The following is a 115343-nucleotide window of genomic DNA, read 5'->3' as shown; positions in this document are numbered from 1 at the left end:
GCGACGATGGAGCACGCCGCCGCTGTGAGCCGCAGCCATTTCCAGAACGGCCGTTTCTCGGGTACGTGCAGCACTTGCGGTTCGATGCGCGCGGTGATGCCGTGCCAGACGCGGTCGGGCACCGGGCGTTCGGGCAGCGCTTCGGTGAGAGAGGCGAGGGTTTCCTGCCAGTGCGCCAGCTCGCGGCGCAGTGCCGCGTCATCCACAAGCAACTGTTCAAAGCGCCGCCGCGCCGACGCAGGCATCAGGCCGATTGCATAGTCGGCGGCGAGGGCGCGGCGCAGGGCTGGGGTCTGGTAGTTCACGATTCAAGGCACCGGCGCAGGCGTTCCAGGCCTCGGCGAATCCACGATTTGACGGTTCCCAGTGGCGTGGCCAGATGTACGGCAAGTTCGCTACAGGACAATCCGTGAAAGTACGCCACAGTGATCGATTGGCGCTGCATGCCGTCGAGGGTTTCCAGGCAGCGGTTTAAGGCTTGGGCTTCACGGGCGCTGTTCAATTGCTCGTGCGCCGAGGGGCTTTCATCCGACAGCGCGTCTTGCTCAACCTCGCTCAGCGGCCGCTCGCGCTGCTTGCGCAATTGATCGATGGCTTGATTGCGGGTGATGTTGATCATCCAGGTCAGCGGCGCCGACAAGTGCGCCTCGTAGCGCGAGGCGTTGTGCCAGTTGCGCACGAAGCTTTCCTGCAGCACCTCTTCGGCCAGATCGGCGCGGCCCATGAAGCGCAGCGCCACGCCGTGCAGGCGTGGGCCGACGCTGCGGTACAGCGTTTCAAAAGCACGCCGATCCCCTAGCGAACACTGGGCGAGGAGCTGGCGCAACTGATCGGTGTCGGCGATGGAAATGACCATTCTCCAGACAAGCGTGAGCGCACGACGGCGAGGCTCGAACTGTTCACAGGCTAGTTCAGCGACAGGGCTTGTGCCATTCATCATGTCGGCGTCCGGATTTCACGTTTTATATACGCAGACCAGATGAAAATGGATGCGCCGCGCCGGAACATGCGCCTGGATACCCGGTCAAACCGGCAGTTTTACTGCCCGTCGACCGGGTGGTTTTCACAGCTCGAGAGGATGTCTGAATGAAGATTTCACGCGGTTTTGCCTTGGCATCGCTCCTGACCCTGGCCGCCGGCCCGGTGTTTGCCGGTTTCAGCCTGAATGACGTGGCCGGTGCGGTATCGGGCATGCAGGGTGGCGACAAGGCCGCTGCTGCTGCGCCGACCTCGGAAACTGCCGGCTTGCTCAGCGCCTTGAGTGCACTGGACGTGACGCCGGAGCAAGCGGTGGGCGGCACCAGTGCAATGCTGGGCCTGGCGAAGAATCAGTTGAGCAGCACCGACTATTCGCAACTGGCCAAGGAAGTGCCAGGCATCGACAAGTTGTCCGGTGGCAGCGGCAATCTGGCGGCGTTGGGTGCGTTGCTCGGTTCGTCGGGCAAATCCGCCGGGCTGGAAAACGCCTTGGGCAACGTCAAGGACAGCAACGACCTGAACAATGCGTTCAGTGCGCTTGGCATGGACAGCGGCATGATCGGCCAGTTTGCCCCGGTGCTCCTGCAATACCTCGGTCAGCAGGGTGTCGGCGGTTCGCTGCTGAGCAGCCTGGGCAATATCTGGGGCACCGGCACCGGCAGCTGAGTCAACGGCGCTGGTTGCGCAATTCGGCAATGCGCTGATCCTTTTCGGTCCAGAGCTGGTTGACCCAGTTCTGGACGCGCTCGCGAAACACCGGGTCCTTCTCGTAATCACCCTGCCACAGCGCGGGATCGAGTTCGCGGGTCTTGATGTCGATGATGACCCGCGGCACGTTGCCGCTGATCAGATCCCAAAACCCCGGAATCTTCTCCTGCGGGTACACCACCGTGACGTCAAGCATGGCATCGAGCTGTTCGCCCATCGCCGCCAATACAAACGCCACGCCACCGGCCTTGGGCTTGAGCAGGTGATTGAATGGTGAAGTCTGCTGTGTGCTTTTCGCCAAGGTGTAGCGCGTGCCTTCCAGATAATTCACCACCGTCACTGGCTGGCGCTTGAACAGCTCGCAGGCGGCTTTGGTGATCTCCAGATCCTTGCCCGCCAATTCCGGGTTTTTCGCCAGAAAGGCCTTGGTGTAGCGCTTCATGAACGGGTAATCCAGCGCCCACCACGCCAGCCCAAGGAACGGCACCCAGATCAGCTCTTTCTTGAGGAAGAATTTGAAGAACGGCGTGCGTCGGTTGAGGGTCTGGATCAACGCGGGAATGTCGACCCACGATTGATGATTGCTGACCACCAGATAGGAAGTGTCGCGACGCAAATCGTCGCCGCCGCGAATGTCCCACTGCGTCGGAATGCACAGCTGGAAGATCAGCTTGTCGATCTCGGCCCAGGTCTCGGCAATCCACATCACCGCCGCGGACGCATGATCGCGCCAGCGCCCCGGTGCGACCAGCTTGAGCAAGGCAAACACCATCAACGGCCCGATCAGGATCAGGGTGTTGAGCAACAGCAGCAGGGTGACGAAACAGCCGGTGAGCAGGCGGCGCATAGGCAACTCTATGAAGTGTCAGGGGCGGGCCATGATAAGCAGCTTCGCGCGACAGGCCAAATCGGTGGTGACGAATGTTTCACTTTAGTCGCGTTAACCTGATCGTTCCCACGCTCTGCGTGGTAACGCCGCCCGGGACGCTCGGCGTCCCTGTGACGCAGAGCGTCACCGGATGCATTGCCCACGCAGAGCGTGGGAACGATCAAGCGCGCAACGGTCTAAAATCCCGTTGCCCAACCTCTCCCAAGGAAGCCCCTTACGTGAAATCCCTCCTTGCACTGTTTGCCCTCGTCGCCCTGCCGGTCATGGCCGCCGAGCCGACCCTGTACGGGCGCTACGAATACATCGCGCTGCCGGAAATCGGCGGTGAAGTGCTCAAGGCCAAGATGGACACCGGTGCGCTGACCGCCTCGCTGTCGGCCAAGGACATCGAGACCTTCACCCGCGATGGCGATGACTGGGTGCGTTTCCGCCTGGCCACCAAGGACGCCAGCAACAAGGTCTACGAACACAAGGTCGCGCGGATCAGCAAGATCAAGAGCCGTTCGGACGAAGAAGACGAGGGCGAAAGCACCGACGTCGCCAAGCGCCCGGTGGTCGATCTGGAGCTGTGCCTGGGCAACGTCAAGCGCACCGTCGAGGTCAACCTGACCGACCGCAGCCACTTCAACTATCCGTTGCTGATCGGTGCCAAGGCCTTGCGTGAGTTTGGCGCAGCAGTGAATCCGGCGCGGCGCTTCACTGCCGACAAGCCGGACTGCTAAGTGGTCTCATTGACGTAACGTCAGGCTTGGGGCACCGTTCGCGCACTTAACCTACGGGCTCGGACGCCATGCCTCATATCCTGATTGTCGAAGACGAAGCGGCGATTGCCGATACGCTGATTTTCGCCCTGCAGGGCGAAGGCTTCAGCACCACATGGCTGAGCCTCGGCGCGGCGGCGCTGGAACATCAGCGGCAGACGCCGGCCGATCTGCTCATTCTCGACATCGGCCTGCCGGACATCAGCGGCTTCGAGACCTGCAAACAGCTGCGGCGTTTCAGCGAAGTGCCGGTGCTGTTTCTCAGCGCACGGGATGCCGAGATCGATCGCGTGGTCGGCCTGGAAATCGGCGCTGACGATTACGTGGTCAAGCCGTTCAGCCCGCGTGAAGTTGCCGCTCGGGTGAAGGCCATCCTCAAACGCATGGCGCCGCGCCCGGCGGTCGAAGGTGCTTCGGCACTGTTTCGTATCGATGCCGATCGGGTGCAGATCATCTATCGCGGCCAGACCTTGAGCCTGACCCGTCACGAATTCCGCCTGTTGCAGTGCTTGCTCGAACAACCCGAGCGGGTCTTCAGCCGCGAGCAACTGCTCGACGCGCTGGGCGTGGCCGCCGACGCCGGTTACGAGCGCAGCATCGACAGCCACATCAAAAGCGTGCGCGCCAAACTGCGTCTGGTGCGCGCCGACGCCGAGCCGATCCAGACCCATCGCGGCCTTGGCTACAGTTACAGCCCGGGGCACAGCTGATGTCGCTGGGGCTGCGGATTTTTCTGGTGTATGTGCTGTTCGTCGGCCTGACCGGGTATTTCGTGCTCAACACGGTAATGGAAGAAATCCGCCCCGGCGTGCGCCAGTCCACCGAAGAAACCCTGGTCGACACCGCCAACCTGATGGCGGAGATCCTGCGCGACGACTTCAAGGCCGGCACCCTCAGCGAGAACCGCTGGCCGCAATTGCTGCGCGCCTATGGCGAGCGCCAGCCGCAGGCGACGATCTGGGGCTTGCCGAAGAATCAGGTCAACCACCGGATCTACGTGACCGACGCCAAAGGCATCGTCGTGCTCGACTCCAGCGGCGTCGCGGTCGGCCAGGATTATTCGCGCTGGAATGACGTCTACCTGACCTTGCGCGGCGAATACGGTGCGCGCTCGAGCCGCAGCGACCCTGACGATCCGAACTCCTCGGTGATGCACGTCGGCGCGCCGATCCGCGACAACGGCAAGATCATCGGGGTGGTCACCGTGGCCAAACCGAACAGCTCGTTGCAGCCTTACGTCGATCGCACCGAGCGGCGCTTGCTGGTTTACGGCGCCGCGCTGATCGGCCTCGGTCTGTTGTTCGGTGCGTTGCTGTCGTGGTGGCTGAGCCGCGCGCTGCACCGGCTGACCGGTTATGCCCAGGCGGTGAGCGAAGGCCGGCGTGTGGAAGTACCGCATTATCGCGGCGGCGAACTGCAACAGCTCGCCACTGCGGTGGAGCAGATGCGCACTCAGCTTGAGGGCAAAGCCTACGTCGAGCGCTATGTGCACACGCTGACCCACGAACTGAAAAGCCCGTTGGCGGCGATTCGTGGCGCGTCGGAGTTGCTGCAAAGCGATATGCCGCCCCTCCAGCGGCTGCGCTTTGTCAGCAACATCGACAGCGAAAGCGCGCGGATGCAGCAGCTGATCGAACGCTTGCTCAATCTGGCGCAGGTCGAACAACGTCAAGGCCTGGAAGAGCGTGTGGCAGTGCCGCTGGCGCTGTTGGTCGCAGAGTTACTGCGGGCGCAGGCCGCGCGGATCGAGGGCAAGCAACTGCGTGTCGAGCAAGCGATTGGCGAGGATCTGTTGCTGATTGGCGAGCCGTTTCTGCTGCGACAGGCGTTGGGCAATCTGCTGGAAAATGCTCTGGATTTCACTCCGGCGCAGGGATTGTTGCGCTTGAGTGCCGAGCGGGTTGGCGAGCAGATCGAGGTGCGTTTGTTCAATGAAACGGCGCCGATTCCCGATTACGCCTTGCCGCGCCTGACCGAGCGGTTTTACTCATTGCCGCGCCCGGACAGTGGGCGCAAGAGCACCGGGTTGGGGCTTAACTTCGTTGAAGAAGTGGTCAAGTTGCATGATGGATCACTGAGCATTCGCAATGTCGAAAGCGGTGTGGAAGTTTCATTGCGCCTGCCTTGAGACCGAGTCGCGGCCATCGCGAGCAGGCTCACTCCTACAATTTGAAATGCGTTCCCTTGTAGGAGTGAGCCTGCTCGCGATAGGGCCATAAAAGTCTCCACACAATCTCCATATTCCCCCCACAAAACCCCCACACCGACACAACAGACTCTCCCCATCCAAACAGGGAGAGTCCCATGAACCGAAATCTGACCATCAAGCTCGGCGCCATCGCCTTGCTGATCCTGCTGTTGCTGATACCGCTGCTGATGATCGACGGCGTCATCGACGAGCGCCAACAGCTGCGCGACGGTGTGCTCGATGACATCGCCCGCAGTTCCAGCTACAGCCAGCAACTGAGCGGACCGGTGATGGTGGTGCCGTATCGCAAGGTCGTGCGCACCTGGAAAACCAACGAAAAAACCAATCAGCGTTTTGAGGAAGTCGGTGAAGAACGTGGGCGTTTGTATTTCCTGCCCGAGCGTTTCGAACTCGACGGACAGGTGGAAACCGAGCTGCGCAAGCGCGGCATTTATGAGGCGCGGCTGTTCCACGCCGACAACCGCATCAACGGTCATTTCACTGTGCCGGCGCAATTGGGCATCAAAGAGAATTTCACCGATTACCAGTTCGACGCGCCGTTCCTGGCGGTCGGCATCAGCGATATTCGCGGCATCGAAAACGCCTTAAAACTGGAACTTGACGGCCAGCGCCTGGACTTTGTCCCCGGTTCGGAAGTGGGCTGGATCGGTGAAGGCGTGCACGTAACCCTGCCAGCGCTGGACACCGGCAAAGTTACGCAACTGAGCTTTGCCTTCGACCTGCGCCTGCAAGGCACCGGCTCGTTGAAAGTATTGCCGGTGGGCAAGACCAGCAGCGTCAGCCTCAAGGCCAACTGGCCGCACCCAAGCTTCGTTGGCAACTTCCTGCCGGCCAAGCGTGAAATCAACGATGAGGGTTTTAGCGCGGATTGGCAGACCTCGTTTTTCTCCACCAACCTGCAAGAGGCGATGGACCGCTGCATCGTCGGCGACTGCGATGGGCTGAACGGCCGCAGCTTTGGCGTCAGCTTCATCGACCCGGTCGACCAGTACCTGAAAAGCGACCGAGCGATCAAATACGCCTTGCTGTTCATCGTCCTGACCTTCGCCGGTTTCTTCCTCTTCGAAGTACTCAAGAGCCTGGCGGTACACCCGGTGCAGTACGCGCTGGTCGGTGTGGCGCTGGCGTTCTTTTACCTGTTGCTGTTGTCGCTGTCCGAGCACATCGGTTTTGCCCTGGCCTATCTGCTGTCGGCCAGTGGTTGCGTGTTGCTGATCGGCTTTTACGTCTGCCATGTGCTGCGCAGCGTGCGCCACGGTTTGAGTTTCTCCGCCGGGCTGGCAGCGTTGTATGGCCTGCTTTATGGATTGCTGAGCGCCGAGGATTACGCACTGCTGATGGGCTCTCTGTTGCTGTTCGGACTGCTCGGGGTGTTCATGGTGCTGACGCGCCGGCTGGACTGGTATGCGCTTGCGCAGAAACCGGGCAAGCCGCTGGAGTTTGATCTGGGGGTGGTGGAATGAACGGGGTGGGCTTGCGCGAAGAGCAGCGCTGGAAGGACGATTTGGTGACGCGGATTGTTGGATTTCTGCCAGTGGAATCGAGGTGGTGCCATCGCTGGCAAGCCAGCTCCCACAGGATATGTACCGACACACAGGTCAGCGATCTGTCCCGATCCAATGTGGGAGCTGGCTTGCCAGCGATGGGGCCGGAACAGGCACCGCCGATTTAAGGCTTGGGCAGGGTCGCGACCATGGAAGGCCGCTGACTCACTTCAAAATACCAGTTGCCCAGTTGTGGATTGGCCGCGCGCCAGTCCATGTCCGGGAAGCGCAGATCCAGATAACCCAGCGCACAGGCGACACTGATGGCAGCCACGTCAAAGTGGCTGGTCAGCTCGGCAATCGCCTCGCTCTCCAGCACGGCGAGGGCGCGGCGGATCTTGTCGCGCTGCGCATCGAGCCACTGCTCCCAGTGTTTTTCCACCGGGCGCAGCACGGTTTCGTAACGCACCATCACCGAGGCGTCCATGATCCCGTCGGCCATCGAGGCCAAGGTCAGACGCCGCCAGCGCGCCGAGCCTTCACGCGGGATCAGCGGATTGCCGACGTGCTGCTGGTCGAGGTATTCAAGGATCACGCGGCTGTCATGGATGACATTGCCATCGGCCAGACGCAGGGCGGGGATCTTGCTCAACGGGTTGTCGGCGATCAGCGCCGGGTCCGGGCTGACCGGGCTGAGCACACAGTCTTGCAACGCCACGCGATCCTGCTGCCCGGTTTCGTGGAGCAACACCATTACTTTGCGCACGAACGGGGAGAGCGTGTTGTGGTACAGGGTCATGCTGGGGGCGGACATGGGCAAACCTCGGTGATCGTCGAAGAGCAGGAGGTTAGCCTAGCCACAACCTCTGTGGCTGGCGAGGGAAATGATGGTGCCTTGGCGATCGCCATCGCTGGCAAGCCAGCTCCCACAGTGTTTTGCAGTGAACACAAATTTCAGATTCAGCGTAAACCCCTGTGGGAGCTGGCTTGCCGGCGATGAGGCCATCACCGACAACACAAAAATCACCCGCGCTTCAGCAATCCCTTGAGCGCCAGAAATGCCGGCACGCCGAGGCCGACCCAGCTCAGCGCATCCCAGATGCCGTCCCCCAGCAACGCCGCAAACAACCCCGCCGCACTGAGCAGGGCGATCACGATCGGTGTGCTGAAGACCTTCCAGAAACTCGACTGACGCGGCTTCATGCCGAGGCCTCCGCGGTTTCCGCCACCCGGTTCGCCGCTTTGCGCCGCACCACCCACAGGTACACGCCGCTGGCCAATACGATGATGGTCAACACATCGAGTGTGGCCCACAGGATCTTCATCGGCATGCCGCCGTAGTCACCGAAATGCAAAGGCTGGGACATGCCCATGGCATCCATGTACCACGGGCGTTCGGCCACGGCGGTGACTTGCAGCGTCGTGGCATCGATCAGCACCGGGGTCAGCAGATGCGAAGTCAGGTGCGTGCCGCCCTTCATGAATACCGCGTAATGGTGCTCGCTGGAAAAACGCGTGCCGGGAAACGCGATGAAATCCGGCTTCATGCCCGGCGCGACTTCAGCGGCGATGTCGAGCAAACGCGTGGCCGGCGCCAATTGCGTCAGCGGCGGCGCGTCGCGGTACGGCGCAACCAGCGTGGTCAGCGCGTCGTTGCGCCACGCGGCGATCAGCAGGTCGGCGCAGGCGCTGATCACCCCGGTGACACCCACCACCAGACACCACGTCAGCGTCACGACGCCGATCAGGTTATGCAGGTCGAGCCAGCGCAGCCGCGTGGATTTTTCCTGGCGCACAGTGCCGAACTTCAAGCGACGCATGAACGGCAGGTACAGCACCGTCCCGGACACGATCGCCACGACAAACAACAACCCCATGAACGCCAGCAGCAGTTTGCCCGGTAACCCGGCAAACATGTCGACGTGCAGGCGCAGGATGAACAGCATCAAGCCGCCGTTGGCCGAAGGGGTTTCCAGCGCTTCACCGGTGCGCGCATCGAGCATGAAGGTGTGCGACGAGTTCGGTTCGGTGCCGGCGGTTTTCGCCATGATCGCGAATGCCGCGTTCGGGTCTTCGTCGTCATAGCCGAAGTACTGCATGACTTCGCCGGGTCGATGCTGCTGCGCGGCATCGACCAGTTGCTGCAGATTGAGCTGCGGCGTGTCGGCCGGCATCTCGCGCAACTCGGGAGCGTTGCCCAGCAGATGATCGATCTCGTGGCTGAAAATCAGCGGCAGACCGGTCAGCGCCAGCATCAGCAGAAACACCGTGCAGATCAGGCTGGTCCAGGTGTGAATGAACGACCAGCGGCGGATGGTTTTACTTTTCATTGCATGACCTTCAAAAACACCGAAGCCGTCCACCGGGGACGGCCTGGTAATTGGGCCCGTTTCAGCTCACGCGCTTACCACTTGTAGGTGGCACTGGCGACGACGCTGCGCTGGTCGCCGTAGTAGCAATAGAAGCTGTCGCAGGTGGAAATGTATTCCTTGTCGAACAGGTTGGTCGCGTTGACCGCCAGCGACGCGCCTTTGAGGCTGTTGTCGAGGCGACCGAGGTCGTAATGCACCGAAGCGTCGAACACCGTGTAGGCGTCGGCCTTGCCCAGCCAGGTATTGGCCTTGTCGCCGTAGGTGTTGCCGGTGTAACGCACGCCGCCGCCAATGCCGAAGCCGTCGAGCACGCCGCTGTGCCAGGTGTAATCGGTCCACAGCGAGGCTTGCTGGTTGGGCATCAGTTGCAGGCGATTGCCCTTGTCGACGCCATTTTGCACCTCGGACTTGGCCAGGGTGTAGGCGGCGATGACTTTCAGGTTATCGGTCACGTCGGACACGGCTTCGAGTTCCAGGCCTTTGACTTTGACTTCACCGGTCTGGCTGGTGATCGAAACGTTGTTGACGAAGGTGTTCACCGAGACGTTCTTCTGGGTGAGGTCATACACGGCGGCGGTCAGCAGGGTCTTGCTGCCCGGCGGCTGGTACTTGATGCCCAATTCCCATTGCTTGCCTTCGGTGGGTTTCAGCGAGCCGGTGGACGTGGCGTCGGCACCGGTGGTTGGCTGGAACGACTCGGCGTACGACAGGTACGGCACGAAACCGTTGTCGAACACGTAGCTGAGGGCCGCGTTGCCGCTGAATTTCTTGTCGCGCTGGGTATTGGTGGTGTCGCCCTGGTTGATGAATTTCGTGCTGGTGTGCACCCAGTCTTCGCGACCGCCGAGGGTCAGGCGCCATTGATCGAGGGCCATCTGATCCTGCACGTACAGGCCGGTCTGGTAGGTCTTTTGGTCGTAGTCGTAAAACGCCGTGGAGCGCGCCGGGCGGACGATCGGCTGGCCGTAGATCGGGGTGATCACGTTGGTGGTCAGGCCGTCACCAAAAATCGAGGTGTAATTGGTATTGCTGCGCTGGTGATCCAGACCCAGCAGCAGGGTGTGGCGGATGTCACCGGTGGCGAAGTCGGCCTGGAAATTGTTGTCCACGGCGAACTGGCTGATGTCTTCTTCGACGCTGGTGCTGGTGCGGCCGACGTTACCTTGCTCATCCACCGTGGTGAATGGATAGGAGCCGGGCGTCAGCGACTGGAACGACAGATCCGACTTGGTGTAACGCAGGTTCTGCTTGAACTGCCAGACATCGTTCAAACGGTGTTCGAAGGCGTAGCCCAGCGCGTAGTAGGTGCGGTCGTAATATTCCCAGTCCGGATCGCCGAGGTTTTTGTGGTGAGAGATATCCCCGAACGGCGAATTGATCTTCGTACCCTGGATCGGCAGAAACTGGCTGGTGATACCGGTGTCGTCGCGGGTGAACTGGCTCAGCAGGGTAAATTTTGTGTCGTCGTCGATGTTCCAGGTCAGGCTCGGCGCGATGTTGTAGCGCTTGTTGTCGACGTGATCGACCTGCGTGCCGCTGTCGCGCACCACACCGCTGATGCCGTAAAGAAACTGCCCGGCGTCATCGATCTTGCCGGTGCTGGCGAAGTTGATCTGGCGGTGATTGTCGCTGCCGTATTGCAGCTGGATTTCGTTGCTCGCTTCCGCACTCGGGCGGCGGCTGACCATGTCGAGCAGGCCGCCCGGCGGAGTCTGGCCGTAGACCGAGGAGGCCGGGCCACGCAGCAGCGCGAGGCGGTCGAGGTTCCAGGTTTCCTGTTTCGGGTTGGCGTACACGCCTTTGGGCAGCGGCAGGCCGTCGAGGAACTGGGTCGGTTCGAAACCGCGCACGCGCAGCCAGTCGGCGCGGGTGTCGCTGCCGTAGCTGCTGGCGGTGATCCCCGGCATGTAGCGCACGGCATCGTCGAGGCTATGCACGCTGCGGTCGTCCATTTGCTGACGGGTCGCCACTGAGATCGAGCGCGGCGCTTCGACCAGTGCGGTGTCGGTCTTGGTGCCGGCCGCGGTGCGGGTAGCGGTGTAACCCTCGACCGGGCCCCAGGCAGTTTCCAGATTTTCCACGCCGATGACCGCCGTTTCCGGCAGGGCCAGCGTACCTTCAGGCACTGCGACCAGGGTATAGGTGCCGGCGCTGCTTTGTTCCAGTTGCAGACCGGTGCCACGCAGGGCGGCGCGCAGGGCACCGGCGGCATCGTATTGGCCGTTGACCGGCGCCGAAGACTTGCCCGCCGCCAGTGCCGGATTCAGCGACAACGCCAGGCCGCCCTGACTGGCGATCTGGTTCAACGTGGTCGACAGCGGCGCTGCCGGCAGGTTGTAGGCGCGCACGCTGGACGCTTGCTCGGCGGCGAGCAACGGGCTGCTGATCAGCGGGGCGCTGAGCGCAATGGCGACAGCCAGCAGACTGGGGCGCAACAAGGTGTCTAGCGAACGGGACATACGGCGGCTCCTGAATGGAAATATTTCTCAATTGCCTGTGTGCCGGATGAAAAGCAAAAAGTGATAGGGCTGGGTGGAAATAATTTTTATCAACTGGAAGTGGAGGCTGTAAGGGCCTCATCGCTGGCAAGCCAGCTCCCACAGGTTTCAGTGCAGTTCAGAAAATTGATGCTCACCGCAGATCCCTGTGGGAGCTGGCTTGCCAGCGATAGCGGCCGCTTAGACGCCGTATTACTCAGGCTTGGCATCGGCCTTCGCCACGGTGACCCAATACGGCGTATGCCGCTCGATCTGCACCGGCAGGGTCGGCAGCAGTGCGCTCAAGGCTTTATCGGTATCGTGCAGCGGGAAACTGCCGGTAATGCGCAAGTCCGCCACCTCCGGCGCCACACCGAGGTATCCGCGACGATAGCGCCCGAGTTCGTGCAGCAGATCGCCGAGGCGCGCGTTATCCACCACCAGCATGCCGCGGGTCCAGGCATCGGCGCCGGGATTGAGCGCGGCGATTTGGCCGAGGCCATCGCGGCGCAGCAGCACTTGCTGGCCTTCACGCAGAATCTGTTCCTGCGGATTGGCTTGCCCATGGGCGGCCACTGCCGACTGCAACACGCTCAACCGCGTGCCGTCTTCTTCACGCTTGACCAGAAACCGCGTGCCCAGCGCTCGCATGCTGCCTTCGCGGGTTTCGACAATGAACGGCCGCGCATCGCCATGCCCTGTTTCAACGAGGATTTCGCCTTCCTGCAAGACGATCAACCGGCGCTGGTCATCGAATCGGACATCTACCGCGCTGTGGGTATTGAGATTGAGCACGGTGCCGTCCGCCAGACGCACGGTGCGCTGTTCGCCGGTTGCGGTGCGCTGATCGGCCAGCCAGTAATCGAGCGGCAGAAAGCGTTCACTGGCGAACAGCCCCAGACCGACAATCAACGCCACACTGGCCAGACCGCTGCCGAGTTTGCGCACGCGCCGGCGAATGCCCTCGCGCGATTGCAGCAAGGCACTGCGCGCCGGACCCTTGGCCACGCTGAAACGCTGATCGAGCATGCCCAACTGGCGCCAGGCGCGAGCGTGTTCTTCATTCGCCGCGTGCCATTTGGCGAACTCCTCGCGCTCCAGCGGGCTGCTCGAATCGAGGGTCAATTGCCAGGCAATCGCCGCATCCAGCACATGCGCCGGTACCGGTCGGGAACTGGCCGGGCTCATGTTGGCTCACCGTAGAGGGCGATGTAGCACTGGCGAATACCCTGCGCCAGATACTGTCGCACACGCGGCACCGAGACGCCGAGGCGGGCGGCGATCTCGGCATGGCTGAGGCCATCGAGGCGGTTATACAGAAACGCGGCGCGGGCCTTGGTCGAGAGCTTGCCGAGCAAGCGGTCGATGGCCTTGAGGTCGTCGAGGATCATCTGCTGTTCTTCAACCGACGGTTGTTCGCCTTTGGGGATCAGCATCAATTCGGTGAGGTAGGCCTGTTCCAGCGCCGCGCGGCGGAAGTAGTCGAACAGCAGGCCTTTGGCGATCGCCACCAGAAAGGCGCGCGGCTCACGCGGTGTCAGCAATTCATCGCGACCGAGCAGGCGCACAAAAGTGTCCTGGCTCAGGTCTTCAGCACGCTGCGGGCAAGCCACATTGCGCCGCAGCCACGCCAGCAGCCAACCACGATGGTCGCGATACAGCGCACCGACAAGCTGACTGTGAGGGCTTGGGACTGACGACACCGGACATCACCGATTGGGAAAGATTAACTAACGCGAATTGTTCGCGATTCTGGCAGAGGTGGGAATGGTTAGCAATTGGCCACTGGTCAGGTGAGCGTTTAATGGCAGCCCCCTCACCCTAGCCCTCCCGAAGCGTCGGACCGCCCGGAGGGAGAGGGGACTGATCGGGGGATATTGACGCAATACGACGACGTGAAAGATTTCTGCTGAATCCATAATCGACTCTGTTTCTCAGGTCGATGGAAAACCTCAGACAACTCGGTCGGCCCCCTCTCCCTCCGGGAGAGGGCTGGGCGGGCGGCGTTCCGATGAGGGGCTTTTGATTTAAAACGAAGGCGCCTGCTGCCGCCGCTTCCACTGACTCAAGCGCTGCTGCAAATTCCGCGGACTGTGAATCTGCTGCGCCCGCGCGCGGCTGAACAAGATCAGCGCCAGTTCCGCCGTCGCCAACGCATCGGCACTGGCGTTATGCCGTTCGAATACCTCTAGTTTGAACCACTCGATCCACTCATCCAGCCCGGCCTCGCGGATCTGCGCCTGTGAGCAAACCAGTGGTGCGATATCCGCCACGTCGAGAAACACATGCTGGAGTTTGTGCCCCAGATGCTCCTTCAAGGCGCGCCCGAGCATGTGCTGATCGAACGGCGCATGAAACGCCAGCACCGGGCTGGTGCCGATAAATTCCATCAGTTCCAGCAACGCTTCGGCCGGATCGCTGCCAGCAGCAATCGCACTCGGCGCCAGTCCGTGGATCAACACGCTCGGGCTAATTTTCAGTTCGCGACATTGCAGTGTGCGTTCGAACTGCTGGGCGAAATCGATCGCGCCGTCTTCGATGACCACGGCCCCAATGGATAACACGCGGTCCTTGTTCAGATTGAGCCCGGTGGTTTCCAGATCCAGTACCACCCAGCGCTGTTCGCGTAGCGTGCACTCGCTGAGCTCGGTGATCACCGGCAACTGCGCCAGGCGTTGTTGCACTTGCGCCGACACCGGCGCGCTGGGCGGACGCAGCCACGAGAACAGGCTCATAGCTGATACCGCAAGGTCAGGCTGCTTTGCAGGCGCTGAGCCTGACGCAGGGATTCGCGCAGGATGCGCCGGTCGAGATGGTTGAGGCTGTCCGGGTCGACTCGGTTGGAGTACGGCAGATTCTCGCGCGTCTGTAGTTGATGCTGCTGCATGCGCGTTTGTTGAATGAAGTGATAGGCCTCTTCATACGCCGCGCCATCGAGGGGTTCGATGACTTCTTTCGCGACCAGTTGGCGGAAGCGTTCGAGGGTGTTGTTGGTATCGATGCCGTGGGCCAGCGCCAGCAGGCGTGCACCATCGACAAATGGCGTCAGGCCCTGGATCTTCAGGTCCAGCGTGGCTTTTTCGCCATTTTTGCGCGCCAGCACAAACTCGCGGAAGCGCCCGACCGGTGGCCGATTGCGCAGGGCGTTCTCGGCCATCATGCGCTGGAACAAACGGTTGTCGCCGACCTGCTCGAGAATCCCTCGGCGCAATTGCTCGCAGCTTTTCTCATCGCCCCAGACCACGCGCAGATCGAAATAAATGCTCGAGCCGAGCAGGTTCTCCGGCGTAGCCTCACGAATGAATGCCGCGAAACGCCGCGCCCACTCCGCCCGCGACAGACACAGCTCGGGATTGCCGGCCATGACATTGCCTTTGCACAGGGTGAAACCGCATTGCGCCAGGCTGTGGTTGATCTGCTGGGCGATCGGCAGCAGCTTGCCGCGAATCTCCGCCGCATGTGCAGCATCGCGGGCGTCGAACAGAATGCCGTTGTCCTGATCGGTGTGCAGGGTCTGTTCGCGGCGGCCTTCGCTGCCGAAACACAACCAACTGAACGGCACGCCCGGGTCGCCTTTTTCGGCGAGCGTCAATTCGATCACCCGGCTAACGGTGTGGTCGTTGAGCAGGGTGATGATGTGGGTGATCTGCGTCGAGGACGCGCCGTGAGCGAGCATGCGCTCGACCAGTTGGCCGATCTCGCCGCGCAGGCTGACCAGCTGTTCGATGCGCTGGGCGCTGCGGATGGTCCTCGCCAGATGCACCAGATCCACCCGTTGCAGCGAGAACAGATCGCGTTCTGAGACCACGCCGCACAAGCGCTGATCCTTGACCAGACAAACGTGCGCGATGTGCCGTTCGGTCATGGCAATTGCCGCGTCGAATGCGCTGTGATCCGGCGACAGATAAAACGGCGCGCGGGTCATGTGGCGCTCGATGGCGTCACCGAAATCAGCAGCACCTTCGGCCACCACATGGCGCAGATCGCGCAGGGTGAAAATCCCCAGCGGCGCCTTGTGTTCATCCACCACGACGATGCTGCCGACCTGCTGCTCGTGCATCAGCTTCACCGCTTCGCGCAATGGAGCGTCGGGCGCGCACGTCACCGGATGCCGCATCGCCAGTTCGCCCAGGCGAGTGTTCAGCGAATACTGGGTGCCGAGGGTTTCCACGGCTTTCTGCTGCACTTGCTGATTGACCTGATCGAGCAGGCTGCTGACACCGCGCAAGGCGAAATCGCGAAACGGGTTGGAGAGGGCGAACAATTTGATGAACGCCAGTTTGTTCAATTGCAGGCAGAAGGTGTCTTCGCCGGCGAGGTGCTCGGTGCGCGTGGCCCGTTCGCCCAACAGTGCCGCCAGCGGAAAACATTCGCCGGTGGTGATCTCGAAAGTGGTTTCGGTGCCGCCCTTGGCGGTGTGCGGGCGCTCGCCGACCACCCGGCCCTGTTTGACGATGTGGAAATGTTCGACCGGCCCGTCGGCGGGTTTGATGATGCTTTCGCCCTGGGCATAAAACCGCAGCTGACATTGCTCGACCAGATAGGCGAGGTGGGCGTGTTCCATCTGATTGAAGGGCGGGAAGCGCTGGAGGAATTGCAGGGTGCCCTGAATGTTCTGCAAAACCGCGGTTTTCCCTGCCTGGGTGAAGGCGTCCGCTTTACTCATAACCATTACCGCAGTCTTTTTCGAATTGTTGTGGTCGGATCGTTGCGGCCATGGTCGACCCCTGCGCTCGGGGTGCCCATTGGACGTAAGTCTAGGTTTTGCCATCATCGGCGTGGTTTCGGAGATACCCTACGCAAACCGTCGGAATTTCCGCTGTTCAGCCCCTTGGAAAAAAATCCGACGAAGTGCACATTGAAGCGCTGCCGGGCGATGTCAGACGACTGTGCCAGGTGATTGATACGAATACTTAGAGAGCGCCATGTCCGACCACGATATCTTGAGCGATGCCGAGCGCGAAGCGCTTAGCGCAGTCATGCTCGAACCCGATCTGCCACCGCAGCGCGTCCTGATCGTCGATGACGACAAGGACGCGCGCGAGTTGCTCTCGGAGATTCTTGCGCTCGACGGCATCCGCTGCCTGACCGCGGCCAGTGGCGAAACCGCGCTGAAAATGCTCGAAGAAAAGCCTTCGATCGGACTGGTGATTACCGATTTGCGCATGGGTAATGTCGATGGCCTGGACCTGGTTCGCCAAGTGCGCGAGTCGGTGCGGGCGGCGATGCCGATCATCATCGTTTCCGGCGATGCCGACGTGAAGGATGCGATCGAAGCAATGCATTTGAGCGTGGTGGATTTTCTGCTCAAGCCGATTGATACGGGGAAGTTGCTGGGGTTGGTCAAGCATGAATTGGGGATAGATCCTTAAAAGCCCCTCACCCTGGCCCTCCCGAAACGTCGGACCGCCCAGAGGGAGAGGGGACTGACCGAGTAGGATGTTCGAGATACACCAACGTGAAAGTCCCGAGTCGAACTCAGGAATTGAAGCCTCCCCAATCTGCTCCCTTTCCCCTCTACCCCTTGGGGGAGAGGGCTGGGGTGAGGGGGATGGATCTCAAGCCCACCACAAGAATTCAATCCACCTCACAAACAAAAAGGCCCTGATCTCTCGATCAGGGCCTTTTACATTTCAACCATCAGCGCAAATTACAAACCATTCGCAGCCTTGAACTCACGACGACGACGGTGCAACACCGGCTCGGTATAACCGTTCGGTTGCCTGGTGCCTTCGATCACCAGTTCGACCGCCGCCTGGAAGGCGATGTTGCTGTCGAAGTCCGGTGCCAGCGGGCGATACAGCGGGTCGTTGGCGTTCTGCCGGTCAACCACGGGCGCCATGCGCTTGAGGCTTTCCATCACTTGCGCTTCAGTGACGATACCGTGGCGCAGCCAGTTGGCGATGTGCTGGCTGGAGATACGCAGCGTCGCACGGTCTTCCATCAGGCCGACGTCATTGATGTCCGGCACCTTCGAGCAGCCGACGCCCTGGTCGATCCAGCGCACCACGTAACCGAGAATGCCCTGGGCGTTGTTGTCCAGTTCGTTCTTGATCTGCTCTGGAGTCCAGTTCGGCTTGACCGCCAGCGGGATGGTCAGGATGTCGTCCACCGAGGCGCGAGCACGTTTGGCCAGTTCGGCCTGACGGGCGAACACGTCGACCTTGTGGTAGTGCAACGCGTGCAGCGCAGCGGCGGTCGGCGAGGGCACCCAAGCGGTGTTGGCACCGGCCAGCGGGTGGGCGATTTTCTGCTCAAGCATCGCCGCCATCAGGTCGGGCATGGCCCACATGCCTTTGCCGATCTGAGCACGACCTTGCAGGCCAGTGCTCAGACCGATATCCACGTTCCAGTTCTCGTAGGCGCCGATCCACTTCTCAGCCTTCATGTCGGCCTTGCGCACTACCGGGCCGGCTTCCATGGAGGTATGGATTTCGTCGCCGGTGCGGTCGAGGAAACCGGTGTTGATGAACACCACGCGTTCGCTGGCGGCCTTGATGCAGGCCTTGAGGTTGACCGTGGTGCGGCGCTCCTCGTCCATGATCCCGACTTTCAGCGTGTTGCGTTGCAGGCCCAGCACGTCTTCGATGCGGCCGAACAGCTCGTCGGTGAACGCCGCTTCTTCCGGGCCGTGCATCTTCGGTTTAACGATATACACCGAACCGGTGCGCGTATTGCGCCGCGACGTATTGCCGTTGAGGTTGTGCATTGCCGCCAGGCAAGTGACCAGACCATCGAGAATGCCTTCCGGCACTTCATTGCCATGACTGTCGAGGATCGCATCGATGGTCATCAGGTGACCGACGTTGCGCACGAACAACAGCGAACGGCCGTGCAGCGTCACTTCCCCGCCATTCGGCGCGGTGTAGGTGCGGTCCGGGTTCATTGTGCGGGTGAACGTCTGGCCGCCCTTGGACACCGATTCCGCCAGGTCGCCCTTCATCAGGCCGAGCCAGTTGCGGTAGATCACCACTTTGTCGTCGGTATCGACGGCAGCCACGGAATCTTCGCAGTCCATGATGGTGGTCAGCGCCGCTTCCATCAGGATGTCTTTGACGCCGGCAGCATCGGTCTGGCCGACCGGAGTGCTGGCGTCGATCTGGATTTCGAAGTGCAGGCCGTTGTGTTTCAGCAGAATCGCGATCGGCGCATTGGCGTCGCCCTGGAAACCGATCAACTGAACGTCGTCGCGCAGGCCGCTGGTGCTGCCGCCCTTCAACGTAACGAGCAGTTTGCCGTCAGCGATCTTGTAGCCGGTCGAGTCGACGTGGGAGCCGGCAGCCAAAGGCGCGGCTTCGTCGAGGAATTCACGGGCGAAGGCGATGACTTTGTCGCCACGCACCTTGTTGTAGCCTTTGCCTTTTTCCGCGCCACCTTCTTCGCTGATCGCGTCGGTGCCGTAGAGGGCGTCGTACAGCGAACCCCAGCGGGCGTTCGAGGCATTGAGCGCGAAGCGCGCGTTCATTACCGGCACCACCAGTTGCGGGCCGGCGGTACGGGCGATTTCATCATCGACGTTTTGCGTCGTGGCCTGGAAATCAGCCGCTTCTGGCAGCAGATAACCGATCTCTTGCAGGAAAGCTTTGTAGGCCACGGCGTCGTGCGCCTGGCCTGCGTGCTGCTGATGCCAGGCATCGATGCGTGCCTGGAAGTCATCGCGTTTGGCGAGTAGGGCTTTGTTCTTCGGCGCCAGGTCGTGAATGACCTTGTCGGCACCTTCCCAGAATTGTTCGGCGGTGAGGCCGGTACCGGGAATGGCTTCGTTGTTCACGAAGTCGAACAGGACTTTGGCGACCTGCAGGCCACCGACTTGAACGTGTTCAGTCATTGCTTGCCTCACTCTGCTCAGCTATTTCGCTTTTCAGCTCTTCAATTTAAACAATGAAGCCTCTGGCCATTTAAACCACAAACCTGCCGACCAGTACATGCCATTGCTGGCGGCTGGGCTAGGACCAATCAACGGCTTGAGGGCCTTGCTGACGGGGCTTTCAGGGTTGCGAACAGGCCTGGGCGGACATCGATCCGGCGTTATGTAGTGCGCGCTGCGGCATACTACATGATGAGTTGCGCTTGTGAAAATCAGACTAATTACGTCGTTCTGCGACCTCATGACGCATTGCGGTCACGTCGCGGAACGGGATGTTCTCAAAAAAGCATTGGATTGTTCCAGTTAAATATCGAAAGTTGTACACGATTCCTTTTTTCAGATCTCGCGCCGGTGCGGCGGCTCGCTAAAGCGCCAGTCCATCCAACGCAAGACAAGCCCTTGCCTATACTTGCCCTTCGATCACAAAAGTCATGCACAGAGGGCTGCGCCATGGACCATCTCGTACTCACCGTTTTCGCCCCGGACAAGCCCGGGCAGGTCGAGCGCATCGCCCAATGCATCGCCGAACACGGCGGCAACTGGCTGGAAAGCCGCATGTCACGGATGGCCGGGCAGTTCGCCGGGATCCTGCGGGTTGGCGTGCCGGCAGAGGCTTACGATGAATTAGTCGATGCCTTACAAGCACTGACGGCGCACGGTATCCGTGTACTGGTCGCCGAAAGCGGCATCGAGCAGTCCTGCACCTGGAAGCCGATCGCCATGGAGCTGGTCGGCAATGACCGCCCCGGCATCGTCCGCGACATCACCCGGCTGTTGAGCGAGCAGGGAGTCAATCTCGAGAGGCTCGTCACCGAAGTGCGCCCGGCGCCGATGAGCAGCGAGCCGCTGTTTCACGCCGAAGCGATTCTTGCCGTGCCGCTGACGTTGTCGCTGGACGTATTGCAGGCGCGCCTGGAAACCCTGGCCGATGATTTGATGGTCGAGTTGGTGTTACGCACGGAAGTTTGAGCCGCGCAGGTTATCCAGTTTAAACGTGCACCTGCCTGTGGATAACCTGTAGAGACCGAGCGCTACGCCACGTCCGCCGCGGCTTTGCGGCGATTGATCAAAAAACCGCCAGTATTCAGAGACTTGCACACAAACGGCGGGGATCACGCTATGGATAACCTTGGGAAGGAACGATACAGGCCACGAGAGCCGTGGCCTGTAGAGGTTTGTGCGTTTTTTGATCAGCTGCGTCGACGCAAACTTATCCACGCATCGATGCTGTACACCGCCAGGCCGGCCCAAATGAACATGAACGCGACCAGTGTGCTCGACGACAAGTGCTCGCCAAACAGCAGCACCGCTTGCAACAGCACCAAGGTCGGGGCGATGTATTGCAGGAAGCCGATGGTGGTGTAGGGCAGATGCCGGGTCGCGGCGTTGAAACACACCAGCGGCACCAGCGTCACCGGGCCGGCGGCTACCAGCCACCAGGCTTGCGAGGTGCTCCAGAACTCAGGCTGCACGCTCGTCGCGGTCTGGTTGAACAACAACCACGCAATCGCAATCGGCACCAGCATCCAGGTTTCCACCACCAGCCCCGGCAAGGCCTTGACCGGTGCCTGTTTGCGAATCAGTCCGTAGAAGCCGAAGGTCAACGCCAGCGCCAGCGACACCCACGGCAGACTGCCGACCTGCCAGACCTGCTGCGCCACGCCAACCGCGGCGAGCCCCACCGCCAGCCACTGCATGCGCCGCAGCCGCTCCCCGAGAATCACCATGCCCAATAACACGTTGATCAACGGGTTGATGTAATAACCGAGGCTTGCTTCGAGCATGCGCCCGTTATTCACCGACCACACATAGGTCAGCCAGTTGGCCGCGATCAGCGTACCGCTCAACGCCAGAATCGCCAGACGCTTGGGGTTGTCGAGCAATTCGCGCAGCCAGCCCGGGTGCTTCCACACCATCAGCAACAGCGCGCCGAACAACGCCGACCACAGCACGCGATGAATGATGATCTCGACCGCCGGCACTTCGGCGATGGCTTTGAAATAGATCGGGAACAGGCCCCAGATGATGTAGGCACTCAGGCCCAGAATGTACCCGCGACGCGGGTTGGCGGCTTGCATGCAGAATCCTTGCTTTGGCAGCTGACAAAGGAGGGATTGTAAGGAGATTTGTCCGCAGATGCCTTAGCGGATAGGTCGGGAAATTGTGAACACCGAACAAATGTAGGAGTGAGCCTGCTCGCGATAGCGCTCTGACATTCAACATTTTCGTTGCCTGATAAAACGCTATCGCGAGCAGGCTCACTCCTACAGAGGATGGAGATGAATCAGAAGAGCTTCAGCGGTTCTTCATTCAGCGCCGCCAGTTGCTCGCGCAGCGCCAGCACCTGATCGCCCCAATAACGCTCGGTGCCGAACCAAGGGAAGCTGTGCGGAAACGCCGGGTCATCCCAGCGTCGCGCCAGCCATGCGCTGTAATGCATCAACCGCAGGGCGCGCAGCGGCTCGATCAGCGCCAGTTCACGCGGGTCGAAATCGTGGAATTCGTTGTAGCCATCCATCAGTTCCGACAACTGCCCCAGACAGTCCTGACGATCACCGGCGAGCATCATCCAGATGTCCTGCACCGCCGGGCCCATGCGGCAGTCATCGAGGTCCACGATGTGGAACATCTCGTCGCGGCACATCATGTTGCCGGGGTGGCAATCACCGTGCATGCGGATGTTCTGATGCGGCATCCTGGCGTAGGCATCTTCAACGCGCTTGAGCAGGTCGCGGGCGACGGACTCGTAAGCCGGCAGCAGGCTTTTCGGAATGAAGTTGCCTTCCAGCAGGGTGCTCAGCGAAGCGTGGCCGAAATTCTGCACGGCGAGGGCTTCGCGGTGTTCGAACGGTTTGGTCGCGCCGACTGCGTGGATGCGCCCGAGCAACTGGCCGAGGCGATACAACTGATCGAGGTTGCCCGGCTCCGGCGCGCGGCCGCCGCGACGCGGAAACAGGGTGAAGCGGAAACCGGCATGCTCGTGCAGGGTTTCGCCGTTGTGGATCAGCGGCGCTACCACCGGGATGTCCACATTGGCCAATTCAAAGGTGAACTGGTGCTCTTCAAGGATGGCGTCGTTGGTCCAGCGCTGCGGGCGGTAGAACTTGGCGATCAGCGGCTCGGAGTCTTCGATGCCGACCTGATAGACGCGGTTTTCATAGCTGTTGAGCGCCAGAATGCGCGCATCGCTGAGAAAACCGATGCTTTCGACGGCGTCGAGGACGAGATCGGGTGTGAGGGTTTCAAACGGGTGGGCCATGCTGACTCCTGCGCGCAGCAGGCTGCTGCGTCCGGCCCGGCATGGTAGCGCAGATGGCAGGCAGTTAGGGATTGGTGTCTGGGCTGAAGCTATCGCGAGCAGGCTCACGCCTACAGGGGAATGCATTCCAAATGTAGGCCTTCGCCTGCTCGCGATAAGGGTTTATCAGGCGCCGACGATCCCGCCATCCTCTCGGGTAATCGCCATCACCGACGACCGTGGCTTGCCATTGGGCAGATGCTCGGGGAAGGTCGAACCGCCGTTTTCGCCCGGATGCTGAATCCCGACAAACAGGGTTTTCTGATCCGGCGAGAAGCTGATCCCCGTCACCTCGCAACCCACAGGCCCGACCATGAACCGGCGAATCTCACCGGTTTTCGGATCGGCGCAGAGCATCTGGTTGTTGCCCATCCCGGCGAAGTCGCCGGCATTGCTCGAATCGCCGTCGGTGAGAATCCACAGGCGTCCGGCCTTGTCGAAACCCAGGCCATCCGGGCTGTTGAACATGTTCTGCGGAGTGATGTTGGACGAGCCGCCCTTCGGCGTACCGGCATGCACGCCGGGGTTGCCAGCGACCACGAACAGATCCCAGGCAAAAGTCTTCGAGGCGTGATCGTCGCGGTCGGTGCGCCAGCGCAGAATCTGTCCATAGACGTTCTTCTCGCGCGGGTTCGGGCCGCCCACCGGTTGGCCGTCCTCGCCACGTTTGGCGTTGTTGGTCAGGGTGCAATACACCTGGCCATCCTTGGGGCTGACGACGATCCATTCCGGGCGATCCATGCGCGTCGCGCCGACGACACTGGCGGCGAGACGTGCATGAATCAGTACTTCGGCCTGATCGGCGAAACCGCTGCTGGCGTCGATGCCGTTTTTGCCATGGGTCAGTTCGATCCACTGGCCCTGGCCTTTCGGGTGATCGGGATTGCCGTCACCGGCATCGAATTTCGCCACATACAATGTGCCGTGATCGAGGATATTGCGGTTGGCTTTGGCATTGCGGTGATTGATGCGGTCGCGGCTGACGAATTTGTAGATGAACTCGCCACGTTCGTCGTCGCCCATGTACACCACGGCACGGCCGTCGTCGGTCTCGGCGAGGGCGGCGTTTTCGTGCTTGAAGCGGCCCAGCGCGGTACGTTTGACCGGGGTCGATTGCGGATCGAACGGATCGATCTCGACCACCCAGCCGTGACGGTTCAGCTCATTCGGGTTCTTGGCCATGTCGAAACGCGGATCGTACGGGTGCCAGTTGATCTCGCGGCTGGCGGCCGTTACGCCGTAGCGTTTTTGCGCGGCGTCGAACTGCTGCTGGGCGTTGCTGCTGCCGAAGCAATCGGTGAAGTTTTCTTCGCAGGTCAGGTAGGTGCCCCACGGCGTTTTGCCGTTGGCGCAGTTCTGGAACGTGCCGAGCACTTTTTTGCCGTGCTTGTCGGCAGCGGTTTTCATCAAGTCATGACCGGCCGCCGGGCCGCTGATGCGCAGCGGCGAGTTGCCGTGGATGCGCCGGTTGTAGCGCGAGCCCTGAACGAACTGCCATTGGCCGTTCTTGCGCTGCACCTCGATCACCGACACGCCTTCACAGGCCAGCGCCTTGCGCACGTCTTCGGCCGACCGCGGCATGCCGCCGTGCGGATAAAGGTAGCGGTAGTTGGTGTATTCGTTGTTGATTGCCATCAGCGCGCGGTTGCGGTCATCCGGGAAGGCGAACAGGCTCATGCCGTCGTTGTTGTCGCCAAACTGCACTTCCTGTGCGGCCGCGGTGCCATTGCCGCTCGGGTCGAAGGCCGGGCCGTTCTTGTGCAGCGGCTGGCCCCAGCTGATCAGCACCGAAGACTTGTAGCCCTTGGGCAGGCTGATCGCGTCGCTGGTCGCGGCGGGAATGCTTTCAAAACCGAGCAGACGGCTGTTGCCGGCGCTGACACTCGCCGCCATCACGCTGCGGCTCAGCAGGTTGCCGCCCAGAAACATCGCGGCACCGCACAATGCACCGGCGCTGATGAAACCGCGACGGCTGAGGCCGACCATTTTTTCCAGATCGGTGGATTGGTTTTCTTCTAACAGGCTCATCTCAGGCTCCCTGCATGGTTTTGGCAGCCACCTTAATGAGCAACGATGACGCTTTCGTTGCAGCGCCCGATCAGAGCGGCGTGCCGATCAGCACATTGCTCGGCGAAAACTGCACACGCACCGGCTGACCGACCCCCAAGCCGCGTTGGCGCAACTCCAGCGGTTCGGCCAGCGCGCAGAGAATGTGGCCGTTGGGCAAAGAAACACGCACTTCGCTGGGGCCGTCCTCGGCATCGAGAATCGCCTCGATGTTGCCGTCGAGCAAATTGTGTCCCGGCGTTGCGACTTGCTCACGGCCGAGCAATTCCAGCCAGCCCGCCTTGATCAGTGCGACCACTGGCGTGCCGATCTGCAGCTCGAGGTGCAGGGTGCTGTCGTGAGTGATTTGCGCGTCGAGGCACAGGCCTTCGGCCAGTTCGAGGCGGATCAGGTCGTTGCGGCCCTGACTGCCGATCGCTACCACCTTGCCGTGCAACTGATTGCGCGCGCTGGTCCTGAGCATCAGCCGCCCGAGCAGGTCCAGGTCACTGGCGTCTTCCGCCGCCTCGAGCACTTGCGCCTGCAGGGCTTGCAACTTTTGATAGAGGCGCAGCACACGTTCGCCTTCGCTGGACAGTTTGGCACCGCCACCGCCCTTGCCGCCAATGATCCGCTCGACCAGCGGTTTGTGTGCGAGGTTGTTCAACTCATCGATGGCGTCCCACGCCGCTTTGTAGCTCAAGCCTGCGCTTTTCGCTGCGCGGGTGATCGAGCCCTGCTCGGCAATATGTTGCAGCAGGGCAATGCGCTGCGGACGGCGCACGATGTGCTGGGAGAGGAGGGAGGGTAGGGACATATCGGTCAGATTTGCTGCGGCAGTTGCTACAGAAGCTGGCGGCTTCGAGCGCCGCAGTCAAGTCAGGCCCAAAACCTGGAGTGAGCCTGCTCGCGATGGCGCCATCAAAGGCGACATCTATGCTGGCTGATCTACCGCTATCGCGAGCAGGCTCACTCTACAGGGGATTGTGAGCAGATCAGCTTCCGGGTTTCGGCGTGCGGGCCAGACAATACACATCAACTCGCGCCGCCCCTGCGCTCATCAACAACCGCGCCAGCGCCTGAGCGGTGGCGCCAGTAGTCAGCACGTCATCGATCAGCGCGAAATGCCGGCCGTTTACCGGGGCATTCGGCGCCAGATCGAAGGCGTTGCGCAAATTGTGCTTGCGCGCATTGGCGTCGAGATCCTGCTGCGCATCGGTCTCTTTGACGCGACGCAAGATCCGTTCTTCGCAAGGCAGATTCAGCGACTTGCCCAACCACCGTGCGAGCATCGCGGCCTGGTTGAACCCGCGTTGACGCAAGCGTTTTCGCGCCAGTGGCACCGGCACCAACGCATCGGGCCTCGGCAGATCTTCATCGAAGCAATGTTGCAGGTATTGCCCGAGAACGTCGGCGAGCAGGTGGCCAAACGGCCATTTTGCGTTGTGTTTAAAACGCGTAATCAGACTGTCCACCGGGAAGCCATACAGCCAAGGCGCGGCGACCTGCGCAAAGGCCGGAGGCTCTAGCAGGCACGCTCCGCACGTCAGACCCTCGGCAATCAAGGGCAAAGCGCAGCGCTGGCAATGGCTGCCGAGCCAGGGCAACTCGGTTTCGCAGGCCACGCAGATTGGCATTTCTGCTTCGGCGCGCTCATCGCATAACAAGCAGGTTTGTACATTATTTAAACAGATGTAAACCGGTCCTTTGTATCGTGGTTGACAGCGCATGTCACTTCCTTAAATATGCCGAACATCCGTGTAGCGCCTGTGGGTATTCCATTTCCCTGGCGCCAGCCAAGCATAACCAAGGAATTGCCCATGAGCGCGAGCACCACCGCCACCCTGCGTCACGATTGGTCTCTGGCCGAAGTCAAAGCACTCTTCGTACAGCCATTCAACGACTTGCTGTTCCAGGCGCAAACGGTGCACCGCGCGCACTTCAACGCCAACCGCGTTCAAGTCTCGACGCTGCTGTCGATCAAAACCGGCGCCTGCCCGGAAGACTGCAAGTACTGCCCGCAGTCCGGTCACTACAACACCGGTCTTGAAAAAGAAAAGCTGATGGAAGTGCAGAAAGTCCTCGAAGAGGCGGCGCGCGCCAAAGCCATCGGCTCGACGCGCTTCTGCATGGGCGCCGCGTGGAAGCATCCTTCGGCCAAGGACATGCCCTATGTGCTGAAAATGGTCGAAGGCGTCAAAGCCATGGGCCTGGAAACCTGCATGACTCTGGGGCGACTGGACCAGGAGCAGACCGAAGCGCTGGCCAAGGCTGGCCTCGACTACTACAACCACAACCTCGACACCTCGCCGGAGTTCTACGGCAGCATTATCACCACGCGCACCTACAGCGAGCGGTTGCAGACACTGGCTTACGTGCGTGAGTCGGGTATGAAAATCTGCTCCGGCGGCATTCTCGGCATGGGCGAGTCGCTGGACGACCGCGCCAATTTGCTGATCCAACTGGCCAACCTGCCGGAGCATCCGGAATCGGTGCCGATCAACATGCTGGTCAAGGTTGCCGGCACACCGCTGGAAAATGCTGAAGATATCGATCCGTTCGACTTCATTCGCATGCTCGCGGTGGCGCGCATTCTCATGCCGCAGTCCCACGTGCGTCTGTCCGCCGGCCGCGAAGCGATGAACGAGCAGATGCAGGCGCTGGCGTTTTTCGCCGGCGCCAACTCGATCTTCTACGGCGACAAGTTGCTCACCACCGCCAACCCGCAGGCTGACAAGGACATGCAGTTGTTCGCACGCCTGGGTATCCAGCCGGAAGCGCGCGAAGAGCACGCCGATGAAGTGCATCAGGCGGCGATCGAGCAGGCGTTGGTGGAGCAGAAGAGCAGCGAGCAGTTCTATAACGCTGCCATTTGATTTTTTGAAGCGATGCAAGCACCCGTGGGAGCTGGCTTGCCAGCGATAGCGAACTGACTGTCGACATGGATGTTGAATGTGCTGCCCTCATCGCTGGCAAGCCAGCTCCCACAGGTGCCGTGTCTATCTGGATTCATGTGTTCTGATTTTTTCGAGGCCTGCATGTCTTTCGATCTCGCCGCACGCCTTGCCACCCGTCGTGCCGACAACCTCTACCGGCAGCGCCCGCTGCTTGAATCCCCGCAAGGGCCGCAAGTGGTGGTCGACGGCAAACCGTTGCTGGCCTTCTGCAACAACGATTACCTGGGCCTGGCCAATCATCCGCAAGTGATCGAAGCCTGGCGCGCCGGGGCCGAGCGCTGGGGCGTCGGCGGTGGCGCCTCGCACCTGGTGATCGGCCACAGCGGCCCGCATCACGCACTCGAAGAGGCGCTGGCGGACCTGACCGGTCGGCCGCGTGCGCTGTTGTTTACCACCGGCTACATGGCCAATCTAGGCGCGGTCACGGCGCTGGTCGGGCAGGGCGATACAGTCCTCGAAGATCGCCTCAATCACGCTTCGCTGCTGGATGCCGGTCTGTTGTCGGGCGCGCGCTTCAATCGCTATCTGCATAACGACGCGCAAAGCCTGGCCAATCGTCTCGAGAAAGCCACCGGCAATACCCTGGTGGTCACCGATGGCGTGTTCAGCATGGACGGCGATATCGCCGATCTGCCGGCATTGGCCCGTGAAGCCAAGGCCAAAGGTGCCTGGCTGATGGTCGATGATGCCCATGGTTTCGGCCCGCTCGGGGGGACGGGCGCAGGCGTCGTCGAGCATTTCGGCCTGAGCCAGGAAGACGTGCCCGTTCTGGTTGGCACCCTCGGCAAGGCGTTCGGCACAGCGGGCGCATTCGTGGCCGGCAGCGAAGAGCTGATCGAGAGCCTGATCCAGTTCGCCCGCCCGTACATTTACACCACCAGCCAGCCACCGGCGTTGGCCTGCGCGACGCTGAAAAGCCTCGAACTGCTGCGCAGCGAACACTGGCGTCGCGAACATCTGCAGACGTTGATTCGCCAGTTCCGCCACGGCGCCGAGCAGATCGGCCTGCAATTGATGGACAGCTTCACCCCGATTCAGCCGATCCTGATTGGCGATGCCGGACGTGCGCTGCGCCTGTCGCAGATGCTGCGCGAGCGTGGGTTGATGGTCACGGCGATCCGCCCGCCGACCGTCCCCGCCGGCAGCGCGCGGCTGCGTGTGACCCTTACCGCCGCCCACAGCGAGGCGCAGGTGCAGCTATTGTTAGAGGGGCTGGCCGATTGCTACGCCCGGCTATCGTCGGAGCCAAGCCATGCGTGATCGTCTGATTCTGTTGCCCGGCTGGGGCCTTGGCATTTCGCCAATGGAACCCTTGGCGGCCGCATTGCACGGGCTGGACGAGCATCTGACGGTCAGCATCGAGCCGTTGCCTGAGCTGGATTCCAGCGACCCACAGGACTGGCTCGATGAACTCGATGAACGTATTCCTCAAGACGTCTGGCTTGGCGGCTGGTCGCTGGGCGGCATGCTGGCGACCGGACTGGCGGCGCGCCGTGGCGAGCATTGCTGCGGTGTGCTGACGCTGGCGAGCAATCCGTGTTTTGTTGCTCATGAGCAGTGGCCGAGTGCGATGCCGGCCGAGACGTTCGATGCGTTTCTGGCCGGTTGCCAGGCCGACCCGCGCACGACCCTCAAACGCTTTTCGCTGCTGTGCGCCCAAGGGGCGCAAGATCCGCGCGGCTTGTCCCGACTGCTGCTCGGCGCGGCACCAGGCACCTCGCCTGCCGTATTGATGGCCGGGCTCGAGTTGCTCGCGCAGATGGATATCCGCGAGGCGCTGCAAGCATTTCGCGGTCCGCAGTTGCACCTGTTCGCCGGCCACGATGGTCTGGTGCCCGCGGAAGCCGCCGGGGCGTTGTTTGCGTTATTGCCGGATATCGAAATTGGCCTGATCGAACAGGCCAGCCATGCATTTCTTCTGGAAGACCCCCACGGACTGGCGGGCGCGATCCAGGCTTTTCTACACGAGTGCGCAGATGACTGATTTGTCCCTTGTGCTGCCTGGCGGCTTGCCCGACAAGCGTCAGGTTGCCGCCTCTTTTTCACGTGCAGCGGCCAGTTATGACAGCGTCGCCGAGTTGCAGCGTGATGTCGGTACAGAGTTGCTCGCGCGTCTACCTCTGGATTTCGTCCCCGCACGTTGGCTGGATCTGGGCTGTGGCACCGGCTATTTCACCCGCGCGCTGGGCTCACGTTTTACCGAAGGCCAGGGGCTGGCGCTGGATATTGCCCAGGGCATGCTAAACCACGCGCGGCCGCTGGGCGGCGCCGAGCATTTCATTGCCGGCGATGCGGAGCGCCTGCCGTTGCAGGATTCGACCTGTGATCTGATCTTCTCCAGCCTCGCGGTGCAGTGGTGTGCGGATTTCGAGGCGGTGCTCAGCGAGGCTTTTCGCGTGCTGAAACCGGGCGGGATTTTTGCATTTGCTAGTCTTTGCACAGGGACATTGTTCGAACTGCGCGAGAGCTGGCGGCAGGTCGACGGACTGGTGCACGTCAATCGCTTCCGCGAATTTGCTCGATATGAGCAGGCGTGCGCAGCCAGTGGCCTGCGCACGTTGAGTCTGGCGAGTCTGCCGCACGTGCTGCATTACCCGGATGTGCGCAGTTTGACTCATGAGCTGAAAGCGCTGGGTGCGCACAATCTCAATCCCGGGCGGCCAGGTGGTCTGACCGGGCGCGCGCGGATTCTCGGGCTGGTCGAGGCTTACGAGCGGTTCCGCAAGGCGTCGGGATTGCCGGCGACTTATCAGGTGGTCTACGCCGTGTTGGAGAAACCCTTATGAGCGCAGCCTATTTCATTACAGGTACCGACACCGATGTCGGCAAGACCACCGTCGCCGCCGGTTTGCTGCACGCGGCGCGCTCGGCGGGGTTGAGTACGGCGGCGGGCAAACCGGTGGCGTCGGGGTGCGAAGTCACGCCCAAGGGTTTGCGCAACGCCGATGCGCTGGCGTTGTTGGCCGAGTGCTCGTTGCCGCTGACTTATCAACAGGTCAATCCGTTGGCGTTCGAACCGGCTATCGCTCCGCATCTGGCGGCGCGCGAAGCGGGTGTGGCGTTGACTGTGCAATCGTTGCTGGCGCCGATGCGCGGGATCCTCGCGATGAACGCCGATTTCACCTTGATCGAAGGTGCCGGCGGCTGGCGGGTGCCGTTGGCCGATCAGGATAATCTGTCGGATCTGGCGATCGCGCTGAAGCTGCCGGTGATTCTGGTGGTCGGCGTGCGGTTGGGTTGTATCAGCCATGCCTTGCTCACGGCCGAGGCAATTGCCCGGGATGGTCTGCAGCTGGCCGGGTGGGTGGCAAATATCATCGATCCAAAGACGTCGCGGCTGGAAGAGAACCTGGCGACACTGGCTGAGCGGATTCCCGCACCATGCCTGGGCCGCGTGCCGAAACTCAAGGCGCCGAGCGCCGAAGCCGTGGCCGCGCATCTGCAGCTGGATTTGCTCGACTAAGCTTTTCTCTATGGGCAGGCACTGTGCCATTAGTGTTTTTGACGGGTGTTTTTCTGACGCCTCTGCTTCAATGGCGCCTATTGATCCTTTCAAGGGATGAGAGTCGTTATGGAAATCTCCGGCAGTACCGCTTTTTATGCAGGTCTGAGCTCGATTCAGAGCGGGCAGAACCGCGTCGACCAGGCCGCCAGCCAGATCGCCAACAACACCATTGAACGTTCGGTGACCAGCCAGTCGTCCGAAGTGCAGGTCGATCGCCTGCGTGGGGTGGATCGCGCTCAACAATCGGATCTGGCCAGCAATATGGTCGAAATGTCCCAGGGCAAGATTCAGGCGGAGCTGGGTGTGAAAGTGGCCAAGGCTTCCGACGAAATGCTCGGGACTATCATCGACACCTTCGCCTGATCCGCTTTTCGTTTTGCTATTGAACGCCGCGCCTTGTCGCGGCGTTTTCGTTGTAAGTCCTTCTCTCTCAACTAATCTTTTCCAGGCACCCACGACTCATTCGAGTCTGTGGCTATTTGCCGTGCGCGCCTCTGAAAAAAAACCCGAAGACAAATGGCAAAAGATCGCCGCTTGACAAGATTTCGGCGTAAACGTATGTTTCAAACAACTGTTTGACCGCCACAACAATTCAACGCGGTCGTTCATTCCCGGTTACATCAGCAGAGGTTTATCGCTATGCCTGACTACAAGGCCCCCTTGCGTGATATTCGCTTCGTTCGTGACGAACTGCTCGGCTACGAAGCGCACTATCAGAGCCTTCCGGCTTGCGCAGACGCAACTCCGGACATGGTTGACGCCATTCTCGAAGAAGGCGCCAAGTTTTGTGAGCAGGTACTGGCACCGCTGAACCGCGTGGGCGACCTCGAAGGTTGCACCTGGAGCGAGTCCGGCGTGAAAACCCCGACCGGCTTCAAAGAGGCTTACAAGCAATTTGTCGAAGGTGGCTGGCCAAGCCTGGCCCATGACGTCGCGCATGGCGGTCAAGGCCTGCCGGAGTCGCTGGGTCTGGCGGTGAGCGAAATGGTTGGCGAGGCCAACTGGTCGTGGGGCATGTACCCGGGCCTGTCGCACGGTGCGATGAACACCATTTCCGAGCACGGCACCCCTGAGCAGCAGGACGCTTATCTGACCAAGCTGGTCTCCGGCGAATGGACCGGCACCATGTGCCTGACCGAACCGCATTGCGGCACCGACCTGGGCATGCTGCGCACCAAGGCCGAACCACAGGCCGACGGTTCCTACAAAGTGTCCGGCACCAAGATCTTCATCTCGGCCGGTGAACACGACATGGCCGACAACATCGTCCACATCGTACTGGCCCGCCTGCCGGACGCACCGGCCGGCACCAAAGGCATCTCGTTGTTCATCGTTCCCAAGTTCATGCCGAACGCTGACGGCACCGTCGGTGCACGCAACGCAGTGACCTGCGGTTCGCTGGAACACAAGATGGGCATCCACGGTAACGCCACCTGTGTAATGAACTTCGACGGCGCCACCGGTTTCCTGATCGGCCCGGCGAACAAAGGCCTGAACTGCATGTTCACCTTTATGAACACCGCTCGTCTGGGCACCGCGCTGCAAGGTCTGGCCCACGCCGAGATCGGTTTCCAGGGCGGCCTGAAATACGCTCGCGATCGCCTGCAAATGCGTTCGCTGACTGGCCCGAAAGCGCCGGACAAAGCCGCAGACCCGATCATCGTCCACCCTGACGTACGCCGCATGCTGTTAACCATGAAGGCGTTCGCCGAAGGCAACCGGGCGATGGTGTACTTCACCGCCAAACAGGTCGACATCGTCAAATACGGCGTCGATGAAGAAGAGAAAAAGAAAGCCGACGCTCTGCTCGCGTTCATGACGCCGATCGCCAAAGCCTTTATGACCGAAGTCGGTTTCGAAGCCGCCAACCACGGCGTGCAGATCTACGGCGGTCACGGTTTCATCGCCGAGTGGGGCATGGAGCAGAACGTTCGCGACAGCCGCATTTCGATGCTGTACGAAGGCACCACCGGTATCCAGGCCCTCGACCTGCTGGGCCGTAAAGTGCTGATGACTCAAGGCGAAGCCCTCAAGGGTTTCACCAAGATCGTCCACAAGTTCTGCCAGAACAACGAAGGCAACGAAGCCGTCAAAGAGTTCGTCGCACCGTTGGCTGCACTGAACAAGGAATGGGGCGAGCTGACCATGAAGGTTGGTATGGCCGCCATGAAAGATCGCGAAGAAGTCGGCGCGGCCTCCGTGGATTACCTGATGTACTCCGGTTATGCCTGCCTGGCGTATTTCTGGGCCGACATGGCACGCCTGGCTGCCGAGAAGCTGGCAGAAGGCACTGGCGACGCGGCGTTCTACACCGCCAAGCTGCAAACCGCGCGCTTCTACTTCCAGCGCATCCTGCCGCGTACCCGCACCCACGTGGCCACTATGCTGTCGGGCGCCAACAACCTGATGGATATGAAAGAAGAAGACTTCGCGCTGGGCTACTAAGTCCTGCCGCGGTCCACTGAAACCGCTGCCCTGTGAGGGGCGGCGGTTTTTTTATTGCCGATTCGCTCAGATAGTCAGGGCTTCTGCCGTTACAGAGACAGCATGTGATCTGGATCACATTGTGAGTGCTTAAACGCGCACATTGCAGGCACAATGCTATCTCTTTGCCATGACGGGTCGGAGTTTTACCCTTGCCGCGTTCTTCCGCTGTACGTTTCAGTCATTTCCTACCCTCACTGCTGCTGCTAATGGCGGGGCTGGCGGCTGCGTACGTCAAAGACCTCAGTGTGTTCTTCACTTCGCTGTTCAACGTGCTGCCGACTCTGGTACTGCTGTTGGGCGGTGCGTATTGCGCGGTTTACCGACGTCAGCGTGAGCTGTTTCTGATGCTCACGGTGTACATCGCCTACTTTTTGCTCGACACCCAGACCGATTACTACCGCGACAACGGCAAGGTCCGTGAAGACGCTGCGGTGGTGTTTCATCTGGTATGTCTGCTCTTGCCGCTGTTGTTCGGCCTGTTTGCGGCGTGGCAGGAACGCACGCACCTGTTTCAGGATATGGTCGCGCGCTTTGCCGTGCTGCTGGCCTTCGGCAGCGTGGCGCTGGGGCTCGAACAAAGTTATCCCCAGGCGCTGCTGATCTGGCTGTCGGAAATCCGCTGGCCAGCACTGCACGGGGCGTGGATGAGTCTGATCCAGCTGTCCTATCCGGTGTTCATTTCGTCGTTCCTGCTGCTGGCCTGGCAGTACTGGCGCCACCCGCGCCCGCTGCACGCAGCGCAACTGGTCGGCTTGCTCGGCGTGTTCTGGATGCTGCCGAAAACCTTCATCCTGCCGTTTACCCTGAACATCATGTGCAGTCAGGTGATGTTGATGATTGCCGCCGCCGTTGCGCACGAGGCTTATCAAATGGCCTTTCGCGATGAGCTCACCGGTCTGCCGGGCCGTCGTGCGCTCAACGAACGCATGCAGCGCCTGGGGCGCAATTATGTATTGGCGATGAGCGACGTCGACCATTTCAAGAAATTCAACGACACCCACGGCCACGACGTCGGTGACCAGGTCCTGCGTCTGGTTGCCAGCAAGCTGTCGAAAATCAGCGGTGGCGGTAGGGCATATCGCTATGGCGGTGAGGAATTTGCCCTGGTGTTCGCAGGCAAGACCCTTGAGGAATGCATGCCGCATCTGGAGGTGATTCGCGAGTCGATAGCGTCCTACAGCATCCAGCTGCGCAACCAGGAAAACCGCCCGCAGGACGATCAGCAAGGTCGCCAGCGCCGCGCAGGATCGGGAGCGTCCGCGGTGTCGGTCACGGTGAGTATCGGCGTCGCCGAGCGGCTCGAGCAGCGCACGCCGGAAGAAGTGCTCAAGTCCGCCGACCAGGCGCTGTACAGCGCCAAGGGGGCCGGGCGTAACTGCGTGATGGCGTTCGGGCAGAACCGCCGTGGCGCGGTGCGCATGGGCACCGCTGCGGGTTGAGTGATGACGGCGCATTCAGCGTCTGCACAATGATTGTCGGGTGGGGTGGCCGGCAGTAGGTTGAATCGATCTGCTGACGGAGAAGCCACCATGCCTGAGTACAAAGCTCCCCTGCGCGACATGCGCTTTTTGATTGACCACGTCTTCGACTTCCACGGCAATTACGCTGCCCTCGGCGCCCATGACGCCAGTCCTGACATGATCAACGCGATCCTTGGGGAGGGCGCGAAGTTCTGTGAGAACGTGCTTGCGCCGCTCAATCGCAGCGGTGACGAAGAAGGCTGCCATTTCGACAACGGTGTGGTGACAACGCCTACAGGCTTCAAGCAAGCCTTCGCACAATACGTGGAGGGCGGTTGGCACGGTCTGGCTGCAGATCCGACCTATGGCGGCCAGGGCCTGCCGAGTTCGCTGGGGCTGGTGATCAGTGAGATGGTCGGCTCCAGCAACACATCCTGGGGCATGTACCCGGGCCTGACCCACGGCGCCATGTCGGCGATCCATGCCCACGGCAGTAGCGAACAGAAAAACACCTACCTGAGCAAACTCACCGCCGGGCAATGGACTGGCACCATGTGCCTGACCGAAGCGCATTGCGGCACCGATCTGGGCATCATCAAGACCCGCGCCGTGCCGCAGGTCGACGGCAGCTACGCGATCACCGGCAGCAAGATCTTCATCTCCGCCGGCGAGCACGACATGAGCGACAACATCATTCATCTCGTCCTGGCCAAACTGCCGGACGCGCCGGCCGGGACCAAGGGCATCTCGCTGTTCATCGTGCCGAAGTTTCTGCCCGATGCGGCAGGCGAAGCGGGCGAGCGCAACGGCGTTTCATGCGGCTCGATCGAACACAAGATGGGCATCAAGGCCTCGGCCACCTGCGTGTTGAATTTCGACGGCGCCAAAGGTTTTCTGATCGGCGAGGCGAACAAGGGCCTGAACTGCATGTTCACCATGATGAACCACGCACGCCTCGGCACCGGCATGCAGGGTTTGTGTCTGGGCGAGGCGAGCTTTCAAGGTGCGATCAAGTACGCCAACGACCGCTTGCAGATGCGCTCGCTGACCGGCGCGAAAGCGCCGGAAAAAGCCGCCGATCCGATCATCGTCCACCCGGACGTTCGGCGCATGCTGCTGACCATGAAAGCCTTCAACGAAGGCAATCGGGCACTGACTTATTTCACCGCGCAGCTACTCGATAGCGCACATTTGAGCAGCGACGCCGAGGCGCGTCAGGAGGCCGAAGACCTGTTGGCGTTTCTCACGCCGATCTGCAAGGCGTTCATGACCGACACTGGGCTGGAAGTGACTAATCACGGCATGCAGGTGTTTGGTGGCCATGGGTTCATTCGTGAATGGGGCATGGAGCAACTGGTGCGCGACTGCCGCATCGCCCCGATCTACGAAGGCACCAATGGCATTCAGGCGCTGGACCTGCTCGGGCGCAAGGTGCTCGGCAGCCAGGGCAAGTTGCTGCGCGGCTTTACCAGAATCGTCCACAAGTTCTGCGCCGCCAACGCCGAGCATGCGCAGTTGGGTGCGTTCGTTGCGCAGCTCAATGAGTTGAATCAGCAGTGGGGCGATCTGACTTTGAAGGTCGGCATGGCAGCGATGAAGAACCCCGACGAAGTCGGCGCAGCATCCGTCGATTATCTGATGTACAGCGGCTACATCATTCTCGGCTACCTCTGGTTGCGCATGGCCCTGGTGGCGCAGGCGCAACTGGACGCGGGCGCGGGCGAGGCGGATTTCCTGCGCGGCAAACTGGCGACGGCCGAGTTTTACTTCAAGCGCCTGCTGCCACGTACCGCTGCACACCGCGCGGCGATCGAGGCGGGTAGCGATTGTCTGATGAAAATGCCGGCGGAGCTGTTCGCGCTCTAAGGGTTGGCGGCAAAAAAGAGCCCGCTGATTGCGGGCTTCTTTTTTGGGAATATTGAGATGACTAAAAATAACAAATCAGTCATGGCCTGACCCTATGTGTCGCAAAAGTTGTTGAGGTACACTCCGGCTCACAGAAAACATCATTCCACGAATCACCTATTCCAGATCCTGCGAGGTTTGCCATGGCCGACTACAAAGCGCCGCTGCGCGATATGCGCTTCGTCCTCAATGAAGTGTTCGAAGTCGCCAAACTCTGGGCCGAACTGCCGGCGCTGGCCGAGACCGTCGACGTCGAAACCGTTGAAGCGATTCTCGAAGAAGCCGGCAAGGTCACCAGCAAAAGCATCGCCCCGCTGAGCCGCGCCGCTGACGAAGAAGGCTGTCACTGGGCCGACGGTGCCGTGACCACGCCGGCCGGTTTCCCCGAGGCTTATCAGACCTATGCCGAAGGTGGTTGGGTCGGCGTCGGCGGCGATCCGGCCTACGGCGGCATGGGCATGCCCAAGGCCGTATCGGCTCAGGTCGAAGAAATGGTCAACTCCGCCAGCCTGGCGTTCGGTCTGTATCCGATGCTGACCGCCGGCGCTTGCCTGTCGATCAACGCCCACGCCAGCGAAGAGCTGAAAGCGGCGTACCTGCCGAACATGTACGCGGGGATTTGGGCCGGTTCCATGTGCCTGACCGAGCCGCACGCCGGCACCGACCTGGGGATTATTCGCACCAAGGCCGAGCCACAGGCCGACGGTTCCTACAAGGTCAGCGGCACCAAGATCTTCATCACTGGCGGCGAGCACGACCTCACCGAGAACATCATCCACCTGGTGCTGGCCAAGCTGCCGGACGCCCCGGCGGGTCCGAAGGGCATTTCGCTGTTCCTGGTGCCGAAGTTCATGGTCAATGCCGACGGCAGTCTCGGCGCGCGCAACCCGGCCAACTGCGGCTCGATCGAACACAAGATGGGCATCCAGGCGTCCGCGACCTGCGTGATGAATTTCGACGAAGCCGTGGGCTACCTGGTCGGCGAGCCGAACAAAGGCCTCGCCGCGATGTTCACCATGATGAATTACGAACGTCTGGGCGTCGGTATTCAGGGGCTGGCGACCGGCGAGCGTTCGTATCAGAACGCGGTTGAATACGCCCGCGATCGTCTGCAAAGCCGTTCGCCGACCGGCGCGCAGAACAAGGACAAGGTCGCTGATCCGATCATCGTTCACCCTGACGTGCGACGCATGCTGCTGACCATGAAAGCCTCGAACGAAGGCGGTCGTGCGTTCTCCACGTACGTGGCGATGCAACTCGACACCGCCAAGTTCAGCGAAGACCCGGCGACGCGCAAACGTGCGGAAGATCTGGTCGCACTGCTGACGCCGGTGGCCAAGGCGTTTCTTACCGATCTGGGTCTGGAAACCACCGTGCATGGCCAGCAGATCTTCGGCGGCCACGGCTACATCCGCGAGTGGGGCCAGGAGCAACTGGTGCGTGACGTGCGCATCACGCAGATCTACGAAGGCACCAACGGCATCCAGGCGCTGGACCTGGTCGGGCGCAAGATCGTCGGCAGCGGCGGTGCGTTCTATCAATTGTTCGCCGATGAGATCCGCCATTTCACCGCCACCGCGAGCGCCGATCTGGGCGAATTCACCAAGCCGTTGAACGACGCAGTCGATACCCTGGACGAGCTGACTTCATGGCTGCTCGACCGGGCGAAAAATAATCCGAACGAAATCGGCGCGGCCTCTGTCGAATATTTGCAAGCATTCGGTTACACGGCCTACGCCTACATGTGGGCATTGATGGCCAAAGCCGCTCTGGGCAAAGAAGCGCAGGAAGATTTCTACGCGAGCAAGCTGGGCACCGCACGCTTCTACTTCGCCCGTTTGCTGCCGCGTATCCACTCGTTGAGCGCCTCAGTCAAGGCCGGCAGCGAGTCGCTGTTCCTGCTGGATGCCGCTCAATTCTGATGCGATAGCGTCATGTAAGCATTCGCTTACATGACGTGCTGCTGTTCTCCCATAGTCGCCAATTGGATCCACGGCTAATCTACATTTCATGGACGTCGCGCAGGAAGCGCAAAGCAACAACACGGACACGTAGGATTCTGCCAGGGTGGCGGAGTGAAATGGATGTCAGGGAAACAGTCTGCAAAGCCCCGCTTCGGCGGGGTTTTCTTTTGTCTGAAGAAAAGTTTTCAGGCTCGCGGCTCCAGCGCCGGTTTCACTTCGCGCTCCAGCACTTCTTCGAGTAAATCGCGCAGCAGCGTCAATGACGCCTGTTGGCGTTGCACATCGCGACACACAAGGCCGACCTTCAGCGGCACTCGCGGTTCGCTCAGCGGTTTCCAAAGCAGATCCTGCTCGTCGTACTGCCGCTGTGATTGCCCCGGCAGCACCGTCGCCAGTCGGGTATGCGGCAGGCTGTCGAGAATCCCCACCATATTGTTCAACTCGGCCTGCACCTGCGGGCGCCGACCGAGGCTGGCCAGCTGCGCCTGCCAGATCTGGCGAATCTGAAATTCCTCACCCAGCAGCAACATCGGCAACTCGGCTGCCTGGCGCATTGAGACTTTCTTGAATTCACGCAACGGATGATCCGCCGGAATCACCAGTGTCAGTTCATCCTCATAGAGCATGACGCCGTGCAGACCCGGTTGGCGCGGGGGCAGATAGCTGATGCCGATGTCCAGCGAACCGTTGAGCAGACGCCGTTCGATTTCCAGTCCCGTCAGCTCGTAGATCTGCACCACAAGATGCGGTTGCGCTTTGCGTACCCGTTCAAGCATCTGTGGTACCAGGCTAGTGTGCACCGTTTGCAATACACCGATCGCCAGCGTACGCAGGGCTTGGCCCTTGAAGTTGCCCAGCGCCTCGCGCGCCCGTTGCAAACCGTCGAGCAGCGGCAAGGCGTGGTTATACAAGGTGTGGGCAGCAAGCGTCGGCAGCAGGCGCTTGCTGCTGCGCTCGAACAAGGTCACGTCGAGGTTCTGTTCGAGCTGGCGGATCTGTTGCGACAGCGCCGGTTGCGAGATCGACAGGCGTTCGGCAGCGCGGCCGACATGACCCTCTTCGTAGACCGCGACGAAATAACGCAGTTGTTTGAAATCCATAAGTAATGCTTATCGAAATGGCTGGTAAATCGAAATGGCCCGAAGCCTTCTGGGAGCCTAGTCTAACCGCATTCACAGGGCTTGCAGGGTCAGAAAGCGCGATGATCAGCGTTCGCTTCGACAGGGTTTGCATAGGCAGTTCAATACACCTCGAAGGAGGTGTTTTTCCATGAATCTGTTCAGTCTGCGGCGCCAGGCGCCGAATCTCGATGACCTCGTTATGGACAACAGCACAACCGAGGCTGACGGTGACCTCGGTGCCGAGCGTCTGATGCCCAGCATTCAGCGTCCACAGCAAGTGTTCGTCCGCGGACAGGGTTCGTGGCTGTGGGAGAGCCATGACCGTGCCTACCTGGATTTTTCCCAGGCAGGCGGGGCCAACAGCCTCGGGCATAGCCCGTCGGTGCTGGTCAAAGCCATCGCCAATCAGGCGCAGGCGCTGATTAATCCCGGTTTCAACTTGCACAATCGCGGCATGCTCAGCCTCGCCGAGCGCCTGTGTGCCAGCACCGGCAGCGATCAGGCCTATCTGCTCAACAGCGGCAGCGAAGCCTGTGAAGCGGCGATCAAACTGGCGCGCAAATGGGGTCAACTGCATCGTGGCGGTGCTTCGCGCATCATCGTCGCCCGGCAGGGCTGTCATGGCCGGAGTCTGGCGACGATACCCGCCTCGGACAGCTGCAACCTGGCGAATCGTTTCGCGCCATTGCTGCCAGGTTTTGCACAGGTGCCGTTCAACGACTTGCCGGCGCTGCATGCGGCGGTCGATGCGCAGACCGTGGCGATCATGCTCGAACCGATCCAGAGCGATGCCGGAGTGATTCCGGCCAGCGAGCATTACCTCAAAGGTGTCGAACGCCTGTGCCGTGACTTGGGCATTCTGCTGATCCTCGACGAAGTACAAACCGGCATTGGCCGCTGCGGCAACTTGCTTGCCGAACAGTCCTACGGCGTGCGCGCCGATATCGTCGTGCTCGGCAAAGGCCTCGGCGGCGGTGTTCCTTTGGCGGCGCTGCTGGCCCGGGGCAAGGCTTGTTGTTTTGACGCGGGTGAGTTGGGCGGCACCCATCACGGCAATGCCTTGATGACGGCGGTGGGCCTGGTCGTACTCGACAGCGTGCAGGATCGCAGCTTTCTAGCCCAGGTCAGAGAAAACGGCCAGCACCTGCGCGAAGGCCTGGCCCGATTGGCACACCGCTACGGGCACGGCGACCTGCGCGGCCAAGGCTTGTTCTACGGACTGACCCTGTCAGACGATTGCGCCAATGCCGTGGTCCACGCCGCCCTCCACGAAGGACTGCTGCTCAACGCCCCGCAGGCGGGCTGCCTGCGCTTCACCCCGGCCCTCACCGTAAGCAAAACCAACATCGACGAAATGCTCCTGCGCCTGGGCCGCGCATTCTCCCGAGTGCGCACCGCACAGTTGCAATGCCGCAAAGGGATTGCTGTTTGAGCTGACATTTCCTACCCGATTTCCAGAACCGTCTCGCGGTATAACGCACGCCCCACGCCTGATTGCTTTTGGCGTGGGGCGTTTTTTTGGGGAGGGTGGCGATGAAATGGCAGACGCACTGAACCCTGACGAACGGCGCAGGTCGATTAGCTTGTATGGCTCAAGTGAGCCAACCCCCATTCAGGAGCTGCCCCATGGACTTTATTCGCATCATCATCGCTATTCTGTTGCCGCCACTGGGTGTGTTTCTGCAAGTCGGATTTGGCGGGGCGTTCTGGTTGAACATCCTGCTGACGCTGTGCGGGTACATTCCGGGGATCGTGCATGCGGTATATATCATCGCCAAGCGCTGAGTCCGGCGGCGACAGAGAGAAAGCTATCGCGAGCAGGCTCACTCCTACAGGGTGTTTGCGAACACAACACATCCCTTGTAGGAGTGAGCCTGCTCGATTGAGACGACTCGGTATTTCAGTCAGATAAACCCATCACCCGCCGATAAAACTGCCACTCCTGCTCCAGCGCATGTGCCTGATTAACGGCACGACGGAAACCGTGGCGTTCATCGGCATAGTAGTGGGCTTGGACCGGGACACCGTTGCGTTCAAGCGCTGCGACCATGTCGCGAGTCTGCTGCGGCACGACCACTGCATCCAGTTCACCCTGAAAGAAAATCACCGGCACGCTGATATTGTCTGCGTGAAGCAATGGCGTGCGTGCGGCATAGCGTTCGGCGTCCCGCTCGGGATCGCCGATCAGCCAGTCGAGATAGTCGCCTTCGAACTTGTGCGTCGCCCGGCCCAATGCCACCGGGTCGCTGACCCCGTACAAACTCGCGCCAGCGCGGAAGACTTGCTTGAACGCCAGCGCACACAACGTGGTGTAGCCACCCGCGCTCCCGCCCCGGATGAACGCGCGCTGCCCGTCGATCAAGCCTTGGTCGGCGAGATACGCGACGACGTTGCACGCATCCTCAACATCCACTTCACCCCAGCGCAAATGCAACGCCTGGCGATATTGCCGGCCGTAACCGCTGCTGCCGCGATAGTTGAGATCGGCGACGGCAAAGCCGCGTTGCGTCCAGTATTGAATGCGCGGGTCGAGCATCGGATAGCAGGCCGATGTCGGGCCGCCGTGGATGAACACCACCAGTGGCGGAGCCTTCTCGGCGGTCATGGCCGGGTAAAAGAAACCGTGCGCCTCACCCGAACCGCTTGGATAACGCAGGGTTTGCGGACGGCTGATGCGTTCGGCGGGCAACGGCGCCATACCGCCGGCCAACACGGTAACTTCGTTCGTCATTCGATCAATGGCAATGATCGCCGAGGGGCTGATCGGCGAGGCAGCAATGCAGTAGATGTTTTGCTGATCTGCGGCCAGATGACGGAAGCGGCTGTACTCACCAGTGAAATCTACATCGCCAAGAGTAAGGCGACCGAAACCGCCTTCGCTCCAGCTGGCCAGGAAAGCATCACCAAGCGGCAGCCAGGTGCAGCCACCGAGCTGCCACGGTGCCGGCGCATGGTCGGCCTGGGCGGCAACCAATGATTCCAGACCGTCGACAGTTTTCGCCCACGGTTGCCAGAATCCACCGCGATCAGTCAGGCAATACAGGCGGCCCTCGTCATCGAAGCGCGGTTGCTGAATCGACTCTTCAATGTCATCGCCAGCCATGCAGCGCGGCGAAGCGAATCCGCCATCGGGCAAGCGCTGGGCGGTCATCAACCGGGTTGAGGTCCACGGCTGATGCGGCCGGCTCCACTCGATCCACGCCAGGCGCTGACCGTCCGGGCTCAAGAGGGGCGATGCATAAAAGTCTGCGCCCTCAGCCAATACGTGCCGAACACCGTCAGCCAGATCAACCGCCACCAATCGGTGCTGATTGCGCTGCTCTTCAACCGCCAGAATCTGCCCGCACGCATACTGCAAATCACCAAAGCGGCAATCGCCGGTGGTCAGTGGTACAGGCACACCATTGAGGGGCTGCCGATACAACTGCTGGTCCGCCTCGTTGACGAAAACCACCCCGTCAGGCGTCAGACAAAATGCACCACCGCCATATTCGTACACGCGACTGCGCACGCTGAAGCCATCCGGCGTCAGACATTGCGCCACGCCATCGCGCCAGTGCCAGATCCGGCACGCGGCATCCAGCGGGCGATATTCATTCCAGAACAGGCCGTTGACGCCGAGCTGCAACTCGGCGAAATCCACGCCGGCGGCGACGGCTTGCGAAGCGCTGAAGGGCTCAGCCCTTGGCGATGAGACGTGAGTTTCGTTCATTGCGAAAGGCCAGTTGTTCGATGGTCTGCGTGGCGCTCTCGGCTTCTTCGCGGGCCTTGAGGATCACGCCGTGATGTTCGGATTTGCTGCACACCGGGTCGGCGTTGCTCGCATCGCCGGTGAGCATGAACGCCTGGCAGCGGCAGCCGCCAAAGTCCTTTTCCTTCTCGTCGCACGAGCGGCACGGCTCGGGCATCCAGTCGTAACCGCGGAAGCGGTTGAAGCCGAACGAGTCGTACCAAATGTGCTGCATGCTGTGATCGCGCACATTGGGAAACTGCACCGGCATCTGACGCGCGCCGTGGCAGGGCAGGGCGGTGCCGTCCGGTGTCACCGTCAAAAAGATACTGCCCCAGCCGTTCATGCAGGCTTTCGGGCGCTCTTCGTAGTAATCCGGAGTGACGAAAATCAGCTTGCATGGATGCCCTTCGGCTTCCAGCTTCGCCCGGTATTCGTTGGTGATGCGCTCGGCGCGCACCAGTTGTTCCCTGGTCGGCAACAGGCCGACACGGTTGAGTTGCGCCCAGCCATAGAACTGGCAGGTCGCAAGCTCGACAAAGTCGGCTTCCAGCGCAATGCACAGCTCAATGATGCGGTCGATCTTGTCGATGTTGTGCCGATGGGTGACGAAGTTCAGCACCATCGGGTAACCATGGGCCTTCACCGCGCGGGCCATTTCCAGCTTCTGCGCGAAGGCTTTTTTCGAGCCGGCGAGCAGGTTGTTCACTTGCTCGTCGCTGGCCTGGAAACTGATCTGGATGTGATCGAGCCCGGCCTTCTTGAAGTCGCTGATTTTCTGCTCGGTCAGGCCGATGCCGGAGGTGATCAGGTTGGTGTAGAAACCCAGCTGCCGTGCTTCGTGAATCAGCTCGGCGAGATCCTGACGCACCAGCGGTTCACCACCGGAAAAGCCCAGTTGCGCCGCACCCATCTCCCGCGCTTCGCGGAAGACCTTGATCCACTGTTCGGTCGTCAGCTCTTTGCCCTGCTCGGCGAAATCCAGCGGATTGGAGCAATACGGGCATTGCAGCGGGCAGCGGTAGGTCAGCTCGGCGAGCAGCCACAGCGGCAGGCCGACTTCAGGTTTGGCCGACAGATCAGCCAAGGGTGAGCCAGTGTTGCTCACGGGCAACCTCCATGAATTGCTCGACGTCGTCACCGAGTTCCGGCACGCCGGGGAACTGCTTGTCGAGTTTGGCGATGATTGCTGCGACATCGCGTTCGCCATCAATCAAACCGCCGATCAGGGCGGCCGTTTCGTTGAGCTTGATCATGCCTTCCGGGTACAGCAGCACATGGCCTTTTTGTGCCGGTTCGAACTGGAAGCGGTAGCCGGGACGCCAGCTCGGGACTTTGCTGCGGTCGAAACTCATAAGCTGATTCCTTTATGCCAGACCCGTTGATCAGTGACGCTGTGATACGGCGGACGGTTCAGTTCGTAGGCCATGCTCATGGCATCGAGCATGCTCCAAAGAATGTCCAGTTTGAACTGGAGAATTTCCAGCATGCGCTCTTGACCTTCGCGGGTCTTGTAGTGTTCGAGCGTGATCGCCAGACCATGTTCAACATCCCGCCGCGCCTGACCGAGGCGGGTGCGGAAGTATTCGTAACCGGCCGGGTCGATCCACGGGTAATGCTGCGGCCAGCTGTCGAGACGCGACTGGTGGATCTGCGGCGCGAACAGTTCGGTCAGCGAACTGCTGGCGGCCTCCTGCCAACTGGCGCGGCGGGCGAAGTTGACGTATGCGTCGACGGCGAAACGCACGCCGGGCAATACCAGCTCTTGCGAGCGCAGTTGATCCGGGTCGAGGCCGACCGCCTGGCCGAGACGCAGCCAGGCTTCAATGCCGCCGTCTTCACCGGGAGCGCCGTCGTGGTCGAGCAGGCGCTGGATCCACTCGCGGCGGATTTCCCGATCCGGGCAATTGGCGAGAATCGCCGCGTCCTTCAGGGGAATGTTCACCTGATAATAGAAGCGGTTGGCGACCCAGCCCTGAATCTGCTCGCGCGTGGCGCGGCCTTCATACATCGCCACATGGTAGGGGTGATAGATGTGGTAATAGGCGCCTTTGGCGCGCAGGGCCGCTTCGAATTCGGCGTGGGACAGCGGGGTGTCGGTCATTGCGGTTCTCCGGAAACAACCGTTGGAATTTAGGTGACTGTTCGGGCCTCATCGCCAGCAGGCTGGCTCCCACAGAGATTTGCATGCGCCGCAAATCCAATGTGGGAGCCAGCCTGCTGGCGATAGACCGCGCAGCGGTCTCAACGGCTCACAGCACAATACTCATGCCATCAAACGCCACTTCAACATCGCGCCGCGTGAGTTCTGCGCGCTCGGGCGAATCCTCGTCGAGAACCGGGTTGGTGTTGTTGATGTGAATAAGCACCTTGCGTTGCTCGGGAAGCTGTTCCAGCACTTCGAGCATGCCGCCGGGGCCGTTCTGTGCCAAATGGCCCATCTCGCGACCGGTACGGGTGCCGACGCCACGACGCTGCATTTCATCGTCGTCCCACAGCGTACCGTCGATCAGCAGGCAGTCGCTGCCGGCCATGATCTCCAGCAATGGCGCGTCCACTTTGCCCAGGCCCGGCGCGTAGAACAGCTTGCCGCCAGTGTTCAAATCTTCAACGATCAAACCGATGTTGTCGCCCGGATGCGGATCGAAGCGGTGCGGCGAATACGGTGGTGCTGCACTGCGCAGCGGCAGCGGGGTGAAACGCAGGTTCGGGCACGCGGCGACGGTGAAGCTTTGATCGAGTTCGATACGGTTCCAGTCCAGCCCGCCATTCCAGTGAGTGAGCATCTTGAACAGCGGGAAACCGGTGCTCAGGTCTTCGTGAACCATGTCCGTGCACCAGACCTGATGCGGGCAGCCTTCGCGCAGGCTGAGCAGGCCGGTGGTGTGGTCGATCTGGCTGTCCATCAGAATGATCGCGCTGATGCCGGTGTCACGCAGGGCTCGACCCGGTTGCATCGGGGCAAAGCTTTGCAATTGCGCGCGGATGTCCGGCGAGGCGTTGCACAACACCCAGTTCACACCATCATCGGAAATCGCGATGGACGATTGGGTGCGGGCCTTGGCATTGAGGCTGCCGTCGCGAAAGCCTGCGCAATTGACGCAGTTGCAGTTCCACTGCGGAAAACCGCCGCCAGCGGCCGAACCCAGAATCTGGACGAACATGAACACTCCATCATTTCAACGCGGAAAATAAAACGCCCCGGCGAGCCGAGGCGTTGCACTGCGATTCTGCGTAAGCAGAACTCAGCGGCTGGCGAAGTACATGGTGACTTCGAAGCCGATACGCAGGTCGGTGTAAGCAGGTTTGGTCCAGGCCATGAGATGTCTCCTTCTGTGGGTTGGGATAGCGCTATCCATAGGTATAGTCCACGGCAGCGCAGTGATGTTCCAATTAGTTAGGCGGCTATGTTACTCAAAATTTCAACGCGATGACCCGTGAATCTTTGAGAAAGCTCCTTGCAGCCTCGGTAATGATCATTTCACCGCTTGCCAAGGGGCGGCGGGAGCCGGAGCGCTGGCGAGGCAGAGCCAGCCGCCTTCGGCGTCGAGCAGACGTTGCGCGGCGCCGAGCAGTGCCGAGCGGTCCAGCGCGCCAATGGCGGCGACTAACCGCTCAAGGTAATCCGACGAATGGCCGGCGAGCCGGGCCTGCCAGAGCAGCTCGGCCGCTTCTTTGAAGCCGAGCTCAGCCGCATCGAATTGATCGGCAAGGCTCTGCTGTTGCTGGCTGAGGCTGGCTTCATTCATCTGCTCAATCAGCGCTGGGAGGCTATTGAGGAACTGCTGGATGTGTTCGAGCAGTTCGTCAGGCTGCACGTTGGGCGACTGCACGCCAAACACCAGCGCGACGCGGCCATGGATTTGACGCAATGCGCTGAACACCGCGTAGCCCAGTTGAAGCTCGACGCGCAGGCGCTGATAGAACGGCGTCTGCAGCAATTGAGCGAGCAAGCGCCATGCGGCTTCCTCGGCCACGTTCTGGCTGGCGCTTGGGCAATACAGCAGCACGGCGTGTTCGCTGGATGCCGTGTCGATGTGTTGCCAGAGGTATCGACCCTTGATGGCGCAAGGCGCAGACAACTGATGATCCGGTTGGCCGGGGATGCGGCTCAGGGCCAGGCCCATGGCAGATTGGCTTTGCTGGTTGAACCCCAGCGCGAGGCCGTCCCAGCGTGCCGTTGTCCACAGATGCGAAGCGTCATCCGATGCGCCGACAGGCTCCAGGCAACTCTCCGGCAAGGCCTTGAGCAATTGGCGGATCGGCATTAATGGCGTTTCCGGCTCGCCACGCGGGGAATCGGCTGAGACTGATGTCAGACATTTCAGCGCATGCTCCAGCACGCTGGGCATGGGCTCTTGCAGGCCGGTCAGTTTCAGCAGCCATTGGCTGCCCGTTGCGCTGAACGACACCTCGACCCCGGCCTCGCTGGCATCTTGCCGGATCAGCTGAAAGCTGCGCTGTAGCCGCGCTTGCAGGTCAACGCTGGCGGCGGCGTCGAGCTGCCAGCGCAGATATAGCGCACCTTCATCGCCGTTGCCCGGCATTGCCTGGCTGAACTGCATCGGTGAGCGCTCGCGGCGCCCGCGTGAGCGGTCCTGAGCGAACGTGCGCAGGCCGCGGTGCGCGCTGGTCTGGCCGCGAATCAGTCCGGCGTTGGTCAGCGGCTCATTGGCGCGCAGGAAAAGGTTGGCGGCTGGCAAGTGCCAGTGCGCGGCGAAGTTATCCACAGCGCCAAGTTCGCGCAGAATGTTTTTCAGTGCTTCAGCGGCACAATCAGGCAGGCCGTGTTGCAACGGTTCACTGTCCAGTCGCGCCAGTTGCAGCGCGCCGCCGATTTGCTGCTGCCGTTGCTGCACGGCTGCATATTCCTCCCGTAACACCGCCCAGTCCTGCTGCGCGAAGTAGCTCAACCAGTCCAGCAACTGCTGGTGAATCACCTTCAGCGATTCGGCGCCTGCGTTGAACTGAAGATGCAGCAGCGCCTGCCCGTCGAAGTGATAAAGCGGCAGCGCCTTCAATCCCTCAGCGAAATTGTGCTGCTGCAAATGCGCCAGCAACCCACCGGGCTTGGCGCTATTGAGCCAATGGCAGAGAAACGCCAGCGCTTCAGCAGAGGATTGCGGCAATGCGTCGAAGGCAAACAGCAAATTGAGGTGCAGCCCGTCGACCTGTTGATAACTTTTCACCGCCAACGGCACAGGCGCTGACTGGGCAACTTTATCCCCAGCCGGTAGCGCAGCAGCGAACTGTTCGGCTAGCACACGCAACTGTTCCAGGCTTTGCGGCCCGGTCAGGCTCAATGTCATCTGCCCGGTGCGATAAAAACGCTGATGGAAACCTTTCAACGCTTGTTGAAAGACCGGCAGTTCGACTTTCAGGCTGTCGCGATTGCCCGCATGAAAACCCCGCAGCGGGTGCTCTGCCGGTAAACCTTCGTACAGGGCAAAGTGCTTTTGCGCTGCCGGATCTTGCGACCAGGCGACATATTCCGCCTGTAGCACTTCACGTTCGCGCAATTGATCGTCCAGATTCAGACGCGGGTGCGCGAGCATGTCTGACAGACGCTCCAACCCACCGCTGAAGGCGCGCACAGGCAGCTCGAAGAAAAAATCGGTGGTGCGTTCGCGGGTGCTGGCGTTCACTTGGCCGCCGTGGCCCTGCACGTAGGCCATCAGCCCTTCGGTTGCCGGAAACCGCTCGGTCCCGAGAAACAGCAGGTGTTCGAGAAAATGCGCCAGCCCCGGCCACGCCAACGGCACGTCGTGGCTACCGGCCGCCACGCGCAATGCGGCAGCGCTGCGCTTGAGGCCGGGCACATGACGCAGGGTTACGCGCAAGCCGTTGACCAGAGTTTCAGTGTGGGGGCGGGGGTGAGTCGGCACAGGCATGGGCACTTCCAGAACAGTGAAGTGCCAATGCTAGCGGATTAGCGCTGGTTCAGCGCGGCGTAAAGTTCGGGGCGGCGATCGCTGAGGTAGCGGTTGGCGGCCCTCGAGTCGTTCATCAACAGACGATTCAGCTCGCCGACGATCAGCGCTTCGTCGAGACCGGCCAAGGCAATGCGGCTGCCGTCCGGTGCGGCAATGCTGCTTTGTCCGCAATACTGAATGTCGCCCTCGTGACCGCAGTAATTGGCGTAAGCCACATAGCATTGGTTTTCGAAGGCGCGTGACCGCACGGTGACATCGGCAACGAAATCGAACGGAATCATGTTGGCTGTCGGCGCCACGATCAACTCGGCGCCAGCCAGCGCCAGACGGCGGGCGTTTTCCGGAAACTCGAGGTCGTAACAGATGAGAAAGCCGAGCTTCCAGCCGTTCAGCTCGACCACCGGCAAATCCGCCTCGCCCGGACTGAACATCGACCGGTCGAGGTCGCCGAACAGATGCGACTTGCGGTAATTGGCCAGGCGCTCGCCTGTCGAGTCGATCAACTGCACGGCGTTGTAGATCTGCCCGTCCGCCGTACGCTCGGGATAACCGTAAACGATCGCCAGTCCCGCAGCCTTGGCAATCCGACCGATCTGTTGCGCCCATTCTCCGTTGTAGACCTCAGCCAGGGTGCTGACCGCTTCGGCACCAATGTTGTAGCCGGTCATGAACATTTCCGGCAGCACCAGCAGGTCCGAACCGTTGGCTTCCATCGCCACCCGGTGCAAGCGGTGCAGGTTGGCGGCGGGCTCCAGTGGTAGCGGTGGGCATTGGTAAAGGGCTACACGCATCGAAGAATCCTCTTACTCGGGCAGGGCGATAGGGCCGATGTCTTTGAACACATCACCCGGGCCCGGGTTCGCTTTATGTGTCGAACCGCCGAAATGCTTCATGATCCCCCACACCGCGTTGAGCGAAGTCTGCACCGCGCCTTCGACCCAGGCCGGCGTCCACGACACGTCGTCACCGGCAATGAAGATCCCGCGCTGTTCGGCCGGCATGTCGTCCTGCATGAAGTGCGCGTACATGCGCTGGTTGTAGCGATAGTGGCCGGGCAGGGCGCCTTTAAAGGCGCCAAGAAAATACGGATCGGCTTCCCACGACACGGTGATCGGGTCGCCGATGATACGTGCGGCGATGTCGACTTTCGGGTAGATCTTCTTCAACGCGTTCAACGCCAGCTCAACACGTTTTTCCACCGGGTGCGGGAGCATTTTCAATGCGTCGCTCATCCACGAATACGACAGGCAGATCACCCCAGGCTTGTCGTCGCCGTTATCGAACAGGTAGGTGCCACGGGTCAGGCGATCGGTGAGGGTCATGCTCATCAGGTCGCGACCGGTTTCCGGGTCCTTGTCCTTCCAGAACGGCCGGTCGACCATCACGAAGGTTTTCGACGACTGCATATAGCGCGTGCGGTCCAGCGCCATCCACATCTTCTGCGAAAACAGGGTTTCGTCGCACTCAATCTGGGTGGTCAGCAGCCAGCTCTGGCAAGTGGTCAGCACGGCGGCGTATTCGCGGGTGTCGCCGTTGTTGTCGGTGACCGCGAAACGGCCTTCCGGTGCATGGGCAATTTTCTTCACACCGGAACGCGGCGCGCCACGGTGCAAGGACTTCAGGCTTGTGCCTGCGGGCCAGTGAGCGCAGCGCTCCGGCACATGCCGCCAGATGCCTTGCGGCACTTGTTCGACACCGCCAACCACCAGGTGCTGGTGATCGTCACAATTGGTCATCACTACGCGGAAGATTTCCAGCATCGAGTTGGGGAAATCCGAGTCCCAGCCACCGGTACCGAAACCGACCTGACCGAAGACCTCGCGGTGCTGGAACGACAATTTGGCGAAGGCTTTCGAGGTCGCGACAAAGTCGTAGAAGGTCCGGTCGTCCCACAGCGGCACGAGCTTGTTCCACAGCTCTTTGAGGCGCGGCACATCGCGGTCACGGATGGCTTGCTGGATATCGGAGAACTGCGAACCGGCCTCCAGCGCATCCGCCCAGGCGTCGGCCACTTCCTGAAACAATGGAGGAAGATCCTTCAGGCTTTCTGCGTAATAGGTTTCGCCTTCAAGGTCGATCACGGTGCTGCCGGAGGCGCCGGTCAACGGGTTGGGGAACGGCTTGGTTTCGAGACCGAGCTTGTCGACGTAGTGATAGAACGCCGTGGAAGAGACTGGAAAGCGCATGCCGCCGAGTTCAGCAACAATGGCGTCGGTACCGTTGAAGGCTTGCGAACGCAGACGGCCGCCCAGTTTAGACGCTTCATAAACCACCGGTTTAAGGCCGAGTTTCATCAACTCGTACGCAGCCACCAGACCGGCAATGCCTGCGCCGACAATCGCCACTTCTGCGCCGTGATGGTGTTCAGGAATGGTGCCCAACCCGGCGGGATGTTCGATCCAGTCGTCAAAGGCGAACGGAAAGTCCGGACCGAAAATGGTGACTGGCTTCTTACCGTCTGCAGGATGGCGATTGTTCTTGTTCATGGCTGACCTTGCTGGCGACCCGACGCGGAATGCGCGTCTGAGTATAGGAAAAGATGCCAGCCATTCTAGGGAGCATGGAACACGTTAATAAGACGCAATGTGTCGTCGTTTTGCTAACAAACTGATCAAAATGACGATGATCAGCTACATATAGATGAATGTGGGAGCCAGCCTGATGGCGATGAGGCCGGCAGGCACCGAAATCAAACCGGCTGCCCCCGATCAATCTTGCTGCTCAAAATGATCGAAGTCGTAGTCTTCTCAACCCCGTCGACACTGCCGATCTGGTCCAGCAACTGATCCAGCTGCTCCGGCGAATCGGTCCGCAACCACGCCACATAATCAAACTCCCCACTCACCGCACACAACTGCTGCACCTGCGCCATCGCACTCAAGCGACGCAACACCTCCTTGCCGGACCGCGGCTGCACCTTGATCCCGACATACGCCTGCAACCCGCCATCAACCACACGCTGACCAAGGCGCACGCCATAACCGGTGATGACTTTGGCTTTTTCCAGACGTGCCAATCGTGAAGTCACCGTGGTACGCGCGATGCCCAACTGCCGAGCGAGCATGGCCACGCTTTCGCGGGCGTTGATTTGCAGGGCCGCGATCAGCTGGCGGTCGATTTCGTCGAGGGTGGGGCGGGGGGCGGGCAAGGGGGAAGCTCCAGCGCGGCGGATGGGTGGGTTGCGCATGTTACAAGAGGTGAGACCTCTTGAACGCATTCTGAGAAGGGCAAAATCAGCAGTGCTGATCTACAGAAAGCCCCGATGTGGAAGCATTGGGGCTTTTTGTTTTGTTTGGTTGGGACTAATCGAAACCCCAAAAATCATCTTGATGCCAATGCGCCGGAAATCCCATCGCTCGCTGATCCACCTCTGGGAATTCGCGCATTAGCTCGTGTAATCGGCTGTCCCACCGAGAATGCGGACTTACCCTGCGCGTGAGATGGCTGAGAATGCAAAGCACCGGGTAGATCCTTGGATGATGACTTTCCTGAACCAATGCGAGAGGCCAGGGAAACGAGGGCCTTTTGGGCAATTCAGGACGTATACCGAGCTCCCGATTCCACAGCCGTGCATGATGGGCACATAGATTCCGGATGGTCGTCAGCGTATGCATCCAGGACAGTAGTAAAGGCGCAGGTAGTCCTAAATGCCTGGCGATAGCTTTTTTGTCTGCATCTTTAGCCAGCCCTTTGAAGAGATGGGATAAGTCGCCCAAGGTCAGCTCTTCAAGCATCGCCCATCCCGGCATGAGGGACGGGCTGTCGTAGTTGACTGGATAATGACGTGCGTAGCTTTCTCTGGCGCGTTGGCGCTTCAGTTGATGCTTACGTGGATCACTGGTTTGTAAACGGTCGATCCGCTCACATTCCCTTTCATAATCGCGTTTCGCCTTATCCTGTTTGACGCCAATTGTCTCGAGCAGGCGTTTGTGATCGTAGGAGTGCTGGAAGAGTCGAGCATTTAAATACCAATGCCCACCGTGCAAAGGTCCCATGTGATCGCTGATCCGCGACCGGACGGCGACTTCCACTCGCTCGATTGCATCTATGACAAGCAAGCGCAACCGGCGGTCGAACTCATAAAGTCTGGTTAAATCCTTGAAGCCGACGCCGTTGCGAAACGGATGATCGTGATCCTCCTTTTGCTGGAAAGTGCGCATATAGGGAGTCAGGCGAAAGTAGCTTACGGCCTCCAGAAAGCGATGAGCCCTGGCTTCGTTCTGAATTCGCAGTCCGCGCTGCTTGAGCAGTGCGATTTGAGCGGGAACATCAATGACCGGTTTGTCAAAAAATCTCATGCCCGAAACCTCCGGGCAAAAAAAACCCGCTCAATTTGTGCTTGGCTGCTATTGCAGTCATAGGCATGGCGGGTGTGTTGCGAGCAAGACTAGGTACACGCGCTTTGCTTTGCAAGTTTTTTGCTGCTCCGGCAGTCGGTGGAGACGGTAGGGCATCCATGCGTGATCTCGCTACCTGATTGCCTGAGCTCTCAGACTGTGCAGATTTTCAACGGGCTTCCAAGCCCGACCGCTGCCTGGCAGCGACCTGTCCAGAATATTCCAGCCAAGGAAACCCGAACAGGTTTCAAAGAGCTCAAAATCGCAGCTTCGGAACTTGCCTACAGTCTTGGGGAAGTCTTCTGAGCATGCGTTTGCGAGGTAGCAGCCTGATCACCCGCCCACAAAAAAGCCGCGCATATAGCGCGGCTTTCAATTTGGTGGGCCCACACGGACTTGAACCGTGGACCAAAGGATTATGAGTCCTCTGCTCTAACCAACTGAGCTATAGGCCCTCAGTAGGTCGCGGATTATAGCGACGGTTTCTCGGCTGTGCTATCCGAAAAATCCGATACGGTTACACGCAGAAACGTTGCCGCGAATTCTTCCGGTGGCAGCGGCAGGCTGACGATGTAGCCCTGGATCTGTTCGCAGCCTTCGGCGGTGAGAAATTGCTGTTGTGCCTGGGTTTCGACACCTTCGGCGATGACGGTGAATTGCATGCTTCGGCCCAGTGCGATGATGGCCCGGACAATCGCCGCGTCGTGGGGATCGTCAGGCAGGCCGCGGACGAATGACTGGTCGATCTTGAGGATGTCCAGCGGCAGGCGTTTGAGATAGCTGAGCGAAGAATAACCCGTGCCGAAGTCGTCGATCGCCAGTTGCACGCCGAGGTGTTTGAGCTGGTGCAGCACGGCCAGCGCCTCTTCGGCCTGACTCATGATGAAATTCTCGGTAATTTCAAGTTGCAGTAAATCCGGCTGGAGGCGGTTGTCCTTGAGCAGTTGTTCGATGCGTCCGAGCAGATTTGGCTGGCGCAGTTGCGCGCCGGCGAGGTTGACCGACAGCGGGCCGAGGCTGTCGTAGACCTGGTTCCACTCGAACATCTGCCGGCACGCGGTTTCGAGCACCCAGTCACCGATCTGCAGGATCATGCCGTTTTCTTCGGCCAGTGGAATGAAATGTTCGGGCGGTACGTCGCCGAAAGTCGGGTGACGCCAGCGGATCAGCGCTTCGGCGCCGACCAGGCGATGGTCGTCGAGGCTGATTTTTGGTTGGTAATAGAGGAACAGTTCGTCGCGCTCGATGGCGCGGCGCAGCTCATGTTCAAGCGCAATGCGTTCGCTGGCCTGGGCGGTGAGGTCGCGGGTGTAGCTTTCGACGCGGTTGCGGCCCTTGGCTTTGGAGCGATACATCGCCGCATCGGCGTTTTTCACCAAGGTGGCGACGTCGCTGCCGTCGCGCGGATACAGGCTGGTGCCGATGCTGGCGCTGATAAAGAACTCATGTTCACCCGCCTGGAACGGTGCGCCAAAGCAGTTGAGCAGCTTGCTGGCGATATTGTCGGCATCACTGGCTTGCTGCAGGCCGGGCAGCAGGATGATGAATTCATCGCCACCCAGACGCGCAACGGTATCGATATCGCGCAATTGCTCTTTCAAGCGTATGGCGATGCCCTTGAGCAGCAGGTCGCCGACCGGGTGACCGAGGCTGTCATTGATGTGTTTGAAGCGGTCGAGATCGAGAAACAGCACAGCGCCTTGACTGCCGTTTTCCTGCTGACCGTTCAGCGCCATTTGCAGACGACTTTCGAAAAGCGTGCGGTTCGGCAGACCGGTGAGGGGGTCGTGATGCGCCTGATAATCGAGCTTGGCCTGGGCATGCTTGAGGCTGGAAATATCGGCGAACACCGCGACAAAGTGGGTGATGAACTTGTCGCGATTGCGCACCGCACTGATGGTCAGCCAGCTTGGGTACAGCTCGCCGTTCTTGCGCCGGTTGGAGATCTCGCCTTGCCAGTGACCTTCGGCGGTCAACTGGTGCCACATGGCCGCGTAAAAGGCGCTGTCATGCAGGCCGGAAGCGAGCAGGCGCGGGGTATGGCCGAGAGCTTCGCTTTCGCTGTAACCGGTGATCTCGGTGAAGGCGCGATTGACCGCGCTGATGTGCTGTTGGGTATCGGTGATCAGCACGCCCTCGGCGGTGCTTTCGAACACGGTGGCGGCCTGCTGCAGTTTTTCCTGCATCAGATGGCGCTCGGTGATGTCGCGGGCAATGGTCAACATGCAGTCTTCTTCGCCGATCGGCAACGGCCGACTGGACACTTCGCAGAGCCGAATCTGCCCGTCACTGCGGCGGATATGGCAGGTGAAGTCGCGTACGAAGCCGTCGCGCTGCAGCAGGTCGAGCATCTGTTTGCGCTCATTGAGATTGACCCAGATGCCCAGATCAAGTGTCGAGCGGTCTACCGACATGGCGCTGTTGAAGCCGGTAATGCGGCTGAAGCCCTCGTTGACTTCCAGCAGCAGACCATCGCTTTGGCGCGACAGCAGCAAGCCATCCGGTGAAGCGTGGAAAGCCTTGGCGAATTTTTCTTCAGAGGTTTGCAGCTGCTGCTGGGTTTCCTTGAGCTGGGTGATGTCGCGGACGACGACCACAAGCGCCGCGGTGGCGTCCAGATCGAATGGCTCGGCGGAAATCAGACCGGTGAACACTTGGCCGTTGTTGCGACGAAAAGGCATCTCCAGGTTGCGGATGCTGCCCGCCTGCAAACGCTGGAGCAGTCCCGGGCCGACGCCGGGAATACCCCAGATATTCAGATCGGTCGCGGTTTGCCCGAGGACGTCCCTGGCTTTCAGCCCGATCTGTTCTTCAAACGCTTCGTTGACTTCCAGCAGGCAGCCGTCGGACAGCCGCGCAATCACCAGAATGTCCGGGCACTGTTGAAAGACCGAGGCGAATTTTTGCTCCGAGAGCCGCAGCGCTTCTTCAGTGCGCTTGATCTCGCTGATGTCGATCATCAAACCGCGCATCACCGGTTCGTGACCATGTTCAATCAGGCTGACGATGTCGCGTACCCACAGACAGCGGCCGTCAGCAGTGATGACCCGGTAATCGACAATGTGATCACGACCTTCACGCAGGGCCTCTTTGCAGTAGTTCTGTGTGCGGGTCAGATCCGCCGGGTGAATGATGTTGTGCCAGAAACCGGGTATCAACCAATGGGATTGCGGATAGCCGAGCAAGTCCTCGGCGTGGGGCGAGACATAGCTGTAGGTGAAGTCGCTCATTCGCGCTTCCCAGGCGATGGCCGACAGGCTTTCCACCAGCCCGCGATAGTGATACTCACTGCTGCGCAATTCCTGTTCGAGGTCGATGCGCCGGGCAATCTCCGAGCTCAAACGGCGATTGATGCGGATTACCACGGCAAGAATCGTCACCAACAGCAACAGTCCGGGCAAACCGTAAATCAATAGGTCCGACCAGAATGTCCGGTGATCGAGGACATTGCCGACCCACTGTTCCTGAATGCTGCTGATTTCATCCGGGCTCATGTCGGCCAGCACTTTGTCGAGAATCCCTACCAGTACTTTGTTGTCGCGCGGCACGGCCATCGCCAATTGGTAGCGATAAGGGGTTTCGCCACTGACATACAGGCCGTCGAGCTTGAGCTGGCGCAGGCTCCAGACACTGGACGCAAGATCGCCGACGACCGCGTCGACTTCGTCTGTAGCCAGTGCCTGCAACGCCGAGCTGACGTTGGGCATCGCCACCAGATTCAGATCCGGATGGTGGGTGCGCAGCAATTCGTGTGGAGCGTAATTTTCCACCACAGCGATTTTCAAACCGTACAGATCGCCAATCTTGCGCGGCTGCGCGCCACCGATGTGGGCGAGGATAACGATTGGGAAGTCCAGATAGGGACGGGTGAACGACAGGTAGGTCTGGCGCTCAGGGGTCGACATGATGCCCGGTAGAAGATCGATCTTGCCGCTTTTCACCTGTTCCAGCACCACCGTCCAGCTGACCGGTTCGATCGGCGTCAATTTGATCGCCAGGCGTTGGCGAATCACTTCGATATAGTCGGCCGCCAGGCCCTGATAACGGTTCTGATCGTCACGAAACTCGAAAGGTGGCCACGACGCGTCGACACCCAGGCGCAAATCCGGGTGAGCCGCCAGCCAGCTGCGTTCTTCATCGGTCAGAGTCAGCGCGTCAGCCGTTGCGGTCCAGATCATCAGTGACAGCAAAAAAAGCACGGGCGCCAATCTGTGCATAACGCTCTCGTTATGGCTCGGGGATGATTGGTTCGAGTGTAGACGCGGTAGGCGGGGGAGGGGCGGTGCGGAGAATTTAATCTGCCATATAAACAAAACCCCCGGCCTGGGCCGGGGGTTCTGGTATCACTCGTCGAGGAAGGAGCGCAGATGCTCGCTTCGCGTCGGGTGGCGCAGCTTGCGCAGCGCCTTGGCTTCGATCTGACGGATCCGCTCACGCGTTACGTCAAATTGTTTGCCCACCTCTTCGAGCGTGTGGTCGGTGTTCATGTCGATACCGAAACGCATGCGCAGTACCTTGGCTTCACGGGCAGTGAGGCCGGACAGCACTTCGCGAGTCGCTTCTTTGAGGCTCTCAACGGTGGCGACATCGATTGGCGACTGCATGGTCGAGTCTTCGATGAAGTCGCCCAGATGGGAGTCTTCGTCATCACCGATCGGGGTTTCCATGGAGATCGGCTCTTTGGCGATCTTCAATACCTTGCGGATCTTGTCCTCAGGCATTTCCATGCGTTCGCCCAGCTCTTCCGGGGTCGGTTCGCGACCCATTTCCTGCAACATCTGCCGGGAAATGCGGTTGAGCTTGTTGATCGTCTCGATCATGTGCACCGGAATACGGATGGTGCGGGCCTGGTCGGCGATCGAGCGAGTGATCGCCTGACGGATCCACCAGGTGGCATAAGTCGAGAACTTGTAACCACGACGGTATTCGAACTTGTCCACCGCTTTCATCAGACCGATGTTGCCTTCCTGGATCAGATCGAGGAATTGCAGGCCGCGGTTGGTGTACTTCTTGGCGATCGAGATCACCAGACGCAGGTTGGCTTCAACCATCTCTTTCTTCGCGCGGCGGGCCTTGGCCTCACCGATCGACATGCGACGGTTGATGTCCTTGATTTCTGCGATGGTCAGACCGGTTTCGGTTTCCAGCGCGATCAGCTTCTGCTGGCAACGAATGATGTCCGGCTGTACGCGACCGATGGCTTCGGCGTACTTGCTCTTGCCTTTGGCCAGAGCGTCGGACCAGCTTTCGTCGACTTCGTTGCCCGGGAACTGACGCAGGAAATCGGCGCGCGGCATACGTGCATCACGTACGCACAGTTGCATGATCGCGCGCTCTTGCTGACGCAGACGATCCAGGGCGCTGCGAACACGCTCGACCAGGCCTTCGAATTGCTTCGGCACCAGTTTGATCGGCATGAACAGCTCGGCCAGTGCGAGCAACTCGGCAATCGCTGCCTTGTTGTTGCGACCGTGCTTTTTCAGGGCCTTGCGGGTGACTTCCATCTGGTCGGCGACGGCGCCGAAGCGCTGCGCAGCGATGACCGGATCCGGACCGCTTTCGGCTTCTTCTTCATCATCGGAAGCTTCGGCATCATCGTCGTCGGTATCGTCGTCGGCCTTGGCGGCTTTCGGGTCAACCGGCGGCGGCACTTCCGCCGCTGGCGGCGCAATGCCGTCGTCCGGGTCGATGTAACCGCTCAGGACGTCGGACAGGCGACCACCTTCGGTGGTGACCCGCGTGTACTCGGAGAGAATGTGGTCAACCGTGCCAGGGAAGTGCGCGATGGCGCTCATCACTTCACGAATGCCTTCTTCGATCCGCTTGGCGATTTCGATTTCGCCTTCACGAGTCAGAAGCTCTACCGTACCCATTTCACGCATATACATGCGCACAGGGTCAGTGGTGCGACCGATATCGGTCTCCACCGCTGCCAACGCAGCGGCTGCTTCTTCCGCAGCGGCCTCGTCGGTATCGGCGTCGGCCAACATAAGGGCGTCCGCATCCGGAGCACTCTCGTGTACGGGGATCCCCATGTCGTTGATCATGCGGATGATGTCTTCCACCTGCTCAGGATCTGAAATATCCTCGGGCAGGTGGTCGTTGACCTCGGCGTAAGTCAGATACTTCTGCTCACGACCCAGTTTGATCAACTCAATAATACGAGACTGCTGTTGCGCTTTTCCGGACATAACACCCTATCCACTGAAGGTCTTGGCGGGCAAAAAACAAGCCGAGGATTATACCTGAGCTATGACCTCACGCGCCAGTTGAGGTCGGGTTTGATGCGGAAACATTGCGACTTAAAAGGTCGCGCAGTTGATTTTTCTCTTCGACGCTCAGTTCGCTTTGCCGCGCTTTTCTGAGTAACTGTTCGAGATTTCGCTCGCGTTGGCGGGCTGACAAGCTAGTAATGGTGTCGAAAAACTGTTGTTCAAGGTTTTCTCCGTCAATCAGCCATTCCTTTTCTGCCAGTGCCTTGAGCAAGCGTCCCTGTTCAGTGCCGTGCCATCGCGCGATCAACTGAAATGAGTTTAGCTGGGGATTCTTCTGTACGGCTTCGAGCAGTGCCACAAGTAACTGGGCATTGGTCTGATTTTCGTCGGCAATGTGCCCGGCGTCTTCGACGCGCTTGGCCAATTGCGGGTGGTGAAGCAGCGTGCGCAGGGCGGTCAGGGTCGGCGACTCGACGCCGATCGGGGTGCGCGGACGCTGCTGATCGCGATCGCCGCCACGCTTGCCGTTCTTGTCCCAGGGTTTCTTGTCCCATTTCTTGCCGCCGGCGCCGGGTTTCTTTGGCGTCCACTCCTGCTGCGGCACATACATGTCCTGCGCCTGCGGCTGATGGTAGTCGCTGTAGTCCGGCATGGCGTCGTAATCGATACCGGGGTCGTACGCCGGTGGCGCTTCCTGCGGCGCGCTCTGCGCGAGCTGGCTGACGGTTTCGCTGCTCAGGCCGGTGATTTCGCTCAGGCGCTGACGCATCAAAATGCGCAGATTGGCGCCCGGTACTTTATCGATCAGCGGCGCGGCAAGGGTAGCCATATGCGCCTTGCCTTCGAGCGAGCGCGGGTCGGCTTCTTCGGTGAGTTGCTGGAAGAAGTAATCGGCCAATGGCTGCGCATGCTGATTGATCCGCGCCTTGAAGGCATCGGTGCCCTCGGCGCGAACCAGAGTGTCCGGGTCTTCGCCTTCGGGCAGAAACAGGAACCGCGCACGCCGCCCGTCCTGCAGGCAGGGCAGGGTGGCTTCCAGTGCACGCCATGCGGCGTTGCGGCCAGCCTGATCGCCGTCGAAGCAGAACAGCACGTTCGGCACGACGCGAAAAAGCCGCTTCAGATGTTCTTCGCTGGTGGCGGTGCCCAGCGTGGCGACGGCATTGCGCAAGCCTTGCTGGGCCAGGGCGATGACGTCCATGTAACCTTCCACGACGATAATTTCGTCAAGGTTGCGATTGTTCTTGCGCGCTTCATACAGACCATAGAGTTCCTGGCCTTTATGGAATACCGGGGTTTCCGGGGAGTTCAGGTACTTGGGTTTGTCGTCACCCAGTACGCGGCCGCCGAATGCAATGATCCGGCCGCGGGTGTCGCGAATCGGGAACATCACGCGATCGCGGAAGCGGTCATAGCGTTTGCCGGTTTCGGCATTCTCGATCAGCAGGCCGGCGTCGATCATGGCCTTTTGTTGCAGGGTATCGCTGCTCAAATGCTTGAACAGGTTGTCCCAGCCTGGCGGTGCAAAGCCGAGGCCGAAATCCCGGGCGATCTCGCCGGTCAGTCCGCGTCCCTTGAGGTAATCAACCGCGGCTTTACGCGCGGGATGGCTCTTGAGCGCCTGCCGATAAAAATCGGCGGCAGCGGTCAGCAGTGGATACAGCGGCGAATCGGTCGGTTGCCGGGGCTTGCGCTCGCGGCCACTTTCCTCGCGAGGGATTTCCATGCCGGCGGCTTTGGCCAGATCTTCGACGGCCTGGGGGAAATCCAGGTTGTCGTGATCCATCAGAAAGCCGAGGGCGTTGCCACCGGCGCCGCAGCCGAAGCAGTAATAGAACTGCTTGTCGGGGCTGACGCTGAATGACGGAGTTTTCTCTTTGTGGAACGGGCAACAGGCGGTGTAGTTCTTGCCGGCCTTCTTCAATTGCACGCGCGAGCTGACCACGTCGACGATGTCGGTGCGGTTCAGCAGGTCGTCAATGAAGCTCTGGGGTATCAGCCCGGCCATGGCGTTCTCGTCGTCTGCGCTGCAAAAAGTCCGTTGCGACAGGCTGTCGGACGCGGGTCTTTGTTGGGAGCGCACAAGATGTGCGGCTCGACCGGTGTCGTCTGCATGATCGCTGTCGGGAAGTGTATCTGCCGAAAATCCACTGACGTTAGTACCTATCAGTCTTCGACTATTTGAAAGTGTTGCGCTGAGTCCGCTGACGGCCGGTAAAAGGCCTCGGATAGCTCAATAAAGCGGGCACGCATGAGGTGCCTTGGGCTGATCGTCGTAAGAGGAATCAGTGGGTGTGCTCGTCAGTAGCCTTGAAAGGCTCGTCAGAAAAGACGTGCACCGCTGGCAAAAAAGCCAGGCCTGACGCGGTGAAGCGGATTTGTCTCGGTCGCATCTGCGGCGTCGACGGTGAAGCATCAAGCGTTTTACGCAAATGCCATTAGCCCGGCAGTGAGCCGGGCTTAGGCAAGAAGCTTGCTACGAACGTCTGTGTATTAGTACAGACGAACGGCGCGGCGCTGTTCGCGCTGAACTTTCTTGGCGTGGCGTTTAACAGCAGCTGCTGCCTTGCGCTTACGCTCAGAAGTTGGCTTCTCGTAAAATTCGCGGCTACGAACTTCAGCCAGTACACCGGCTTTTTCGCAGGAGCGCTTGAAACGACGCAGAGCTACGTCGAAGGGTTCGTTCTCTTTTACTTTGACGGCTGGCATCCAGAGCTACCTTCATTCATTACCGGGGTCAACATCCTCGCGGCAAAAGAGCACTTGAAGACGTCGGTTTTTAAGGGTTGCGGATGTTAACCCCTCATCGCTCGGAATGCAAAGCCTCTGATCGAAAACCGCTGGTCGGGGCATCCCGCGGCGACTATTATGCGCGCCTTCGAATTCAGCCTAAACAAGGCGCAAACCCATGCTAGTACTGGGATTAGAAACCTCCTGCGACGAAACCGGCGTCGCATTATATGACAGTGAACGCGGTCTGCTGGCCGACGCGCTGTTCAGCCAGATCGACCTGCACCGCGCTTACGGCGGAGTAGTGCCCGAGCTGGCCTCGCGTGACCACGTCAAACGCATGCTGCCCTTGATCCGTCAGGTGTTGGCCGAGGCCGACTGCGTGCCCACCGAGATCGATGCGATCGCCTATACCGCAGGTCCCGGCCTGGTTGGCGCGCTTCTGGTCGGTGCGTCTTGCGCGCAGGCGCTGGCGTTTGCCTGGGGCATTCCGGCGCTCGGCGTGCATCACATGGAAGGCCACTTGCTGGCGCCGATGCTGGAGCCGAAACCGCCGCAATTCCCGTTCGTCGCTTTGTTGGTGTCGGGCGGGCATACGCAGTTGGTTCAGGTCGATGGCATCGGCCAATACAGCCTGCTCGGCGAGACACTCGACGATGCCGCCGGTGAAGCGTTCGACAAAACCGCGAAGATGATGGGCCTCAATTATCCCGGCGGTCCGGAAATCGCCAAGTTGGCTGAAAAGGGCACTGCAGGACGTTTCACTTTCCCGCGTCCGATGTGTGATCGCCCGGGTCTGGATTTCAGCTTCAGCGGCCTCAAGACCTTCGCCCTTAACACCTGGCAGCAATGCGTCAGCGCCGGGGACGACGGCGAACAAGCCCGCAGCGACATCGCGCTGGCGTTCCAGCAGGCCGTGGTGGAGACTTTGACCATCAAGTGCAAGCGCGCGCTGAAACAGGCGGGCATGAAGCGTCTGGTGATCGCGGGTGGCGTCAGTGCCAACAGGGCTTTGCGGGTTTCCCTGGAAAAGATGCTCGGCGACATGCACGGTGAGGTGTTTTATGCCCGCCCCGAGTTCTGCACCGACAATGGCGCAATGATCGCCTTTGCCGGCTGTCAGCGCCTGCAGGCCGGTCAGCAGGAAACACTGGCGATCAGCGTGCAGGCGCGCTGGCCGATGGAGCAATTGTCGGCGTTGTAAGGAATGGCGCTCGGCGGCGCTATTTAGAAATGCCGTTCGCGCCCGGCAAACAGGTCGCGTAGATTGCCGCGGTGGCGCCAGACGATCAGCAGCGTCAGCGCGCTCATCGGCAGCAGCGCTGCCGGTTCCTGCCAGGCCAGCAACGGCAGGGTCAGCGGCGTGGCAATCAGCGCCGCCAGCGAGCTGGTGCGGGTCAGATAGAACGTCAGCAGCCAGGCGCAAACGGCCAGCAGCGCGGCGGGCGGATACAGGCCCAGCAGCATGCCGGCAGCGGTGGCGACGCCTTTGCCGCCACGGAAGCGGAAATACAGCGGGAACAGGTGACCGATCACGGCGCAAACGCCGATCCACGCCTGATCCTGCAGCGAAAGGCCTACAGCCGCTGCGATCAGTACCGGCAGCAAGCCTTTGCACAGATCACCCAGCAGGGTCAGGATCGCCAGTTTGCGACCGGCCAGGCGCAGCATGTTGGTGGCGCCGGCATTGCCCGAGCCACTCATTCGCGGGTCCGGATTTCCGGTCAGGCGGCTGAGCAAAATGGCAAAGGACAGCGAGCCGAGCAGGTAGGCGAGAATCGCCAGTAACCAAAACATGCTAACTATTCCGGGCGAGGACGCCCTGATTCTAACGGCGCATTGCGCCCTTGTCGTGCAGCGGAGAGAAGTGCTTGGACAGAGTGTTTATCGAGGGCCTGGAAGTCGACACCGTCATTGGTGCCTATGACTGGGAGCGCGGCATCCGCCAGTGCCTGCGACTTGATCTGAGCTTCGCCTGGGACAATCGCCCGGCCGCCGCCGGTGACGACCTGACCCTGGCGCTCGACTATGCCAGCGTTTCCACGCGCATTCAGGCGTTTGCCGAGCAAGCGCAGTTTCAGTTGGTCGAGACCTTCGCCGAGCGTCTGGTCGAAGTGCTGATGAGCGAGTTCAACATCACTTGGGTTCGTCTGAAACTCACCAAGCCGGGCGCGGTGCCGGCGGCCAAGGGCGGCGTGGGCGTGGAGATCGAGCGCGGATGTCGCTGACTCAGGTCTACCTCGGGCTCGGTAGCAACATCGACCGGGAAACTCATTTGCGCGCCGGGCTCGACGCTTTGGCGACGTTTCTGGTGGATATCCGCTGTTCGGCGGTGTTCGAAAGCCTGCCGGTGGGCATCAAGAGCGGTCCGTTTTTCAATTTCGTGGTGTCGGCGCAGACCGATCTACCGCTGATGGAGCTGGACCGACGACTGAAATTCATCGAAGCGGACAATGGCCGCTATGCTCCGGATCGCAAAGGCTTGCCGCTGGATATCGACGTGCTGTTGTACGGCGATCTGGCCGGCAATTTCGATGGTCTGGTGCTGCCGCGGGCGGAAATCCTGAAAAATGCCTTTGTGCTGTGGCCGCTGTCGCTGATTGCTCCGGATCGGGTGCATCCGGGTGTGGGAAAAAGCTTTGCTACGCTGTGGGCTGAGGCGCAGATTGATCAGGTGCTGGCGCCGGTTGCATTCGAATGGCGCGGGCAGCAGCTCACGCCTGCGGATTTGCGTTGATATCAAAGGCGCCTTCGCGAGCAGGCTCACTCCTACAGGGGAACGCGTTCCAAAATGTGGGAGTGAGTCGGCTCCGGGCTGTGGTCCGACGAAGCTTTATGCAGACGCCGCGTCTTTATAGGCTTTCAGCACCTTTAGTCGTTCGCGCTTCAGTGCTTCGCCCAGCGCCGGTCCCTTGAAACCCTGTTCCAGCAATGGCTGCACCGCCACACCGCGCGCTGCGGTTGCCGCTCCACGCAGATAATCCGCCTGTGGATAACTCCGCTGCTCCAGCCCTTTGTGGCCACGAGCATCCATTTCGCAGGCAGCAATAAACTCTTCGAAACGCTGCGGGCGGCGATACACATCGAAGCTTTGCAGCAACTCCAGCAGTGTCGAAGCTTTCAACTCCAGCGCCCGGTGACCATGGGTGTGGTACTGGCCGACCAGCAATGCCAATTCCTGGCAATCCTTTGGTGCCTTGAAGCGCTCGTTGACTGCTTTGATCAGCTTCAATCCAGTGTGCTCATGGGCAATGTGTCGAGGCCATTGCTCTTGCGGCGTCAGTCCTTTGCCGAGATCGTGCAGCAGGCAGGCCCAGCGTACCGTCAGCGGTTGTTTGTGCAGGGCCGCCTGTTGCAGCACGCTGAGGGTGTGCAGCCCGGTGTCGATTTCCGGGTGGTGTGCTTCCGGTTGCGGCACGCCGAACAGCGCGTCGACCTCCGGCATCAACACTTTCAGCGCGCCGCAGTCACGCAGCACTTCAATGAATACCTGTGGCTGATCTTCCAGTAATGCCCGAGAAATTTCCTTCCAGCTACGTTCAGCGGTCAAGGCTTGCAGTTCACCGGATTCGCTGAGCTCGCGCATCAGCTCCAGCGTTTCTGGCGCAACGGTAAATCCAAGGCCTGCATATCGCGCGGCGAAGCGGGCAACGCGCAGCACACGCAAAGGATCTTCGGCGAATGCCGGGGAAACGTGGCGCAGGATTCGCGCTTCCAGATCGCGCTGGCCATGGTACGGATCGGTCAGATTCTGCTGATCGTCTTCGGCCATGGCATTGATGGTCAGGTCGCGGCGTATCAGGTCTTCTTCGAGGGTAACTTCAGGGCTGGCGTAAAACGTGAAGCCGCCATAACCACGGCCACTCTTGCGTTCCGTGCGGGCGAGGGCATATTCCTCGCCGGTTTTCGGGTGCAAAAACACTGGAAAATCCGCGCCCACCGGGCGGAATCCCTGAGCGAGCATTTCTTCGGTCGTTGCGCCGACGACGACCCGGTCGATATCGGTGACCGGCAACCCCAACAGGCGATCACGTACCGCGCCGCCAACCTTGTAAACCTGCATAAAAAACCTCCGTTAGCCCGACAGGATAACCCTTGCGTCAGACTTTCGGAGGCCAGAACCGGCTCAAAGATGTATCACGGCCAGATCAAGTCGACCGTAATCGCCTTCACTATGTTCGCTACGTGGCGGAACGTGATGGGTTTTCATGATCTGGTCGCCCTGCAGGGTTTCCAGATGAATGTCGAAGCCCCAGAGTCGGTGAAGGTGTTTGAGCACCTCGTCAGTGGAATCGCCCAGCGGTTTGCGATCGTGCTGCTGGTGGCGCAGGGTCAGTGAACGGTCGCCGCGTCGATCAATGCTGTAGATCTGCACGTTCGGCTCACGATTGCCGAGGTTGTACTGCGCCGCCAGAGTTTCGCGGATGATCCGATAGCCGCTTTCGTCGTGAATGGCTGGCACCAGCAGGTCGTCTTTCTGGTCATCGTCGAGAATGCTGAACAGTTTCAGGTCGCGAATCACTTTTGGCGACAGGTACTGCAGGATGAAACTCTCATCCTTGAAGCTGCTCATGGCGAACTTGATGGTCGACAGCCAATCGGTACCGGCGATTTCCGGAAACCAGTGGCGATCCTCCTCGGTAGGCTCTTCACACATGCGCCGAATGTCGCGATACATGGCAAAACCCAGTGCGTACGGGTTGATGCCACTGTAATAGGGGCTGTCAAAACCCGGCTGGAACACCACGCTGGTGTGTGAAGTGAGGAATTCCATCATGAAACCGTCGGTGACCAGCCCTTCGTCGTACAGGTCGTTCATCAACGTGTAATGCCAGAACGTTGCCCAGCCTTCGTTCATCACCTGGGTCTGGCGCTGTGGATAAAAGTACTGGGCAATCTTGCGCACGATTCTCACGATCTCGCGCTGCCACGGCTCCAGCAGCGGCGCGTGCTTTTCGATGAAGTAGAGGATGTTTTCCTGCGGCTCGGCCGGGAAGCGTGCGTTGTCCTTGTCGCTGTACTTGTCCGCACCTTTGGGAATGGTGCGCCACAGATCGTTGATCTGCTTCTGCATATGCTCTTCGCGATCCTTCTGCCGGCGCCGCTCTTCTTCGGCAGAGATCGGATAGGGACGCTTGTAACGGTCAACCCCATAGTTCATCAGTGCATGGCAGGAATCGAGCAGGTCTTCCACCGCATCGATGCCGTGGCGCTCCTCGCATTGCATGATGTACTGCTTGGCGAACACCAGATAGTCAATGATCGAACTGGCATCGGTCCAGGTGCGGAACAGGTAGTTGCCCTTGAAGAAACTGTTGTGACCATAGCAAGCGTGCGCCACTACCAATGCCTGCATGCAGATGGTGTTCTCTTCCATCAGGTAGGCAATGCACGGATCGGAGTTGATCACAATCTCGTAGGCCAGGCCCATTTGCCCGCGGCTGTAGGACTTCTCGGTGCTGAGGAAGTGCTTGCCGTAGGACCAGTGGTGGTACCCCAGCGGCATGCCCACCGATGCATAGGCATCCATCATTTGTTCGGCGGTAATCACTTCGATCTGGTTGGGATAGGTGTCCAGCGCATAGCGGGCCGCAATCCGAGCGATCTCGCGGTCGTAGGTCTGGATCAGCTCGAACGTCCATTCCGAGCCGGTGGAAATGGGTTGGCGCTTCTGCTCTTTGGCGGTCATGTCACTAACCTGCGCTGGAAGAGTTCACGGAAGACCGGATAGATATCTCCGGCCGAGACCAGTTGCTGCTGGGCAAACGTGTCAGAAAAGGCTTCGGCGATGCGTTCGTATTCGTACCACAAGGCCTGATGTTCGCGCGGGGTGATCTCCACGTAAGTGTAGTACTGCACAAACGGCATGATCTGGTTGATCAGAATGTCACGGCAGATCGGCGAGTCATCGTTCCAGTTGTCGCCGTCGGAGGCCTGAGCGGCATAGATGTTCCACTCGTTGCTCGGATAACGCTCGGCCATGATTTCCTGCATCAGTTTCAACGCGCTGGAAACGATGGTGCCGCCGGTTTCCCGCGAGTAGAAAAACTCTTCCTCATCGACTTCCCGGGCGCTGGTGTGATGGCGGATGAACACCACGTCGATCTTGTCGTAATTGCGCTTGAGGAACAGGTACAAGAGGATGAAGAAGCGCTTGGCGATGTCCTTGGTCGCCTGGGTCATCGAGCCGGAAACGTCCATCAGGCAGAACATTACGGCTTTCGAGCTGGGGTTCGGCTGTTTGATCAGCAGGTTGTACTTCAAGTCGAAGGTGTCGAGAAACGGCACGCGATGGATGCGCGCGCTGAGTTTTTCGATTTCCGCCTCGAGTTCTTGAATATCGCCGAAGTTGTCCGGCTCTTCGCGTCTCAGTCGTTCCAGTTCTGCCTTGACTTCGCGCAGCTTCGCCCGGCTGCTGCCGGACAGGGCGATACGCCGTGCATGAGCTGAGCGCAGGGTGCGGATGATATTGATGCGTGACGGGTTGCCTTCGTTGCTGATCCCGGCGCGCACGGTTTTGAAGGTGTCGGTGCCACTGAGGTTGCGCTTGACCAGGTTCGGCAGTTCGAGGTCTTCGAACATGAATTCGAGGAACTCTTCCTGGGTGATCTGGAAGACAAACTCGTCCATGCCCTCGCCGGAGTTGCCGGCCTTGCCCGGACCGCGTCCGCCACCGCCGCCCGGTGGACGGGCGATGTGTTCGCCGGCGGTGAATTCCTTGTTGCCGGGATGAACTACGGTCTGTTTGCCGCCGCGGCCGTGGTGAAGCACCGGTTCGTCGATGTCGCGACCGGGAATGCTGATCTGTTCGCCGTGTTCCATGTCAGTGATGGAGCGCCGGCTGACCGCCTCTTCGACGGCCTTCTTGATGTGGTCACGGTAACGCCGCAGGAAACGCTGACGGTTCACCGTGCTCTTGTTCTTGCCATTGAGGCGTCGGTCGATCACATAGCTCATAGGCCCTCCGGGGAGCTTCAAGTTTTGAGCTGCAAGCTGCAAGTAGAAGCGAATGGCCCTGATTCAGGGATTGCGCGCTCTTTCTTGCAGCTTGTGGCTTGTAGCTTGCAGCTGCCTCACTGCGACTTGCGGACCCGCAGGTACCATTCGGACAGCAGTCGTACCTGTTTATCGGTGTAGCCACGTTCAACCATGCGTGTAACGAAGTCGTTGTGTTTTTGCTGGTCCTCTTTGCTGGCCTTGGCGTTGAAGCTGATGACGGGCAGCAGGTCTTCGGTGTTGGAGAACATTTTCTTCTCGATGACGACCCGCAGTTTTTCGTAGCTGAGCCACGTCGGGTTCTTGCCATTGTTGTTAGCCCGGGCGCGCAGGACGAAGTTGACGATCTCGTTGCGGAAATCCTTCGGATTGCTGATGCCGGCCGGTTTTTCGATTTTCTCCAGTTCTTCGTTGAGCGCGACGCGGTTGAGGATTTCGCCGGTTTCCGGGTCGCGGTACTCCTGATCCTGAATCCAGAAGTCCGCGTAGAGCACGTAGCGGTCGAAGATGTTCTGGCCGTACTCGCTGTAAGACTCGAGGTAAGCGGTCTGGATTTCCTTGCCGATGAACTCGATGTAGCGCGGCGCGAGGTATTCCTTCAGATAGCGCAGGTAGCGTTCGCGGGTCTCGGCCTGGAACTGTTCCTGTTCGATCTGCTGTTCCAGCACATAGAGCAGGTGCACCGGGTTGGCGGCGATTTCATGCGGATCGAAGTTGAATACCTTGGACAGGATCTTGAAGGCGAAGCGGGTCGACAGACCGTTCATGCCCTCGTCGACGCCGGCCGAGTCGCGGTATTCCTGAATCGACTTGGCCTTCGGATCGGTGTCCTTGAGGTTTTCGCCGTCATAGACGCGCATCTTCGAATAGATATTGGAGTTTTCCGGCTCCTTGAGACGCGACAGCACGGTGAACTGCGCCAGCATTTTCAGGGTATCCGGCGCGCAGTGCGCCTTGGCCAGTGAACTGTTGAACAGCAGTTTGTCGTAGATCTTCACTTCGTCACTGACGCGCAGGCAGTACGGCACTTTGACGATGTAGATCCGGTCGATGAAGGCTTCGTTGTTCTTGTTGTTGCGGAAGGTATGCCACTCCGATTCGTTGGAGTGAGCGAGCAGAATCCCGGTGAACGGAATCGCGCCGAGGCCTTCGGTACTGTTGTAGTTGCCTTCCTGGGTCGCCGTCAGGAGTGGGTGCAGCACCTTGATCGGTGCCTTGAACATTTCGACGAATTCCATCAGGCCCTGGTTGGCCCGGCACAGCGCACCGGAGTAGCTGTAGGCGTCGGCGTCGTTCTGTGGGTATTCCTCGAGTTTGCGGATGTCGACCTTGCCGACCAGTGCGGAAATGTCCTGGTTGTTCTCGTCGCCCGGTTCGGTCTTGGCCACGGCGATCTGATTGAGGATCGACGGGTACAGCTTGACCACGCGGAACTGGCTGATATCGCCGCCGAATTCGGCCAGGCGTTTGGTCGCCCATGGCGACATGATGGTATTGAGGTAGCGCCGCGGGATACCGAAGTCTTCTTCGAGGATCGCGCCATCTTCGGTGGCGTTGAACAGACCCAGTGGCGATTCGAATACCGGTGAGCCCTTGATTGCGTAGAAGGGCACTTTTTCAATCAGCTGTTTCAGCTTCTCGGCCAGGGACGATTTACCGCCGCCGACGGGGCCGAGCAGATAAAGGATCTGTTTCTTCTCTTCCAGGCCCTGAGCGGCGTGGCGGAAATACGAGACGATCTGATCGATGCATTCTTCCATCCCGTGGAAGTCTTCAAAGGCCGGATAACGGCGGATCACCTTGTTGGAGAAGATGCGCGACAGCCTCGAGTTGGTCGAAGTGTCGAGCAATTCCGGTTCGCCAATCGCCAGCAGCAGACGTTCGGCGGCGGATACGTAAGCGCTGCGATCCTTTTTGCACAGTTCCAGGTATTCCTGCAGAGAGAATTCTTCCTGGCGTGTGGATTCGAAGCGTTGTTGGAAGTGGCTAAAGATACTCATGACGTCACCTCGCTCGATACGTGGAGCCGACGCCGGATCACTCAGTCGATGCTGGCAACAGCCACAGTGGCAGCCGTTGTTTACCCCCCAGAACTCTCCCGCAGTGGACAACCACGGAAGCTACTCCCGATGACCCGTGCGCCGGTGTACCGGCTCTCCCCTGTTTTGGATGGCCTGCGCTTAAGGATAGTTGGGAATTCGAGAGGTAAAGGCGAGATACGTAATTAGTTGTGGCAGACCGTTCGTCTGCCTCGCGCAGGCCCGCGGAAGCCGGGGGCTGCGCGTGACAAAAAAAATTATTCGTCGCTGCCTTGCGCAGTTTCCGAAGGATAAGTCGTACGCCACAGTTCAAAGCCGCCGTCCATGCTGTAGACGTCGGAGAAGCCCTGGCCCACCAGATAGGCGGCTGCGCCCTGGCTGGAATTGCCGTGATAGCAAACCACGACAGTCGGTGCATCGAGGTCGGCGCCCTGAATGAAGGCGTGCAGCGAATGATTGTCCAAGTGCTTCGAGCCCCTGATGTGCGAAGCGGCATAAGTCGCAGGGTCGCGGACATCGACCACGACGGCGCCTTTTTCACGCAGTGCCTGGGCTTGCTCCGGGGGGATTCGTTTGAATTCGGTCATGGCTGTGTTCCTGTTGCTCAACTGATAACGCAGTCTAACGCGGTGCGCCGACTGGTGAAGTTTCGGGAATGGATGGCGCGACTGAAGGTGCGAGTCCGCCATGTTCATCGCATTTGCACGACAGGCGTTCACCGCTGTCGACGTTCATCAGGGTCAGGCTGCCACCCCAGACACAACCGGTGTCCAGCGCCGAGATACCCGGTTCGTGGATGTTGCCCTCCAGCGCCGCCCAATGGCCAAAGATGATGCGCAGGCCGCGGGTCTTGCGCTCCTTGTGCTGGAACCAAGGTTTATAGCCGGGCGGAGCAGCATCCAGACCTTCCTTGCTTTTCAGATCGAGTTTGCCTTCGGCGGTGCAGAAACGCATGCGCGTGAAATAGTTGGTGATGACCCGCAAGCGCTCGACGCCTTTGAGATCGCTGTCCCATTTCGCCGGATCGTTGCCATACATGCCGTCGAGAAAGGCCGGCAACATATTGTCATCGCGCAATGCCGTCTCGACTTCGGCGGCGCATTTCAGGGCGCGACGCAGCGACCATTGCGGTGGGATGCCGGCGTGAACCATGGCGACATCGCGACGCTCGTCGTAGTGCATGAGTTTTTGCTGGCGTACCCATTCGAGCAGTTCTGCGCAGTCCGGCGCTTCGATGATTTCCCGCAGGGTGTCGGATTTCTTCAGGCGCTCGATGTTTCTTGCGGCGGCGAGCAGATGCAGATCGTGATTGCCGAGTACGCAAACCAGCGACTCGCGCATGCCGTACAGAAAACGCAGGGTTTCCAGCGATTGCGGGCCACGGTTGACCAGATCACCCACCAGCCAGAGTCGATCGAGTTGCGGATCGAACGCCACTTGCTTGAGCAGGCATTTGAGCGGTTCGAGGCAGCCTTGCAGGTCGCCGACGGCATACGTCGTCATCAGTGCAGGGCTCCGGGCACGGCAAGGCGGAATGGTTTGATGACTGCGTCGAAATGTTTGCCATCGTCGGCGAGCATTTGATAGGTGCCCTGCATGGTACCGACCTTGGTGGTCATCACGGTGCCGCTGGTGTAGACGTGGTTCTTGCCTGCATCGATCAACGGTTGCTGGCCGACGACGCCTTCACCGTGCACCTCTTCAACATGGCCATCACCGTCAGTAATCACCCAGTGCCGGGACAGAAGCTTGGCTGGAATCTGACCGTTGTTCTGCACAGTGATGGTGTAGGCGAAAGCGAAGCGGTCATTTTCGGGTTGCGATTGTTCTGCCAGATAGCGGGTGACGACGCTGACATCAACCTTATAACGGGAATCGGACATGCAGAAAGGCCTTAACGAAACGGAACGCGGGGCGTAGCTGTGGGGAATCAGTCTAGGCAAGTATCGGGCAGTAAACCAGAGTGGTGTGCTGCCCGATAGCGTTCATCGCCGGTCAGTCGGCGACAGGGGCGGCCGGAACTTGTACGGCGAGCTGGTCTGCCAGGCGTACGAACGCGGCCAGATCCAGTTGCTCGGGGCGCAGGCTGCCATCGACGCCGGCGGCTTCGATTTCGGCATTGCTGAGCAGTTGCTTGAGCGTGTTGCGCAAGGTCTTGCGGCGCTGGTTGAAAGCCTCGCGCACCACGCGTTCGAGCAGGCGATGATCCTTGGCCGGGTGCGGCAGTACTGCATGCGGCACCAGACGAACGATTGCCGAATCGACTTTCGGCGGCGGATTGAACGCGCCCGGGCCGACGTTGAACAGGTGTTCGACGCGGCAGTGGTACTGAACCATGATCGACAGACGACCCCAATCACCACCGCCAGGACCCGCGGCCAGACGCTCGACCACTTCTTTTTGCAGCATGAAGTGCATGTCGCGAATGATGCCGGCGTTATTCAGCAGGTGAAAAATCAGCGGCGTGGAAATGTTGTACGGCAGGTTGCCGACCACGCGCAGGCTGTTTGGCGCGGCGTTGAGCGTGTTGAAGTCGAATTTCAGTGCATCGCCCTGATGCAGGTTGAAGTTGCTCTTTCCGGCAAACTGCTGGTTAAGGATCGGGATCAGGTCCTTGTCCAGTTCCACCACATCGAGTTGCGCGCCGGAGGACAGCAGGCCGGCGGTCAGTGCGCCCTGGCCCGGGCCGATTTCCAGCAGACGGTCTTCGGCTTTGGCATGGATAGAGCGCAGGATACGGTCGATAACGCCGGCATCGTGCAGGAAGTTCTGGCCAAAGCGTTTGCGCGCCTTGTGTTGGTATTGCTCGGTCATAAACGGGTCTCGGCCATCTGGTAGGCGGTTTCCAGGGCGACTTGCAGGCTGCCAGTCTCGATCTTGCCGCTGCCGGCCAGATCAAGCGCGGTGCCGTGATCGACCGACGTGCGGATGATCGGCAGGCCCAGCGTCACGTTGACTGCAGCGCCGAAGCCTTTGTATTTCAGCACGGGCAGGCCCTGGTCGTGGTACATCGCCAGCACTGCGTCGCAGTGCTCCAGATACTTGGGGGTAAACAGAGTGTCGGCAGGCAGCGGGCCACGGAGGTCCATGCCCTCGCCGCGCAGGCGTTCCAATGTCGGTTCGATGATGTCGATTTCTTCACGGCCCAGATGACCACCTTCGCCGGCGTGCGGGTTGAGTCCGCACACCAGAATCCGTGGCTGGGCGATGCCGAATTTGTTTTGCAGGTCGGCATGCAGGATGCGCGTAACCCGCTCCAGCCGCTCCGGTGTGATCGCGTCGGCAATTTCGCGCAGGGGCAGGTGAGTGGTGACCAGTGCCACGCGCAAACCGCGGGTGGCGAGCATCATCACCACTTGCGCGGTGTGAGTCAGGTCAGCGAGAAATTCGGTGTGCCCGGAGAACGCGATACCTGAGTCGTTGATCACGCCCTTGTGCACGGGTGCGGTAATCATCCCGGCGAAGTCGCCGTTCAGGCAGCCGTTGCCGGCGCGGGTCAGGGTGTCGAGAACGAACGCCGCGTTGGCCGTGTCCAGTTGCCCGGCTACCACGGGGGCGCTCAGTGGCGTGTCCCAGACATACAGGCTGTTGGCGGGCGCCGGAGCGTCCGGCCAGTGATCAGGATTGACATCCAGCAGATCGACAGCCAGCCCCAGTTGCGCGGCCCGCTCGAGGAGCAGGTCGCGGCTGGTGATGGCGATCAGGGGGTGTGGCTGGGCTTGCGAGGCGAGCAGCAGGCAAAGGTCGGGACCGATGCCGGCTGGCTCGCCGGGTGTCAGCGCGAAACGCCGGGGTTTCACTGCGCTGCCTGGTCTGCACCAGGAAGTTTGATCTCTACGTACGCTTCGTCACGGATCTGACGCAGCCAGGTTTGCAGCTCTTCGTCGTATTTGCGGTTACGCAGGACGGTCAGGGCTTGCTGCTCGCGAGCCTGTTCGGTGCTGTCGGTGGCGCGACGGCCAAGAACTTCCAGAACATGCCAGCCGTATTGGGTCTGGAATGGCTTGGACAGCTGACCTTGCGGGGTCGTGGCCATCACTTCGCGGAATTCCGGTACCAGTGCGTTCGGATCGATCCAGTTCAGGTCGCCGCCGTTGAGCGCCGAGCCCGGGTCTTCGGAGTAGTTTTTCGCCAGCGTAGCGAAATCTTCCCCGGCAGTGATGCGCTCATACAGCGACTTCACCAGCGCCTCGGTCTTGGCTTCGTCGCGAATCGGGCTCGGTTTGACCAGAATGTGACGAACATGCACTTCGTCGCGCATCTGCGCTTCGCCGCCACGTTTGCCCAGCAGTTTCAGGATGATGAAGCCGCCCGGCGTGCGTGCAGGTTGAGTGATGTCGCCAACGGCCATGCTGCTCAGCTCGCGATCGAACGGCGGTGGCAATTGCGCGGCTTTACGCCAGCCCATGTCGCCGCCTTCCAGTGCGTTGTCGCTGCCCGATTTCGCCACGGCCATCTGGCCGAAGTCGGCGCCTTGCTTGAGCTGCTGGTAAACCTCCATGGCCTGACGCGCGGCGCTCTGAATCGCTTCGGAGTTGGCGCTTTCCGGGGTCGGAATCAGGATGTTGGCCAGGTGCAGTTCTTCAGACAGTTGCATTTTGCCCAGGTCGGAGGCGAGAAAGTTCTTCACTTCCTGCTCGGAGACCTGAATGCGTTCTGCCACACGACGCTGACGCACGCGGCTGATGATCATCTCGCGTTTGATCTGGTCGCGGGCATCGTCGTAGGACAGGCCGTCGCGAGCCAGTGCAGCACGGAACTGATCTATGCTCATGTTGTTGCGCTGGGCAATGGTGCCGACCGCCTGGTTCAGCTCTTCGTCGGTGATGCGGATACCGGAGCGCTCGCCGATCTGCAGCTGCAGGTTTTCGACGATCAGACGTTCGAGCACCTGTTGATCCAGCACGCCCGGAGGCGGCAAGCCGCCGCCACGCTTGGCGATAGTCTGCTGCACTTCGTGGACACGCTGGTCCAGCTGGCTCTGCATGACCACGTCGTTGTCGACGATCGCTACTACTTTGTCGATGGACTGCACGGCGGCGTTGGCCGCCGTACCCAGGAACAGCGCGCCCAGCATCAGCGGGCGCAGACAATCAGAAAGCTTGGTCTTCACGTTCACGATAACCTTGAATGCCTTTGTCGAGGAAGCTCTCTACCTTGGCGCCGGTGAGGCCGCCGAGTCCCTTCAGAACAATTTGGAGGAAGACGCCATGGTCGCCTTTTTCGTTTTGCGGAGCTTCCTGACTGAACTCGTCGTAGGAAACCCAGTAACGGTTGATCAGACGCAATTTCCAGCAGCAGTTGTCGTACTCGAAACCGCCGAAGGCTTCCAGCGTACGGTTGCGGTTGTAGTCGTACTGCCAGCGGCTGATCGCGCTCCACTGCGGAACGATCGGCCAGATGACCGAGAAGTCATGCTGCTGGATCTTGTAGTAGTCCTTCACGTAGCCAGGCTGCCCCGGGGTGCCGTAGTCGCCGCCACCGACCGACCATTTACCGGTGTTTTGGTCATAGCGAACCTGGTCGTTGCGATAGCGATAGCCAAGGTTGACGACCTTGTTCGGGTTGTCTTCAGGCTGATAGTGGAACATCGCACTGCCGGAACGCGGGCTGCGGCTGTCCGGATCCCAGTTGTAGTCGGCCGTGGTGCGCCAGTCACGGTTCCAGCGGTATTCGTACTCCAGAGCGTATGGCGAGACGTCGGATTTGGCGTCGTCACGATCGTTGAATGCGATGCCCGGCAGTTGAACCTTGCGATCCTTGAAGTACAACGCCTGACCGACACTGATGCGCTGGCGCTCGAAACCGTTGTCTTCAATCCAGCGACTGGTCACGCCCAGCGACAACTTGTTCTCGTCGCCGACACGGTCGGAACCGGAGAAGCGATTGTCGCGGAACAGCGAGGCGTAGTTGAAGGTGTATTCACTGGTGTCGAATACCGGAATGTCCTCCTGATCCACCTCGGGTACATAGAGGTAGAACAGACGTGGTTCCAGGGTTTGACGGTAATTCTTGCCGAAGTACGAAGTGTTGCGGTCGAAGTACAGGCCACCATCGATGCTGGCGATTGGTACGCCGCGGTTCTGGTTGCTGTCGAATTCACCGTTGAGCTTCTTCTGCTCGGCGGTCATCACATCGATCTGCGATTTGCCGGTGTTGTCCAGATCAAGCTGGTACTGCGTGTATTGGTACTTGAGCGACGGCTTGAGGAAGCCATACGTCCAGTTCATCGGCAGGCTGACGCCCGGTTTCAGATTCAGACGGTCGCCGTTGGCGCGGGCCAGACCTTGAATATTGTTGTCCAGGCGCGACTCGGTGGTGACGCCGTCTTCCTGAACAAACGTGCCGCTGCGCAAGTCACGATCGAAACGAACCAGCTCGGTTTCGTAATCGAAGTTCAAGCCTTCCGGGTGGTACGGCAGTTGACCGTTGAAGGTGATCTGCGGCAAACGACCGTAAGGCGTGATGTTCGAAACAGTCGCCAGCTGGTACTGCTGGGCATTCAGGCGCGCAGTGTAGTTGTCGCCACGATAGGTGACGGAACCCTGCTGGTTGACGTAATCGTCGCTCTTGACGCCGATCTGATCGGTCTGCAGATCCTGGAAATAATACGGATCGCTGATCTTGGTGTAGTCAACCTGGGTGAGCACACGGGAGTCGAGACCGCCCTTGTGCTGCCAGTTGTACATGTAGCGCGTCTCGTTGTAATCGGACTGGCGCTTGCGATCGTCGTTCTCGTCGTTGAGATACGACGCACCGAACTGACCTTCACTCGACTTGGTCAGGTAACGGAACTCGCCTTCCACCAGCATGCCGCGCTTGCTCATGTAGCGCGGGTACAACGTGGCATCGTAGTTCGGTGCCAGGTTGAAGTAGTACGGCGTGACCAGCATGAAGCCGGTATCGCTGCCGCTGCCGATGGTCGGCGGCAGGAAGCCCGACTGACGACGATCGTCGATCGGGAAGTAGATGTACGGCGTGTACAGGATCGGGATGTCCTTGACGCGCAACGTTACGTTGGTCGCGGTACCGAAACCGGTTGCCGGGTTCAGCGTGATGTTGTTGCCCTTGAGCTGCCATGCGTTGCTGTTCGGTTCGCACGTGGTGTACGTGCCGTCCTTCAAGCGAATGATCGCGTTCTCGGCACGCTTGGCGTACAGCGCGTTGCCGCGGATGCGTGATTTGTGCATCACGTATTCGGCGTTGTCGACCTTGGCTTCACCGGTGTCGAGCTGCACATCGGCGTGGTCGCCGACGATCAGCGCGCCGTTGTCACGAATGCGTACGTCGCCATTGAGTTCGGCGCGGCTCTCGGCCTGATACAGGCTGGCCTCGTCGGACTCGACCTGCATGCTGCCCTGACGCAGGACGACATCACCGGCCAGCGTACCGACTTGATCATCGGTGTTATAGCGCGAGGCTTTTGCGCCGATAAAGGTCGGAGCGTCGCTTTTGTTCGTCTTGTCATTCATGCCAGGACGAGTCGGCTCGATGTAGGCGCCGGAGCAGTAAGGCCCGGTCTCGGCCAGTTGAGCGGCGGTGAGTTTCTCGCGCGGAACCCAGTCGAGGTGACTGTAGTCTTCGCTACGGGATTTCAGACCGCGGCCCTTGGCTTCGGTGACGAGCGCGGTTTTCGGGCCGGTGTCGGCTGTCGAACCGTTCTCGCTCGGCGCATCGCCGGTGGCGCTGACGGCACTGCCGTCATGCACCGGGCGCGGCGGCAACGCAGCGGCCGGTGATTTGGGCGCACAGTCCCAACCACCCGTAGCCGAGACGGAGCAGTCATACTGCTCGGCGGCAACAACGAATTGACTGGCCAGAGGTTGCATAGCCAGCAGACTGCCGGTTACCAACAACGGAAATTTTTTACGAAACGCGGGGGATTTCAATGCCATCTTATTAGTCCGGGCTTCCTGCGTGCCATCTGCCCGCGGTGTGGGCCGCACGCCTCTCGATGGTCTGAAAAAGATGCTGGATAATAAAGCATGACCCGCTTGACGGCTAGCGCCGTCGGAGACCCTTGCAATGCCTGACCAAGATGTACGCTTGCAACACCTGAAAGTTTGGCTCGATGAGCAGTTGGCAAATCTGTTTGCACAGCAAGGCTGGGGCACCGTGCCCCCGGCCACGTTGACCGCGGCCAGCAGCGACGCGAGTTTTCGCCGCTACTTCCGCTGGGAAGGTGGGGATCGCAGCTTCGTCGTGATGGACGCGCCGCCGCCTCAGGAAAACTGCAAACCGTTCGTGGATATCGCCTTTTTGCTGGCGAAATCCGCAATCAACGTGCCGAAAATTTATGCCGAAGACCTCGAGCTCGGCTTTCTTTTGCTCAATGACCTGGGCAACCAGACCTATCTCGACGTGATCAATGGCGAAAATGCCAACGCTTTGTTCGACGATGCGCTGCAAGCCTTGCTGGCCTTTCAGCAATTGCCGATGGTTGCGCCGCTGCCCAGCTACGACGTGGCGTTGCTGCGCCGTGAGCTGGAATTGTTTCCCGAGTGGTATGTGAAGCGCGAACTGGGTGTCGAGTTCGATGCGGCTCAACAACAGCAATGGCAGCACATCAGCGATCTGCTGATCGACAGCGCCCTGGCCCAGCCGAAGGTGCTGGTACACCGCGACTACATGCCGCGCAACCTGATGCTCAGCGAGCCCAACCCCGGTGTGCTGGATTTCCAGGATGCGGTCTACGGCCCGGTGACCTATGACGTTACTTGCCTGTTCAAGGACGCCTTCCTCAGCTGGCCTGAAGAACGCGTGCACGGATGGCTGAAAAAATACTGGCAGCAAGCCCAGGCGCTGAATATCCCGGTGCAGACCGACTTTGAGGATTTCCTGCGTGCCAGCGACCTGATGGGCGTGCAGCGCCATCTGAAAGTCATCGGTATTTTCGCGCGCATCTGCCACCGCGACGGCAAGCCACGCTATCTGGCGGACGTGCCGCGCTTCTTCTCTTATATAGAAGCGGTGATTGCCCGTCGTCCTGAACTGGCGGAGCTGCAAGCGCTGTTCAGCAGCTTGCGTGCTGGAGCGACGGCATGAAGGCAATGATTCTGGCGGCAGGCAAAGGCGAGCGCATGCGTCCGTTGACCCTGACCACGCCAAAACCGCTGGTACGTGCCGGCGGCGTGCCGTTGATCGAATATCACCTTCGCGCCCTCGCCGCGGCTGGCTTCAACCAGATTGTGATCAACCACGCCTGGCTCGGACAGCAGATCGAAGACCACTTGGGGGACGGCTCGCGGTTCGGCCTGAGCATCCAGTACTCGCCGGAAGGCGAGCCACTGGAAACCGGCGGCGGGATTTTCCGTGCTTTGCCGTTGCTGGGTGACGATGCGTTTCTGGTGGTCAATGGCGACATCTGGACCGACTACGACTTCAGCGTCCTGCATCAACCGATCGCCGGACTGGCGCATCTGGTGCTGGCGGACAATCCGGCGCATCACCCCAACGGTGATTTTTCCCTGGTCGACGGCAAGGTGCAGGACGGCCAGCCGGATATGCCGACGCTGACTTACAGCGGCATCGCCGTACTCCATCCGCAACTGTTCGACGGCTGTAGCGACGGCGCCTTCAAGCTGGCGCCGCTACTGCGCAAAGCCATGGCGGCCGGCGAGGTCAGCGGCGAGCGTTTGAAAGGGCACTGGGTGGATGTCGGTACACACGAGCGTCTGGCCGAAGCTGAAACCTTGATAAAAGCGAGTCGCTGATATGTTGTGGCCAGGGACTCTGATTGGAGCCGGAGTGGGTTTTGCAATTGCCAGCATTCCGGGGGCCATGCTTGGGGCGTTGTTGGGGCAAGCGCTGGATCGGCGCCTGAATCTGCAGAGCTGGGGGCATTTGCGGGAAAAGCTCGGCGGCCGGCCGATGTTGCGCAACGACGAGCTGTTGTTCGTGCTGCTCGGGCGGCTGGCCAAGAGCGACGGTCGGGTGACGGACGGGCATATCCAGCAGGCGCGCAAGGAAATGCGCGCGCTGGAAATGAGCGAGCCGGCCACGCGTCGAGCCATTGCTGCGTTCAACCGTGGCAAGTCGGGCAGCGACAATCTGCGCGGTTATCTGCGCCGTCTGAGCGCGCAGCCGCATGCCACCGAAGGTGTGTTGCGCGCCTGCTGGCGGATGGTCTGGGCCGATGGTCGCGCCGGTGTCAGTGAACGTGAGCTGCTGGCACAGTGGGGCAAGTGGCTGGGCTGGACGCCGCAGCAGGTACGGGCGCTGGCCAGTGACTACGAGCCGGGCAAGCGGCCGATCGTCAGTGCAGCGGTGAGTTATCAGGAAGCGATGAAGCTGCTCGGCGTCTCGGCGAGCAGCGAACCGGCGCAGATCAAGCGCGCTTATCGGCGCCTGCTCAGTCGCCATCATCCGGACAAGATCGCCGGCAGCGGGGCGTCAGCGGCGCAGGTGCGCGAGGCGACCGAGCGTACTCGCGAATTGCACAATGCCTACACGTTGATTCGTGAGCGGCGAGATTTTCGCTAGTCGTTGGATGTGTGTTGTCTGAACTGACCCCATCGCGAGCAGGCTCACTCCTACAAATGATTGCGTTCCAACTGATGGACCTCGATCAACTGTAGGAGTGAGCCTGCTCGCGATGGGCGCTACTCGGTCTACCGGTCAGTCCGGGTTTTGCGGGTTCAACCACCCCCGCACCCGACGCAACAGCTGCTCCTCCTCGGCCTTTTTGTCCGGCAATGCCTTGAGCGCGACCTGGCTGAACGCCGACGTCTTCAGACGTTTGCTCGCCTGCATGCGCTCCAGCGCTGCGTTGCGATCCAGCGGCTTGTCCATGTAGAAAATATCCGCCGTCGGCAGCTTCAGCGTCGGCGTCAGCTCGGCCAGTGGCGGCTTGGCCTTGGCCGGCGCCTGCGCATCAACCATGACGAATTTCTCCACCTGCGCCGTTTGTTTCTCGCTCAGATAGCGCGCCGCCCAGTAGGCGCCGGTGCCGTGGCCGAGCACGACGATGCTGCGCGCGCTCTGCTGTTCGGCGTAGGCAATCGCCGCGTCGATGCGTGCGAAGATTCGTTCGGCGTCAGCCCGGGATTGTTCCTCGGTGGTTTCGGCGACGACCTGATCGGCGACTTCGGCTTCGCCACCAGCAGCCTGCTCGATCGGCTGCGCGGTGGTTGAATCCTTGCTGCCGGACTCAGGCGCTTTCGGCGCTGCGGCGGGCTCGATGACCCGCGGTGCGATGGCATCGCTTTGCAGATCGGGCAGGGTGATACTCAGGCTGCTCCACTGGGCGTTCGGCAGTTTGCGCCGCAACGGGCCGATTGCCTGCGGCCAGTCTGCGGTTTCGCCGGCGCCAGGAATGATGATCACCGCGCCTTTGGGTTCGGCCGTGTTGGCCGGTTTCCACAGCGCCAGGAAGGTTTCGCTGCCAGCCTGCAATTGTTGCTGCTCCTGCGCCGGCAGAAGACGTTCCAGTGCAGCAGCTTCTTCCTGACTACGCTCAAGCAAGGGCTGGCGTTCGACCGGTTTCTCTTCGGCGGGTTTTTCTGCCGTGGCGGCAGGCGCCGGATCGGCGGCTTCGACGGAAAACGCACAAGGCAGGATCAGCGACAGGCACAATGCTGGCATTGCCAGGCGATAAACAAAGGGCATCGGTTATTCCAGGCCAGAAAGTATCCCGGCAGCCTAATGGGTTGGTCAGAATTTGTCAGTGTATGAGACTTCAATGAAGCGATTTTGCTGCCTGTGGGTTATCGGCTGTTTGTGGTTTCCCTTGATGGGCTGGGCCGCGCCTGCGCCGCCTGCGCACCTTGCGCAATTGTCGGCGAGCCAGCAGCAATGGCTGGCGCAGCACAATGAGCTGCGCGTCGGACTGGTCTTGCAGGCGCCGTACGCGACGTACGATCGGCGTTTGCAGCGACTGTCGGGCGCGAATGTCGAGCTGATGAAGTTGTTGGCCAAAGCGCTGAATATCGAATTGAGCTGGCGCAACTTTCAGGACCTCGGTCAGTTGGAAAACGCCTTGCGCGACGGCGAAATCGATATCGCCCCGGGTCTCAGCCAGACTCCCGGCGCATTGCGCCTGTGGCAATTTTCCGATCCGTACATGCGCGTGCCGCAACTGGTGGTCAGTGACCAGAAGGGCGCCGGCGTGGTCGATCTGGAAAAACTCGACAGCCAGGCCCGCGTCGCGGTGCGCATGCCGAGCACCACCGCCGATTATCTGCGCAGCAATTATCCGCACCTGAACCTGCAAGGCGTGCCGCTCGAGCGTCAGGCGTTGCAGTTGCTGTTGAGCCAGCAAGCCGCCTACGCCGTGGTCGATGAAGCCCAATTGGGGCGCCTGTCGGTCGAACCGGAGTTTGCCGAGCTGGTGGTGGTTGGCGATATCGGTCTGCCGCAACTGCTGCGAGTGGCGTCGCGCCGTGATTGGCCGGAACTGGCCGGCATCGTCCAGAGTGCGTTGCGCGCGATCCCGGCCAAGGATCTGGAACAGCTGCACAACCAGTGGCTGCAACCGAAATATCCACGGTTGTCGGAATCGCCGGGGTTCTGGCAGAACCTCAGCCTGTTGTTTGCGGTAATGCTGCTCAGTTGTGCCTCGATTGTGTTCTGGCAGCGGCGCCAACAGCACAGCCTGGAACAGCGCCTGCGTGCCGCGCGTGAAGACATCGCCCTGCGTGCCGCCAGTGAAGAGGCCTTGCGTCTGACGCAGTTTTCCATCGATCAAAGCACCGTCGGCATCCTGTGGGTCAACTGGGACAGCCATGTGCGCTACGCCAATCGCGCGGCCGAAAGCATGCTTGGTTATCCCGCTGGTGGTTTGATCGAACGCCCGCTGATCGACTTTGAGCCGGGCCTGCACATGGATCGCTGGCTCAACCTGTGGAAACGCGCGCGGACCAGTGAAGAGGGGCCGCTGAGTTTCGAAACCAGTTGTGTGCGTGCCGACGGCAGTGTTCTGCCGGCGGACGTGTCGCTGAGTTTTCTGCGTTTTCGCGACAGTGAATACCTGGTGGTCTACCTCACCGACGTGACTGAACGGCGTCGCGCCCTGGCGGCGTTGCAGGAAAGTGAAGCGCGCCTGCAGGGCATCGCTGCCAACGTGCCGGGGCTGGTGTTCCGTCTGGAGCGGGCGCCGGTCACCGGGCAGATCGATTTCGCCTACATCAGCGAAGGCAGTGAAAGTCTGGTCGGTTACGCCCCGGCCGCCATCGCCCATCGCGACATGGGCCTGCGCGGTCTGGTCCACCCGGATGACAAGGCCAGTTATCACCGAACCCAGGATCAGGCCCTCGACAGTGACAGCGACTGGTCGTGGCAGGGACGCATCCTCACGCGTCAGGGCCAGCAGCGCTGGGCCGAGATCAAGGCAATCACCCGGCAACTGGAGGACGGCGCGTACGTCTGGGATGGCATTGTCTGGGACATCAGCGAGAGCAAGCGCATCGAGCTGGAACTGGCTGCTTCGCGCGAACAGCTGCGTGAATTGTCGGCGCACCTTGAAAGCGTGCGCGAAGAAGAGAAGGCGCGGATCGCCCGCGAAGTCCATGATGAGCTGGGGCAGATGCTCACGGTGCTGAAACTGGAAACCTCGATGTGCGAACTGGCTTATGCGCAACTCGATCCCGGTCTGCATGAGCGGTTGAACAGCATGAAGCGCCTGATCGCCCAGTTGTTTCAACTGGTGCGGGATGTGGCGACGGCGCTGCGGCCACCGATTCTCGATGCCGGGATTGCTTCGGCGATCGAATGGCAGGCGCGGCGGTTCGAGGCGCGTACGCAGATTCCATGTCTGGTGCAGGTGCCGGACAATCTGCCGGCGCTCAGCGATGCCAAAGCGGTGGGGCTGTTCCGGATTTTGCAGGAGGCCCTGACCAACGTCATGCGCCATGCCCAGGCGCACACGGTGGAACTGACGCTGGCGCTGGAGGGCGATGAATTGTGTCTGACGGTCAGCGATGATGGCGCAGGATTTATCGCCGCTACCGGTCGGCCGACTTCGTTTGGTCTGGTCGGCATGCGCGAGCGTGTGCTGATCATGGGCGGGCAGTTGACGCTTGAGAGTGAGCCGGGGGAGGGCACCAGTCTCGTGGTGCGGGTGCCGGTGGGTGAGGTTTGAAGATTTGTAGTATTTGGGCTGACGTTATCGCGAGCAGGCTCGCTCCCACAGGGATTGGTGTGTACCTGAAATCTGGAGAGAAGAATTGATCCGTGTACTGGTAGCCGAAGACCACACCATCGTCCGCGAGGGCATCAAGCAGTTGATTGGCCTGGCCAAGGACCTGCAAGTGGTCGGCGAGGCGAGCAATGGTGAGCAATTGCTGGAAACCCTGCGCCATGTGCCGTGCGAAGTGGTGCTGCTGGATATCTCCATGCCCGGGGTCAATGGCCTCGAGGCGATTCCGCGTATTCGCGCGTTGAACAATCCGCCGGCGATACTGGTGCTGTCGATGCACGACGAAGCGCAGATGGCCGCCCGTGCATTGAAAGTCGGCGCGGCCGGGTACGCGACCAAGGACAGTGATCCGGCCCTGTTGCTGACGGCGATCCGCAAAGTTGCTGCGGGCGGGCGTTACATCGACCCCGAGCTGGCCGACCGCATGGTGTTCGAAGTCGGCCTGACCGATGCGCGGCCGCTGCATTCGTTGTTGTCCGAGCGCGAATTCTCGGTGTTCGAACGCCTGGCCCAGGGCGCCAACGTCAACGACATCGCCCAGCAACTGGCGCTCAGCAGCAAGACCATCAGCACGCACAAGGCGCGCCTGATGCAAAAGCTCAACATCACCTCGCTGGCCGAACTGGTGAAGTATGCGATGGAGCACAAACTCCTCTGAGCCCACCACAAAATCCTGTGGGAGCTGGCTTGCCAGCGATGAGGCAATGTCAGTCACATCAATGTCGATTGACCCACCGCTATCGCTGGCAAGCCAGCTCCCACAGGATTCTCTGTTTAGCCTGAGAATGTAGGCATATCCATTAGCGACAAGTGCTTTTGCCGTTGCTTGCGGCTTGCAGCTCAACCCTCGCCACTGCTTTATCCATTAGCGCCATCCTTGTAGGGCAATCCCTACCCCGAACCTTCCATCCGGCTTAAGCCATTCTCTCCTGCGCCCCGATTTGCGCGCCTGTCAGCAGCCACTAGGCTTGACTCACAAGCAGTCATCAACAACAAAGGTGCGGGTATGAGCCAGGTCGATTCAAACGCAGGGGCCAGTGATGTGCTGGTCAGCTTTCGTGGAGTGCAGAAGAGCTACGATGGCGAGAACCTGATCGTCAAAGACCTCAACCTGGACATTCGCAAAGGCGAATTTCTCACCCTGCTCGGGCCGTCCGGTTCCGGCAAGACCACCAGCCTGATGATGCTCGCCGGTTTTGAAACGCCAACCGCCGGCGAAATCCTGCTGGCCGGGCGCTCGATCAACAACGTGCCGCCGCACAAGCGCGACATCGGCATGGTATTTCAGAATTACGCGCTGTTCCCGCACATGACCGTCGCGGAAAACCTCGCCTTCCCGCTGACCGTGCGTGGCTTGAACAAAAGCGACGTCGGCGAGCGGGTGAAGAAAGTCCTCAGCATGGTCCAGCTCGACGCGTTCGCTTCGCGCTATCCGGCGCAGTTGTCCGGTGGTCAGCAACAGCGTGTGGCATTGGCCCGCGCGTTGGTGTTCGAACCGCAACTGGTGCTGATGGACGAACCGTTGGGCGCGCTCGACAAGCAATTGCGCGAACACATGCAGATGGAAATCAAGCACCTGCACCAGCGCCTCGGCGTGACTGTGGTCTACGTGACCCACGATCAGGGTGAAGCGCTGACCATGTCTGACCGTGTCGCCGTGTTCCATCAGGGCGAAATCCAGCAGATCGCTCCGCCACGTACGCTTTATGAAGAGCCGAAAAACACCTTCGTCGCCAACTTCATCGGCGAGAACAACCGCCTCAACGGTCGTCTGCTCAGCCAGAGCGGCGAGCGTTGTGTGGTCGAGCTGGGCCGCGGCGAGAAGGTCGAGGCGCTGGCGGTCAACGTCGGCCAGACCGGCGAGCCGGTGACCCTGTCGATCCGTCCGGAGCGGGTCAGCCTCAACGGTTCCAGTGATCAATGCGTCAACCGCTTCTCAGGGAGGGTGGCGGAATTCATCTATCTGGGCGACCACGTCCGGGTGCGCCTGGAAGTCTGCGGCAAGACCGACTTCTTCGTGAAACAACCGATTGCCGAGCTCGATCCAGCGCTCAGCGTCGGCGACGTGGTTCCGCTTGGCTGGCAGGTCGAGCACGTTCGCGCGCTCGATCCTCTTTCAGAGGCGCATTAAGCGCCCCGGCAATACCAACACCAACCCTGCACGTGGAGAGAACAATAAATGTTGAGATCCCTGAAGTTCACCGCCCTGACCCTGGGCCTGATGGGTGCGACCGGCGCAATGGCCGCCGGCCCGGATTTGACCGTGGTGTCGTTTGGCGGGGCGAACAAGGCGGCGCAAGTCAAAGCCTTCTATGCACCATGGGAAGCGGCGGGCAACGGCAAGATCATCGCCGGTGAGTACAACGGCGAAATGGCCAAGGTCAAAGCCATGGTCGACACCAAGAGCGTGTCGTGGGATCTGGTCGAAGTGGAGTCGCCAGAGCTGTCCCGTGGCTGCGACGAAGACATGTTCGAGCAACTCGACCCGGTGCTGTTCGGCAAGACCGAAGACTACGTCAAAGGCGCGATTCAGCCATGCGGCGTGGGCTTCTTCGTTTGGTCGACCGTACTGGCGTACAACGCCGACAAGCTGAAAACCGCACCCACAAGCTGGGCGGATTTCTGGGACACGAAGAAATTCCCCGGCAAGCGTGGCCTGCGCAAAGGCGCCAAGTACACCCTCGAATTCGCCTTGATGGCCGACGGCGTGGCGCCGAAAGACGTCTACAAAGAGCTGGCGAGCAAGGGCGGTCAGGACCGCGCGTTCAAGAAACTCGACGAGCTGAAACCGAGCATTCAATGGTGGGAAGCCGGCGCACAACCGCCGCAGTACCTCGCGTCCGGTGACGTGGTGATGAGCTCGGCCTACAACGGTCGCATCGCTGCGGTGCAGAAAGAATCCAACCTGAAAGTGGTGTGGAACGGCGGCATCTACGACTTCGACGCCTGGGCCATCCCGAAAGGCCTGGACGCCAAGCGTGCCGAAGCGGCGAAGAAATTCATCGCCTACTCGGTGCAGCCGCAGCAGCAGAAGACCTACTCGGAAAACATTGCCTACGGCCCGGCCAACACTCAAGCCGTACCGCTGCTGGCCAAGGACGTCCTGAAAGACATGCCGACCACCCCGGAAAACATCGCCAACCAGGTGCAGATCGACGTCAGCTTCTGGGCTGACAACGGCGAGCAACTGGAACAGCGCTTCAATTCCTGGGCTGCCAAGTAAGCAGGGGCCAGTGGGGTGGGCTTGCCTGCCCCCTGTGGGAGCGGTGTTTCAACACAACAGAGGTGGCTCGCCGCCTCTGTAACGATCAAAGATTTGCGGAGTACGTCATGGCCATCGCCGTTCCCCTGAACGAGGGCGCCAGCCCCACCTTGAAGCAGAAGCTCAAGCGCGCCGAGCGGGTCAACCGCTGGAAAGCCCAGGCGCTGATTGCGCCGCTGGTGCTGTTTCTGTTGCTGGTGTTTCTGGTGCCGATCGTGGCGCTGCTCTACAAAAGCGTCGGCAACCCCGAAGTGGTCGGCGGCATGCCGCGCACTGTCACTGCCATCGCGAGTTGGGACGGCCGCGGCCTGCCTGCCGAACCGGTGTACAAAGCTGCCAGCGAAGACCTCGCCGAGGCGCGCAAAAACCAGACGCTGGGCGACCTGTCCAAGCGCTTGAACATGGAGTTGGCCGGCTATCGCAGCCTGCTGACCAAAACCGCCCGGGCGCTGCCATTCGCCAGCGAACCGGCCTCGTATAAAGAAGCCCTCGAAGGCCTCGATGAGCGTTGGGGCGACCCGGCCTACTGGCAAGCGGTCAAACGCAACACCAGCAGCATCACTCCGTATTACCTGCTGGCGGCAGTCGACCATCGCATCGACGACCTCGGCGAACTGGCCCCGGCGACCCCGGATCAGGCAATCTACCTCGACATCTTTGCTCGCACTTTCTGGATGGGCCTGGTCATTACGGTGATCTGCCTGCTGCTCGCTTATCCATTGGCCTATCTGCTGGCGAATCTGCCTTCGCGGCAAAGCAACCTGCTGATGATTCTGGTGCTGCTGCCGTTCTGGACCTCGATCCTGGTGCGGGTCGCGGCGTGGATCGTGCTCCTGCAATCGGGCGGCTTGATCAACAGTGCGCTGCTGGCAATGGGCATCATCGACAAGCCGCTGGAACTGGTGTTCAACCGCACCGGCGTGTACATCTCGATGGTGCACATTCTGCTGCCGTTCATGATTTTGCCGATCTACAGCGTGATGAAAGGCATCTCGCCGACCTATATGCGCGCGGCGATTTCCCTCGGCTGTCACCCGTTCGCCAGTTTCTGGCGGGTGTACTTCCCGCAGACCTACGCGGGTGTCGGCGCCGGCTGCCTGTTGGTGTTCATTCTCGCCATCGGCTACTACATCACCCCGGCGCTGCTCGGTAGCCCGAACGATCAAATGGTCAGCTACTTCGTCGCGTTCTACACCAACACCAGCATCAACTGGGGCATGGCCACCGCGCTCGGCGGGCTGCTCTTGCTGGCGACCGTGGTGCTTTATCTGATCTACAGCTGGCTGGTCGGCGCCAGTCGCCTGCGCTTGAGCTAAGGGGAATTCGAAATGCTCAGTCCTTACATGTCGCCCATCGAACGGGTGTGGTTCTACAGCCTGCGGATCCTCTGCGGCCTGATCCTGCTGTTCCTGATCCTGCCGGTACTGGTGATCGTGCCGCTGTCGTTCAACTCCGGCAGTTTTCTGGTCTATCCGCTGCAGGGATTTTCATTGCAGTGGTACCACGACTTTTTCGCCTCGGCAGAGTGGATGCGCGCGTTGAAGAACAGCATCATTGTCGCCCCGGCCGCGACGGTGCTGGCGATGATCTTCGGTACGCTGGCAGCGATCGGCCTGACCCGTGGCGACTTCCCCGGCAAGTCGCTGGTGATGGCCTTGGTGATTTCGCCGATGGTGGTGCCAGTGGTGATCATCGGCGTGGCGAGTTACCTGTTTTTCGCGCCGCTGGGGCTGGGCAACAGCTTCTTCTCGCTGATCGTTGTGCACGCGGTGCTCGGCGTGCCGTTCGTGATCATCACGGTGTCGGCGACCTTGCAGGGCTTCAATCACAATCTGGTGCGGGCGGCCGCGAGTCTCGGTGCTTCGCCACTGACCGCATTTCGCCGGGTGACCTTGCCGCTGATTGCGCCGGGGGTGATTTCCGGGGCACTGTTTGCCTTTGCGACGTCGTTTGATGAGGTGGTGGTGACGCTGTTTCTCGCCGGGCCTGAGCAGGCGACGTTGCCACGGCAGATGTTCAGCGGGATACGCGAGAACCTGAGCCCGACGATTGCTGCGGCGGCGACGTTGCTGATTGCCTTCTCCGTAATCCTGCTGCTGACGCTGGAATGGCTACGGGGCCGCGGCGAGAAGCTGCGTACTGCGCAGGTCTGAGATCAAGGTCAAAAGCCACCCCTCACCCCAGCCCTCTCCCCAAGGGGGCGAGGGGGAAGGGAGCAGATCTTCGTGGCTTTCGCGGCCGGAGTTCGACTCGGTAATTCAGGTCGATGTATTTCGAGCGTACAACCCGGTCAGTCCCCTCTCCCTTCGGGAGAGGGTTAGGGTGAGGGGCTCTTGATCTTGCCCTTATCCAGCATTCACCAACTGAATAGCAGACAACCCCAAATCCCCAGCTAATCTTGTGCCCAGCTCCCCTGACTATAAGAGGCTGCGCCCAATGAATCTGTCCCAGTTCAAAATCGCTCACAAACTGATCACCGGTGCCGCAGCCATCGAACAACTGGCCGCCGAACTCACCCGCCTCGATGTTGATAACCCACTGATCGTGACCGACGCCGCGCTGGTCCAGTCCGGCACCGTCGAGCTGGCCCTGGCGCAACTTGGCGGGCGTGACTACGAGATCTTCGACCGTGTATTGCCCGACCCGGAAATCGCCATCGTCGAAGACTGCATGCGCGCCTACCGCGACGGCGGGCATGATGGCTTGATCGGGCTCGGTGGCGGCAGTGCCATCGACATCGCCAAGAGTGTTGCCGCCTATGCCGGTTACCACGGTGCGCTGGAAGATCTGTTCGGCGTCGACCAGGTGCCGCGCAAAGGCCCGCCGCTGATCGCCATCCCGACCACCGCCGGCACCGGTTCCGAGGTGACCAACGTGGCGATTCTTTCCGACAAGGTCGCGCAACTGAAGAAAGGCATCGTCAGCGACTATCTGCTGCCGGACGTGGCGCTGGTCAGCCCGCAGATGACCCTGACCTGCCCGCGCAGCGTCACTGCCGCCAGCGGTGTCGATGCGCTGGTGCATGCCATCGAATCCTATTTGTCGGTGAATGCCTCGCCGATCACCGACTCCCTGGCCATCGGCGCCATCAAACTGATCGCCAGCGCCTTGCCCAAGGCCTACGCCAACGGCGCCAACCTGCAAGCCCGCGAAGACATGGCCACCGCCAGCCTCATGGCCGGCATGGCGTTCGGCAATGCCGGGGTCGGCGCGGTGCATGCGCTGGCGTATCCACTGGGCGGGCGCTTCAACATCGCGCACGGCGTGAGCAACGCCTTGCTGCTGCCGTATGTGATGACCTGGAACAAGATGGCCTGCGTCGAACGGATGCAGGATATCGCCGAAGCCATGGGGCTGAAGACTGCGCATCTGAGTGCGGCCGAAGCGGCGGACAAAGCCGTGCAGGCGATGGCCGACTTGTGCGCGGCGGTGGAAATCCCGGCCGGGTTGCGCAGTTTCGGCGTGCCGGAAGAGGCGATACCGGCGATGGCCGTGGAGGCCGCCGGGATCGAACGGCTGATGCGCAACAACCCGCGCAAGCTCAGCGCCGCGGACATCGAGAAGATCTACCGCGCGGCCTACTGAGTCACTGCCGAACCGGCGGCATGGCACAACCCAATCATCGCGGTCACGGTGCGTGCGCACAAACTTGAGGTATACAATGCGCGCCATCGTGATTTAGCTCAGCACAGGTGCGTCATGCAGCCCTTCGTAATTGCTCCGTCGATCCTCTCCGCCGACTTCGCCCGCCTCGGCGAGGAAGTGGACAACGTTCTCGCCGCCGGCGCCGACTTCGTCCACTTCGACGTCATGGACAACCACTACGTGCCGAACCTGACCATCGGCCCGATGGTCTGCGCGGCGTTGCGCAAGTACGGCGTGACCGCGCCGATCGACGCACACCTGATGGTCAGCCCGGTGGATCGCATCGTCGGTGACTTCATCGAAGCCGGCGCCACCTATATCACCTTCCACCCCGAAGCCACGCTGCACGTCGATCGCTCGCTGCAACTGATCCGCGAAGGCGGCTGCAAATCCGGTCTGGTGTTCAACCCGGCGACCCCGCTGGACGTGCTCAAGTACGTGATCGACAAGGTCGACATGGTTCTGCTGATGAGCGTCAACCCAGGCTTCGGCGGGCAGAAGTTCATTCCCGGCACCCTCGACAAATTGCGCGAAGCGCGGGCGATCATCGATGCCTCCGAGCGTGATATCCGTCTGGAAATCGACGGTGGCGTCAACGTCAACAACATCCGTGAAATCGCCGCCGCTGGCGCCGACACCTTTGTTGCCGGCTCGGCGATCTTCAACGCACCGAACTATCAGGAAGTCATCGACAAGATGCGCTCCGAACTGGCGCTGGCCCGCCCATGAGCGGGTTCGAGCAGCTGTTCCCGGGGAAACTGCCACGGCTGGTGATGTTCGATCTGGATGGCACGCTGATCGATTCGGTTCCCGACCTGGCAGCGGCGGTGGACAACATGCTGCTCACCCTCGGTCGCGAGCCTGCGGGCATCGACGCGGTACGGCAGTGGGTCGGCAACGGCGCGCCGGTGCTGGTGCGTCGCGCGCTGGCCGGCGGTATCGATCATTCGGCGGTGGACAATGCCGAGGCCGAACGCGCGCTGGAAATTTTCATGCAGGCCTACGGCGCCAGCCATGAGCTGACCGTGGTCTATCCCGGTGTGCGCGACACTTTGAAGTGGCTGGACAAGCAAGGCGTGGTTATGGCGCTGATCACCAACAAGCCGGAGCGCTTCGTCGCGCCGCTGCTGGATCAGATGAAGATCGGTCGCTATTTCAAATGGATCATTGGCGGCGATACCTTGCCGCAGCAGAAGCCCGATCCAGCGGCGCTGTTCTTCGTGATGAAAATGGCCAATATTCCGGCCTCGCAATCGTTGTTCGTCGGCGACTCGCGCAGCGATGTGCTGGCGGCGAAAGCGGCGGGGGTCAAGTGTGTCGCGCTGAGTTACGGCTATAACCATGGCCGGCCGATCGCCGAGGAATCGCCGGCACTGGTGATCGACAATCTGCGCGAGCTAATTCCCGGTTGCCTCGGTACGGCCGCTGAGATAACGTTGCCCGACGCTGCTCAATCCCGTTCTGGAAACGCCATCGTGGTGGTCACTCGCAAACTCTGGATGAAAGTCATCAAGGCCCTGGCCCGCTGGCGTTGGCGCGCCTGACTTGTTCCTGGCCGGCCTGCCGGCGCGTTTGCATACCTGACCGATTGCCCCTCACACCACGAGGCACCTCATGATCCGCGAAGAATTCCTGCGCTTGGCCGCTGACGGCTACAACCGCATTCCGCTGGCCTGCGAAACCCTGGCCGACTTCGACACACCGCTGTCGATCTACCTGAAACTGGCCGACCAGCCCAATACCTACCTGCTCGAATCAGTGCAGGGCGGCGAGAAATGGGGCCGCTACTCGATGATCGGCCTGCCGTGCCGCACCGTTCTGCGTGTGCACGACCATCATGTCAGCATCACCGTTGATGGCGTCGAGACCGAAAGCCATGACGTTGAAGATCCATTGGCCTTCGTCGAAACCTTCAAGGCGCGCTACAACGTGCCGACCATTGCCGGCCTGCCGCGTTTCAACGGTGGTCTGGTCGGTTACTTCGGTTACGACTGCGTGCGTTATGTCGAAAAACGTCTGGGCAAATGCCCGAATCCTGATCCTCTGGGCGTGCCGGACATTCTGCTGATGGTTTCCGATGCCGTTGTGGTGTTCGACAACCTCGCCAGCAAAATGCATGCGATCGTGCTGGCCGACCCGACGCAGGCCGATGCCTTCGAACAAGGTCAAGCGCGTCTGCAGGAGTTGCTCGAGCAACTGCGCCAGCCGATCACCCCGCGTCGTGGCCTGGACTTCAGCAAGCAGCAGTCAGCCGATCCGGTATTCCGCTCGAGCTTCACCCAGAACGATTACGAAAAAGCCGTCGACACCATCAAGGAATACATCCTCGCCGGCGACTGCATGCAAGTGGTGCCGTCGCAGCGTATGTCGATCGACTTCAAGGCTGCGCCGATCGATCTGTACCGCGCGCTGCGTTGCTTCAACCCGACGCCGTACATGTACTTCTTCAATTTCGGCGACTTCCATGTCGTCGGCAGTTCGCCGGAAGTGCTGGTGCGCGTTGAAGACAATTTGATCACCGTGCGCCCGATCGCCGGCACCCGCCCTCGCGGCGCCAGCGAAGAAGCCGATGTGGCGCTGGAGCAGGATCTGCTCTCCGACGACAAGGAAATCGCCGAGCACCTGATGCTGATCGATCTGGGCCGCAACGATACCGGGCGAGTCTCGGAGATCGGTTCGGTGAAACTCACCGAGAAAATGGTCATCGAGCGTTATTCCAACGTGATGCACATCGTTTCCAACGTCACCGGCCAGTTGAAAGCCGGGCTCACCGCGATGGACGCGCTGCGGGCGATTCTGCCGGCGGGCACCTTGTCGGGCGCGCCGAAGATCCGCGCAATGGAAATCATCGACGAACTCGAGCCGGTCAAGCGTGGCGTGTACGGCGGTGCGGTCGGTTACTTCGCCTGGAACGGCAACATGGACACCGCGATCGCGATTCGCACCGCAGTGATCAAGAACGGCGAACTGCACGTGCAGGCCGGTGGCGGCATCGTCGCCGACTCGGTGCCGGCGCTGGAATGGGAAGAAACCCTGAACAAACGCCGCGCAATGTTCCGCGCCGTGGCGCTGGCCGAGCAGACCCCGGACTGACATAGCTCCCCTGTAGGCCTTCGCCTGCTCGCGATAGCGAAATAACATTCAACACATCAGTTGACTGAACCACCGCTATCGCGAGCAGGCTCACTCCTACATTTGGATTGTGTTGAGGCATAAAAAAGCGGCGCCTGTGAGGGCGCCGCTTTTTTGCATCTGCAAGTCAGAAGTCGAGCACCACCCCGACATTCAACCCCTGCTGCTTGAAGTCATCATCCTTGCGGAACGTGTACCCGCCGCGCAGCGCCAGATCCGCGGTGAGCTTGTGGCTGACGCCCAGGCTCAGACGGTTCAAGTGGCTGGCCGGTGTGTAGCCTTCCAGGGTGAAGTCATTCGCCGGCAGGGTGTTGAGCGCGATATTGACCTTCTGCACATCGTCTTCGTACTCGCGCTCATGGGCGTATTCGCCGAACACCTGAGTCTGCGCGGTGATGTTGTACTTGCCCTGCAAGCCGAGGCCGAGGCGTTTCGAATCGCGGCTCTGATCGTCGAAGGTCAGCGCCGTGGCGCGGTTGCTTTTCTCTGAGTAGCCGTCGACATCGACGCTGGCGTAGTCGGCGCTGACGAAGGGCGACAAGTGCCACTCGCTGCCCGGCTGGGCAATGTCGTAACCGACGCGGGTGCTGAACGCCCACAGGCTGCCGTCGGTATCGCCTTTTTCGGCACCTTCGCTGACGCCCAGGTCGAACTTGCGCTTGAGGTTGTCGTAGTCGAGTTTGCCGCCGGTCAACGCCGCGTCGGCCCACCAGCGATTCTGCTGGAACTGGGCAAATGCCGTGGCCATGTAGCTGTTGAGTTTGTAGTCCGAGTCGTTATGCCCGGCTTCCAGATTCTGCCGGTACAAACCTGCGGCCACGCCAACACGCCAGGCGTCATTCAAGCGATAGCTGCCACCGACGTTGAGGTTATAACCACTGCCATCGGCGCTGGCGCCGCTGCTTTGGCTGTCGACGTCCAGATGTTGCCCGCCCGCCGAGACAATCGCCCGCCATTGGCCGACCGCTTGCCAGTTTTCCCAATCGGCCTGCCATTGGCTGCGCAGTTCATCCTGGTGCGCGCGCACGGTGGAGTGGGCCATTTCCGGCAGCAGGGTCAGCTCCCAAGGTGCGGCCAACAGCGAGTAGGCGTAGTCGGCGATCAGTTTCTGCCCGGACTCGGTCGGGTGTACACCGTCGTTGTAGATCAGTTTGGTCGGATCTGGCGTAGCGCTGTTGATGCCGTAACGGGCGTTTTCGGGGCAACCGCTGCCGCTGAAACAGGTTGCGGTCAGGTTCTGGTCAGTCGCCAGTCCGAAGCGCCCCGGATCGGCGAACACTTCCGAGAGCAGCACCGGAATGTTCAGCGGAATGACTTCGGCATTGATGCCTTGCAGCCGTGTCACCAACTGGCTGTTGAATTGATTGGCGAGGGTGCTGCTGAACGTCTGCAGCGGCGTACCGTTGAGTGCCGGCGTCAGGCCGACGTCGGGCAGGAGCCAGACCATCACGTATTTGGCGCCGGCGGTTTGCAGGGTTTGCACGCTGTCGGCCAGCCGATCGGCGGCGGCGTTGGCCTGAGGCAGGCTGAGAACGCGGCCCTGCAGAAAGTCGTTACCGCCACCGGAAACGTAATAGAGCGCATTTGGATCGGCGCGAAAGCCGTTCGATGGCAGGTAACCGGAGCGCGTGCGTTCGCCGGTGGCCGACTGGCTGGTGATCGAATCGAGAATCTGGTCAGTGCGATAACCGCCGACCGCCCAGTTGTTGCCGTCCGCCTGACCATTTTCAGCACGTACGGCCGAGCTGGAAGATGCTGTCTGGTCGGCACTGAAGCCCAGGCGTGCGCCGAGCAGTTGGGTGGAATTCAATGAATACACTTCACCGCTGCCGTCCTGATAGACCGGCCCGGTGCGGTTGGTATAACGCTCGGTCGAGCCTGCCGGGCCGCCAGCGTCGGCGAAGGTACCGGCGTCGTTGAGGCTGTCGCCAAATACGATGAAGCTGGAATAAGGGTTTGGCGCTGCATTCGCCTGAGCACAGGCCAGTGCGAGCAGGCATCCGGCCAGCGGTACAAACAACGTCTGTCTGATCATGAGCAAGTCCGTTTATTTATTGTTGTAGGTGAACGAAACGACAGTACCAAAAACTCTCGGCGTTTTGCCATCGGTCGCGAATCGTCTCCTCGTTTTATCTCCCGCAGGCCCCGCCATATTGCACGCTCTGCCCAGCTAAGTTACTGTGCCGGAACGCATGAACGAGACCTTCCCCGTGTTGATCACCAGCAAACTTCTGGATCAAGTCATCAAGGCACACGCCCGCTGGCGTTGGCGCGCCTGAATCTTTTCTGCCGGCCCCGCCGGATCTGTATCGCTTTGCCTTCCTTGCCTGTCTGAAATGCCGCTGTGCCGACGCACCTGACTGCGTCCGACATCGTGCAGCGCCCTGCGGGCAAGTGTTCTGAAGGCTGTTTTCAAATCAGAATTCAAGAGGTTCGACACGCCATGTTGCTGATGATCGACAACTACGACTCCTTTACTTACAACGTTGTGCAATACCTCGGCGAGCTGGGTGCCGAGGTCAAAGTGGTGCGCAACGACGAACTGACCATCGCCGAAATCGAAGCGCTCAACCCCGAGCGCATCGTGGTGTCCCCCGGCCCGTGCACGCCGACCGAAGCCGGCATTTCCATCGATGCGATCAAGCACTTCGCCGGCAAGCTGCCGATTCTCGGTGTCTGCCTTGGCCACCAGTCCATCGGTCAGGCCTTCGGCGGCGACGTCGTGCGGGCGCGGCAAGTGATGCACGGTAAGACTAGCCCGGTATTCCACGAGGACAAGGGCGTATTCAGCGGTCTCAACCATCCGCTGACCGTCACCCGCTACCATTCGCTGATCGTCAAGCACGAGAGCTTGCCTGATTGCCTGGAGCTGACCGCGTGGACACAACACGATGACGGTTCGGTTGACGAAATCATGGGCCTGCGTCACAAGACCCTGAACATCGAAGGTGTACAGTTTCACCCCGAGTCGATCCTCACCGAACAGGGCCATGAACTGTTCGCCAACTTCCTCAAACAAACCGGCGGCATGCGCTAAGGACTTTGCATGAATATCAAGACAGCCCTGAGCCGTATCGTCGATCACCTCGACCTCAGCACAGATGAAATGCGCGATGTGATGCGCGAAATCATGACCGGCCAATGCAGCGACGCGCAAATCGGCGCGTTCATGATGGCCATGCGCATGAAAAGCGAGAGCATCGACGAGATCGTCGGCGCCGTGTCGGTCATGCGTGAACTGGCCGATCAGGTTGAACTCAAGACCCTCGACGGCGTGGTCGATGTGGTCGGCACCGGTGGGGACGGCGCGAACATCTTCAACGTGTCGACCGCTTCTTCCTTCGTTGTCGCGGCAGCCGGTTGCACCGTGGCCAAGCACGGCAACCGCGCCGTCTCGGGCAAGAGCGGCAGTGCGGACTTGCTCGAAGCCGCTGGCATCTATCTGAACCTGACGCCGGTACAAGTGGCGCGTTGCATCGACAATGTCGGCATCGGTTTCATGTTTGCCCAGACCCACCACAAAGCCATGAAATACGCTGCCGGCCCGCGCCGCGATCTCGGCCTGCGCACGCTGTTCAACATGCTCGGCCCGCTTACGAATCCGGCCGGAGTGAAGCATCAGGTGGTGGGCGTGTTCACGCAGGCGCTGTGCCGGCCATTGGCTGAAGTCTTGCAGCGTCTGGGCAGCAAGCATGTGCTGGTGGTGCATTCGAAGGATGGGCTGGATGAATTCAGTCTCGCCGCGCCGACGTTTGTCGCCGAACTGAAGAACAACGAAATCACTGAATATTGGGTAGAGCCGGAAGATCTCGGCATGAAGAGCCAGAGCCTGCACGGCCTGTCGGTCGAAGGCCCGGAAGCGTCGCTGGCGCTGATCCGTGATGCCCTCGGCAAGCGCAAAACCGAAAACGGTCAGAAAGCCGCCGAGATGATCGTGCTCAATGCCGGTGCTGCGTTGTACGCCGCCGATCTGGCCAGCAGTTTGAAACAGGGCGTGGAGCTTGCGCACGACGCTTTGCACACCGGCCTCGCTCGGGAGAAACTCGAGGAGCTGGGTGCCTTTACCGCGGTATTCAAAGTGGAGAATGAAGGATGAGTGTACCGACGGTTCTGGAAAAGATTCTCGCCCGCAAAGTCGAGGAAGTGGCCGAGCGTAGCGCCCGCGTCAGCCTCGCCGAGCTGGAGACTCTGGCCAAGTCGGCCGATGCATCCCGTGGTTTCGCCCAGGCGTTGCTGACGCAAGCGAAGAAGAAACAGCCAGCGGTGATTGCCGAGATCAAAAAGGCCTCGCCGAGCAAAGGCGTGATCCGCGAAGACTTCGTTCCCGCCGATATCGCCAGAAGCTACGAGAAGGGCGGGGCGACCTGTCTGTCGGTGCTGACTGACATCGACTATTTCCAGGGCGCCGATGCGTATCTGCAACAGGCCCGTGCCGCGTGCAAGCTACCAGTGATCCGCAAGGATTTCATGATCGACCCGTATCAGATCGTCGAAGCCCGCGCACTGGGCGCGGACTGCGTGCTGCTGATCGTCTCCGCACTGGATGACGTGAAGATGGCCGAACTGGCTGCGGTGGCAAAAAGCGTCGGCCTCGATGTACTGGTGGAAGTGCACGATGGCGATGAGCTCGAACGCGCCTTGAAGACACTCGATACGCCACTGATCGGGGTCAACAACCGCAATCTGCATACCTTCGACGTCAGCCTGGAGACCACGCTGGATCTGCTGCCACGCATTCCCCGAGATCGCCTGGTGATCACCGAGAGCGGCATTCTCAATCGTGCCGATGTCGAGCTGATGGAAATCAGCGACGTGTACGCGTTTCTGGTTGGCGAGGCGTTCATGCGTGCGGAAAGCCCGGGCACCGAGCTGCAGCGTCTGTTCTTCCCGGAGCGTGGCGGCCCGGTAGTCAGCGGCTCGACCCTCGACTGATTCGACGCCATCGCGAGCAGGCTCACTCCTACATTTGGAACGCGTTCCCCTGTAGGAGTGAGCCCGCTCGCGATGAGGCCTTAAAATCCGCTAAAGATGTCTAATCTGCCGGAGCCCTTCATGTCGCTGCCAATCCTTCTGACCATCGAAGCCGGCCTGCAAGCCGAGCAAGATCTGTTGGCCTCGGTGTGCGCCGGCGACGCGGAATTCGCTCTGCTGTTCTGGCAACCCAGCGACCGCGCGCTGGTCATGCCGCGCCGCCTCAACCGGTTACCCGGTTTCGACCACGCCTGCGAAGTCTCCGCTGCGGCCGGATGGCCGGTGCTGCTGCGCGAAACCGGCGGCGAGCCGGTCCCGCAATCCGCCGCGACGATCAACATCGCGCTGGTTTACGCGCCGCCGCGCAGCGAGGGCGATCTCAATCGTATCGAAACCGGCTACCGACGTTTGTGCGATCCGATCTGTCAGTTGCTCGATGAATTAGGCGGCACGTCTTCGCTGGGCGAAATTGACGGTGCGTTCTGCGACGGACGCTTCAACGTCAATCTGGATGGACGCAAAATGGTCGGCACCGCGCAGCGCTGGCGCCAGAGTCAGGGCGGCCAGCGTCCGGTCGGGCTGGTGCACGGTGCGATGCTGATGGATGACGAGCGTGAATCGATGGTTGCAGCGGTCAATCGCTTCAACGAGGCCTGCGGCCTGGAGCAACGGGTACGAGCGCAAAGCCACATCGCCCTGCATGAGAAATTCAACGCGCCACAGGCTTTGGCGCGTCTCGATGAACTGTTTCGTCTGATGCTGGCGCAGATCTACAGCACCTGATTTTCAGGATTCAGCGCGTACCGAAGACCACCATGGTCTTGCCTTTCACATCGACCAGGTTGCGTTCTTCCAGATCCTTGAGCACGCGACCGACCATCTCCCGCGAACAACCCACGATCCGCCCGATTTCCTGACGCGTCACCTTGATCTGCATGCCGTCCGGGTGGGTCATGGCGTCCGGTTGCTTGCACAGCTCAAGCAGGCAGCGGGCCACGCGACCGGTGACGTCGAAGAAGGCCAGGTCGCCGACCTTGCGCGTGGTATTGCGCAGGCGTTGTGCGATCTGTCCGCTGAGTACGTAAAGAATGTCCGGGTCCTGCTGGGACAATTCGCGGAACTTGGCGTAGCTGATTTCTGCGGTTTCGCATTCGACCTTGGCCCTTACCCAGGCGCTGCGCTCCTGCTCCTGGCCGGCCTGCTCGAACAGGCCCAGCTCACCAAAGAAGTCCCCGGCATTGAGGTACGCGATGATCATTTCGCGGCCGTCATCGTCCTCGATCAGAATCGTCACCGAGCCTTTGATGATGAAATACAGCGTGTCCGAGCGATCGCCGGCACAGATGATGTTGCTCTTGGCTGCATGGCGACGGCGTTGACAATGCATCAACAACTTGTCGAGATTCTTGACTCTGGATGTGGGGGTAATAGCAACCATGGTTGTATCCCGAAAAGACTGCACGGTGATGTTTGGTTTTTTTATGAGGCGCTGAAGAGGGTCGCTGCAACAGCTGACGACACGGGCTGGCACGGGCGCCAGCGAATTGGCGCCAGCTTAACAGACACTTCGTCGCAAATTCGAGAAATTACCTACAGGCCAGAGGCGTGCGTCCTGGGACGCCGCTCCTGTTGGGGCAAATCGCTGTGCTAAGCTGGCGACCCTTTTTTTACAGTGGAGTCTGGGCGATGAAGGCACGCATCCAATGGGCTGGCGAAGCCATGTTCCTCGGTGAATCCGGCAGCGGTCATGTCGTGGTGATGGACGGTCCGCCGGACGCCGGTGGTCGCAATCTGGGTGTTCGGCCGATGGAGATGCTCCTGCTGGGCGTCGGCGGTTGCAGCAACTTCGACGTGGTCAGCATCCTCAAGAAGTCGCGCCAGGCTGTTGAAAGCTGCGAAGCGTTCCTGGAAGCCGAGCGCGCCACCGAAGATCCCAAGGTCTTTACCAAGATCCACATGCATTTCGTCGTCAAGGGTCGTGGTCTGAAAGAAGCCCAGGTCAAGCGTGCGATCGAGCTGTCCGCCGAGAAATACTGCTCGGCCTCGATCATGCTCGGTGCGGCTGGCGTGGCGATTACCCACGATTACGAAATCGTCGAACTCGGTTGAACCGACATTCAACTATCATAAAAGCAGTGCAGACTCTGGCGATCCCCCGCTGACGTCTGCATAATGCGCCACTTTTTTCAGGGCAGTGATCGGTCAGCCGACGGGTCATCCGCCTGAACAGACAACCAAAATCGCCATCGCGAAGAGGTGTTAACCGTCCTACGCAGGTGCGTCGTTCGCACTTGACGGGCATGCTTGATCACGCGGCCGGGCCGCATACATAGAGAGTTTTTAACGGTGAAAAGCAAACTCAAGCTCCACGGGTTCAATAACCTGACAAAGACCTTGAGCTTCAACATCTATGACATCTGCTATGCGGAAACCCCGCAAGACCAGCAGGCTTACGTCGAGTACATCAATCAAGAGTACAACGCGAAACGCCTGACGCAGATTCTCACGGAAGTTGTCGAGATCATTGGTGCCAACATCCTGAACATTGCCAGTCAGGACTACGAACCTCAGGGCGCCAGCGTCACGATTCTGATTTCTGAAGAGCCGGTGACCCCGACTGACAGTCAGATCGAAGAATCGCCGGGCCCGTTGCCCGAAATTATCCTGGCCCACCTCGACAAGAGTCACATCACGGTGCACACCTACCCGGAGATTCATCCGGACGACGGTATTGCAACTTTCCGTGTGGACATCGACGTGTCGACCTGTGGGGTCATTTCACCGCTTAAAGCGCTCAATTTCCTCATTCACCAGTTCGATTCGGACATCGTGACTGTGGATTATCGTGTGCGCGGCTTCACCCGTGACGTTGAAGGCAACAAGCACTTCATCGACCACGAGATCAACTCGATCCAGAACTACTTGTCCGAAGACACTCGCGACGCGTACCAGATGACCGACGTGAACGTGTATCAGGAAAATCTGTTCCACACCAAAATGCTGTTGAAGAACTTCGAACTGGACAACTACCTGTTCGGCGACGCCACCAGCAATCTGTCCCCTGAGCAGCGTGCTCAAGTGACCGACCGGGTGAAACACGAAATGCTCGAGATCTTCTACGCACGCAACATGCCTGCGTAAGTCCCAGGCACAAAAAAGGCGACTCCCTCACGGCAGTCGCCTTTTTCATGTCCGAAGCACAGCCCCCTGTAGGAGCGAGCCTGCTCGCGAAGGGGCCATCAGCCGCAATACCTGTCTCAAATTCGATAAGTACTCTTGGTCATCACCTTGGCCAGGATACTCATCCCGAATTTCACCGGCGCCGGAAAGCGAAAACCACCTGCATCCAGCGCACTCTCCGCATGATGTTCTTCGTCGATGCGCATCTGCTCCAGAATCGCCCGGGACTTCTCGTCCTCGGCTGGCAGTTGCTCAAGGTGCTCGTTCAGATGCTTGCACACCTGATGCTCGGTCGCCGCGACAAAACCGAGGCTGACCTTGTCGCTGATCAGCCCGGCAACCGCACCGATCCCGAACGACATGCCATAAAACAACGGATTCAGCACGCTGGTATGGCTGCCTAACTGATGAATACGCTGTTCGCACCAGACCAGGTGATCGATCTCTTCTTCGGCCGCATGCTCCATGGCCTCGCGTACCTGCGGCAGTTTGGCGGTCAGCGCCTGCCCTTGGTACAGCGCTTGGGCGCAGACCTCGCCGGTGTGGTTGATGCGCATCAGGCCGGCGACGTGGCGGGTGTCTTCGTCGCTCATTGGCGTGTCCGGCTGCAGGAGGGCCGGTGACGGGCGGTACGGCTGACCACTGAAGGGCAGCAAAGTTCGCATTGCGGCATCGGCTTGCAGCAGAAGACGGTCAATCGGCGAGTAGTGACGTTGGGTAGTCATGCTGACCTCCGGGAAAAATCTCGACGGCCAGTTTAACCGAATCAGCCGGCGAAGGTTTGCGTTGGGTCATTGGTCGCGCGGGCAGGCTTTATGTGGGAGCGAGCCTGCTCGCGAAAGCGGACTGTCTGGTATTCAAATGTCGAATGTACCCAAGCCTTCGCGAGCAGGCTCCCACAGGTTTTGCCGTCAATCAGCCCGGCGGCCAGTTCATCTGGCGCTGACCCAGTACATGCATATGAATGTGATAGACAGTCTGCCCACCGAGTTCATTGCAATTCATCACCACGCGGAAACCTTCCTCGCAGCCCAGCTCCAGCGCCAGGCGTTGCGCGGTGAACAGGATGTGCCCGGCCAGTGCCTTGTCGTCTTCGGTCAGGTCGTTGAGGGTGCGCACCGGTTTCTTCGGGATCACCAGGAAATGCACCGGTGCCTGTGGAGCGATGTCGTGGAACGCCAGAACCTGGTCGTCCTCGTAAATGATCTTCGCCGGAATCTCCCGGTTGATGATCTTGGTGAACAGAGTATCCACTGCTGTTTCTCCGTTGTAGGGGCTGAGTCGAGTGTACCGCGTTGAATTCGGAATTTTCAGCGCGGGCAATAAGCTTTGTTGACCATGCCAACGATGGTCCGGTTGAGCCAGCGCGAGCCGAACCGCGGCAAAAAGGCCAGCCAGCGGTTACGTCGTCCCGGAATGATGATCGCGCGGTTCTTTTCGAGGGCGCGCACGGTGTACAGCGCGACTTCTTCGGGGCTCATCAGCTTTGCGCTGTCTTCGAGTTTTTCACCGTTGAGCTGTGCCGTCCGGAAAAATGCCGTGCGTGTCGGGCCAGGGCAGAGCACCGAAACCTTTACCGCGCTTTGTTTGAGTTCAACTCGCAAGGCTTCGGAGAAGTTCAGGACATAAGCCTTGCTTGCGTAGTAAGTGCTCATCCACGGACCGGGGCTGAAAGCCGCCACCGAGGCGACATTGAGGATCTGCCCGCCACCCTGCAGCGCCATGCTGTTGCCGATGGCGTGGCAGAGGCGGGTGAGGGCGAGGATGTTCACCTCGATCAGATCCTGCTCGGTCATCCAGTCTTGCGCAAGGAACGGACCGCAAGTACCGATGCCGGCGCAATTGACCAGCAAATCGATCTGGCGGTCGCCTTCCTCTAGCTCCAGCAGGAAGCCGGACAGGCGCAACGGTTCGCCGAGATCGCAGGCGCGAAACAGCACTTCGACGCCAAAGCGTTGAGTCAACTCCAGAGCAATACTTTCCAGCTGATCACGCTGTCGAGCCACCAGAATCAGGCTGCGGCCGCGGCGGGCCAGCGCTTCGGCCATGGCCAGGCCGATGCCGCTGGAAGCGCCAGTGATCAGAGCGTAACGGGTCATGCAATTCTCCATCGCAACAGCTCCGCGCCGGCGACGCGGGTGTCACGGCGGGGAGCGCTGTTCATTCTTGCGCAGAGTCTACAGGGGGCTGCGCCGCTTCGGCTGCATCGTCACTGGAAATCACGGGCGGTTCGACCTCCACATCGATCTCATCGGTGGTTACCGAGCCGCTTTCGTAGCTGCTTTCCAGATTGCTTTCATATTCCTGCTGGATAGCCGAAATACCACCGAGCATTCCACCGACGAAGAGCAGCGCGAAGAACACGATCCACAGCGAACACAGGACTTTGACGGCGGTGCTGTTGGGCGGCGGCGGTGGCCCGTAACGGTTGGCACCGGTGTTGCCCGGCACGACCATGATCACCAGCGGAAAGAAGCTGCCCACGAACGGCACCAGGTTCAGCAGCCAGAGCCAGCCAGACCAGCCAATGTCATGCAGACGCTGGACGCTGAACAGGATACTGACAATCAAGAATGCGACGAACAAGAAGAAAGCGAGAATCCCGCCAATGATCAGGCCGGTGGTGGAGTCGCCCGCGACCAGCCCCAGAGCCATCAGGGCAAACACGCCGACAATCGGCAGCGTCACCAGGCTCAGGACCATTGTCCACGCGAGAAAACGCAGGCGGCCAATCCGCCCTTCGAAGCTGAACGGTTTGAGTGTGGCGAACGCCGGCAGATTTTCAGCGACGCTGGCGCGCGGTGGTGCGTAAGGTGAGTCGGGTTCCGCCAAGGCCGCGGATTGCTCGTGGACGTCGGACAGGTTCAGGTCGATGACGGTTTCGGTTTCGATCCGCGCATCGATGCCGGTCTTGTTCAGCGCCTGCAGATAGGTCTGCGCATCACTGTGCGACAAGTCACGCTTGAGGGCGACGGTGCGGCCAGTGAACAGACGCTCGATGCCGGCAACATCGCTTTTGAACAGATCCGCCAGATTGAGTTTGGCAGTGGTGAGATCGACACCGGGCTGCAGAGCGCCATCGAAGACGATCTTGTAACGGGGTTCGCTCATGGTCGAGGCATCCTTGTCGCGAGTTGTTTGAAAGGTCAGCAGTGTAAGGCCAGCCAACGGCGCTGGCCCGGTTTTTTCTCAGCGTGGCCAGCGGCTCGGTAGCTGTGCTGCGCGACTCTGCGCCTGGCGGTATTCGGCGTCCAGTCGTGCAATCAATTGATCGACTGTCGGCAAGTCGTCGATCTGCCCCACGCCCTGGCCGGCCGACCACACGGTTTTCCAGGCTTTGGCTTCGTCGCTGATCGGCTTGAGCTTGTCGCCGAAATTCACTTCGCCTTTACCTTGCAGGGCGGCCATATCGAAACCGGCCGCTTCCAGGCTCTGGCGCATGAAACTGGCCGGTACTCCCGACACCTCTGGAGTATGGATGATGTCCGCGGCCTTGGCTGTCAGCAGCATCTGCTTGTAAGCGTCAGGCGCATGACTTTCGCTGGTGCCGATAAATCGCGTACCGAAGTAGGCTAAATCCGCACCGAGCAGTTGGGCAGCGAGAATCTCATGGCCGTGGTTCAAACATCCTGCAAGCAGCAGCGTCTTGTCGAAGAACTGGCGGATTTCGGCGACCAGTGCAAAAGGGCTCCAGGTCCCGGCATGCCCGCCGGCGCCGGCTGCGACAGCGATCAAACCATCGACCCCGGCTTCGGCGGCTTTCTCGGCATGCCGGCGTGTCGTCACATCGTGGAACACCAGGCCGCCATAGCTGTGCACTGCGTCGACCAGTTCCTTCACCGCACCGAGGCTGGTGATTACGATCGGCACCTTGTGCTCGACGCAGATATTCAGGTCAGCCTGCAACCGTGGATTGCTGTTATGGACGATCAGGTTCACCGCATACGGCGCCGGGTTTTCCAGTGCGGCCAGTCCCGCCTCGATCTCTTCCAGCCAGGCCTTGAAACCACTGCTTTCGCGCTGGTTCAACGCGGGAAAGCTACCCACAACGCCATTGCGGCAGCAGGCGAGCACCAGTTGCGGATTGGATATCAGGAACATCGGCGCAGCCACCACAGGCAGACGCAGACGTTGTTCGAGCAAAGCGGGCAGCGACATTGGAGTACCCCGAAATGGTTTAGTTATCGAAACTAGAACGGCCGGACCACGACCAGAATGACGATAGCCAGCAATAGCAGAACCGGCACTTCATTGAACCAGCGATAAAAGACATGGCTGCGGGTGTTTTCGCCACGGGCGAAGCGTTTGATTTGCGCGCCACACATGTGGTGGTAACCGATCAGCAGCACGACCAGGGTCAGTTTGGCGTGGATCCAGCCGCCTTGACTGAAGATCGTCGGGTTGAGGTAAATCAGCCAGCCGCCAAAGATCAGGGTGGCGATCATCGCCGGGCCCATGATGCCCCGATACAACTTGCGCTCCATGACGCTGAAGCGCTCCTTGCTGATCGTGTCTTCGCTTTGCGCGTGATAGACGAACAATCGCGGCAGGTAGAACAGCCCGGCGAACCAGCAGACGACACTGACGATATGCAACGCTTTGATCCACAGATAGAGCATTTTGGTTATTCCCTCATTCACGGTAAGCCAGATAGTAGAGGCTTGAGCGTCCGCACGTCACCTTGACGGTTGTCGCAGGGGCGCGCGGCCCCTATCATCGACGGCTTTCCAGTGGTTTCGTTGAGGGCAGGTTTATGGTCAAGGTCGGTATCGTCGGCGGCACGGGTTACACCGGTGTCGAACTGCTGCGTCTGTTGGCACAGCATCCGCAGGCAGAAGTGGTCGTCATCACTTCCCGATCCGAGGCCGGTCTGGCCGTGGCTGACATGTACCCGAACCTGCGCGGCCACTACGACGGCCTGGCGTTCAGCGTGCCGGACGTGAAAACCCTCGGTGCTTGCGACGTGGTGTTCTTCGCCACCCCGCACGGTGTTGCGCACGCATTGGCAGGTGAGTTGCTGGCGGCGGGCACCAAGGTCATCGACCTGTCGGCAGACTTCCGACTGCAGGACGCCGAAGAATGGGCCAAGTGGTACGGCCAGCCTCACGGCGCACCGGAATTGCTGGATGAAGCGGTCTACGGTCTGCCGGAAGTCAATCGCGAGCAGATCAAAAAAGCACGTCTGATTGCGGTGCCGGGTTGCTATCCAACCGCGACGCAACTGGGTTTCCTGCCATTGCTGGAAGCCGGGCTGGCTGACGCTTCGCGCCTGATCGCCGACTGCAAATCCGGTGTCAGCGGTGCCGGCCGTGGTGCGGCTGTAGGCTCGCTGTACTCCGAAACGTCGGAAAGCATGAAGGCGTATGCGGTGAAAGGTCACCGTCACCTGCCGGAAATTCGCCAGGGCCTGCGTCGTGCGGCGGGCAAGGAGGTCGGTCTGACATTCGTCCCGCATCTGACTCCGATGATCCGTGGCATCCACTCCACGCTTTACGCGACCGTGGTTGATCGTTCGGTGGATCTGCAAGCGCTGTTCGAAAAACGCTATGCCAACGAACCGTTCGTCGATGTGATGCCGGCCGGCAGCCATCCCGAAACCCGTAGCGTGCGTGGCGCCAATGTCTGCCGCATCGCGGTGCACCGTCCTCAGGATGGTGACCTGGTGGTAGTGCTGTCGGTCATCGACAATCTGGTTAAAGGCGCGTCGGGGCAGGCAGTGCAGAACATGAACATCCTGTTTGGCCTGGACGAACGCTTTGGTTTGTCCCACGCCGGCATGCTGCCCTGAAAGCAGCTGCGAGCTATAAGCCGCAAGCTTGAAGCTCAGCGCTTGAAGCTTGCCGCCGCTCCTCTAATAGTTGACCAATTTTCTAGGACAAGCGGATAATGCGCGTCATCACGCATTATGGCGGCGTAACGCCGGGAGAAAGTCAGCATGAGCGTCGAATCCTTCACCCCCACGGCTTTGCAATTCACTCAAGGTGCTGCGCACAAGGTGAAGAGCCTGGTCGATGAAGAGGGGAATGATCGCTTGAAGCTGCGCGTATTCGTTACGGGCGGCGGTTGTTCAGGGTTTCAATACGGTTTCACCTTCGATGAAGATGTGGCCGATGACGACACCATCGTCGAGCGCGAAGGCGTGAGTCTGGTGGTCGATCCGATGAGCTTCCAGTACCTGGCCGGTGCGGAAGTGGATTACCAGGAAGGTCTGGAAGGTTCGCGGTTCGTGATCAAGAACCCGAACGCCACCACCACGTGTGGTTGCGGGTCGTCGTTCTCGATCTGATAGCAGCGTCTTTACAGCGTTTTCGCTTCGCATACTGAAACGCCGCAGAGCCTCACGGTTCTGCGGCGTTTTTTGTTGTCTCGCGATTCACTCAGGCCGGATAGATCGCGCCAAGCACTCGGAGGCCGCGGGCACCGGTGACGCTCGGACGGTTGGCGGCGATACCTTCGAGGCAGCAATGAGCCAGCCAGGCGAACGCCATCGCTTCGACCCAGTCAGGATCAACGCCGTGGCTGGCGGTACTGGCGACGGTGGTGTCGGGTAGCAGCGCTGCCAATCGTGTCATTAAAGCCGAGTTATGTGCACCGCCGCCGCAGACCAGCAACTCCTGTGTATTGGCTTGAGCGCTTTGCAGCGAGGTGACGATGGTTACGGCGCTCAGTTCAAGCAGTGTGGCCTGCACGTTCTCCGCAGCAAACGCGGGAAAACGTGAAAGGTGTTGTTCAAGCCAGGGCAGGTTGAATACCTCGCGCCCGGTGCTTTTCGGTCCTTGGGTGATGAAGAACGGATCGCTGAGCAGGGCTTCCAGCAATTGAGGTTCAATAGTGCCTGTCTTCGCCCAATCGCCATTGCGGTCGTAGTTTTCGCCGCGTTGCTGCTGAATCCAGGCGTCCATCAGGACATTCCCCGGGCCACAGTCGAAACCGGCTACAGGCCTGGTCGGCTCGATCAGACTCAAATTGCTGAAACCGCCGACATTCAAGACTGCCTGATTGCCAGTACGCTCTTCGAACAAAGCCTCATGAAAGGCCGGCACCAGCGGTGCACCCTGGCCGCCGGCCGCGACGTCGCGGCTACGGAAGTCACTGACGACCGTGATGCCGGTCAGTTCGGTGAGCAGGGCCGGGTTGCCGATCTGCACCGTAAAACCGCGCGCCGGTTCATGGCGAATGGTCTGGCCGTGACTGCCGATCGCACGAATGGCTTCAGGTTTGAGGTGCTGGTTGCTCAGTAGCGCGTGTACACCCTGCGCGGCGAGCTTCACCCAGTGTTGCTGGGCGATGGCCGAGCGGGCAATTTCGTCAGGGCCGCTGGCGCACAAGCCAAGCAGCTCGGCGCGCAGGGAGTCGGGCATGGGGATGTAGTGGGTGGCGACCAATCTGATCGCCGAGGTCTGCTCGATCAGGGCAATGTCCAGCCCGTCGAGACTGGTTCCGGACATTACCCCGATATACAAGGCCATGATTTAACGCTTGCTCGAGGCCAGCATGGTGGCCTTTTCTTGGTCCATGCGTGCCATCAATGGCTGACTCTGAGCCAGGAACCGCGCTCGTTCCGACTTGGCAATCGGGTCCGCCATTGGCAGTTTCTGGCCCAGTGGATCGACGTGCACACCGTTGACCTGGAACTCGTAGTGCAAGTGCGGACCGGTCGACAGGCCCGTGGTGCCGATGTAGCCAATCACCTGACCTTGCTTGACGGTACCGCCGGTTTTCACGCCCTTGGCAAAACCTTGCATGTGACCGTACAGCGTACGGTAGGTGTTGCCGTGCTGAATGATCACTGTGTTGCCGTAACCGCCGCGGCGGCCGGCGAGCAGCACTTTACCGTCACCGGCAGCCTTGATTGGCGTACCGCGTGGCGCTGCGTAGTCAACGCCTTTGTGGGCGCGGATCTTGTTGAGGATCGGGTGCTTGCGGCCCATCGAGAACTTGGAGCTGATACGAGCGAAGTCCACCGGAGTGCGAATGAACGCCTTGCGCATGCTGTTGCCATCGGCGGTGTAATAGCTGCTGTTGCCTTGCTTGTTGGTGTAGCGCACGGCGGTGTAGGTCTTGCCGCGGTTGGTAAAGCGAGCCGAGAGGATCGGACCGTTGCCGACTGCTTTGCCGTTGACCACTTTCTGCTCGTAGATCACATCGAATTCGTCGCCCTGACGGATGTCTTGGGCGAAGTCGACGTCATAGCCGAAAACACTGGCCATATCCATGGTCAGGCTGTGCGACAGGCCCGCACGAGCTGCGGATTGCGACAGCGAGCTGTTGATCACGCCGTGAACATACGCGGTACGAACGGTCGGCTTTGCGGTGACGCGACTGAACGCGTAGCCCTTGTCATTTCGGGTAAGGGTGATGGTTTCGACGTCGCTGACCTTGCTGTGCAGGCCGGTCAACTGGCCGTCCGGACTCAATTCGAATTCAAGCTTCTGGCCACGCTTGAGCTGGCTGAATTGTTTGGCTTGTTTGTCGCTGGCCAATACTTCATGCACAGAAGCGCCTGGCAAACCGACCTTTTCGAACAGCGTGGACAGCGTATCGCCCTTGGCTACAACGACTTCGCGATGGCCTGGGGCTTTTACTTTTTCTTCAACTGTAGGTGCAGGGGCAGGGGCGGCATCCGCGGTTTGTGCGGTGCTGTCGTCAGTGTTTTCGATTTGCGCAAACGGCGATGCGACGGGTTCATTTGTGGCTTGAGCCGCGTCAGCAGCGTCTTGATCTTGTGTCAGTTGTTCAGCAGGACTTTCCAGTTCAAGGCTCAGGGTCGTCTTTTTGGCTTCTACATCACTGGAAGGGAATACCAGGAGCGCCAGGCTGAGAAGGGCGGCGATTCCACTTGCGGCAAGCAGGTGGGTCTTCGGGTAAAGCGGGGGCGCTTTAGACGGTTCTGTGGTCATAGGTAATTTTGACTTTGAAAAATGATGAATTGGAAAAGATGAATGACATGATGAAGATGAAATAACTGTATAAAATATAACCAAATCATCTCTGAAGCAAGTCTACAGACAGTGAGTCTGTGGATTGGTGGTCGTGCGCCGGGCAAAACTTGTAATTGGTGCGCGATATTGTATGGTTGGTTCCCTTTGAATCTGAGCCTTGCGGGTCTGTTATGAAGTCGGTTGAAGAGCAGCTAGCGCTGATAAAACGTGGTGCGGAAGAACTACTGGTCGAGTCCGAGCTGATCGAGAAGCTCAAGCGCGGCCAGCCGCTGCGTATCAAGGCTGGTTTCGATCCGACCGCGCCGGATCTGCATCTGGGCCACACCGTGCTTATTAATAAGCTGCGTCAGTTCCAGGAACTGGGGCATCAGGTGATCTTCCTTATCGGCGATTTCACCGGGATGATCGGTGATCCGAGTGGCAAGAGCGCTACACGCCCGCCGTTGACTCGCGAGCAGGTTCTGGAAAACGCCGAGACGTACAAGACTCAGGTGTTCAAGATTCTCGATCCGGCGAAAACCGAAGTCGCGTTCAACTCTACCTGGATGGATCAGATGGGGCCGGCGGATTTCATTCGTCTGACTTCGCAATACACGGTCGCACGCATGCTCGAGCGCGATGACTTCGACAAGCGCTACACCACCAACCAGCCTATCGCTATTCATGAGTTCCTCTATCCGCTGGTGCAGGGTTACGACTCGGTGGCTCTGCGTGCGGATGTCGAGCTGGGCGGTACCGATCAGAAATTCAATTTGCTGATGGGGCGCGAGCTGCAACGTGGTTATGGTCAGGAGGCTCAATGCATTCTGACCATGCCATTGCTCGAGGGGCTGGATGGCGTGAAGAAGATGTCCAAATCGTTGGGCAATTACGTCGGTATCCAGGAAGCGCCGGGTGTCATGTACAGCAAGCTGGTTTCGATTCCGGATGCGCTGATGTGGCGCTACTTCGAGCTGCTCAGCTTCCGCTCCATGGATGAAATCAATGCATTGCGAGCTGATGTCGAGGCGGGTGCCAATCCGCGTGACGTCAAAATCAAGCTGGCTGAAGAAATCGTCGCGCGTTTCCATGGTGAAGAGGCTGCGGCCAATGCTCACCGTGCTGCAGGTAACCGCATGAAGGATGGCGAGTTGCCGGATGACTTGCCGGAGATCGAAATGGCTTCCGCTGAGGATATGCCGATTGCCGCTGTCCTTAATAAGGCAGGGCTGGTGAAGAACTCGGCGGCTGCGCGTGACCTCCTGGCGTCTGGCGGTGTTCGCGTTGATGGTGAAGTGGTTGATCGCTCCTTTATATATGCACTGGGTGCGACCCACGTTTGCCAGGCCGGAAAAAAGGCATTTGCCCGGATCACGCTGAAATCCGAGTAATGTTTCAAATAAGTGTTGACGGCGGATTTCAGATGTCTATAATTCGCCCCACTTCCGGCGCAGTCGAAACGGAAAACTCCTTGAGATTCAGCGAGTTAAGTAGGTTTCGTCGGTAAGCGGCTTCAGTTCATCGAAGCCCAAAAGGAAGTTGAAAAAGAGGTGTTGACAGCAGCGTGTAACGCTGTAGAATTCGCCTCCCGCTGACGAGAGATCGGAAGCGCAAGTGGTTGAAGTTGTTG

The 115343-nt window shown here is 60.2% G+C and carries 100 protein-coding genes and 1 tRNA gene (1 of these 101 running past the window's edge); 44 read left to right on the top strand and 57 right to left on the bottom strand.

Going from position 1 to position 115343, the window contains the following annotated elements:
• Nucleotides 1–305, bottom strand: partial view of an anti-sigma factor gene (locus ACYYKW_RS01990; RefSeq protein WP_464989292.1) — the 5' end (the start) only. It extends 370 nt beyond the left edge of the window; only the first 305 of its 675 coding nucleotides appear in the window; its start codon is at nucleotides 303–305; its stop codon lies beyond the left edge, outside the window.
• Nucleotides 302–937, bottom strand: a complete 636-nt coding sequence (locus ACYYKW_RS01985) for a sigma-70 family RNA polymerase sigma factor (RefSeq protein WP_464989355.1) — start codon at nucleotides 935–937, stop codon at nucleotides 302–304. Before ACYYKW_RS01985 ends, ACYYKW_RS01990 begins: the two co-directional genes overlap by 4 nt.
• A gap of 149 nt (nucleotides 938–1086) precedes the next feature.
• Between ACYYKW_RS01985 and ACYYKW_RS01980 the strand changes: the two genes are divergently transcribed.
• Nucleotides 1087–1644, top strand: coding sequence for a DUF2780 domain-containing protein (locus ACYYKW_RS01980; RefSeq protein ID WP_090286962.1), 558 nt, complete (start codon nucleotides 1087–1089; stop codon nucleotides 1642–1644).
• 1 nt (nucleotide 1645) lies between these two features.
• Here ACYYKW_RS01980 and ACYYKW_RS01975 read toward each other — a convergent pair whose 3' ends face one another.
• Entirely contained in the window at nucleotides 1646–2533 is an 888-nt protein-coding gene (locus ACYYKW_RS01975; RefSeq protein ID WP_464989291.1) for an acyltransferase, read from the bottom strand.
• 260 nt (nucleotides 2534–2793) lie between these two features.
• Between ACYYKW_RS01975 and rloA2 the strand changes: the two genes are divergently transcribed.
• From rloA2 to creD, 4 genes are all read left to right on the top strand, one after another.
• Nucleotides 2794–3297 (top strand): retropepsin-like aspartic peptidase RloA2, encoded by a 504-nt coding sequence (rloA2, locus tag ACYYKW_RS01970; protein WP_090286958.1) that lies wholly within the window; start codon nucleotides 2794–2796, stop codon nucleotides 3295–3297.
• A gap of 68 nt (nucleotides 3298–3365) precedes the next feature.
• Entirely contained in the window at nucleotides 3366–4046 is a 681-nt protein-coding gene (gene creB, locus ACYYKW_RS01965; protein WP_093097625.1) for a two-component system response regulator CreB, read from the top strand.
• Entirely contained in the window at nucleotides 4046–5464 is a 1419-nt protein-coding gene (gene creC / locus ACYYKW_RS01960; protein WP_090286954.1) for a two-component system sensor histidine kinase CreC, read from the top strand. The genes creB and creC overlap by 1 nt, the downstream gene beginning before the upstream one ends.
• A 176-nt stretch (nucleotides 5465–5640) precedes the next feature.
• Nucleotides 5641–7008 carry a cell envelope integrity protein CreD gene (gene creD, locus ACYYKW_RS01955; RefSeq protein ID WP_464989290.1) on the top strand — a complete coding sequence of 456 codons (1368 nt, stop codon included), beginning with the start codon at nucleotides 5641–5643 and terminating at the stop codon, nucleotides 7006–7008.
• Between the two features lie 205 nt (nucleotides 7009–7213).
• On the opposite strand, the gene ACYYKW_RS01950 is transcribed toward creD, so the two are convergent.
• From ACYYKW_RS01950 to ACYYKW_RS01915, 8 genes are all read right to left on the bottom strand, one after another.
• Entirely contained in the window at nucleotides 7214–7843 is a 630-nt protein-coding gene (locus tag ACYYKW_RS01950; RefSeq protein ID WP_464989289.1) for a glutathione S-transferase, read from the bottom strand.
• Between the two features lie 209 nt (nucleotides 7844–8052).
• Nucleotides 8053–8232 (bottom strand): hypothetical protein, encoded by a 180-nt coding sequence (locus ACYYKW_RS01945; RefSeq protein ID WP_093097635.1) that lies wholly within the window; start codon nucleotides 8230–8232, stop codon nucleotides 8053–8055.
• The gene (locus ACYYKW_RS01940) at nucleotides 8229–9359 is read right to left on the bottom strand and encodes a PepSY-associated TM helix domain-containing protein (RefSeq protein ID WP_464989288.1); all 1131 of its coding nucleotides are present in this window, start codon (nucleotides 9357–9359) and stop codon (nucleotides 8229–8231) included. The genes ACYYKW_RS01945 and ACYYKW_RS01940 overlap by 4 nt, the downstream gene beginning before the upstream one ends.
• A gap of 74 nt (nucleotides 9360–9433) precedes the next feature.
• Nucleotides 9434–11860: a TonB-dependent siderophore receptor gene (locus ACYYKW_RS01935; protein WP_093097637.1), complete on the bottom strand. Its 2427-nt coding sequence runs from the start codon at nucleotides 11858–11860 to the stop codon at nucleotides 9434–9436.
• Nucleotides 11861–12091: 231 nt separating this feature from the next.
• A complete protein-coding gene (locus tag ACYYKW_RS01930; RefSeq protein WP_464989287.1) occupies nucleotides 12092–13066 on the bottom strand; it encodes a FecR domain-containing protein in 975 nt (324 codons plus the stop codon).
• Complete coding sequence (locus ACYYKW_RS01925) at nucleotides 13063–13581, bottom strand: RNA polymerase sigma factor (protein WP_464989286.1); 519 nt, start codon at nucleotides 13579–13581, stop codon at nucleotides 13063–13065. The genes ACYYKW_RS01930 and ACYYKW_RS01925 overlap by 4 nt, the downstream gene beginning before the upstream one ends.
• A 324-nt stretch (nucleotides 13582–13905) precedes the next feature.
• Nucleotides 13906–14613, bottom strand: a complete 708-nt coding sequence (locus tag ACYYKW_RS01920; protein WP_464989285.1) for a 3'-5' exonuclease — start codon at nucleotides 14611–14613, stop codon at nucleotides 13906–13908.
• Nucleotides 14610–16550, bottom strand: a complete 1941-nt coding sequence (locus ACYYKW_RS01915) for a DUF294 nucleotidyltransferase-like domain-containing protein (protein ID WP_464989284.1) — start codon at nucleotides 16548–16550, stop codon at nucleotides 14610–14612. Before ACYYKW_RS01915 ends, ACYYKW_RS01920 begins: the two co-directional genes overlap by 4 nt.
• Before the next feature lie 253 nt (nucleotides 16551–16803).
• Between ACYYKW_RS01915 and ACYYKW_RS01910 the strand changes: the two genes are divergently transcribed.
• Nucleotides 16804–17250, top strand: coding sequence for a response regulator (locus ACYYKW_RS01910; protein ID WP_336356705.1), 447 nt, complete (start codon nucleotides 16804–16806; stop codon nucleotides 17248–17250).
• A gap of 278 nt (nucleotides 17251–17528) precedes the next feature.
• Here the strand turns inward: ACYYKW_RS01910 and ACYYKW_RS01905 are convergent, their stop codons facing one another.
• Nucleotides 17529–19706: a malate synthase G gene (locus ACYYKW_RS01905; protein WP_464989283.1), complete on the bottom strand. Its 2178-nt coding sequence runs from the start codon at nucleotides 19704–19706 to the stop codon at nucleotides 17529–17531.
• Nucleotides 19707–20195: 489 nt separating this feature from the next.
• Here ACYYKW_RS01905 and ACYYKW_RS01900 point away from each other — a divergent pair, with 489 nt between their 5' ends.
• Nucleotides 20196–20714, top strand: coding sequence for a glycine cleavage system transcriptional repressor (locus ACYYKW_RS01900; protein WP_203419758.1), 519 nt, complete (start codon nucleotides 20196–20198; stop codon nucleotides 20712–20714).
• Between the two features lie 221 nt (nucleotides 20715–20935).
• On the opposite strand, the gene rarD is transcribed toward ACYYKW_RS01900, so the two are convergent.
• From rarD to ACYYKW_RS01875, 5 genes are all read right to left on the bottom strand, one after another.
• Nucleotides 20936–21823: an EamA family transporter RarD gene (gene rarD, locus ACYYKW_RS01895; protein WP_336356708.1), complete on the bottom strand. Its 888-nt coding sequence runs from the start codon at nucleotides 21821–21823 to the stop codon at nucleotides 20936–20938.
• 206 nt (nucleotides 21824–22029) lie between these two features.
• Complete coding sequence (locus ACYYKW_RS01890) at nucleotides 22030–23004, bottom strand: serine/threonine protein kinase (protein ID WP_464989282.1); 975 nt, start codon at nucleotides 23002–23004, stop codon at nucleotides 22030–22032.
• A gap of 165 nt (nucleotides 23005–23169) precedes the next feature.
• Nucleotides 23170–25071 (bottom strand): PhoX family protein, encoded by a 1902-nt coding sequence (locus ACYYKW_RS01885; protein WP_464989281.1) that lies wholly within the window; start codon nucleotides 25069–25071, stop codon nucleotides 23170–23172.
• Between the two features lie 70 nt (nucleotides 25072–25141).
• A complete protein-coding gene (locus ACYYKW_RS01880) occupies nucleotides 25142–25906 on the bottom strand; it encodes a TOBE domain-containing protein (RefSeq protein ID WP_464989280.1) in 765 nt (254 codons plus the stop codon).
• 178 nt (nucleotides 25907–26084) lie between these two features.
• Entirely contained in the window at nucleotides 26085–26819 is a 735-nt protein-coding gene (locus ACYYKW_RS01875) for a double zinc ribbon domain-containing protein (protein ID WP_464989279.1), read from the bottom strand.
• Nucleotides 26820–26909: 90 nt separating this feature from the next.
• On the opposite strand from ACYYKW_RS01875, the gene bioB reads away from it, so the two are divergent.
• The 10 genes from bioB (at nucleotide 26910) to ACYYKW_RS01825 (ending at nucleotide 39325) form a co-directional block, all read left to right on the top strand.
• Complete coding sequence (bioB, locus tag ACYYKW_RS01870) at nucleotides 26910–27965, top strand: biotin synthase BioB (protein WP_093097664.1); 1056 nt, start codon at nucleotides 26910–26912, stop codon at nucleotides 27963–27965.
• Between the two features lie 162 nt (nucleotides 27966–28127).
• Entirely contained in the window at nucleotides 28128–29306 is a 1179-nt protein-coding gene (gene bioF / locus ACYYKW_RS01865) for an 8-amino-7-oxononanoate synthase (protein ID WP_464989278.1), read from the top strand.
• Nucleotides 29299–30030 (top strand): alpha/beta fold hydrolase, encoded by a 732-nt coding sequence (locus ACYYKW_RS01860; RefSeq protein WP_464989277.1) that lies wholly within the window; start codon nucleotides 29299–29301, stop codon nucleotides 30028–30030. Before bioF ends, ACYYKW_RS01860 begins: the two co-directional genes overlap by 8 nt.
• Complete coding sequence (bioC, locus tag ACYYKW_RS01855; RefSeq protein WP_093097668.1) at nucleotides 30023–30832, top strand: malonyl-ACP O-methyltransferase BioC; 810 nt, start codon at nucleotides 30023–30025, stop codon at nucleotides 30830–30832. The genes ACYYKW_RS01860 and bioC overlap by 8 nt, the downstream gene beginning before the upstream one ends.
• On the top strand, nucleotides 30829–31509 hold the full coding sequence (gene bioD, locus ACYYKW_RS01850; RefSeq protein ID WP_090286912.1) for a dethiobiotin synthase: 681 nt from the start codon (nucleotides 30829–30831) through the stop codon (nucleotides 31507–31509). The genes bioC and bioD overlap by 4 nt, the downstream gene beginning before the upstream one ends.
• Nucleotides 31510–31617: 108 nt before the next feature.
• Nucleotides 31618–31914 (top strand): pyrroloquinoline quinone biosynthesis protein PqqE, encoded by a 297-nt coding sequence (locus ACYYKW_RS01845; RefSeq protein WP_090286910.1) that lies wholly within the window; start codon nucleotides 31618–31620, stop codon nucleotides 31912–31914.
• Between the two features lie 276 nt (nucleotides 31915–32190).
• The gene (locus ACYYKW_RS01840; RefSeq protein ID WP_090286907.1) at nucleotides 32191–33996 is read left to right on the top strand and encodes a phenylacyl-CoA dehydrogenase; all 1806 of its coding nucleotides are present in this window, start codon (nucleotides 32191–32193) and stop codon (nucleotides 33994–33996) included.
• Between the two features lie 191 nt (nucleotides 33997–34187).
• Nucleotides 34188–35477: a GGDEF domain-containing protein gene (locus ACYYKW_RS01835; RefSeq protein WP_093097674.1), complete on the top strand. Its 1290-nt coding sequence runs from the start codon at nucleotides 34188–34190 to the stop codon at nucleotides 35475–35477.
• 90 nt (nucleotides 35478–35567) lie between these two features.
• The gene (locus ACYYKW_RS01830) at nucleotides 35568–37364 is read left to right on the top strand and encodes an acyl-CoA dehydrogenase C-terminal domain-containing protein (RefSeq protein WP_464989276.1); all 1797 of its coding nucleotides are present in this window, start codon (nucleotides 35568–35570) and stop codon (nucleotides 37362–37364) included.
• A 182-nt stretch (nucleotides 37365–37546) separates the two neighbouring features.
• Entirely contained in the window at nucleotides 37547–39325 is a 1779-nt protein-coding gene (locus tag ACYYKW_RS01825) for an acyl-CoA dehydrogenase C-terminal domain-containing protein (RefSeq protein ID WP_093097678.1), read from the top strand.
• A 227-nt stretch (nucleotides 39326–39552) separates the two neighbouring features.
• Here the strand turns inward: ACYYKW_RS01825 and ACYYKW_RS01820 are convergent, their stop codons facing one another.
• Complete coding sequence (locus tag ACYYKW_RS01820; RefSeq protein ID WP_464989275.1) at nucleotides 39553–40467, bottom strand: LysR family transcriptional regulator; 915 nt, start codon at nucleotides 40465–40467, stop codon at nucleotides 39553–39555.
• 169 nt (nucleotides 40468–40636) lie between these two features.
• On the opposite strand from ACYYKW_RS01820, the gene ACYYKW_RS01815 reads away from it, so the two are divergent.
• A complete protein-coding gene (locus tag ACYYKW_RS01815) occupies nucleotides 40637–41920 on the top strand; it encodes an aspartate aminotransferase family protein (RefSeq protein ID WP_464989274.1) in 1284 nt (427 codons plus the stop codon).
• 194 nt (nucleotides 41921–42114) lie between these two features.
• The gene (locus tag ACYYKW_RS01810) at nucleotides 42115–42273 is read left to right on the top strand and encodes a YqaE/Pmp3 family membrane protein (RefSeq protein WP_003228885.1); all 159 of its coding nucleotides are present in this window, start codon (nucleotides 42115–42117) and stop codon (nucleotides 42271–42273) included.
• Between the two features lie 115 nt (nucleotides 42274–42388).
• Here ACYYKW_RS01810 and ACYYKW_RS01805 read toward each other — a convergent pair whose 3' ends face one another.
• The 16 genes from ACYYKW_RS01805 to rpsU all read right to left on the bottom strand — a co-directional run bounded on the left by ACYYKW_RS01805 (nucleotide 42389) and on the right by rpsU (nucleotide 63412).
• Nucleotides 42389–44200, bottom strand: coding sequence for an alpha/beta hydrolase family protein (locus ACYYKW_RS01805; RefSeq protein ID WP_464989273.1), 1812 nt, complete (start codon nucleotides 44198–44200; stop codon nucleotides 42389–42391).
• Nucleotides 44166–45326 carry a pyrroloquinoline quinone biosynthesis protein PqqE gene (pqqE, locus tag ACYYKW_RS01800; RefSeq protein WP_464989272.1) on the bottom strand — a complete coding sequence of 387 codons (1161 nt, stop codon included), beginning with the start codon at nucleotides 45324–45326 and terminating at the stop codon, nucleotides 44166–44168. The genes ACYYKW_RS01805 and pqqE overlap by 35 nt, the downstream gene beginning before the upstream one ends.
• Entirely contained in the window at nucleotides 45298–45573 is a 276-nt protein-coding gene (pqqD, locus tag ACYYKW_RS01795) for a pyrroloquinoline quinone biosynthesis peptide chaperone PqqD (protein WP_464989271.1), read from the bottom strand. The genes pqqE and pqqD overlap by 29 nt, the downstream gene beginning before the upstream one ends.
• Nucleotides 45570–46322, bottom strand: coding sequence for a pyrroloquinoline-quinone synthase PqqC (pqqC, locus tag ACYYKW_RS01790; RefSeq protein ID WP_464989270.1), 753 nt, complete (start codon nucleotides 46320–46322; stop codon nucleotides 45570–45572). The genes pqqD and pqqC overlap by 4 nt, the downstream gene beginning before the upstream one ends.
• A gap of 148 nt (nucleotides 46323–46470) precedes the next feature.
• Entirely contained in the window at nucleotides 46471–47382 is a 912-nt protein-coding gene (gene pqqB, locus ACYYKW_RS01785) for a pyrroloquinoline quinone biosynthesis protein PqqB (RefSeq protein WP_464989269.1), read from the bottom strand.
• A gap of 81 nt (nucleotides 47383–47463) precedes the next feature.
• Complete coding sequence (gene pqqA, locus ACYYKW_RS01780; protein ID WP_003444522.1) at nucleotides 47464–47538, bottom strand: pyrroloquinoline quinone precursor peptide PqqA; 75 nt, start codon at nucleotides 47536–47538, stop codon at nucleotides 47464–47466.
• Between the two features lie 156 nt (nucleotides 47539–47694).
• Nucleotides 47695–50109, bottom strand: coding sequence for a pyrroloquinoline quinone biosynthesis protein PqqF (gene pqqF, locus ACYYKW_RS01775; protein ID WP_464989268.1), 2415 nt, complete (start codon nucleotides 50107–50109; stop codon nucleotides 47695–47697).
• Nucleotides 50110–50147: 38 nt separating this feature from the next.
• Nucleotides 50148–50942 carry a carbon-nitrogen hydrolase family protein gene (locus tag ACYYKW_RS01770; RefSeq protein ID WP_464989267.1) on the bottom strand — a complete coding sequence of 265 codons (795 nt, stop codon included), beginning with the start codon at nucleotides 50940–50942 and terminating at the stop codon, nucleotides 50148–50150.
• A gap of 12 nt (nucleotides 50943–50954) precedes the next feature.
• Nucleotides 50955–52637, bottom strand: a complete 1683-nt coding sequence (locus ACYYKW_RS01765) for a flavin monoamine oxidase family protein (RefSeq protein ID WP_090286876.1) — start codon at nucleotides 52635–52637, stop codon at nucleotides 50955–50957.
• 203 nt (nucleotides 52638–52840) lie between these two features.
• Nucleotides 52841–53299 (bottom strand): Lrp/AsnC family transcriptional regulator, encoded by a 459-nt coding sequence (locus ACYYKW_RS01760; RefSeq protein WP_090286874.1) that lies wholly within the window; start codon nucleotides 53297–53299, stop codon nucleotides 52841–52843.
• 154 nt (nucleotides 53300–53453) lie between these two features.
• Entirely contained in the window at nucleotides 53454–54449 is a 996-nt protein-coding gene (locus ACYYKW_RS01755) for an Abi family protein (protein ID WP_464989266.1), read from the bottom strand.
• A gap of 417 nt (nucleotides 54450–54866) precedes the next feature.
• Nucleotides 54867–54943 (bottom strand) — tRNA-Ile (locus tag ACYYKW_RS01750).
• Between the two features lie 15 nt (nucleotides 54944–54958).
• Nucleotides 54959–58705 (bottom strand): bifunctional diguanylate cyclase/phosphodiesterase, encoded by a 3747-nt coding sequence (locus ACYYKW_RS01745; RefSeq protein ID WP_464989265.1) that lies wholly within the window; start codon nucleotides 58703–58705, stop codon nucleotides 54959–54961.
• A gap of 126 nt (nucleotides 58706–58831) precedes the next feature.
• The gene (gene rpoD, locus ACYYKW_RS01740) at nucleotides 58832–60679 is read right to left on the bottom strand and encodes an RNA polymerase sigma factor RpoD (RefSeq protein ID WP_093097777.1); all 1848 of its coding nucleotides are present in this window, start codon (nucleotides 60677–60679) and stop codon (nucleotides 58832–58834) included.
• A 67-nt stretch (nucleotides 60680–60746) separates the two neighbouring features.
• Entirely contained in the window at nucleotides 60747–62711 is a 1965-nt protein-coding gene (dnaG, locus tag ACYYKW_RS01735; RefSeq protein ID WP_093097779.1) for a DNA primase, read from the bottom strand.
• Nucleotides 62712–63196: 485 nt separating this feature from the next.
• Nucleotides 63197–63412 (bottom strand): 30S ribosomal protein S21, encoded by a 216-nt coding sequence (rpsU, locus tag ACYYKW_RS01730; RefSeq protein ID WP_002551877.1) that lies wholly within the window; start codon nucleotides 63410–63412, stop codon nucleotides 63197–63199.
• A gap of 199 nt (nucleotides 63413–63611) precedes the next feature.
• On the opposite strand from rpsU, the gene tsaD reads away from it, so the two are divergent.
• Complete coding sequence (gene tsaD / locus ACYYKW_RS01725) at nucleotides 63612–64637, top strand: tRNA (adenosine(37)-N6)-threonylcarbamoyltransferase complex transferase subunit TsaD (protein ID WP_464989264.1); 1026 nt, start codon at nucleotides 63612–63614, stop codon at nucleotides 64635–64637.
• Between the two features lie 23 nt (nucleotides 64638–64660).
• Here tsaD and plsY read toward each other — a convergent pair whose 3' ends face one another.
• Nucleotides 64661–65230: a glycerol-3-phosphate 1-O-acyltransferase PlsY gene (plsY, locus tag ACYYKW_RS01720; protein WP_093097781.1), complete on the bottom strand. Its 570-nt coding sequence runs from the start codon at nucleotides 65228–65230 to the stop codon at nucleotides 64661–64663.
• A gap of 74 nt (nucleotides 65231–65304) precedes the next feature.
• On the opposite strand from plsY, the gene folB reads away from it, so the two are divergent.
• Both folB and folK read left to right on the top strand, forming a co-directional pair.
• The gene (folB, locus tag ACYYKW_RS01715) at nucleotides 65305–65661 is read left to right on the top strand and encodes a dihydroneopterin aldolase (protein WP_158953239.1); all 357 of its coding nucleotides are present in this window, start codon (nucleotides 65305–65307) and stop codon (nucleotides 65659–65661) included.
• Nucleotides 65652–66170, top strand: a complete 519-nt coding sequence (folK, locus tag ACYYKW_RS01710; protein WP_464989263.1) for a 2-amino-4-hydroxy-6-hydroxymethyldihydropteridine diphosphokinase — start codon at nucleotides 65652–65654, stop codon at nucleotides 66168–66170. The genes folB and folK overlap by 10 nt, the downstream gene beginning before the upstream one ends.
• Nucleotides 66171–66266: 96 nt before the next feature.
• Here the strand turns inward: folK and ACYYKW_RS01705 are convergent, their stop codons facing one another.
• The 11 genes from ACYYKW_RS01705 to ACYYKW_RS01655 all read right to left on the bottom strand — a co-directional run bounded on the left by ACYYKW_RS01705 (nucleotide 66267) and on the right by ACYYKW_RS01655 (nucleotide 80363).
• Nucleotides 66267–67496 (bottom strand): multifunctional CCA addition/repair protein, encoded by a 1230-nt coding sequence (locus tag ACYYKW_RS01705; RefSeq protein WP_464989262.1) that lies wholly within the window; start codon nucleotides 67494–67496, stop codon nucleotides 66267–66269.
• Nucleotides 67497–67559: 63 nt separating this feature from the next.
• Complete coding sequence (locus tag ACYYKW_RS01700; protein WP_090286858.1) at nucleotides 67560–69122, bottom strand: SpoVR family protein; 1563 nt, start codon at nucleotides 69120–69122, stop codon at nucleotides 67560–67562.
• Nucleotides 69119–70390 carry a YeaH/YhbH family protein gene (locus ACYYKW_RS01695; protein ID WP_090286856.1) on the bottom strand — a complete coding sequence of 424 codons (1272 nt, stop codon included), beginning with the start codon at nucleotides 70388–70390 and terminating at the stop codon, nucleotides 69119–69121. The genes ACYYKW_RS01700 and ACYYKW_RS01695 overlap by 4 nt, the downstream gene beginning before the upstream one ends.
• A 116-nt stretch (nucleotides 70391–70506) precedes the next feature.
• Complete coding sequence (locus tag ACYYKW_RS01690) at nucleotides 70507–72429, bottom strand: PrkA family serine protein kinase (protein ID WP_090286853.1); 1923 nt, start codon at nucleotides 72427–72429, stop codon at nucleotides 70507–70509.
• Between the two features lie 296 nt (nucleotides 72430–72725).
• Complete coding sequence (gene glpE, locus ACYYKW_RS01685) at nucleotides 72726–73055, bottom strand: thiosulfate sulfurtransferase GlpE (RefSeq protein ID WP_464989261.1); 330 nt, start codon at nucleotides 73053–73055, stop codon at nucleotides 72726–72728.
• 34 nt (nucleotides 73056–73089) lie between these two features.
• Nucleotides 73090–73971 (bottom strand): symmetrical bis(5'-nucleosyl)-tetraphosphatase, encoded by an 882-nt coding sequence (locus tag ACYYKW_RS01680; protein WP_093097791.1) that lies wholly within the window; start codon nucleotides 73969–73971, stop codon nucleotides 73090–73092.
• On the bottom strand, nucleotides 73971–74351 hold the full coding sequence (gene apaG / locus ACYYKW_RS01675; RefSeq protein ID WP_464989260.1) for a Co2+/Mg2+ efflux protein ApaG: 381 nt from the start codon (nucleotides 74349–74351) through the stop codon (nucleotides 73971–73973). The genes ACYYKW_RS01680 and apaG overlap by 1 nt, the downstream gene beginning before the upstream one ends.
• A gap of 112 nt (nucleotides 74352–74463) precedes the next feature.
• Complete coding sequence (gene rsmA / locus ACYYKW_RS01670; protein ID WP_090286845.1) at nucleotides 74464–75282, bottom strand: 16S rRNA (adenine(1518)-N(6)/adenine(1519)-N(6))-dimethyltransferase RsmA; 819 nt, start codon at nucleotides 75280–75282, stop codon at nucleotides 74464–74466.
• Complete coding sequence (gene pdxA, locus ACYYKW_RS01665; protein ID WP_093097795.1) at nucleotides 75279–76268, bottom strand: 4-hydroxythreonine-4-phosphate dehydrogenase PdxA; 990 nt, start codon at nucleotides 76266–76268, stop codon at nucleotides 75279–75281. Before pdxA ends, rsmA begins: the two co-directional genes overlap by 4 nt.
• Entirely contained in the window at nucleotides 76265–77587 is a 1323-nt protein-coding gene (gene surA / locus ACYYKW_RS01660; RefSeq protein WP_172833236.1) for a peptidylprolyl isomerase SurA, read from the bottom strand. The genes pdxA and surA overlap by 4 nt, the downstream gene beginning before the upstream one ends.
• A complete protein-coding gene (locus tag ACYYKW_RS01655) occupies nucleotides 77562–80363 on the bottom strand; it encodes an LPS-assembly protein LptD (RefSeq protein ID WP_090286841.1) in 2802 nt (933 codons plus the stop codon). Before ACYYKW_RS01655 ends, surA begins: the two co-directional genes overlap by 26 nt.
• A gap of 130 nt (nucleotides 80364–80493) precedes the next feature.
• On the opposite strand from ACYYKW_RS01655, the gene ACYYKW_RS01650 reads away from it, so the two are divergent.
• Genes ACYYKW_RS01650 through ACYYKW_RS01640 form a run of 3 tightly spaced genes read left to right on the top strand, consistent with a single transcriptional unit; the run spans nucleotide 80494 to nucleotide 82950 of the window.
• A complete protein-coding gene (locus tag ACYYKW_RS01650; RefSeq protein ID WP_464989259.1) occupies nucleotides 80494–81513 on the top strand; it encodes an aminoglycoside phosphotransferase family protein in 1020 nt (339 codons plus the stop codon).
• A complete protein-coding gene (gene murU, locus ACYYKW_RS01645; protein WP_336356731.1) occupies nucleotides 81510–82181 on the top strand; it encodes an N-acetylmuramate alpha-1-phosphate uridylyltransferase MurU in 672 nt (223 codons plus the stop codon). The genes ACYYKW_RS01650 and murU overlap by 4 nt, the downstream gene beginning before the upstream one ends.
• 1 nt (nucleotide 82182) lies before the next feature.
• Nucleotides 82183–82950, top strand: coding sequence for a TerB family tellurite resistance protein (locus ACYYKW_RS01640; protein WP_464989258.1), 768 nt, complete (start codon nucleotides 82183–82185; stop codon nucleotides 82948–82950).
• Between the two features lie 135 nt (nucleotides 82951–83085).
• Here the strand turns inward: ACYYKW_RS01640 and ACYYKW_RS01635 are convergent, their stop codons facing one another.
• Entirely contained in the window at nucleotides 83086–84075 is a 990-nt protein-coding gene (locus ACYYKW_RS01635) for an alpha/beta hydrolase family protein (RefSeq protein WP_093097803.1), read from the bottom strand.
• A 73-nt stretch (nucleotides 84076–84148) separates the two neighbouring features.
• On the opposite strand from ACYYKW_RS01635, the gene ACYYKW_RS01630 reads away from it, so the two are divergent.
• The 10 genes from ACYYKW_RS01630 to trpE all read left to right on the top strand — a co-directional run bounded on the left by ACYYKW_RS01630 (nucleotide 84149) and on the right by trpE (nucleotide 96602).
• The gene (locus ACYYKW_RS01630; protein ID WP_464989257.1) at nucleotides 84149–86545 is read left to right on the top strand and encodes a PAS domain-containing sensor histidine kinase; all 2397 of its coding nucleotides are present in this window, start codon (nucleotides 84149–84151) and stop codon (nucleotides 86543–86545) included.
• 85 nt (nucleotides 86546–86630) lie between these two features.
• Entirely contained in the window at nucleotides 86631–87260 is a 630-nt protein-coding gene (locus ACYYKW_RS01625) for a response regulator (RefSeq protein ID WP_090286829.1), read from the top strand.
• 348 nt (nucleotides 87261–87608) lie between these two features.
• Nucleotides 87609–88733, top strand: coding sequence for an ABC transporter ATP-binding protein (locus tag ACYYKW_RS01620; RefSeq protein WP_090286827.1), 1125 nt, complete (start codon nucleotides 87609–87611; stop codon nucleotides 88731–88733).
• Between the two features lie 48 nt (nucleotides 88734–88781).
• A complete protein-coding gene (locus tag ACYYKW_RS01615; protein ID WP_464989256.1) occupies nucleotides 88782–89825 on the top strand; it encodes an ABC transporter substrate-binding protein in 1044 nt (347 codons plus the stop codon).
• Between the two features lie 107 nt (nucleotides 89826–89932).
• A complete protein-coding gene (locus ACYYKW_RS01610; protein WP_090286823.1) occupies nucleotides 89933–91180 on the top strand; it encodes an ABC transporter permease in 1248 nt (415 codons plus the stop codon).
• Between the two features lie 12 nt (nucleotides 91181–91192).
• Nucleotides 91193–92017, top strand: coding sequence for an ABC transporter permease (locus tag ACYYKW_RS01605; RefSeq protein ID WP_090286821.1), 825 nt, complete (start codon nucleotides 91193–91195; stop codon nucleotides 92015–92017).
• A gap of 283 nt (nucleotides 92018–92300) precedes the next feature.
• Nucleotides 92301–93449, top strand: a complete 1149-nt coding sequence (locus ACYYKW_RS01600) for an iron-containing alcohol dehydrogenase (RefSeq protein WP_464989255.1) — start codon at nucleotides 92301–92303, stop codon at nucleotides 93447–93449.
• Between the two features lie 114 nt (nucleotides 93450–93563).
• Nucleotides 93564–94238 carry a ribulose-phosphate 3-epimerase gene (gene rpe, locus ACYYKW_RS01595; protein ID WP_464989254.1) on the top strand — a complete coding sequence of 225 codons (675 nt, stop codon included), beginning with the start codon at nucleotides 93564–93566 and terminating at the stop codon, nucleotides 94236–94238.
• Nucleotides 94235–95053: a phosphoglycolate phosphatase gene (locus ACYYKW_RS01590; RefSeq protein ID WP_464989253.1), complete on the top strand. Its 819-nt coding sequence runs from the start codon at nucleotides 94235–94237 to the stop codon at nucleotides 95051–95053. Before rpe ends, ACYYKW_RS01590 begins: the two co-directional genes overlap by 4 nt.
• A 70-nt stretch (nucleotides 95054–95123) precedes the next feature.
• Nucleotides 95124–96602: an anthranilate synthase component I gene (trpE, locus tag ACYYKW_RS01585; protein WP_336356738.1), complete on the top strand. Its 1479-nt coding sequence runs from the start codon at nucleotides 95124–95126 to the stop codon at nucleotides 96600–96602.
• Between the two features lie 166 nt (nucleotides 96603–96768).
• Here trpE and estP read toward each other — a convergent pair whose 3' ends face one another.
• Nucleotides 96769–98676, bottom strand: a complete 1908-nt coding sequence (estP, locus tag ACYYKW_RS01580; RefSeq protein ID WP_464989252.1) for an esterase EstP — start codon at nucleotides 98674–98676, stop codon at nucleotides 96769–96771.
• A gap of 408 nt (nucleotides 98677–99084) precedes the next feature.
• Here estP and ACYYKW_RS01575 point away from each other — a divergent pair, with 408 nt between their 5' ends.
• The 4 genes from ACYYKW_RS01575 (at nucleotide 99085) to ACYYKW_RS01560 (ending at nucleotide 102395) form a co-directional block, all read left to right on the top strand.
• Complete coding sequence (locus ACYYKW_RS01575; protein WP_464989251.1) at nucleotides 99085–99678, top strand: aminodeoxychorismate/anthranilate synthase component II; 594 nt, start codon at nucleotides 99085–99087, stop codon at nucleotides 99676–99678.
• Nucleotides 99679–99687: 9 nt separating this feature from the next.
• Nucleotides 99688–100737, top strand: a complete 1050-nt coding sequence (trpD, locus tag ACYYKW_RS01570) for an anthranilate phosphoribosyltransferase (RefSeq protein WP_090286810.1) — start codon at nucleotides 99688–99690, stop codon at nucleotides 100735–100737.
• On the top strand, nucleotides 100734–101573 hold the full coding sequence (gene trpC, locus ACYYKW_RS01565; RefSeq protein ID WP_464989250.1) for an indole-3-glycerol phosphate synthase TrpC: 840 nt from the start codon (nucleotides 100734–100736) through the stop codon (nucleotides 101571–101573). The genes trpD and trpC overlap by 4 nt, the downstream gene beginning before the upstream one ends.
• Before the next feature lie 120 nt (nucleotides 101574–101693).
• On the top strand, nucleotides 101694–102395 hold the full coding sequence (locus tag ACYYKW_RS01560; protein WP_464989249.1) for a lipoate--protein ligase family protein: 702 nt from the start codon (nucleotides 101694–101696) through the stop codon (nucleotides 102393–102395).
• A 10-nt stretch (nucleotides 102396–102405) separates the two neighbouring features.
• Here the strand turns inward: ACYYKW_RS01560 and crp are convergent, their stop codons facing one another.
• Nucleotides 102406–103050 (bottom strand): cAMP-activated global transcriptional regulator CRP, encoded by a 645-nt coding sequence (gene crp / locus ACYYKW_RS01555; protein WP_090286804.1) that lies wholly within the window; start codon nucleotides 103048–103050, stop codon nucleotides 102406–102408.
• A gap of 248 nt (nucleotides 103051–103298) precedes the next feature.
• On the opposite strand from crp, the gene ACYYKW_RS01550 reads away from it, so the two are divergent.
• Together ACYYKW_RS01550 and speD are read left to right on the top strand one after the other, a co-directional pair.
• A complete protein-coding gene (locus ACYYKW_RS01550) occupies nucleotides 103299–103721 on the top strand; it encodes an OsmC family protein (RefSeq protein ID WP_003228794.1) in 423 nt (140 codons plus the stop codon).
• A gap of 237 nt (nucleotides 103722–103958) precedes the next feature.
• Nucleotides 103959–104753 carry an adenosylmethionine decarboxylase gene (gene speD / locus ACYYKW_RS01545; protein WP_090286802.1) on the top strand — a complete coding sequence of 265 codons (795 nt, stop codon included), beginning with the start codon at nucleotides 103959–103961 and terminating at the stop codon, nucleotides 104751–104753.
• 116 nt (nucleotides 104754–104869) lie between these two features.
• Here the strand turns inward: speD and coq7 are convergent, their stop codons facing one another.
• From coq7 to hemJ, 6 genes are all read right to left on the bottom strand, one after another.
• Nucleotides 104870–105517: a 2-polyprenyl-3-methyl-6-methoxy-1,4-benzoquinone monooxygenase gene (gene coq7, locus ACYYKW_RS01540; protein WP_090286800.1), complete on the bottom strand. Its 648-nt coding sequence runs from the start codon at nucleotides 105515–105517 to the stop codon at nucleotides 104870–104872.
• Nucleotides 105518–105707: 190 nt separating this feature from the next.
• On the bottom strand, nucleotides 105708–106046 hold the full coding sequence (locus ACYYKW_RS01535; RefSeq protein WP_017128660.1) for a histidine triad nucleotide-binding protein: 339 nt from the start codon (nucleotides 106044–106046) through the stop codon (nucleotides 105708–105710).
• Between the two features lie 56 nt (nucleotides 106047–106102).
• A complete protein-coding gene (locus tag ACYYKW_RS01530; protein WP_093097827.1) occupies nucleotides 106103–106891 on the bottom strand; it encodes an SDR family NAD(P)-dependent oxidoreductase in 789 nt (262 codons plus the stop codon).
• A 61-nt stretch (nucleotides 106892–106952) separates the two neighbouring features.
• A complete protein-coding gene (locus ACYYKW_RS01525) occupies nucleotides 106953–107903 on the bottom strand; it encodes a DUF805 domain-containing protein (protein ID WP_093097830.1) in 951 nt (316 codons plus the stop codon).
• 78 nt (nucleotides 107904–107981) lie between these two features.
• Entirely contained in the window at nucleotides 107982–108950 is a 969-nt protein-coding gene (locus tag ACYYKW_RS01520) for an NAD(P)H-dependent flavin oxidoreductase (RefSeq protein WP_464989248.1), read from the bottom strand.
• Between the two features lie 32 nt (nucleotides 108951–108982).
• Nucleotides 108983–109411, bottom strand: a complete 429-nt coding sequence (gene hemJ, locus ACYYKW_RS01515; protein WP_464989247.1) for a protoporphyrinogen oxidase HemJ — start codon at nucleotides 109409–109411, stop codon at nucleotides 108983–108985.
• A gap of 134 nt (nucleotides 109412–109545) precedes the next feature.
• On the opposite strand from hemJ, the gene argC reads away from it, so the two are divergent.
• Nucleotides 109546–110580, top strand: a complete 1035-nt coding sequence (gene argC / locus ACYYKW_RS01510) for an N-acetyl-gamma-glutamyl-phosphate reductase (RefSeq protein WP_093097834.1) — start codon at nucleotides 109546–109548, stop codon at nucleotides 110578–110580.
• Between the two features lie 147 nt (nucleotides 110581–110727).
• The gene (gene erpA, locus ACYYKW_RS01505; RefSeq protein WP_007918905.1) at nucleotides 110728–111078 is read left to right on the top strand and encodes an iron-sulfur cluster insertion protein ErpA; all 351 of its coding nucleotides are present in this window, start codon (nucleotides 110728–110730) and stop codon (nucleotides 111076–111078) included.
• 91 nt (nucleotides 111079–111169) lie between these two features.
• Here the strand turns inward: erpA and ACYYKW_RS01500 are convergent, their stop codons facing one another.
• Entirely contained in the window at nucleotides 111170–112261 is a 1092-nt protein-coding gene (locus ACYYKW_RS01500; RefSeq protein WP_093097835.1) for an anhydro-N-acetylmuramic acid kinase, read from the bottom strand.
• A gap of 3 nt (nucleotides 112262–112264) precedes the next feature.
• The gene (locus ACYYKW_RS01495) at nucleotides 112265–113692 is read right to left on the bottom strand and encodes a peptidoglycan DD-metalloendopeptidase family protein (RefSeq protein WP_464989246.1); all 1428 of its coding nucleotides are present in this window, start codon (nucleotides 113690–113692) and stop codon (nucleotides 112265–112267) included.
• A gap of 212 nt (nucleotides 113693–113904) precedes the next feature.
• Between ACYYKW_RS01495 and tyrS the strand changes: the two genes are divergently transcribed.
• Complete coding sequence (tyrS, locus tag ACYYKW_RS01490) at nucleotides 113905–115104, top strand: tyrosine--tRNA ligase (protein WP_093097837.1); 1200 nt, start codon at nucleotides 113905–113907, stop codon at nucleotides 115102–115104.
• The last annotated feature ends 239 nt before the right edge of the window (nucleotides 115105–115343 follow it).

This window comes from Pseudomonas sp. 15C (assembly GCF_055484735.1).
This window is presented reverse-complemented; position numbering and strand designations above follow the sequence as displayed.

Bases quoted from the DNA above. Each gene is read 5' to 3' on its own strand.
- trpD (WP_090286810.1), top strand. From the start codon at position 99,688: ATGAATATCAAGACAGCCCTGAGCCGTATCGTCGATCACCTCGACCTC.
- ACYYKW_RS01900 (WP_203419758.1), top strand. From the start codon at position 20,196: ATGGACCATCTCGTACTCACCGTTTTCGCCCCGGACAAGCCCGGGCAG.
- ACYYKW_RS01755 (WP_464989266.1), bottom strand. From the start codon at position 54,449: ATGAGATTTTTTGACAAACCGGTCATTGATGTTCCCGCTCAAATCGCA.
- ACYYKW_RS01695 (WP_090286856.1), bottom strand. From the start codon at position 70,390: ATGAGCTATGTGATCGACCGACGCCTCAATGGCAAGAACAAGAGCACG.
- creC (WP_090286954.1), top strand. From the start codon at position 4,046: ATGTCGCTGGGGCTGCGGATTTTTCTGGTGTATGTGCTGTTCGTCGGC.
- ACYYKW_RS01975 (WP_464989291.1), bottom strand. From the start codon at position 2,533: ATGCGCCGCCTGCTCACCGGCTGTTTCGTCACCCTGCTGCTGTTGCTC.
- bioF (WP_464989278.1), top strand. From the start codon at position 28,128: ATGTCTTTCGATCTCGCCGCACGCCTTGCCACCCGTCGTGCCGACAAC.
- argC (WP_093097834.1), top strand. From the start codon at position 109,546: ATGGTCAAGGTCGGTATCGTCGGCGGCACGGGTTACACCGGTGTCGAA.
- ACYYKW_RS01905 (WP_464989283.1), bottom strand. From the start codon at position 19,706: ATGACTGAACACGTTCAAGTCGGTGGCCTGCAGGTCGCCAAAGTCCTG.
- ACYYKW_RS01550 (WP_003228794.1), top strand. From the start codon at position 103,299: ATGAAGGCACGCATCCAATGGGCTGGCGAAGCCATGTTCCTCGGTGAA.
- ACYYKW_RS01845 (WP_090286910.1), top strand. From the start codon at position 31,618: ATGGAAATCTCCGGCAGTACCGCTTTTTATGCAGGTCTGAGCTCGATT.
- ACYYKW_RS01620 (WP_090286827.1), top strand. From the start codon at position 87,609: ATGAGCCAGGTCGATTCAAACGCAGGGGCCAGTGATGTGCTGGTCAGC.
- pqqF (WP_464989268.1), bottom strand. From the start codon at position 50,109: ATGCCTGTGCCGACTCACCCCCGCCCCCACACTGAAACTCTGGTCAAC.
- pqqC (WP_464989270.1), bottom strand. From the start codon at position 46,322: ATGACCGACACCCCGCTGTCCCACGCCGAATTCGAAGCGGCCCTGCGC.
- ACYYKW_RS01880 (WP_464989280.1), bottom strand. From the start codon at position 25,906: ATGTCCCTACCCTCCCTCCTCTCCCAGCACATCGTGCGCCGTCCGCAG.
- ACYYKW_RS01600 (WP_464989255.1), top strand. From the start codon at position 92,301: ATGAATCTGTCCCAGTTCAAAATCGCTCACAAACTGATCACCGGTGCC.
- ACYYKW_RS01805 (WP_464989273.1), bottom strand. From the start codon at position 44,200: ATGAACGAAACTCACGTCTCATCGCCAAGGGCTGAGCCCTTCAGCGCT.
- murU (WP_336356731.1), top strand. From the start codon at position 81,510: ATGAAGGCAATGATTCTGGCGGCAGGCAAAGGCGAGCGCATGCGTCCG.
- ACYYKW_RS01825 (WP_093097678.1), top strand. From the start codon at position 37,547: ATGGCCGACTACAAAGCGCCGCTGCGCGATATGCGCTTCGTCCTCAAT.
- rsmA (WP_090286845.1), bottom strand. From the start codon at position 75,282: ATGACCGAGCAATACCAACACAAGGCGCGCAAACGCTTTGGCCAGAAC.
- ACYYKW_RS01655 (WP_090286841.1), bottom strand. From the start codon at position 80,363: ATGGCATTGAAATCCCCCGCGTTTCGTAAAAAATTTCCGTTGTTGGTA.
- ACYYKW_RS01840 (WP_090286907.1), top strand. From the start codon at position 32,191: ATGCCTGACTACAAGGCCCCCTTGCGTGATATTCGCTTCGTTCGTGAC.
- ACYYKW_RS01945 (WP_093097635.1), bottom strand. From the start codon at position 8,232: ATGAAGCCGCGTCAGTCGAGTTTCTGGAAGGTCTTCAGCACACCGATC.
- ACYYKW_RS01875 (WP_464989279.1), bottom strand. From the start codon at position 26,819: ATGCGCTGTCAACCACGATACAAAGGACCGGTTTACATCTGTTTAAAT.
- ACYYKW_RS01985 (WP_464989355.1), bottom strand. From the start codon at position 937: ATGAATGGCACAAGCCCTGTCGCTGAACTAGCCTGTGAACAGTTCGAG.
- ACYYKW_RS01575 (WP_464989251.1), top strand. From the start codon at position 99,085: ATGTTGCTGATGATCGACAACTACGACTCCTTTACTTACAACGTTGTG.
- tsaD (WP_464989264.1), top strand. From the start codon at position 63,612: ATGCTAGTACTGGGATTAGAAACCTCCTGCGACGAAACCGGCGTCGCA.
- rpoD (WP_093097777.1), bottom strand. From the start codon at position 60,679: ATGTCCGGAAAAGCGCAACAGCAGTCTCGTATTATTGAGTTGATCAAA.
- bioC (WP_093097668.1), top strand. From the start codon at position 30,023: ATGACTGATTTGTCCCTTGTGCTGCCTGGCGGCTTGCCCGACAAGCGT.
- bioD (WP_090286912.1), top strand. From the start codon at position 30,829: ATGAGCGCAGCCTATTTCATTACAGGTACCGACACCGATGTCGGCAAG.
- ACYYKW_RS01890 (WP_464989282.1), bottom strand. From the start codon at position 23,004: ATGGCCCACCCGTTTGAAACCCTCACACCCGATCTCGTCCTCGACGCC.
- ACYYKW_RS01560 (WP_464989249.1), top strand. From the start codon at position 101,694: ATGTCGCTGCCAATCCTTCTGACCATCGAAGCCGGCCTGCAAGCCGAG.
- rpe (WP_464989254.1), top strand. From the start codon at position 93,564: ATGCAGCCCTTCGTAATTGCTCCGTCGATCCTCTCCGCCGACTTCGCC.
- ACYYKW_RS01690 (WP_090286853.1), bottom strand. From the start codon at position 72,429: ATGAGTATCTTTAGCCACTTCCAACAACGCTTCGAATCCACACGCCAG.
- ACYYKW_RS01885 (WP_464989281.1), bottom strand. From the start codon at position 25,071: ATGAGCCTGTTAGAAGAAAACCAATCCACCGATCTGGAAAAAATGGTC.
- ACYYKW_RS01520 (WP_464989248.1), bottom strand. From the start codon at position 108,950: ATGTCGCTGCCCGCTTTGCTCGAACAACGTCTGCGTCTGCCTGTGGTG.
- estP (WP_464989252.1), bottom strand. From the start codon at position 98,676: ATGATCAGACAGACGTTGTTTGTACCGCTGGCCGGATGCCTGCTCGCA.
- ACYYKW_RS01940 (WP_464989288.1), bottom strand. From the start codon at position 9,359: ATGAAAAGTAAAACCATCCGCCGCTGGTCGTTCATTCACACCTGGACC.
- pqqD (WP_464989271.1), bottom strand. From the start codon at position 45,573: ATGAGTTTCGACCGCAGCAAAGTCCCGAGCTGGCGTCCCGGCTACCGC.
- ACYYKW_RS01650 (WP_464989259.1), top strand. From the start codon at position 80,494: ATGCCTGACCAAGATGTACGCTTGCAACACCTGAAAGTTTGGCTCGAT.
- ACYYKW_RS01910 (WP_336356705.1), top strand. From the start codon at position 16,804: ATGTCCGACCACGATATCTTGAGCGATGCCGAGCGCGAAGCGCTTAGC.
- ACYYKW_RS01745 (WP_464989265.1), bottom strand. From the start codon at position 58,705: ATGCACAGATTGGCGCCCGTGCTTTTTTTGCTGTCACTGATGATCTGG.
- pqqB (WP_464989269.1), bottom strand. From the start codon at position 47,382: ATGTTCGTCCAGATTCTGGGTTCGGCCGCTGGCGGCGGTTTTCCGCAG.
- ACYYKW_RS01920 (WP_464989285.1), bottom strand. From the start codon at position 14,613: ATGAGCCTGTTCTCGTGGCTGCGTCCGCCCAGCGCGCCGGTGTCGGCG.
- ACYYKW_RS01495 (WP_464989246.1), bottom strand. From the start codon at position 113,692: ATGACCACAGAACCGTCTAAAGCGCCCCCGCTTTACCCGAAGACCCAC.
- ACYYKW_RS01950 (WP_464989289.1), bottom strand. From the start codon at position 7,843: ATGTCCGCCCCCAGCATGACCCTGTACCACAACACGCTCTCCCCGTTC.
- plsY (WP_093097781.1), bottom strand. From the start codon at position 65,230: ATGTTTTGGTTACTGGCGATTCTCGCCTACCTGCTCGGCTCGCTGTCC.
- ACYYKW_RS01820 (WP_464989275.1), bottom strand. From the start codon at position 40,467: ATGGATTTCAAACAACTGCGTTATTTCGTCGCGGTCTACGAAGAGGGT.
- folK (WP_464989263.1), top strand. From the start codon at position 65,652: ATGTCGCTGACTCAGGTCTACCTCGGGCTCGGTAGCAACATCGACCGG.
- ACYYKW_RS01700 (WP_090286858.1), bottom strand. From the start codon at position 69,122: ATGACCGCCAAAGAGCAGAAGCGCCAACCCATTTCCACCGGCTCGGAA.
- ACYYKW_RS01590 (WP_464989253.1), top strand. From the start codon at position 94,235: ATGAGCGGGTTCGAGCAGCTGTTCCCGGGGAAACTGCCACGGCTGGTG.
- trpE (WP_336356738.1), top strand. From the start codon at position 95,124: ATGATCCGCGAAGAATTCCTGCGCTTGGCCGCTGACGGCTACAACCGC.
- ACYYKW_RS01860 (WP_464989277.1), top strand. From the start codon at position 29,299: ATGCGTGATCGTCTGATTCTGTTGCCCGGCTGGGGCCTTGGCATTTCG.
- ACYYKW_RS01610 (WP_090286823.1), top strand. From the start codon at position 89,933: ATGGCCATCGCCGTTCCCCTGAACGAGGGCGCCAGCCCCACCTTGAAG.
- rpsU (WP_002551877.1), bottom strand. From the start codon at position 63,412: ATGCCAGCCGTCAAAGTAAAAGAGAACGAACCCTTCGACGTAGCTCTG.
- creD (WP_464989290.1), top strand. From the start codon at position 5,641: ATGAACCGAAATCTGACCATCAAGCTCGGCGCCATCGCCTTGCTGATC.
- ACYYKW_RS01525 (WP_093097830.1), bottom strand. From the start codon at position 107,903: ATGAGCGAACCCCGTTACAAGATCGTCTTCGATGGCGCTCTGCAGCCC.
- trpC (WP_464989250.1), top strand. From the start codon at position 100,734: ATGAGTGTACCGACGGTTCTGGAAAAGATTCTCGCCCGCAAAGTCGAG.
- ACYYKW_RS01765 (WP_090286876.1), bottom strand. From the start codon at position 52,637: ATGAACAAGAACAATCGCCATCCTGCAGACGGTAAGAAGCCAGTCACC.
- ACYYKW_RS01640 (WP_464989258.1), top strand. From the start codon at position 82,183: ATGTTGTGGCCAGGGACTCTGATTGGAGCCGGAGTGGGTTTTGCAATT.
- ACYYKW_RS01530 (WP_093097827.1), bottom strand. From the start codon at position 106,891: ATGACCCGTTACGCTCTGATCACTGGCGCTTCCAGCGGCATCGGCCTG.
- dnaG (WP_093097779.1), bottom strand. From the start codon at position 62,711: ATGGCCGGGCTGATACCCCAGAGCTTCATTGACGACCTGCTGAACCGC.
- ACYYKW_RS01980 (WP_090286962.1), top strand. From the start codon at position 1,087: ATGAAGATTTCACGCGGTTTTGCCTTGGCATCGCTCCTGACCCTGGCC.
- ACYYKW_RS01680 (WP_093097791.1), bottom strand. From the start codon at position 73,971: ATGACGACGTATGCCGTCGGCGACCTGCAAGGCTGCCTCGAACCGCTC.
- tyrS (WP_093097837.1), top strand. From the start codon at position 113,905: ATGAAGTCGGTTGAAGAGCAGCTAGCGCTGATAAAACGTGGTGCGGAA.
- ACYYKW_RS01830 (WP_464989276.1), top strand. From the start codon at position 35,568: ATGCCTGAGTACAAAGCTCCCCTGCGCGACATGCGCTTTTTGATTGAC.
- ACYYKW_RS01500 (WP_093097835.1), bottom strand. From the start codon at position 112,261: ATGGCCTTGTATATCGGGGTAATGTCCGGAACCAGTCTCGACGGGCTG.
- glpE (WP_464989261.1), bottom strand. From the start codon at position 73,055: ATGACCGAATTCAAACGAATCCCCCCGGAGCAAGCCCAGGCACTGCGT.
- hemJ (WP_464989247.1), bottom strand. From the start codon at position 109,411: ATGCTCTATCTGTGGATCAAAGCGTTGCATATCGTCAGTGTCGTCTGC.
- ACYYKW_RS01630 (WP_464989257.1), top strand. From the start codon at position 84,149: ATGAAGCGATTTTGCTGCCTGTGGGTTATCGGCTGTTTGTGGTTTCCC.
- coq7 (WP_090286800.1), bottom strand. From the start codon at position 105,517: ATGACTACCCAACGTCACTACTCGCCGATTGACCGTCTTCTGCTGCAA.
- ACYYKW_RS01930 (WP_464989287.1), bottom strand. From the start codon at position 13,066: ATGAGCCCGGCCAGTTCCCGACCGGTACCGGCGCATGTGCTGGATGCG.
- apaG (WP_464989260.1), bottom strand. From the start codon at position 74,351: ATGTCCGATTCCCGTTATAAGGTTGATGTCAGCGTCGTCACCCGCTAT.
- ACYYKW_RS01615 (WP_464989256.1), top strand. From the start codon at position 88,782: ATGTTGAGATCCCTGAAGTTCACCGCCCTGACCCTGGGCCTGATGGGT.
- ACYYKW_RS01635 (WP_093097803.1), bottom strand. From the start codon at position 84,075: ATGCCCTTTGTTTATCGCCTGGCAATGCCAGCATTGTGCCTGTCGCTG.
- ACYYKW_RS01915 (WP_464989284.1), bottom strand. From the start codon at position 16,550: ATGGTTATGAGTAAAGCGGACGCCTTCACCCAGGCAGGGAAAACCGCG.
- erpA (WP_007918905.1), top strand. From the start codon at position 110,728: ATGAGCGTCGAATCCTTCACCCCCACGGCTTTGCAATTCACTCAAGGT.
- ACYYKW_RS01705 (WP_464989262.1), bottom strand. From the start codon at position 67,496: ATGCAGGTTTACAAGGTTGGCGGCGCGGTACGTGATCGCCTGTTGGGG.
- ACYYKW_RS01810 (WP_003228885.1), top strand. From the start codon at position 42,115: ATGGACTTTATTCGCATCATCATCGCTATTCTGTTGCCGCCACTGGGT.
- ACYYKW_RS01815 (WP_464989274.1), top strand. From the start codon at position 40,637: ATGAATCTGTTCAGTCTGCGGCGCCAGGCGCCGAATCTCGATGACCTC.
- bioB (WP_093097664.1), top strand. From the start codon at position 26,910: ATGAGCGCGAGCACCACCGCCACCCTGCGTCACGATTGGTCTCTGGCC.
- rarD (WP_336356708.1), bottom strand. From the start codon at position 21,823: ATGCAAGCCGCCAACCCGCGTCGCGGGTACATTCTGGGCCTGAGTGCC.
- ACYYKW_RS01770 (WP_464989267.1), bottom strand. From the start codon at position 50,942: ATGCGTGTAGCCCTTTACCAATGCCCACCGCTACCACTGGAGCCCGCC.
- crp (WP_090286804.1), bottom strand. From the start codon at position 103,050: ATGGTTGCTATTACCCCCACATCCAGAGTCAAGAATCTCGACAAGTTG.
- creB (WP_093097625.1), top strand. From the start codon at position 3,366: ATGCCTCATATCCTGATTGTCGAAGACGAAGCGGCGATTGCCGATACG.
- ACYYKW_RS01605 (WP_090286821.1), top strand. From the start codon at position 91,193: ATGCTCAGTCCTTACATGTCGCCCATCGAACGGGTGTGGTTCTACAGC.
- ACYYKW_RS01935 (WP_093097637.1), bottom strand. From the start codon at position 11,860: ATGTCCCGTTCGCTAGACACCTTGTTGCGCCCCAGTCTGCTGGCTGTC.